Raw genomic sequence first — 102,013 nt, 5'->3', positions numbered from 1 at the left:
GCTGCCCCGTCGGGCAGCCGCCCCGCTCCCTCCCGGTCCCGGCCGGCGGCGCGGGCCGGCGCCGGCCGCTAGGCCGGACGGACGGGGCGGCCCTCGGCCGCCGAGGCGCGCGCCGCCTCCAGCACCCGCAGGGCCTCGGCGGCCTCCCGCGCGGTGACCGGGGGCTCGCCGCCCCCGCGCAGGGCGGCGGCGACGGCGGCGTAGTACGCGGGGTAGTCGCCGTCGCGGGACGGCACGGGCCGTGCCTCCTCCAGCGCGCCCAGGGTCCCCCAGGCCGACTCCGGCTCCACGCCCCAGCGCTCGCCCGGCACCGGGCGGGCCCCGGCGCGCAGGGCGTCCTCCTGCGGGTCGAGGCCGTGCTTGACGTAGGCGGCCCGGCTGCCCAGCACCCGGAAGCGGGGGCCGAGGGAGGCGGCGGTGGAACTCACCCACAGGTGGGACCGGGTGCCCGAGGCGTGGTGGAGGGCGAGGAAGGTGTCGTCGTCGGCCTCGGCGCCGGGGCGGCGGACGTCGGACTCGGCGTAGACGGAGGTCACCGGGCCGAAGAGGGTGAGCGCCTGGTCCACCACATGGCTGCCCAGGTCGTACAGGAGGCCGCCGAGTTCGGCCGGGTCGCCGGACTCGCGCCAGCCGCCCTTGAGGCTGGGCCGCCACCGCTCGAAACGGGACTCGAAGCGCCACACCTCGCCCAGCGCGCCCTCCTCCAGCAGGCCGCGCAGGGTGAGGAAGTCGCTGTCCCAGCGGCGGTTCTGGAAGACCGACAGCAGCAGTCCGCGGCGCTCGGCGAGGTCGGCGAGGGACTCGGCCTCGGCGGCGGTGGCCGCCAGCGGCTTGTCGACGACCACCGCCAGCCCGGCCTCCAGCGCCCGGCGGGCCAGCTCGACGTGGGTGCGGTTGGGGGAGGCGACGACGACCAGGTCCAGTTCCCCGGCGCGCGCGAGGAGTTCGTCGGCGTCCTTCGCGGTGCGCAGCCCCTCGCCGTGCTCGGCGCGGGCCTGCCGCTGCCGCTCGGGGGACGAGGTGACGACGGTGTCCAGGACCAGGCCGTCGGTGGCGGCGATCAGCGGCGCGTGGAAGACGGAGCCGGCCAGACCGTAGCCGATCAGTCCGACGCGCAGCGGGCGGGAGGCGGGGGCGTCCGGAGGAGGGGCGGGGGAGACGGCGTTCATGCGCCCACTTTGGCAACACTGTTGCGGAAGTGCAAGCAGGCGCGAGAATGGGCCCGTGACCCCCGAGCCCTCCGGCGGCCCCGCCGCCCTTCCCGGCGGCATCTCCGGCGCCGCCAACCTGCCCGCCCTGCGCGGCCACAACGCCGCGCTCGTCCTGGACCTGCTGCGCGCGGCGGGCGAGGCGGGCGCGAGCAGACCCGAACTGGCCGAGGTCACGGGCCTGACGCCGCAGGCCGTCAGCAAGATCACCGCCCGGCTGCGGGACGCGGGCCTGGTGGCGCAGGCGGGCCGGCGCCCCTCCACCGGGGGCAAACCGCGCACCCTCTGGCGCCTGGTGCGCGACGCGCGCCACGCGGTGGGCCTGCACCTGGACCGCGACGAGCTCACCGCGGTCCTGGTGGACCTGGCGGGCGGCGCCGTCGCCGCCCACCGCGCCCCCTTCGACCTGGGCGCGCCCTCAGAAGCGGTCCTGGACGCGGCGGCCGGCGCGGTCCGCGCCCTGCCGGACCGCGGCCGCGTCCTGGGCGTCGGGGTGGCGTGCCCGGGACCCCTGGACCACCGGAGGGGGGTGCTGCGGCGGGTGACCGGGTTCCCGCGCTGGGACGGCTACCCGCTGCGGGACGCGCTGGCACGGCGGCTGGGGCTGCCCGTCGCCCTGGACAAGGACACCAACGCGGCGGCCCTCGGCCTCGCCCTGAACGGCGGGGAGGAGGGGACGGGGAGCGCCTCGTTCGCGTACCTGCACCTGGGCACCGGGCTGGGCGCCGGGCTCGTCCTGGGCGGGGCCCTGTACCGGGGGGCGCGCACCGGGGCCGGGGAGTTCGGGCACCAGGTGGTCCAGCTCGACGGCCCGCGGTGCGGCTGCGGCGACCGCGGCTGCCTGGAGGCCCTGTGCCTGGCCGCCGCCGCCCGGGGCGACACCGCCGGGGCCGCCCGCGCCCTGGGCACCGGCGCCGCGGGCCTGGCCGGGCTGCTGGACGTCGACCGCGTGGTGCTCGGCGGCCGTACCGTCCTGGCCGACCCGGAGCCGTACCGCGCGGGCGTGGCGGCGGTCCTGGCCGCCCGCGCCGCGCGCACCGACGGCCGCGCCGTGCCGGTCTCCGTCGCCCCCGGCGGCGCGCGGCTGGTCGCCGGCGGCGCGGCGCACCTGGTCCTGGCGCCGCTCTTCGGCCGCCTGGAACGGGGAACCAGACCGGACGACGCCGGATGACACCGGGTGACGCCGGGCGAACGGAGTCGGGCCGAACGGAGAGTGGCTACGCTGGGGCCCGTCGGCGCAGCACAGCGCGGTGCCGCCGCCACGCCCCAACGTGCGGACGACCAGCAGGAGTGACGAATGGCGGAGCGCAAGCCGATCGAGTCGTGGCTCACCGACATGGACGGGGTCCTCGTCCACGAGGGCGTGCCGATCCCGGGGGCCGACGCCTTCATCAAGAGGCTGAGGGAGTCCGGCAGGCCGTTCCTGGTGCTGACCAACAACTCGATCTACACGCCCCGTGACCTGCACGCCCGCCTCAGGCGGATGGGCCTGGAGGTCCCGGTGGAGAACATCTGGACCTCCGCCCTGGCCACCGCCCGGTTCCTGGAGGAGCAGCGCCCCGGCGGCACCGCGTACGTCATCGGCGAGGCGGGGCTGACCACCGCCCTGCACGACATCGGCTACATCCTCACCGACACCGATCCCGACTACGTGGTGCTGGGCGAGACGCGCACCTACAGCTTCGAGGCGCTCACCAAGGCGATCCGGCTGATCAACGACGGGGCGCGGTTCATAGCCACCAATCCCGACGAGACCGGCCCCTCCGCCGAGGGCGCGCTGCCGGCCACCGGGTCGGTCGCGGCACTGATCACCAAGGCGACCGGGCGCGAGCCGTACTTCGTCGGCAAGCCCAACCCGCTGATGATGCGGGCCGGGCTCAACGTCATCGGCGCCCACTCCGAGTCCAGCGCGATGATCGGCGACCGGATGGACACCGACGTGCTGGCCGGGCTGGAGGCCGGGATGGAGACCTTCCTCGTCCTCACCGGGCTGACGCGGCCGGGCGACGTGGACCGCTTCCCCTTCCGGCCCTCGACGGTCGTCGACTCGATCGCGGACCTCGTCGAACGGATCTGAGCCCGCCCCGGCCCCGGTCCCGGCCGCGTTCGGCGCGCGCTCGAACGGAGCAGTTCCGGGCCGCGCCGGGATGCGGGCCGGGGCGGGGCGGCGGATCTTCGGGAGTACCGACCCGGAGGTTCGACATGGGCATCTTCCGCACCGTACGACCCGCTCCGAGCGTCCTCGCCGCGGCGCTCGCCGTCTGTGCCGCGGTCCTTCCGGCAGTCCCCGCGGCGGCCGCCGAGAGCCCCGGCGCCGGGGACTCGGGCACGACGGCTCCGAACACGGCTCCGAACACGGCTCCGAATCCGATGGGGACGGGCTCACCGGCGGTGGAGGTGCGGGTCACGCCCGCGAGGGTCCGCCCCGGCACCGAGATCGAACTGCGGGCCCTCTCCTGCGGGGGCACCGTCGCCACCGCCCGCTCCGAGGCGTTCGTCGCCGACGCGCTGCTCGCCCCCGGGGCCGACCGCGGCGGACTGCGCGGCGAGGCGGTCATCCGCTCGGACGCCGAGCCGAGGGAGTACCGGATCACGGTGGAGTGCATGGGCGTGAAGGTCACCGGCCGGGTGACCGTGCACCACTCCGGCCCGGCCTCCCCCGGCTCCTCGCACCCGGCCACCGCGCCCGCCGTCAGCCCGGTCGCCCCCGTGCCCGCCGGAGGCGGCGGCACCGCGGAGGAGGCGGCCGGGGACGGCGGGGAGGCCGGGCCGGGCGCCCTCCACACCGTCCTGGGCGCGGGCCTGGCGGGCACCGCCACCCTGGTCGTCCTCTGGCGGGCCGCGGTGCTGCGCCGCCGCACCCGCCCCGACGCCGACCGCTGAGCCGCGGCGACGGCCGTGTACGACGACTTCCCCGGCGGGGAGCCGCGCACGGGGTGCGCCTCCCGCCTGGTGGCGGGAGCGGTGTGGGCGGTGCTGCTGCTCGGAGTGTGGCTGTGGGGCCGGGAGCTGACCGATCCCGCCCCGCCGCCGGGCCCGGCGCACGCCGGCGCGCCGGGCAGTACGTCCGGCAGTGCGTCGGGCAGTGCGTCCGGCGGTACGTCCGGTGGCGCCTCCGGGCACGCGCCGCTGCCCCCCGCCGAGCCCCGGCGCGTGGACATCGACACCGCCGGCGTCCACGCCCGGATCATCGAGCGCGGACTGGACCGCGACGGCGCCGTCCGGCCCCCGCCGATGGACTCGCCCGACACCGTCGGCTGGTACGCCGACGGCCCGGCGCCCGGCGAGGAGGGGGTGGCGCTGCTGGTGGGCCACCTGGACACCGAACGCGGCCGGGCGGTCTTCCACCGCCTGCCCTCGGTGCGCCCGGGCGACCGGATCGGTGTCGCGCGGGACGACGGCAGGACCGCGGAGTTCACCGTCGAGGACGTGTCGATCGCCGAGCGGGCCGACTTCGACCCGCACGAGGTCTACGGCGCCCGCCGTCCCGGGCGCGCCGAACTCCGGATCATCACCTGCACCGGCGTCTTCGACCGGGCCAGCGGCTCCTACACCGCCAACCTGGTGGTGTCGGCGCATCTGACCGGTGTCCGCTGACCACCGAGCGGTGCCCGGTCCGGCTCCGGGCCGGGCACCGGCCGTGCGGAGCATGCGAAACGCGCGGGACGGCCCGGTCGTGCGGCGCGCGGGCCGAGCCGGCCGAAGGCGGCGCCGAGCGCCCCCACAGCACGGCGCGGCGCCGGCGGTGTTCCGGGACGCCCGCGTCTCCTTCCGGGGCCACCTCGCCCCGCCGACGGGAGAACGACGGGTCAGTTCCCGTTCTCCGTACGGCCTGTGGAGCCGTGGGCTACGGTGGCGGGACCGTCCCGGACCCGCACCGGGTTCCCGCGCACCGCCGCCCCGGTGCGCGGCCGTGCCGAACGGGGCTCGCGGGCCATCGCGTACCTGCCGACGAGGCATGGGGCGCCGGCCGGTCCGCCCCGTCCCCGCGGCGGACGCGGGCGGAACCGTCCGACGGGTCGCTCGTTGTCGTCACCGGGGTGAAGCTCCGGCCGGAACCGGTTGCGTCCCCCGTTCGCCCGGGATTGAACAGGAGGGGGCGCGGTACCCGGACGCCGAGATCCCCCCGAGATCCCCCTCAGGACACGGAGGCTGTCGTTCCGCCATGTATGACACAGCTGAACCGGAAGCCGACGACCCGCCCGTCGGGATGCGGGCCCTCGACGAACTGCCGCTCTCGCCGGCCCCGCCGCTGCGCCTCGCCGGGGACGGCGACGACGACGAGCCGCACATCTGCCGGGGCATCGACTGAGGCGGGCGCGGGGCGCCCTCCCGCGAACGCGTCCGGGCCCCACCGCGGAAGGCGGTGGGGCCCGGATCGGAGAGGTGCGCCGCCAGGGACTCGAACCCCGGACCCGCTGATTAAGAGTCAGCTGCTCTAACCAACTGAGCTAGCGGCGCCCGCAGGGGCCGCGATCCACGCTGACCGGCGCCGATCGGCTCCCGTCAGTGCCGACCCGTGCCGACCTGCGGGAACAAGCATACCCGACACCCGGGAGTGCTCCGTCCAGGCCGCCGTGGCGGTCGTCGCATGTCCGGAAAGCATCGGAAGGTACCGAAAAGCGCCTCGTCCGAGGCGTTAGGTTCTCGGTCATGCGAACCGGTGAGCTGATGGACCTGGCATGGCGGCTGACGACCGGCGGGGAGGGGCGGCGGGTCGTGCTCGGGCTCGCGGGGCCGCCCGGCGCGGGCAAGTCCACCCTGGCCGAGGCGCTGGTGTCGGGGCTGCGGCGGCGGTACGGGCCCGGCGCGGCGGCGTACGTCCCGCTCGACGGCTTCCACCTGTCCAACGCCCAGCTGGACCGGCTGGGCCTGGCGACCCGCAAGGGCTCGCCCCCCACCTTCGACGTCCACGGATACGCCGCCCTGCTCCGGCGCCTGGTCTCCGAGCCGGACCACGACGTCTACGTGCCCGACTTCGACCGGGTGCTGGACGAGCCGGTCGCGGCCCGCCACGTGGTCCGCCCCGGGGTCCGGCTGGTGGTGACCGAGGGGAACTACCTGGCCTGCGACCTGCCCGGCTGGCCCGAGGCGCGGGAGTCGATGGACGAGCTGTGGTACGTGGAGGCCGGCGAGGAGGAGCGCCGCCGGAGGCTGGTGGAGCGCCAGCTCGCGGGGGGCCGCACCGCCGAGGGGGCCCGGGAGTGGGTCCGCTCCAACGACATGCCCAACGCCCGGATCGTCGAGGAGTCGAGGGATTCGGGCTGGGTGAATTTGTCGTTCCATTGGTCTGGACATGACTAATAGGAAAAGTTACGGTCTTCTTGGTCTAGACCGCAGTCCTGTCCTGTGCCGCCTCCCCGCGGACCCTCAGGAACCCCCCATGTCCAGGAGCGAAGGATGCGCAAGAAGATCACCACCGCCCTGCTCGGCTTCGGCGTGGCCGCGACGGCGGTGCTCGCCACCAGCGGCAGCGCCCAGGGGCACGGCTACACCCAGTCGCCCATGAGCCGGCAGGCGTACTGCGCCAACGGCACCGTGAGCAACTGCGGCTCCATCCAGTGGGAGCCCCAGAGCGTCGAGGGCCCCAAGGGCTTCCCGGCCGCCGGACCGGCCGACGGCAAGATCTGCTCGGCCGGGAACTCCTCGTTCGCCCAGCTCGACGACCCGCGCGGCGGCAACTGGCCCACCACCCAGCTCCGTCCCGGCCAGGGCTTCACCTTCACCTGGAAGATGACCGCGCCGCACCGCACGACCGACTTCAAGTACTACATCACCAAGGACGGCTGGGACCCGACCAAGCCGCTCACCCGCGCCGCCCTGGAGCCGCAGCCGTTCATGACGGTGCACATGGGAGGCCGCCAGCCCGCCTACACCGAGAGCCACCAGGGCACCATTCCCACCCAGAAGTCGGGCCGGCACCTGATCCTGGGCGTCTGGACCGTCCACGACACGGCCAACGCGTTCTACGCCTGCTCCGACGTGAAGTTCTGAGCCGAGCCGCGCCGGGCGGGGGCGGGTTCCGCGGGACCCGCCCCCGACACGACGTGAGGCCCCTCGCGCACTGCGAGGGGCCTCACGTCATCGGTGCGCCGCCAGGGACTCGAACCCCGGACCCGCTGATTAAGAGTCAGCTGCTCTAACCAACTGAGCTAGCGGCGCCTGCGGGCAGCGCCTCCGGAGGAGCTCGTGGAGCGCGCTGTCGGGAACCATACTACCCGCTCCCCGGAGTGCCCCCGGCCACGCTCCGCACCGCCCACCCGCCCACCCGGCCACGCTCCGCACCGCCCACCCGGCCGCGCCCGCACGGGCTCACAGGGCCAGCGAGAGCAGCATCCGCGCGGCCTGCTCGTTCAGCGCCTCGGCGGCCCGCCGCAGCCGGTGGGTCTCGTCGGCCGGCAGGCACACCCCCAGGGAGCCGACCGTCGATCCGGCGGTGACCGGCACGGCCGCGCAGACCGTGCCGACGGCGTACTCCTGGAGGTCCAGGACCGGGACGGTCGGCGGCTGCCGGTCCAGCACGCTCAGCAGCACCCGCTCGTCGGTGATGGTGCGCGGGGTCAGGCGGACGGCCCGGTGCCGGGAGAGGTGGTCCCGGCGGGCGTCGTGGTCGAGCTGGCCGAGCAGGCACTTGCCGACCGCGGTGGCGTGCCCGGCGGAGCGGATGTCCAGCGGCTCGGGCGGGGCCGGGTGGCGCGGTCCGCCGGCGTACCCGACGATCTCCACCTCGCCGTCGGTGTAGCGGCCGAAGTAGACCGCCGCGCCGACGGAGTCCCGCAGCCGGGCCAGCGTCCGCCACAGCCGCTCGCGCAGCGCCCGCTCCCGGCCGCCGCCCCCGCCGCCGAGCAGGACCAGCGCCTCGCCCGCGGCGTACGAGCCGTCGTCCAGGCGCTCGACGTACCCCTCGCGCAGCAGCGTCCACAGCAGGCCGGCCAGGCGCGCCGGGGGCAGCCCCGTCCGGGCGGCCAGCGCCTCCTCGTCCACCCCGTCGTGGTCCCCGGCGACCGCCTCCAGGACCCGCAGGACGTGCCGCGCCGAGGGCGGGCGGGCGGGCGCGGGAGCGCGGCGCTCCGGGGCCGGGCATCGTCCCGGCGGCGGTTCGGGGGAGGAGTCCCCCGGCGAGTGCAGCAGTGTCACGGTGCCCCCCTCGGGCGGGTGACCGCTCGCGGCGCGACGCCCGCCCGAGGGTCACCGGGTCCTCGGGTGCGGGGGCGGCGGGCGGCCGTGCACCGTCCCCGCACAGAACATTGGCCTCCCGCCCGCCCCCGAAACATGTTCGAGAGCGGGCGGGAGGGCCGGGGCGGGGCGCCGTCAGAGGATCGCGCTCAGGAACTCCCGGGTGCGCTCGTGGTCGGGGTCGTTGAAGATCTTCTCCGGCGGGCCGGACTCGATCACCTTGCCCTCGTTGAACATCAGCACGTCGTCGGAGATGTCGCGGGCGAAGTTCATCTCGTGGGTGACGACGAGCATGGTGATGTCCGTGGTGTGCGCGATGTCCCGCAGGACGTCCAGCACGCCGGCCACCAGCTCCGGGTCGAGCGCCGAGGTGACCTCGTCCAGCAGCAGCACCTTCGGCCGCATGGCCAGCGCGCGGGCGATGGCCACGCGCTGCTGCTGGCCGCCGGAGAGCTGCGAGGGGTACTTGTCGACGTGCTCGGTCAGCCCCACCAGCTCCAGCAGCTCGCGCCCCCGCTGCTCGGCCTCGTCCTTGCCCAGCCCCAGGACGTGGACGGGCGCCTCGGTGACGTTGCGCAGCACCTTCATGTTGGGGAAGAGGTTGAACTGCTGGAAGACCATGCCGATCTTCTTGCGCACCTCGCGGACATGCTTCTCGCCCGCGGGGACGAGCCTGCCGCCCCGCTCCTCGTGGTTGAGGTACTCGCCGTCGACGGTGATGGTGCCCTCGTCGGGCTTCAGCAGGGTCATCAGCAGCCGCAGGATCGTGGTCTTGCCCGATCCGGAGGGGCCGATGAGGGTGACGTGCTTTCCGGCGGAGACGCTGAACTCGAGCTGGTCCAGGACGACGTGGTCGCCGAAGCGCTTGGTCACCTTGTCGAAGCGGATCAGTTCGCGGCCGTCCGCGGCAGTGCTCTTGAGGGCGTTCTCACGCGGGTTCTCAGCGGACAAGACGACGCTCCAGGGCTCGGATGAGAAGGGAAGCCGGGTAGGCGATGACAATGAAGGCGATGCCGACGACGGTGATCGGCTCCAGGAACCGGAAGGTCTCGGATCCGTAGGCGCGCGCCTCGCCGAGCATCTCGAAGGCGCCGATGATCGCGATCAGTGGCGAGTCCTTCAGCATGGCGATGACGTAGTTGCCCAGCGCGGGCACCACGCGGCGGATCGCCTGCGGCAGGATCACGGCCGTCCAGGTGCGCACCGGCGGCAGGCTGAGCGCGGTGGCGGCCTCCCACTGGCCCTTGGGCACACCGTCGATGCCGGCCCGGTAGACCTCGGCGGTGTACGTCGAGTAGTGCAGTCCCAGGCCGATCACGCCCGTCATCAGCGGGGTCATGGCCGGCCCCCACTCGGGGACCACGTAGAAGAGGAAGAACAGCTGCACCAGCAGCGGGGTGTTGCGGACGAACTCGGTGACCGCGGTCACCGGCACCCGGATCCACGCCCGCGAGGAGCGCTGCGCGATGGCCCACACCAGACCGAGGGAGAAGGCCAGCAGGGTGCCGAGCACCAGCGCCTGGAGGGTGACGAGCACCCCGTCCCAGAAGCGCGGCATGAAGTCCTCGACGACGTTCCAGTCCCAGTTCACTGCTTGCCCCCCGTGGCGGCGGCCCCGGTGACGGGGTCGGCGGTCGTCGATCTGCGGCGCAGCGCCAGGCCGCCGAGCATGCCGCCGCGGGGCGGCTGCGCCTGCCCGATCCCGGCCTTGGCCCTGCGCTCGACCAGCCGCATGAGGCGGGTGATGACGAAGGCGAGCACGAAGTACATCAGCAGCAGGATCGTGTAGATCGGGGCGCTCTCGTTGGTGGTGAAGCGGATGAGGTTGGCCGCGAAGGTCATGTCGGCGACGCTGATGACCGAGACCAGGGCGGTGCCCTTGAGCAGCTCGATGGAGAGGTTGTTGAACGGCGGGACCATCTCCGGCCAGGCCTGCGGCAGTTCGATGCGCCGCAGCCGCTGCCAGCGGGTGAAGCTCAGGGCGATGCCGGCCTCGCGCTGGGCGGGGGAGACCGCGGCCAGCGCGCCGCGCACGACCTCCGAGCCGTACGCCCCGTAGGTCAGGCCCAGCGCCAGGACGCCCGCCCACATCGGGACGAGCTGCCAGCCGAAGGCGATCGGCAGCGCGAAGAACAGCCAGAACATGAACACCAGCGCCGAGGCGCCGCGGAAGACCTCGAAGTAGGCGCCGGAGAGGAAGCGCACGATCCACAGCGGCGAGGTCCGCAGGACGCCGACGACGAAGGAGACGGCCGCCGCCAGCGCGGCGCTGTACACCGTCACCTGGATGGTGATCCAGATGCCGGGCAGCATGTAGGACTCCCACAGGGCCCAGGTCACGAGCACAGCTCCTTCGCGGTCAGGTCGGTCATCTCGTCCTCGGTGAAACCGAAGGGCTTGACGATCTCCAGCAGCTCACCGCTCCTCTTGAGCTTGCGCAGTTCCCGGTTGAAGGCGTCCCGCAGGTCCGTCGAGGTCGGCCGGAAGGCGAAGCCGCCCGCGCCGATCGCCGGCTCGCCGTCCACGACCGGCTGGAAGGGCTCGGTCGCCTCGGCCCGCGCGCTGCCCCGGACCACCTGGCGGACGGTCAGCGAGGTCCCGGCGAACACGTCCACCCGGCCCTGCTCGACGGCGGCCAGTCCGGCGACCTGGTCGGGCAGGACGAGGATGTCGTCGCGCGGCACCCCGGCCGCGACCGCGTAGTCGATCTCGGCGTACGCGGTGCCGCTGGCCATCCGGGCGCCCTTCTCCACGATGTCCCGGTAGTTGTTCAGTCCTTTCGGATTGCCCTTGCGGACGATGAAGGCGTCGAGCATGACGTACTCGGGATCGGAGAAGATCACCCGCTCGCAGCGCTGCGGAGTGATGTACATGCCCGCGGAGACCACATCGAACTGCTGCGAGCGCAGTCCCGGAATCAGCGATCCGAACTCGGTCGGCACCGGGACGACGTTCTCCACCCCCAGCCGCTTGAAGATGACCTTCGCGATTTCCGGAGCCTCACCGGTCAGCTCGCCGTTCCTGTCGATGTACCCGTAGGGGACCTCGCCGGCGATCCCCACGCGTGCCGTGCCCTGCGCCCGCAGCCGCTCCAGCAGGCTCTCGCTCCCCTCGCCGGTCTCGGCCACCCGGCTGCATCCGGCCACCCCGACCGTGCCCGCCGCGCCCAGCGCGCCCAGGCCCGCGAGCAGCGAACGCCGGCTTATCCCCCCTCTGGTTCTCGCCCGGGAGCCCAGGCTTTCGCCGATGCCTGTTTTTCCTGTCTCGTTCCTTTGTGGTGGAGCCATGGGCGCGCCACTACCCGAATCCTCTGAAAATATGCCGGCCGTTTCCGGCCCTTGATGTCGCCGTTGCGGGGCGACCACCGCACCGGTCGCGGGGTTGACCGCTGCGTCGGTATTGACAGGGAAATCGACGGACAGGAACCGAAATGGCAGGCCGTTTCATCGACGTGTCACTCGAAAAGCGGGGCGTGAGCTGTACGGCGAAACTGCTCGACGACCGCGCGCCCATCACCTGCGAGGCGGTGTGGAACGCGCTTCCGCAGAGCGGCGACGTCCACCACGCCAAGTACGCGCGCAACGAGGTCCACACGCTCGTGCCGGCGTTCGCCCCGGCCGAGCCGCCCCTGGAGAACCCCACCGTCACGCCCATCCCCGGAGACCTGTGCCACTTCGCCTTCACCGACGTCCAGCTCGGCACCTCCTCCTACGGCTACGAGGCGGAGGCCTGGCACCGGGGCGGGCCGACCGTGGTGGACCTGGCGCTGTTCCACGAGCGCAACAGCCTGCTGACCAACGGTGACGCCGGCCGACGGCCGGGCGCTCGGGGGGCCGCCGCTCCCGCGGGAATAACGGACCGGCCGGACGAGCTGTCCTCTTCCGTCGCGGACGTTCCGCGGCACACGCACCCCGAGGAGGCGGCCCGCGATGGATCCGGTGAAGGACGCAGACGCGAGGAACGACGGACCGGGCGGCGACCCGGTACGGGGCACGGCCCTCGGCGCCGCCCCCGTCCCGCTGTCCGTGCTCGATCTCGCCACCGTCGGCGCCGGCCGTACCGCCACCGACGCCCTGCGCACCTCCGTGGAGATCGCGAAGCTGGCCGAGGGCCGGGGCTACCACCGCCTGTGGGTGGCCGAGCACCACTCCATGCCCGGCGTCGCCAGTTCCTCGCCCGCCGTCATCCTCGCCCACCTCGCCGCGCACACCACGGCCATCCGCCTCGGCTCGGGCGGCGTGATGCTGCCCAACCACGCGCCCCTGGTGATCGCCGAGCAGTTCGGCACCCTGGAGGCGCTCGCGCCCGGCCGCGTCGACCTGGGCCTGGGCCGCGCCCCCGGCACCGACGGGGCGACGGCCGCCGCGCTGCGCCGCACCGACCGCCCGCACGAGGTGGCCGACGAGTTCCCGCGCCAGCTCGCCGAGCTGATCCGCTTCCTCGACGACGACTTCCCCGACGGCCACCCCTACGCCCGCATCCACGCCGTCCCCGGCCCCGTCCAGGGCAGCGTGCCCGGCGGGGTGCAGTCGGCGAACCGGCCGCCGGTGTGGCTGCTGGGCTCCTCCGGCTTCAGCGCGCAGCTCGCCGGGAGCCTCGGCCTGCCCTTCGCCTTCGCCCACCACTTCTCGGCCGCCAACACCGTCCCGGCCCTGGAGCTGTACCGCTCCTCGTTCCGCCCCTCGGACGTGCTGGACGAGCCGTACGCCCTGATCGGCGTCTCGGCCCTGGCGGCGGACGAGGAGCGGGAGGCGCGCCGCCAGGTGATGACCGGCGCGCTGGCGATGCTGCGGCTGCGCACCGGGCGCCCCGGCCTGGTGCCCACGCCCGAGGAGGCCGAGGAGTACGAGCGGGGCATGGGCGAGGCCGAGCGCGACTTCGTGCACGGCTGGCTGGCCAACGTGGTGCACGGCACGCCCGAGCGGGTCCGCGACGGCCTCGACGCGCTGGCCAAGCGCACCGGCGCCGACGAGCTGATGATCACCTCGCAGTCGCACGGGGCGGACGCGCGGCTGCGCAGCTACGGGCTGATCGCCGACGCCTACGGTCTGCCGTCCGCCACCAGCAGCTGACTGATGCGGTCCGGCGACACCGGCTTGGAGTAGTGCCAGCCCTGGCCGGTGTCGCAGCCGATCCGCCGCAGCCGGTCGGCCTGGGCCGGGCCCTCGACGCACTCGGCGGTGACCGTCAGACCGAGGTTGTGGGCGAGCTGGACCAGTGAGGTGACGATCGTCTCGTCGGCCGGGTTGAGGTGGCGGGCGGTGCGGAACCCGCGGACGAACGTGCCGTCCAGCTTCAGGCCGCGCACCGGGAGCCTGCTGAGGTAGGCGAGGTTGGAGTAGCCGGTGCCGAAGTCGTCGATCGCGATGCGCACGCCCATGTCGGACAGCGCCTGGAGCGCCTTCAGCGGCCGGCCCGCCGACCCCATCACCGCCGACTCGGTCAGCTCCAGCTGGAGCAGCCCCGGCGGCAGCCCCGTCTCCCGCAGGATCGCGGCGACGTCGGCCACCAGGTCGGAGTCCCACACCTGCCGTACGGCCACGTTGACGCTGACGTACAGCGGCCGGTCGGGCTGCTCCAGCTGCCAGCGGCGGGCCTGGCGGCACGATTCGCCCAGGATCCAGCGGCCCAGCGGCACGATGGCGCCGTTCTCCTCGGCCAGCCCGATGAACCGGTTCGGGCCGAGCGTGCCGAACCGCGGGTGGCGCCAGCGCACCAGCGCCTCCACCCCGGTGAGCGTCTCGTCGTGGAGGGAGACGATCGGCTGGTACTCCAGCGCGAACTCGCCGCGCTCCAGCGCCGGGCGCAGCGTGCTGGACAGCGCCTGGCGGGTCATGCGGCTGGCGTTGCGCTCGGGGTCGAAGAGCGTCCAGCGGGCCTTGCCGTCGGCCTTGGCCCAGTAGAGCGTGGTGTCCGCGGCCTGCATCAGCTCCGTGGCGGTGGTCCCGGCGGCGGGCCGCTCCACCACCCCGATGCTCGCGGAGACCGCCAGCCGCTGCCCGGCCAGGTCGAACGGCTGCTGGAGGGCGGCGAGCACCTCCTCGGCCAGCTCGGTCAGCGGCTGCGTGCCGGTGGAGGCCTCGGCGAGCAGGGCGAACTCGTCGCCGCCCAGCCGGGCCACCAGGTGCCCGCCCGGCTCGGCGCACCGGCGCAGCCGACGGGCGACCGCGTCCAGGAGCCGGTCGCCCACCCGGTGGCCGAGCGTGTCGTTGACGGCCTTGAAGCCGTCCAGGTCCAGGTAGCACAGCCCGATCCGGCCGGTGGTGGACTCGGCGAGCGCGGCGGACAGCCGCTCGAAGAACAGGGAGCGGTTGGGCAGCCGGGTGACCGGGTCGTGCATCTGCAGGTGCCGCAGCCGCTCCTGGAGGTCGCGCCGCTCGCTGATGTCGGCGACGGACAGCAGGGCGGCGCCGCGGTGCCGTCCCGACCGCTCGGCCGGCCCGCCGGTGGGCACCACGGTCACCCTGGCCCACACGGAGCGGCCGTCCCCGTGCTTGAGGCGGCGGGTGCAGCTCATCAGGGTGCTGCGCCCCTCCAGGACGGCCTGGCAGTCGTCGCGGGCCCGGTCCTCGATGCCGAGCCCGGCCAGGGAGGCGACGGGCGTGCCGGCGAGTTCGTCGGCGGGGGCGCCCAGCAGCTGGCCGAGCGCGTGGTTGGCGGCCAGGACGCGCCCCTCGCCGTCGATCACCGCCATCGCGAGCTCGGCGGCCTCGAAGGCGGTGCGGTAGGCCGCCGGATCGAGGGAGCCGCCGGGGGGAGGGGCGGGAGGGGTGGAGGTCCGGGGATCCGCAGGATGATTACCCTCGGTCACGGCGGGTGTCGTCGTGCCCGGACTGTCACCCGGTTTCCTGCCCGGTCCGTCGAGTGGTCCATTCACCGGTCGCTCCCGCAGGGGACTCGTCTCGTGTAGGTGGCCCGGGCGGCGGGCCGGTGGCCGTCGTGGGGTGTCCGCCCTGGAAATGTGCCGATCATAGAGGCTTATCGGGCGACCGAGCCAGTGTCGCGCGGAGTGTTCCGGATCCGTGCGACGGACTCTGCGGATGCATTTTCGAGCGGCTGATCGTTCCTGCGCGGCAACTTCACGCTGACGACCGATGATGACCGGTTGTTACGCACGGTGATCCTGTGGGGTCTCACTCGTACGGCTTAGCGGAACGGGGCACGCGGCCAACGGAAGGCACACAGTGGGTGCCGTGCCCCTCCTCGGGGCGCCGTGCCCCGACACCACCGCGGGAGGACGATGTGCGGCGTATGCGCAGGGCCGAGTGGACCGGCGGGGGACGGAGCGCGCCCGTGCCCCGGCCGGGCGGCTCCTGGCTGGGCCCCCGGTCCCGCAGGACCGGATCGGTGCTCACGGCGTTCTCCGCGCTGATCGGCACGAGCCTGGTCACCGGGCCGGTCGCCGTCGCGGCGACCGCCGACTCCTGCGCCCTGGAGCGCACCGCCCTCCACCACTCCGAGGGCCTGGACACCTGGCACCCGGCCTACCCCCGGCCCCGGGGGGAGCTCGACGCGCTGATGGTCTTCCTGTCCTTCCCGGACGCCCGGCCTGCCGTCACCCCCCGCCGGCTCGCCGCCGACTACTTCCCGGAGACCTCGGACTTCTTCGAGCGCGCCTCCTACGGCGCCTTCACGCTGCGCCCGCACGCGACGCCCCGCTGGTTCGAGATGGCGGCCGACTCCCGGGCCTACGGGATACAGCGCGACTGGGAGCCGGACCTGCGCGGCGCCTACCTCCACGACGCCGTCACCGCGGTGGACCCCCACGTGGACTTCGGCGACTACGACATCGTCTACCTCGTCGCCGACCCCGACGCGCCCGGCGTGAACTCCGACGCCACCAAGGTCGTCAACCTCGACCAGCCGATCACCGTGGACGGCACCGAACTGCGCCGCGTCGTGACGGTCTTCGAGAAGCACCCGCCGGACCGCAACGTCCTCGCCCACGAGACCCTGCACATCTTCGACCTGCCCGACCTCTACCACCAGCCCGAGGACGACGCCGGGGACTGGGACACCCACGTCGGCGACTGGGACATCATGGGCAGCCAGTTCGGGCTGTCCCCGGAGCCCTTCGGCTGGCACAAGTGGAAGCTGGGCTGGCTGGACGGCGGCGAGATCGACTGCCGCGTCGAGCCCGGCACCAGCCGGCACGTCCTGCGGGCGATCAGCGCCCCGGGCGGCGACGGCGGGCTGCCCGGCGGCTCCGACACCCGGCTGATAACGGTCCGCACGGGCCGCGGCGAGGCGCTGGCGATCGAGGCCCGGGAGCCCAGCGGCAACGACGTCACGTCCTGCACCAGCGGCGTGCTGGCCTACCGGGTGCGCAACGACGTCCCCTCGGCGCACGGCCCGGTCAAGGTGGTGGACGGCCATCCCGGAACCGGGGCGTGCGGCCGCATCTCGGTGTACCCGCCGCTGGCCGACGCGCCGCTGGGGCCGGGGGAGAGCATGGAGGTGGACATGGGCACGGGCACCGTGCGGGTGAGGGTCGGGGACCGCACCGAGCGGGGCTGGCAGGTGGAGGTCGAGGTACGGGGAGCGCTGGGGCCGGCCGCGGGTACGGGCCCGGGGGCGGTGTGAGCGACGGTGCGGCCCCCGCGGGACGGACGCCGCGGGGGCCCGCGGAGCGGGAAAGCCGGAGGGCCTCCGCTTCCGCGGAGGCCCTCCGGTGTCTGTGCGCCGCCAGGGACTCGAACCCCGGACCCGCTGATTAAGAGTCAGCTGCTCTAACCAACTGAGCTAGCGGCGCCTGCTGACGTGGTAGACCTTAGCACCCTGGTCCGAGGGAGCGGAAATCGATTGATCACGCCCGCCCCCGCGCCCCGGGCCGCCCGCCCGCACGGCCCGCACGCAGGCCCACAGCAGCGCCTCCGTACCCGGCAGCCAGGGCTTCCGGACGTCCGGGGCGACCAGCCAGCGGGTGGTGGGCGGACAGCCCTCGCCGGGCACCGGCGGGGGGACGGTCACGGCGTCGCCGAGGCCGTAGCAGAGCAGCGGGGGGATCGTTTCCGCACCGCCGTCGGCGCCGTCGCCGTCCGCTCTCGCCGGGGAGGAGCCCCGCCACTCCCGCCAGCGCAGCAGGGCCGGCAGCCGCTGGGCGGTGCCGGGTTCGGCGAACAGGAGCATCCGGCCGGCGTGGAGCGCCACCGGGCCGGTGCCCGGTCCGGCGGTCCACAGCCGGTCCAGCATCCGGCGCCCGAACAGCGCGCCGACGCTGACCACGTCGAAGGCGGTGCCGCAGGGCAGGGTGCTCGGGGCGCCGGGACGCACCGCCCACAGCGCGTGGACGCTGCGCGGGAAGGCGCTCGAGGAGGCGAGCCAGTCGGCTCCGGCAGGGGTCACGTAGGCGGCGGGATCGCTCATGCCTCCTACATCTACCGGCGACCTGTGTACCGCCCCTGGAAATTCCGGAAAACGGGACACGGGGCGTCGGCATCCGGTATCTTCCGCCCCTCGCATATGCCGGAGGCCGTGGCCGCGGTCATCACGATCCGGCCGCCGCACCCCGGCCGCCCGCCGTACCCCGGCCGCCGTACTCCGGTGGCCGCGGCCCGGCGCTCACTCCGGGGTGCGGTCCCTCATCAGCCCGCGGCCGAAGTCGATCATCTTGCGGGCGTAGTCGGCCGTCCACTCGGCCCGCTCGGCGATCGCCTCGTCCGAGAGCCGGTCGAAGCGCTTGGGGTCGGCGAGCTGCGCCGCCGCCACGGCCTGGAACTCCATGGCCCGGTCCGCCGCCGCCCGGAAGGCCAGCGCCAGCTCGGTGGCGCGGCCCAGCAGCTCGCGCGGGTCCTCGATGGACTCCAGGTCGAAGAAGTGCTCGGGATCCGCCGCGGCGTCCGGCGGCTCGAAGAGCAGCGGTGCGGGGCGCCGGTGGCGCGGGGCGCCGCCGCGCCGGTCCGGAGCCGGGTTCGGCTCGGGCATGGAGGTACCTCCGTCGATCGTGGACAGCGTTCCATTCTCCACCGTGTGCCCGCCCGGCGCGGGGCCGAGCGGGCGGTCCCCGCCCGGCGCCCGCGGACGCCGGACGGGGACCGGACCGGTCACCAGGGCACGGAGTGCTCCGCGAGATGGGCCAGGACCGCGTGGTTGGCCTCCCAGCCGTCCGGGAACTTCACGGTGACGCCGAGCTGGACCGGCTCGGCGGAGGGGTGCTCGTCCAGCAGTTCGGGCACGCCCGCCCGGCACACCACCACGCAGGCGTGCCGGTGGCGCGAGGCCAGGACGCACAGCCGCCCCGTCTCCAGGTGGAAGGCCGTGGCGTCCGGGCGGCCCGACAGCGGGTGGAGCACCACCGTCACGTCGAACTCGCGGCCCTGGAGCCGGTTGGCGGTGTCCACCGTGACCCCGGTCACGCCCAGGGAGGCCAGCGCCGCGCGGACCGCCGCCGCCTGGTCGCGGTGGGCGGTGCCGACCGCGATCCGGTCCTCCGTCACCGGGGCGGGGCCCTGCGAGCGCTCGCCGAACGCCGCCCCGCGGCGCTCCAGCATCCGCCGCACCACCGCCGCCACGGCCGCGACCGCCTCCGGATCGGTGCGCGGGGTGTGGCGGGCGGGCAGCTCCAGCAGCCCCCACCCGGAGGACGCCGCCTCGTCCAGCACCCGGTCCACGGAGGAGCCGTCCGAGGGCGCCGAGAACTCCAGCCGCCGCTCGCCCGGGCCGGTGCCGCTGCGGAACGGGGTGTACGGGTAGAACGCCCTCGACACCAGCGGCGCGGCCGAGGCGGGCAGCCGCCAGGAGACCGGCAGCCGGTGCACCGGCAGCTCCGGGTTGTGCGCCAGGAGCGTGGTCACGGCGCTGGCCGACGGGTCGTACGACAACCCCGCCCACTGCTCGGCGGCGACCTGGCTGAACGGATCGAGCTGGCCCGGGTCGCCCACGAACAGCGCCCGCTCGAACAGCCCGGCCACAGACAGCAGCGCGTCGGAGCGCATCTGGTACGCCTCGTCCACGATGGCCTGCTCCCACGGCCCGGCGCCCTTGACGTGAGCCCACTTGGCGGCCGTGGAGACCACCACGTCCAGCCCGGCCAGATCCGCGGCCTTCGCCGACTTCACCACCGACGGGTGCCGGTCCAGCACCGGGTCGTACGGCTGCGCCTCGCTGCTGTGCAGCCGCCCCACCGGCAGCTCCGGGTCGGCCGTCGCCAGCCGGTCCACGAGGTCGTCGACCTGGGCGTTGGTCTGGGCGACGACCATCAGCGGCCGGCCCGCCGCGGCCAGCTCCCGGGCGGCGCGCACCACCAGCGTGGTCTTGCCGGCGCCGGGCGGCGAGTCCACCACCACGCCCCGGTGGGCGCCGGAGAGGGCGTCGCGCAGGATCGCCTCGGTCGCCGCGGCGGCGGCCGCGCCCGGGTCGGCTTCGGTCTCGGCTTCGGTCTCGGCTTCGGTCTCGGCTTCGGTCCCGGCCCCGGTGAGGGGGCCGGTGCCGTCCGGGGCGCCGGTCACAGGAGGTCCTCCGCCGTCACGGGGTCGGGCGCGTCGAGGGCGTCGGGGTCGGGCGGTCCGCCGTGCGTCCACGGAGTCTCCTCCGGGTCCGGCAGGCCGGGGCCGCCGCGCGGCGCGTGCTCGAACAGCGTCCAGCACACCGTCTCGCCCTTCTCCGGCACCGATCCGGCCTCGGGGACCCTGCCCCGGCCCATGCCGCCGGTCAGCCGCACGGTCAGCAGACCCGGCGCGGGGGACCCGGCGAACACGCCCGGCTGCGACTTCCCGCACGCCAGGGCCCGGTACAGCCGCTCGTCCCCGTCCAGGTGCGGCCGGTCGTCCGTGCGGACGGTGACCAGCGGGCGCGGCATCGGCCGCTTGCCCTCCGAGTACGCCATCTCCACCTCGACGACCTCGCCCGCGAACGCCTCCCCGGCCAGCCGCCGCTCCGCCATCACCAGCGGGTCGTCCAGCGCCTCCTGCGCGGCCAGCTCCGCCTGGGCCGTCTCCCGCGCGGCGAGCTTGCGCGCGGCCGTCACCGCGTCGTCGCGCCGGGGCTGCGGCGGCTCGCCGGCGCGCAGCCGGTCGCGGTGGGCGGTGTAGGACCAGCGGTCCCGCTTCCAGCGGTCGGCGACGCGCTCGCCCGGGGGCAGCGCGCGCAGCAGGTCCAGGCCCTGCCACACCGCGTCCCAGGTGGGCCGCAGCTGGGAGGCGACCAGCGCGCGGATCTCCTCCTCGGCGCCGGGCAGCCCGGCGTCGTGGCGCGCGACGGCCGGCGCGAGCCTGCGGTTGTCGAAGGCCGGGTCGGTGGCCGGGCCCGCGGGCGGGGTGAGCAGCAGTCCGTCGCGGTCGCGGGCCAGCTCGGCCCGGAGCGCGGCCTCCGCTCCCGACCCGCCGTCCCCGGCGGTGATCCAGGCCAGCAGGGCGCCCAGGTGCTGGTCCTCCAGGCGGCTCTGGCCCGTGGCCCAGTGGCGGGCCAGCAGCTCGGTGACGGCCAGCAGCAGCGAGGAGCCGGGCACCCGGGCCCGCTCCCCGTAGTGCGTCAGCCACCGCCCCAGCAGCGGCAGCCGGGCCGGTGCCGGGTGGGCGGCCCCGGGGTCCTCCTCGGCGGTGCGGCGGAAGCGCGTCGACCGGCCCAGCAGCCGTACGTAGGCGACGCCCGCGGTGTTGGGCACGACCAGCTGCGGCGCGTCCGCGCACAGCTCGACCTCGACCTTCACCTTCCTCCCCGTCTCCGGGTCGGTCTCGGAGCGCTCCTGGAGCTCGACCTCGTCCTGCGCGGCCTCCAGGTGCGGCAGCACGGCGTCGGCCAGCTCGGCGAGGAAGGCGAACCGCAGCGTGCGGTCGCGCGGCTGCGGCACGACCAGCAGGCGCGGCGCGTCCCGCTCCGTCCCCACCATCGCGCCCAGTGGGGCGCCGGCCTCGCCGGCGGTGGTCAGCGGCACGAGGACCAGGGGCCGCTCGGTCAGGTGCCGGTGGCGCACCGTCGCCGCGGGCCGGGCCCGGCCCGCGGCGACGGCCTCGATCCGGGCCAGGGTGGAGATCAGCGACATCAGGGCCTCCCCGCGGCCGCCAGGGCCTCGGCGCGCAGCCGGGCGGCGCGCCGGAGCGCGGCGGCGGCCGGGTCCTCGGCCGTGCTCTCCGGGGGGCCGCCGGGGTCCCCGCGGTCGCTCCCGCGGTCGTCCCCGCAGTCGCCGTCCCCGCGGGCCGCCGCCAGGACCGCCCCGATCGTGGTCAGCCCGCCCAGCTCCCCGCGCACCTCGCGCCCCAGCACCTCCACGGCGCCCTCCGCCCGCGCGTGGTCGCGGCAGTGGAAGGCCAGTTCGCAGGTGGCCAGGCACTGCGGCGCGTAGGCCGCCGGGACCGACTCCACGGAACCGGCCAACTCGGCGGCCGGGCGGGCCGGATCGAAGGTGGCGCCCTCGGGCAGCGCGGCGGCGATCTCCTCCAGCCGCGTCAGCCGGGCGAGCTGCCGCCGGGTGGTGGCCAGTTGCCTGCGCAGGTCGACGGCCTCCGCGGTGGGCAGATTGGAGAAGTCCCTGGGGCAGACCAGCAGGGCCCGTTCGTCCACCCGGCCGCCGAGCGCCCGGAGCGCCAGGGCGTAGACGGCCGCCTGGCGTGCCGCCGCGCCCACCTTGGCCGGATCGGCCGAACCGTCCAGGATCGGGAAGGACTTGATCTCCACCACCGTCCAGCGGCCGTCCGGGTGGACCGCCACCGCGTCGGGCTCCAGGTAGGCGGGCGACCCGGCCACGTCCAGCCGCACCATCGGGTGGTCCAGCAGCGTCCAGCCGCCGTCGGCCACGGCCCGCTCCAGGGCGAGCCGCGTGCGTTCCGCGCGTCCGGCCGGACCGGCCGCCGACAGGTCGGGCACGGAGACCTCGCCGGGCTCGGGGGCCGGGACGCCCGCCGCGGCCGTGCGCGCGTGGACCAGGCGCATCAGCTCGGCGCCGCCGTCCCCCTTCACCCGCGCCTCGAAGGCGTGACCGCGCACGAACGCGAACTGCGACTGGCCGAAGGCGGCGGGGGAGCCCAGCGCCTTCGCCAGCGCGCCCTTGTCCACCCCGGCGCCGTCCAGCAGCGCCCGGCGGCGGCAGCCGGGGTTGGCGGCCAGCGCGGCGAGCGCCCGCGCGTCCAGCGGCCGGGGCGCGACGTCGGCGCCGCGCAGCTCAGCGAGCCGCCGGCGCAGGGCTGTCGTCGGTTGGCTGTCGGGGTTGTTGCTCACCCGGGGAAGTGTGGCATCCGGCTGTGACAATCGTGGAGTTGAGTTCCTCCCGGGCCGGTGCGGCGGCCCGCCGGCCGGGGAGCGGGCCGCCCGGCCGCGCGTCCTCCGCCCGCCCGTCCGGCCCGTACCGCCGCGCCCACGCGGCCGCCCGGTCCGCGCACCGCAGCGCCGGACGGGTCAGCAGCAGCCCGGCGCCCATCACCGCCGCGCCCGCCACCGCGTCCAGCAGGTAGTGGTTGGCGGTGCCCATCACCACCACCGTGGTCAGCAGCGGATAGCCGACGGCCGCCGCGCGGGCCCAGGGCCCGCGCCCGCCCAGCCGCCACAGCACCACGCCGCACCACAGCGCCCAGCCGACGTGCAGGCTGGGCATCGCCGCGTACTGGTTGGTCAGTCCCCCCAGGCCCCGCGGGGCGCTGGCCTCGCCGCCCCACCAGCCGTACTCGCCGTACTGCGCCATGGTGTCGGTGAAGCCGTGCGCGGCGGCGAGCAGGCGCGGCGGGCAGGTCGGGACCAGCGTGAAGCCGGCCAGGCCGATGAGGGTGGAGACCATCAGCCAGGTGCGCAGCCTCCGGTAGTGGGCCGAGTGGCGGCGGAACACCCACACCAGGACGGCCGGGGTGACCACGTAGTGCAGCGTGGCGTAGGCGAAGTCGGCGGGCACGCCGAGCCACGCGTGGCCGGTGAACAGCCGGTTGAGGAACCGTTCGGGATCCAGGCTCAGCCGTTCCTCGAGCCGCAGGATCGCCAGCCCGTGGTCGACGGCCGTCGAGACGTCGCCGCGCGCGAGCAGCCGTCCGGCGGAGTACACGCCGTAGACCACGGCGATCAGCGGCAGTTCGGTCCACCACCGAAGCCGTGTCCGGGCCATTGCGAACGCTCCCCCAACTCTCGCGGTCGGCCGCCCGACGGCCGGGCGACCGTACGGTGCGCGTGCGAGCGGAGAGACGCGGGAGGCCGGCGGGGGGTTGAGCGACGGCGCCCGGCACCGGCGCGTGATGATGGTTGCGAGCCCGGCGACCCGCGCCGGGAGCCCCTCGTGAAAGGCCCGACATGGCAGCGCGCATCCTGGCGGTCCGGCACGGCCAGACCGCATGGTCCCGGTCCGGACGGCACACCGGCCGCACCGACGTCCCCCTGCTCGACGAGGGGCGCCGGATGGCGGAGGCGGTGGGCGGGCGGCTGCGCCGCGCGCCCTGGGACGGGCTGCCGGACGCCGAGGTGCGCACCAGCCCGCTGGCGAGGGCCAGGGAGACCTGCGACCTGGCGGGCTTCGGCGACCGGGCCGCCGACTGGGACGCGCTGCTGGAGTGGGACTACGGCGCGTACGAGGGGCTGACCCCGTCCGGCATCAGGGAGCGGGCGGGGGAGGACTGGCTCATCTGGCGCGACGGCGTGGTGGACGGCGAGCGCCTCGCGGAGGTCGCGGCCCGCGCCGACGAGGTGGTCGCCTGGGCCCGGTCGGCGGAGCGGGACGTGCTCGTCTTCGCGCACGGCCATCTGCTCAGGGTGCTGGGCGCGCGCTGGCTGGGCCTGGACCCGTCCTTCGCCGCGCGGCTGCGCCTGGACGCCGGAGCGCTGTCGGTGCTGGGCTGGGCGTACGGGGAGCCCGCCGTCGAGAGCTGGAACGACCGGGGCCACCTGGACTGAGCGGCTCCGGAGCGGGCCCGCCGCCCCGGAGCCGCGGGGGCGGCGGGCCCGCCGTCAGGCCGGGCGGGCCCCCTCGGCGCCCCCGGCCCGCGCGGCCAGACGGTCCAGGAAGTCCGCGGCGGCCGGGACGCCCCGGTGGTGCCGCAGCCGCCGCGCGGTGCCGCCGAGCATCGCGCCGATGCGGGAGGAGCGCACCCGCCCGAGCAGGTCCAGCGCCCGGCCCGCGGTCACGGCGGCCTCCTCCACCTCGCCCCCGCCCGCGAGGTCGTCGGCCAACTCGGCGGTGAACAGGGCGGTGTTGCGCACGAAGTGCGGGTCCTGGAGGGCCACCGCGCGGCGTGCGCAGCGTGCCGCGCGCCCCCAGTCGCCCAGCGCCGCCCGGCACTGCGCCTCCAGCCCGTTCAGCTCGGCCTCGCCGTAGAAGGTCATCCACTCCGGGTCGGCGTCGCGGGGGCCGCGCTCGAAGAGCGTCCGCGCCCGGTCGAGCGACTCCTCGCAGGCCGAGCGGTCGGCGAGCCCGGCCCAGCCGCCCGCCTCGCGCGCCGCCAGCAGCGACAGCAGCCGCGCCGAGCCCAGGTGCCGGGCGATGTGCTGCCCGGCCTGCGCGGCCCGTACGGCCTCCCGGGGGTGTCCGGCGTCGCGGGCCAGGAAGGAGGTGTTGCAGAAGGCGTGCGCCTCCAGCGCGGCGTCCCCGGCGACCCGGGCGGTGGCCAGGGCCTCGGCGTAGTGCGGCCGGGCCTCGGCGAAGCGGCCCGAGTCGTGGGCCAGCCAGCCCACCGAGACGGCCAGTTCGCCGGCCCCGGAGTGCAGCCGGTCGCCGACCGACTGCCGCCGCGCGCCCGCGTCCAGCAGGTCGTACGCGGCACGCAGCGCGTCACCGGCCTGCCGGTAGAGGCCGTCGGCGCCGTGCCGGTCGTCGAGCAGCCGGATGCGGCGCACGGTCTCCTCGACGGCCGCGGCCTCGGCCTCGCCGGGACGGCCGCCGGAGGCGGTGGCCGGGGCCGCGGCGGAGGCCGCGGGCGCGAACGGGGTCAGGGACACCGCCGCCACGGCGGCCGGGCCGCCGGTCATGAACGCGCGACGCAGCACGTCGCTCTCCTCGTCGGTCGGGCGATCGGTCGGACTGGGGATCGGGCTGGGGATCGGACGGGGGATCGGACTGGGGGGCGAGCCGTGGACCGGATCATGGGGTTCCGCGCGGGTGGGACCCCGGCGCATACGGGCTTCCGCGGGAGTGCACCCGCCGCCGTACGCCCCCAGTCCGCGCGCAGTGCGCCCGCGGACCGCCTGGCGGGGTTCGAAGCCCAGATCGGTGAGCGAGTACCCCGGGAACATGTGCAGGAACACCCGCTCGTAGGCGTAGTTGGGGCAGCGGATCTCCCCGGCCTCCACCCGCCCGACGTACCGGGCGTCGCAGGAGACGTTCTCGCCTATTTCCCGGGCCGCCCGGCGGACGGCCGCCGCGAACTCCCCGGGCGAGAGCCGTCCGCGCAACCGCCGGAAGGCCAGATTGGGCTGGCGGCCCGGACCCGCCGGCGCTGAGGGTGACGGTGACGACGCCATGGCCGGGACCGTACCGGCCGCCCGTCGGCAGATACGAGATGTTTTGCCGACGAACGGGATATCTCACACCTGATCTGCCATGAACTGCCATCCTTTGCGGCGGCATTGCGCCGTAGCGGTTGACAGGCCGGTTCGTTGAGCCTCGTGTAGCGACCGTGGAGGACGACCCCTGGAGGAGGTGTCCCTCGTGCTGGACACCGGTTGTGAGACCGGCAGCCGTCCGCCGTCCGCCGGGCCGCCGGACGAGCCCTGCGACCTGGTGACCGTGCCCGCGAGGCAGGGTCTGGAGGCCGTCGACATCCTGCGCCTGCGCGAGAGCGTCGGCCCGGTGCTGCACGACGGCGCGGGCGGCACCCTCGGCTTCCTGGTGCCGCCCGGCACCGCGGACGGCTGGGACCTGCCGGGCAGCGTCTGCACCCCGGCCCACCGCCGCGGCGGCCCGGCCGCCGGCCCTCCGGTCGCGGGCACCGGGTGGCTGGTGCCGCCGGAGAGCGCGCACGCCGGGACCACCGAGCCGGCGCGGCTGCGCGCCGCGCTGGGCGAGGCGGCCCGTACGCTCGCCGCCGCCGAGGGACGTTCCTGAGGGACGGCTTCCGGGGCGGGGCTCCCGGAAGCGCCGATGGGCCGCACGGGTGATACTGGGCCGTGTGGCGAGGAGCGGACGGCGGCGCGGGAGCGGCAGGCACACCAGGGAGCCGGTGAGCGAGCCGGTCGACGGCGGACTGGCCCAGCTCCTGCCGGACCCGGACCGGCCGCGCGCCTGGACGCTGCTGCTCGACGGCGCCCCGCAGTCCCACGTGGACCTCGACGACCCGACGTACCTGGACTTCGGGTACCAGCGCAGGATCGGCCACCTGATCGACCTGGCCGCCCCGCCCGGACAGCCGCTGCGGGCCGTGCACCTCGGCGGCGGCGCGCTCACCCTCGCCCGCTACACCGCCGCCACCCGGCCGCGCTCCACCCAGCAGGTCGTGGAGGCGGACGCCGCGCTGACCGCCCTCGTCCGCCGCGAGCTGCCGCTGGAGGGCGCCTGGCGGATACGGGTGCGCGGCGGCGACGCCCGCGCCGGGCTGGCGAAGATCCCCGAGGACCGGGCCGACCTCGTCGTCGCGGACGTCTTCGGCGGCGCCCGCACCCCCGCCCACCTGACCAGCGCCGAGTTCCTCGCCGAGGTCCGCCGCGTGCTGCGCCCCGGCGGGCTCTACGCCGCCAACCTCGCCGACGGCCCGCCGCTGGCCCACCTGCGCGCCCAGGTCGCCACCGCCGCGGCCGTCTTCCCCGAGCTGTGCCTGGTCGCCGACCCGGCCGTACTGCGCGGGCGGCGCTTCGGCAACGCCGTCCTGGCCGCCTCCGACCGGGCGCTGCCGGTCGCCGAACTCACCCGGCGCGCGGCGGGCGACCCGCACCCCGGCCGGGTCGAACACGGCCGTGCGCTGGCCGACTTCACCGGCGGCGCCGCCCCCGTCACGGACGCCACCGCCACCCCCTCGCCGCAGCCGCCCGCGCGGGTCTTCCACCGGCGCTGAACGCCGCGGGGGAACCGCCGGCCGGCCCGTCAGCCCCCGTGCTCGTCGACCGTCACCTGCGGCGGGGCGCCGTGCCAGACGCAGAAGACCGACGACGCCTCCTCGCCCCGGGTGAAGGTCACCCGTATCCACCGGCTCTCCCGCCAGACCCGCATCTCCCAGCCGGGGTTGGGCGTGGCGGAGACCAGGGCGGCCGAGTCCGGGCCCAGGTCGAAGGCGACCCGGCCGCCGCGCAGCTCGTGGCTCTCCACGTTCCCCGGCGTCCCGCGGGGGCGCGCGGCGTCCTCGCGGGAGGCGCCCGCCTCCCCGGTCCTCCCGGCGTCCCGGTGGGTCCCCTCGGAACCGCGCGAGGCCGCGGACCGGGACGCCTTGGGGGACCCGGTGTCCGAGGGGGGCCTGGGCCGCCGGGTGGAGTCGGTCTCCGGCTCGGGGCCGGGGTGCGACGCGGACGGCGTCGGCGGGCCCCCGGCGATCGGCAGCGCCCGCGGCGGATCGTAGGCGGTGCCCGACACCACGGTGTGCACGCCGAACCAGGACAGCGTCACCGCCGCCCCGGTGGCCAGTGCCCACGCTCCCGCGTGAACCAGTGCTCGTCGCATCCCGCGCACCCTAACCGCTTCCCCCGCCCGCTCGTGGTTCCGTCGCTTCGGCCGGTGACCGCTTGACGTGTCCGCGCATGCCGTAACGTGCCGCCCATGGCACGTGTGCTCGTCGTCGAGGACGACCAGTTCGTACGCTCCGCCCTGATCAGGCACCTCACGGAGGCCTCCCACACCGTACGCAGCGTCGGGACGGCCCTGGAGGCGCTGCGGGAGGTCGCGCACGTCGGCTTCGACGTGGTGATACTCGACCTCGGCCTGCCCGACCTCGACGGGGCGGAGGCGCTGAAGATGCTGCGCGGGATCACCCAGGTCCCCGTGATCATCGCCACCGCGCGGGACGACGAGGCGGAGATCGTCCGCCTGCTCAACGACGGCGCCGACGACTACCTGGTGAAACCGTTCTCCGTGGAGCACCTGTCCGCCCGGATGGCCGCCGTGCTGCGCCGCGCGCGCGGCGGCCCGGGCACGGGCGGCGCCGGCGCGGAGGCGGACCGGGCGATACGGGTCGGGGGGCTGGCCATCGACCCGCTGCGCCGGCAGGCCGTGCTCGACGGGCGGGCGCTGGACCTGACCCGCCGCGAGTTCGACCTGCTGGCCTTCCTCGCGCAGCGTCCCGGCGTCGTCGTACCGCGCAGGGAGCTGCTGGCCGAGGTCTGGCAGCAGAGCTACGGCGACGACCAGACCATCGACGTCCACCTCTCCTGGCTGCGCCGGAAGCTGGGCGAGACCGCGGCCAACCCCCGCTACCTGCACACGCTGCGCGGCGTGGGCGTCAAACTGGAGCCACCCCTGGAGTCCTCGCGGGCGTGAGACCGGACGGGGGACCGGGACGGCGGCGGGGGCGGGACGGCACCGCGGAGGGGAGGAGCCCATGAGGTGGGCGCTGGTCAAGGTGTGCATCGCCGTGACCGCGATGGTCGTGGTGGCCTTCGCCGTCCCCCTCGCGCTCGTCGTCAAGGAGATGGCCCGCGACCGGGCCTTCGCGGGCGCCGAGCGGCTGGCCGCCACCGTCACGCCCGTGCTCGCGGCCACCGGCGGCGACCGCGGCCGGCTCCAGCGCGGGCTGGCCAGCATGCCGGCGGAGGCCGGCGAGCGGATCGCCGTGTACGCGCCCCCCGGCCAGGACGACGGGAGCGCCCGGATCGGCCGGCGCCGGGTGCCCGAGGCGGAGCTGCGGGACGCCGCGCCGCTGGAGGGGGCCACCATCGTGCCCGTGGAGGGCGGTTTCGCGCTGCTCCAGCCGGTCGTCACCGAACGGACCGCCGTCATCGAGGTGTTCGTGCCCGAGGAGGAGGTCACCAACGGCGTCGCCACCGCCTGGCTCGTCCTCGCCGGCACGGGACTCGCCCTCGTCGTCGCCTCCGTCGTCATCGCCGACCGGCTCGGCACCCGGATGGTGGGCGCCGCCGAGCGGCTGGCCCGGGCCGCCCGGGAGCTGGGCGCGGGACGGCTGGCGGTACGGGTCCCGGTGGAGGGGCCCGCCGAACTGCGCTGGGCCGCCGCCGCGTTCAACTCGATGGCCAACCAGGTCGCCCAACTGCTCGCCAACGAGAGGGAGCTGGCCGCCGACCTCTCCCACCGGCTGCGCACGCCCCTGACCGTGCTGCGCCTCAACGCCGCCTCGCTCGGCGACGGCGACGCCGCCGAGCAGACGCGCGAGGCCGTCGCGCAGCTGGAGCGCGAGGTGGACCACATCATCCGCACCGCGCGCGAGCAGCGGACCCCGCAGCCGGACGGGCCGGACGGCGGCGCCTTCTGCGACGCCTCCGAGGTGATCCGGGAGCGGATGGACTTCTGGTCCGCGCTGGCCGAGGACGAGGGCCGCGAGGCGGGACTGGCCGGGGTCGAGGAGCCCGTGCGCGTCCCCGTGGCCCGGGCCGACCTCGCCGCCGCCCTCGACGCGCTGCTCGGCAACGTCTTCCGGCACACCCCCGAGGGCGTCGCCTTCGCCGTGGACGTGTACCGCGGAACCTCCGGCAACTCGGTGATCGTCCTCGTCTCCGACGCGGGGCCGGGCATCGACGACCCCGACGCGGCGCTGCGCCGCGGCCACGGGGACGGCGGGCCCGGCTCGACGGGCCTGGGCCTGGACATCGTGCGGCGGGTGGCGGAGTCCACCGGCGGCGACGTGCGGATCGGCCGCTCGGTGCTGGGCGGGACGGAGGTGCGCGTCCTGCTGTCCCTGGGAGGGAGCCCGGCCGACGGCCCGAACCGGCGGCGCGGGCACGGGGTGCGACGGCGCGTGCGCCGATAGTGGCGGATCCTCAGGCGTTCCGTAGGCCCGCCTTAAGGGAGCCATAAGTTCCCGGACGCCTGTCCGGAACGGGCGGTTCGCCGGAATCGGTCCCGCTAGCGTGCTCCCTGTCCACGTTCCCCGCGGATCGAGGCAGGAGCGGAATGAGGAGCATCGCCGTACAGCGACGCCGCCCGGGCGGGCGGCGGCAGCCGATCGCCGACGCGGCCGTGGCGGCGATCGTGGCGGTCGGCGGGCTGGTCCTGGCCGGCACGGCGACGGCGGGCCCGGACCCCACACCCGGGACCGCGGCCACCACGGGTCCGGCCGGCGCGGCGGCGCCGGACGGACCGGAGGGGCGTACCGCCCGGGCCCCCTCCTGAACCTCCGGTCCACGGGCCACGGGCCGTCGGCCCGCGTGAACCAGCCACCCCCCACGACAGGCGGGGCGCAGCGGTCTCCACCCCCACACCCGCTGCGCCCCGCCCAGGCTGCTGCGGTCGGACCGCCCCGGTCAGGCCCTCCGGTCGGTCCGTCCGCCCGGCCCGGTCAGTCGGCCACCGGATCCCCGAGGGCGCCCAGCGCCTCGGGCTCCCGCAGCTCCCCGGTCCGGGCGACCTCGGCGTACCACAGGGCGCTGGACTTGGGGATGCGGGCCAGGGACTCGAAGTCCACGTACACCGCGCCGAACCGCTTGCTGTAGCCGTAGGCCCACTCGAAGTTGTCCAGCAGGGACCACAGGAAGTAGCCGCGCACGTCGGCGCCGTCGGCGATCGCCCGCTGGACGGTGCCCAGGTGGCTGTGGAGGTAGGCGACGCGGTCGGGGTCGTGGACGGTGCCGTCGGGGGACGGCTTGTCGTCGCAGGCCATGCCGTTCTCGGTGATGTAGAGCGGGACGCCGCCGGTCTCGCGGTGGTAGCGCATGAGCAGCTCGTGCAGGCCGGTCGGGTCGATCGTCCAGCCCATGTCGGTGGTCTCGCCCGGCGTCTGGTGGAAGGCGATGTCCTCCGCGGCCGGCCAGGGGGACTGCTCGCCGCCGCCGTGGCCGTCCCGGCGCGGCAGCCGCTGGTCGGCGGAGGCCGACACCAGGGTGGGCGTGTAGTAGTTGATGCCCAGCGCGTCCAGCGGCTGGTGGATGTCCGCCAGGTCGCCGTCCTTGACGAAGCTCCAGTCGGTCAGGCGCGAGGTGTCCTGGATCAGGTCCTCGTCGTACACGCCGCGCAGCATCGGACCGTCGAAGATCCGGTTGGCCAGGGCGTCGATGCGCCGCTTGGCGTCCAGGTCCTCGGGCTCGTCGGTGAGGGACCGGACGGCGGCCGGGTTGATGCTGACGCCGATCTGGGCGCGGCCGGGGAGGGCGGCGCGCAGCGCCTGGGCGCCCAGGCCGTGGGCGAGGTTGAGGTGGTGGGCGGCGCGCAGCACGTCGGTGTGGTCGGTGCGGCCGGGGGCGTGGACGCCGGAGCCGTAGCCGAGGTAGGCCGAGCACCAGGGCTCGTTGAGGGTGGTCCAGCGCTCCACCCGGTCGCCGAGCGCTCCGGCGACGAGGGAGGCGTACTCCGCGAACCGCTCGGCGGTGGCGCGCTCCGGCCAGCCGCCGGCGTCCTCCAGCTCCTGCGGCAGGTCCCAGTGGTACAGCGTGATCCAGGGGGTGATGCCCTTCTCCAGCAGCCCGTCGACCAGCGAGCGGTAGAAGTCCAGGCCGCGCTGGACGGCGGGGCCGCGGCCGGTGGGCTGGACGCGGGACCAGGAGATGGAGAAGCGGTAGGCGTTGAGGTTGAGGTCCGCCATGAGCTGTACGTCGTCGCGCCAGCGGTGGTAGTGGTCCACCGCGACGTCGCCGGTGTCGCCCCCGAGCACCTTGCCGGGCGTGCGGCAGAAGGTGTCCCAGATGGACGGCGTGCGGCCGTCCTCGGCGGCGGCGCCCTCGATCTGGTAGGCGGAGGTGGCCGAACCGAACAGGAAGTTGGCGGGGAAGGAGGATCGGCTCATATGGGAGCGCTCCCATCAAAGGTCGTACGGAAGGGGGATGACGTGGGGGGCGGGGGTGAGGGGGAGGGACGGCCGGTCAGCCCTTGACCGCCCCCTGCATGATGCCGCCGACGATCTGCTTGCCGAAGACGGTGAGGATCAGCAGCAGCGGGAGGGTGCCCAGCAGGGCGCCGGCCATGATCACCGACTGGTCGGGGATGTAGCCGCGGCCCAGGCCCGTCAGGGCGACCTGGACGGTCGGGTTCTGCTGGGTCAGCGCGATGATCGGCCAGAAGAAGTCGTTCCAGGCCATCACGAAGGTCAGCATGCCGAGCACGGCCATCGCGGGCCGGGCGGCGGGGAAGACCACGTGCCACACCACGCGCAGACTGTTGGCGCCGTCCACCCGCGCGGCCTCGATCAGCTCGGTCGGCAGCGCCTCCACCAGGTACTGCCGCATGAAGAACACGCCGAAGGCGCTGACGAGGGTCGGCAGGATGACGGCCTGGAGCTGGTTGGTCCACTCCAGTTCGGCGATCGCCATGAACAGCGGCACCACGCTGAGCTGCGGCGGCACCATCATGGTCCCGATCGTCAGCATCAGCAGCAGGTTGCGGAAGCGGAACCGCAGCTTGGCGAAGGCGAACCCGGCGATCGTCCCGAACAGCACGGTGCCGACCGCGATCGACCCGGCGACGATCGTGGTGTTGAGCAGCGCCAGGCCCATGTTGGCGTCGGTCCAGGCGATCTCCAGGTTCTTGAAGAGGTTCCCGCCGAACCAGAAGGGCGGCGGCATCTCGGCGAGCCTGGTGTTGTTCCGGGAGGCGGCGACCGCCGTCCAGAACAGCGGGAAGAGCGCGATCACGGTGACGAGGATCAGTACCGCGTACGTCAGCTTGCCGCCGTGGAGGGTGCCGCCGGCGCCGCCGGCCCGTCCCCGCAGGCGGCCGCGGCGGGAGCCCGCCTCGTCCCCGGCGGGTCCGGTACGGGCCGGCGCCCGCCGGTCGGACACCGGCCGGTCGGAATCCAGCACGCTCATCAGCGCCTCCTCATGGTCTTGCGGCCCAGCTCGTTCGCCCTCATGCGGCGTGAGATCGCCCAGTTGACCAGCGCGATCAGCAGCAGGAGCAGGAACATCATCCAGGCGATGGCCGAGGCCCGGCCCAGGTGCAGGTTGACCCAGCCCTGCTCGTACAGGTACAGGCCCAGGGTCTGGTACTGGTGGTCCGAGCCGCCGTTCGCGCCGCCGCCCGGGTTGAACAGCAGGGGCTCGCCGAACAGCTGCGTCGCGCCGATGGTGGAGACGACGATCGTGAACAGGATCGTCGGCCGCAGCGCGGGGATGGTGACGTGGACGAACTGCTGCCAGCGCGAGGCCCCGTCCAGCGCCGCCGACTCGTACAGGTCCTTGGGCACCGCCTGCATGGCGGCCAGGTAGATGAGGGTGTTGTAGCCCGTCCAGCGCCAGATCACGATCGCGGAGAGCGCGAAGTGCGAGGTCGCCCCGTCGTGCCAGTTGACGGGGTCGACGCCGATGAACCCCAGGAACCAGTTGATCATGCCGTAGTCACGGCCGAAGAGCACGACGAAGACGAGGGTCGCCGCGGCCACCGAGGTGGCGTAGGGGGCCAGCATCGCGACGCGGAAGAACGTCGCGCCGCGCAGCTTGTAGTTGAGCAGGTGCGCGAGGCCCAGCGCCATCAGCAGCTGCGGGACGGTGGAGATGATCCCGATGCTGAGGGTGTTGCGCAGGGCGTTCCAGAAGAACTCGTCCTCGAGCAGCCGGGTGAAGTTGTGCAGCCCGGCCCACTCCATGTCGGTCGGGGCCGTCAGCGACACCTTGTGCAGCGAGGCCCATCCCGTGTACAGCAGCGGGAAGAGGCTGAAGGCGCCGAAGAAGAGGAAGAACGGGGCGACGAAGGCGTACGGGCTCCACTTCACGTCCCGCTGGTACCAGCGGCTGCGGCGTTCCCGCCGCCGGGCGTCGCGGGAGGGCGGAGCGGTCCTGTGGCGCGGGCCCGCGCCCCCCTGCTTCACGGGGGGCGCGGACACCGGCGAACCGGTAGTGGTCACTTGTCGATCACTCGTCCAGTGCGTTGTCGACCGTCTTGGTGGCCGACTCCCAGGCCTTGTCGGGGGAGACGCCCTTCTGCTCGATCTGCACGAGGCCGGCGCGGGTGAGGTTCTCCTGGATGACCTGGTCCTTCGGGCCGATCACCTGGGTCGGGATGCCCTCGGCCGCCTGGGAGAAGATCTCACCGATCGGCGCGTTGGAGAAGTACTCGTGCTTGGCGTCGGCGACCTCGGGGGTCTCGTACGACTTCGGGGCGCTCGGGAAGCTGCCGCGCTCGGCGAAGAGCTTGGCCTGCTGGGTGGGGGCGGTCAGCCAGGCGGCGAGCTTGATCGCCTCCTCCTTGTTCTTGCTCGTCTCGGGGACGCCGAGGAACGAGCCGCCCCAGTTGCCGGCCTTGGGCGCGGGCGCGACGTCCCACTTGCCCTTGGCCTTGTCGCCGCCCTTGTCCTGGATGTAGCCGAGCATCCAGGCGGGGCAGGAGAGGGTGGCGAAGGTGCCGTTGTTCATGGCCTTGTTCCACGAGTCCGTGAACAGCTCGTGCTTGTCGGTCATGTCCTCGGTGGCGGCCTCCGCGGCGATGTCCCAGGCCTCCCTGACGTCGGGGTTGGTCTTGTAGATGACCTCGCCCCGCTCGTCGTAGTAGCGGGTGGCGCTGGAGGAGATGGCCGCGTTGTACAGGCCGCTGGCGGAGTCGACCCAGGCGACGTCCTTGGGCCCCTTCTCCATGAAGTCCTTGCCGGTCTCCAGGTACTTCTGCCAGTCGCCCGCCCACAGCTTGCCGACCTCCTCGCGGTCGGTGGGCAGGCCGGCGGCCTCGAAGTGGTCCTTGCGGTAGCAGATCGCCATCGGGCCGATGTCGGTGCCCAGGCCGATGGTCTTGCCGTCCTCGGTGGTGGCCTGCTGCCACTTCCAGTCGAAGTAGTCGTCCTTGGAGACGCCGTCCGCGTTGGACAGGTCCGCGAACTTGTCGGCCTGGGTCTTGACGACCTCGGCGATGTTCGCGACCTCGATGCCCTGGATGTCGGCGAGACCGCTGTTGCTGGCGAGACGGGTCAGCAGCTGCGGGTAGTAGTTCTCGTTCCGCTCGACGACGCTCTGCTCGATCTTGACCTTCGGGTTGAGCTTCTCGTACTCCTCGTAGAGGCCGGCCTCCTTGAAGCCGAAGGTCCCGAAGAGGCCGACGGTGATGACGGTCTTGCCCTTGGCGTCACCGCTGCCGGTGGTGTCCTTGCCCGAGTCCTCGTCGCTCGCGCACCCGGCGAGCAGGCTGGTGCCGATCGCCGCGGCGGCCATGAGGGCCACGGCTCGGCGGGTGGTGCGGGTCTTGCGCACTGCGTCCTCCTAGCGCCCTGACGTTTCACTCCCGGCCGTGGAAGGGTGTGGGGGACCGCGGTGGTGATGCTGCGGCTCGGGTGGGAACGTGCGGGTTCTGTATGGGTCAGGTCCTTTGGGAGCGCTCCCAGGCGTGATGAGTTGAAGAGTTGCCGGTCCCTGGCGCGGGTGTCAAGGGAATGGACAGACTGACCCGGCGCAGTTATCCGGCTGTTAGCTTCGGTGGCTGATCGATACTGGTGCAGGGGACCGACCGGTCCTGTGCAGGTGAGCCCGTACGACCTGGGGAGGCGGTCATGACAGTGAGCGGAAGGCGGGGCCAGAGGCCCACTCTGGAACAGGTCGCCGCCTACGCGGGGGTGGGCCGCGGCACCGTCTCCCGGGTGATCAACGGCGCCGCCAACGTCAGCGACCAGACGCGCACCGCCGTCCAGCAGGCGATCGCCGAGCTGGGCTACGTGCCCAACCGGGCCGCCCGGGCGCTGGCCGCGGGCAGCACCGACGCGATCGCGCTGGTCATCCCCGAGGCCGAGACCAGGCTGTTCGCCGAGCCCTACTTCTCCGGTATCATCCGCGGTGTCAGCGCCGAGCTCGCCGACACGGACATGCAGCTGCTGCTCACGCTGATCCGCACTCCCAAGGAGCGCGACCGCTTCGCCCAGTACGTCACGGCCCACCGCGTGGACGGCGTGCTGCTGGTCTCCGTGCACGCCGACGATCCCCTGCCCGACCTGCTGGAACGGATCGAGATGCCCGCCGTCCTCAGCGGCCGCCGCAGCGGCGACGAGCCGGTGCCCTACGTGGACTGCGACAACACCGGCGGCGCCCAGGCCGCCGTGGAGCACCTGATCGGGAGCGGCCGGCGGGCGGTGGCCACCGTCACCGGACCGTTGGACATGTACGTCGCCCAGTGCCGGCTCCAGGGGTACCGCGACGCGCTGCGCGCCGCGGGGGTGGAGGAGGACGAACGGCTGCTCGCCGAGGGCGACTTCACCGAGGAGGGCGGTCGCCGCGCCATGCGGGAGCTGCTGTCCCGGCGGCCCGATCTGGACGCCGTCTTCTGCGCCTCCGACGTGATGGCCGCCGGCGCCCGTGCCGTGCTGCGCGAGGCGGGCCGCCGGGTGCCGGACGAGGTGGCCCTGGTCGGCTTCGACGACTCGGCCGTCGCCCGCCACATGGATCCGCCGCTGACCAGTGTGCGGCAGCCGCTGGAGGAGATGGGCCGCTCGATGGCCCGGGTGCTGCTGGAGCAGATCGAGGACCGCAAGGCCGGCCGGGACGAACGCTCCAGCCGGGTGCTGCCGACGGAGCTGGTCCGCCGCTCCTCGTCGTAGACCCGTGCGCGCTTCCGACGCTTCCCTCACCCCGTCCTCCCTTCCGGACGCCTCCCCGTGCAGGTTACGCGGAGACGGCGGAGGGCCGGTCGGCGTACCGACCGGCCCCTTGAGCCGTCCTACCGCTGTTGTCTCAGATCATCGGTGATCAGTTGACCGGCGGGTAGGCGTTGCGCAGCAGCTCCTCGAACTGGGCCTGGAACCAGTGGCCGGAGACCGGCGCGCCCGGCAGGGCACCGGACTTGCTGTTGCCGTTGCGGGCGTTGCCGCCGTAGTTCGGGTCGCACATCTGGTCGGCCTTCTTGCCCTCGTCGTTCGGGATGTCCTCGCTGGCGCCGTCGGACTCACCCGGGGGCTTGATCCACGCGTAGGCGTCGATGCCCGGAGCGGGCGACGCCTTCGGCCGCTCGCCGAGGCCGGCGCCGGCCTGGTTGCACCAGTTGCCGGTGTGGATCCGGCGGTCGATGCGGCTGCCGTCGACGAAGGCGTCCAGGCTGGTCTTGGCCGCGGGGGCGCTGGGCCGGTTCGGGCCGCCCCAGCCGTTGCGGGAGGTGTCGATGATCACGCCGACGTCGGAGCGGAAGCCGGCCTTGACCGCCTCCTCGCGGAACGCCTGGGCGTAGGTCTGCTCGTCCACGTAGCGGTTCCAGTCGACCCACTTGGACTGGCGGACCGAGGTGCCGTTCACCGAGTCGTTGATGGTGAAGTGCGGCTCCTTGAGGGCGCCGTAGTTGGCGACGTTGGCGGCGAAGCCGGCCACGTTGTTGACCGTGGAGCCCTCGGCGGTGGCGGCCTGGTAGAGCAGCTTGGCGGTGGGGGCGAAGTTGTCGTCCCAGCCGAGCCAGCCGTGGTGGCCGATGTCGATGTAGTTGTAGACGTTCGGGATCGCGCCCAGCTTGGCCAGCGCGTAGCCGACGCCCTTGACGTAGTTGCCGTTCGCCAGCATCGTGTCGCAGTTGGCGGTGGCGGTCGGGCGGCTGCCGACGTTGGTGATCAGGTTCGGCAGCGAGTCGATCTCGACGACGTTGATGATGCGCAGGCTCGCGTACTTCGGGTCCGACAGGATCGCCGCGATCGGGTCGATGAACTGCCGCTTGTACTTGTCGATCTCGGTCGGGCCGAGCTCGCCCTGGGAGGCCAGGGCGGCGCAGTCGCGGCCGGGCAGGTTGTAGGTGACCATCTGGAGCGCGGTGGCGCCCTGGGCCAGGGCCGCGTCGAGGTGGTCGCGCAGGCCCATGCTGTTCTCGCCGGCGGAGCCCGACGTGATGGCGGCGATGCGGTCCAGCCACACGGCGGTGGGCTGGTTGGCGATCGCGGCGCCGCCGCTCCTGCGGGCCTGGGCCGACCAGTCGGGGTTCACGTAGAGCTTGGCGCCCGCGTACGGGTTGTCCACGCGGTCGCCGGGCCCGCCCGAGCCGCCGGTGGTGCCGCCGTCGGTGGTCCCGCCGTTGGTGGTGCCACCGTTGGTGGTGCCACCGTTGGTGGTGCCGCCGTCAGTGGTGCCACCGGTCGTGGTGCCGCCGTCCACGTTGCAGGTGGTGCCGTTCAACTTGAACGTGGTGGGAGCCGGGTTGGACCCGGAGTAGGTGCCGTTGAAGCCGAAGTTCGCGGAGCCGCCCGAGGCGAGTGTGGAGTTCCACGACGGGGCGGTGGCGGTCACGTGCGCGCCGCTCTGGGACACGGTGGCGTTCCAGCCCGAGCCGGCCTTCTGGTTGCCCGCGTAGTCCCACTCCACCTTCCAGTTGCTCAGCGAGGAGGAGGCGTTGTTGGTCACGGTGACCGAGGCGGTGAAGCCGTTGCCCCAGTCGTTCGCCACCTTGTAGTCGACGGTGCACGCGGGGGCGGCCACGGCGGTGCCGTGGAGCATGCCGCCCGCGCCGAGCGCGCCGGCGACCAGGGCGCCCGCGGCGAGTAACGCCAGTCGGCGTTCACGCGATGGTTTTCTGGTGCCTGTCATGCGATCTTTCCTCTTCCTTCCGGTTGTGCCCCGGGTGACGACGGAGTCCGGCTCCGTGCTGGTTGGGGGGTTGTGGTCATGTCACGGGTGCGAACCCCGGACAGAGAGCTGTCTCCGTCGCGGTGGGGAACGACCGTTGTCGTGGCACGGAGCGTGACCCCACTCCGCTCCTGTCCTCCGGCGGATCCGCCCGGAGCGTGCTCCGGGATCGGCGCCGGGGGAGGACGGGGCGTGCCGGGGGGAGGCGAACCGGCCGGTGCGGCCGTGAGGGAAGGCGGCGGCGAGCGCCGCGGTGCTGGTCAGCGCCCGGAGGCGCGGTGGGGGGTACATGAAGCGGCTCCTGGTCGGTCGAACGCGCCGTCCCTGGCGCACGACTGTGGAAGCGCTCCCACTGGTTGGATCAGAACGTAGCGCCAACTTCCGGTTGTGGCCAGAGTGCGTTCAGGAATTGGCGAGTCGAATTTCTTCGACGGGGTCATCTCGTTCAGACCCTTGACAGGTGTCATGTCCACCTTGACCCTTGGGAGCGCTCCCACTGGTTTCAGTTCCTCCGCATGTCCTTCCAGGCACAGCTCTTCCCCACCCCCCGAGCCGCGAGGAGAGAACCCCCGCATGCGCGTGTTACCAGTAACGGGCTCACCGCCCGCGCCTCCGAGAGGCAGGTCCAGGAAGCTGCTGGTGGCAGCAGCCGTCGCGATCTCCCTCCCCCTGGGGATGACCTCGGCGCTCAGCGGGACGGCCCAGGCCGCCGCCATCCAGTGCAGCGTCGACTACAGCAAGAACGACTGGGGGTCCGGCTTCACCGCCAACGTCACCCTCACCAACCGGGGCTCCGATGCGATCGAGAACTGGACCCTGACGTACGACTACAGCGGCAACCAGAGGCTCCAGCAGGGCTGGAACGGCCAGTGGTCGCAGTCGGGCAGGACCGTCACGGTCAAGAACCCGACCTACAACACGAGGATCGCGGCCGGCGCGGCCGTCACCGCCGGCGCCAACTTCAGCTACAGCGGCACCAACGCCGACCCGACCTCCTTCTCGGTCAACGGCACCCGCTGCGGCGGCAACCTCGCCGCCCCCACCGCCACCCTGACCAGTCCCGGAGCGGGCGCGGTCTTCTCCGCGGGCGCCACCATCCCGCTGAGGGCCACCGCGAGCGCCACCGAGTCCGGGGCCACCATCCAGAAGGTCGAGTTCTACAGCGACACCGAGCTGCTGGGCACCGACACCACGGCGCCCTACGCGTTCGACTGGACGAACGTCCCGGCCGGCAACTACTCCATCTACGCGGTCGCCCACGACTCCAACGGCATGTCGAGCGAGTCCACCCCCGTCGGCGTCCAGGTGACCGACGGCCCCGCGGTGGTCGTCACCCCGGCCCAGCTCGGAGTCCGCCAGGGCGAGACCGGCCAGTTCGCCGTGAAGCTCTCCAAGCAGCCGTCCGCCAACGTGACGGCGACGGTGGAGCGCACCAGCGGCAACACCGGCCTGTCCGTGGCCGGCGGCGCCTCGCTCACCTTCACGCCCGCCAACTGGAACACCCCCCAGACGGTGACCGTCGCGGCCGACGACACCGGCTCCGGAGCGGCGACCTTCACCGTCCGCGCCCCCGGCCACGACGACGCCGAGGTCACGGTGACCCAGCTCGCCAAGTCCGGTGACGCGGGCGAGTACGAGGACCGCTTCCTCGACCTCTACAACAAGATCTTCGACCCGGCCAACGGGTACTTCTCGCCGGAGGGCATCCCCTACCACTCCGTCGAGACGCTGATGGTCGAGGCGCCCGACCACGGGCACGAGACGACCTCCGAGGCGTACAGCTACCTGATCTGGCTGCAGGCCATGTACGGCAAGGTCACCCAGGACTGGGGCCCGTTCAACGAGTCGTGGCAGATCATGGAGAAGTACATGATCCCCACGCAGTCGGACCAGCCCACCAACAGCTTCTACGACGCCTCCAAGCCGGCCACCTACGCGGCCGAGCACCCGCTGCCGTCGAACTACCCGTCGGAGATCCAGCCCGGCGTCTCCGTGGGGCGCGACCCGATCGCCGCCGAGCTGCGCAGCGCCTACGGCAACAACGACATCTACGGCATGCACTGGCTGCAGGACGTGGACAACGTCTACGGCTACGGCAACGCGCCCGGCAGCGTCTGCCAGGGCGGGCCGGACCAGGAGGGCCCGTCCTACATCAACACCTTCCAGCGCGGCTCGCAGGAGTCGGTCTGGGAGACCGTGCCGCAGCCCACCTGTGACGACTTCACCTTCGGCGGCAGGAACGGCTACCTGGACCTGTTCATCAAGGACAGCGGCTACGCCAAGCAGTGGAAGTTCACCAACGCCCCCGACGCCGACGCCCGCGCGATCCAGGCCGCCTACTGGGCCGAGACGTGGGCCGAGGAGCAGGGCAAGAAGTCCGAGATCTCCGCGACCCTGTCCAAGGCCGCGAAGATGGGCGACTACCTGCGCTACTCCTTCTTCGACAAGTACTTCAAGAAGGTCGGCAACTGCGTCGGTCCCACCTCCTGCCCCGCCGGCACCGGCAAGGACAGCGCGCACTACCTGCTCTCCTGGTACTACGCCTGGGGCGGCGCCACCGACACCAGCGCGGGCTGGGCCTGGCGCATCGGCAGCAGCCACAACCACTTCGGCTACCAGAACCCGATGACGGCCCACGCGCTGACCACCGTGCCGGAGCTGAAGCCCAAGGGCTCCACCGCCACGGCGGACTGGGAGAAGAGCCTCCAGCGCCAGGTCGAGTTCTACCGCTGGCTGCAGTCCGACGAGGGCGCCATCGCGGGCGGCGCGACCAACAGCTGGGGCGGCAACTACGGCACCCCGCCGTCGGGCACCCCGACCTTCTACGGCATGTTCTACGACGAGAAGCCCGTCTACCACGACCCGCCGTCCAACCAGTGGTTCGGCATGCAGGCCTGGTCGATGGAGCGCGTCGCCGAGCTCTACCACGAGACCGGCAACGCCATGGCCAAGCAGGTCCTGGACAAGTGGGTGGACTGGGTCCTCGGCGAGGTCACCGTCAACCCCGACGGCAGTTACCAGATCCCGTCGACCCTCCAGTGGTCGGGCCGGCCCGACACCTGGAACCCGTCCAACCCCGGCGGCAACGCGAACCTGCACGTCACGGTCCGCGACTACACCACCGACGTCGGCATCACCGCGGCGCTGGCCAAGACCCTGATGTACTACGCCGCCAAGGCCGGCGACGAGGAGGCCAGGACCACCGCCAAGGCCCTGATGGACGCCATGTGGGACCACCACCAGGACGCCATGGGCATCGGGGTCCCGGAGACCCGCACCGACTTCAGCCGCTTCGAGGACAAGGTCTACATCCCCGCGGGCTGGACCGGCACCATGCCCAACGGCGACCGGATCGACTCCAACTCGACCTTCCTGTCGATCCGCTCCTTCTACAAGGACGACCCGCAGTTCAACAAGGTGGAGAGCTACCTGAACGGCGGCGAGGCGCCGACGTTCACCTACCACCGCTTCTGGGCCCAGGCGGACGCCGCGCTCGCCCTGGCCACCTACGCGGACCTCTTCGGCGACGAGTAGCCGCCGGAGGGGGTGAGGCCGGCCCCCCGGTCCGGTCTGGTCGACGGCGACCGCACCGGGGGGCCTTCCAACCCGCACGGCCCGGCCCACCGGCCGGGCCGCACCACTAGCCGGTGACGAGCTGGAGCAGCGGTCCGTCCCCCGCCTCTCTGCTGCTCAGCCGCACCTGATGGCCGCGGCCGTCCTGCGCCAGCACCAGGGTCAGCTCCCCGGTCGCGGTGCGCCGGACGGCCGCGGTCACGTCCATGCCCGTCCAGTCGTCGTAGGACGTGACCAGCCCCCCGCCCAGGGCCGGGCCCGGCGCGGGCGCGCTGTCCCAGGTGATCCCCGTCTCGCTCCAGCCGCCGCCGGACGGGCCGTACGCGCGCAGGGACGCGGTCAGCGCGTCGTCCGCGCGGGTGGCCGGATCGCCGGGGACATGCCCGCGCACCCACAGCACCGCCCGCCGCACCCGCCCGCCCGCGGCGCCGTGCGGCAGCCGGAACCGCAGGTACGCCCGCCGTACGCCGTCCGCCTCCGCGGTCGTGTGCACGGTCAGCGCCGCGGAGGAGCCGTCGTTCTCGCCGGAGTGGCGCCCGCCGCGCACGGTCGCGTCCGCCTCCGGCTCCAGCAGCAGCGCCCGGCGCGGAGGGGCGGGGCGCCCGGCCCCCAGCACCGCCGTCAGCGTCGCGCCGTGGCCGCCGCCGGTCTCCGCCAGCAGCCGCACCTCCTCCGGGGCGGCGCAGAGCACCGTCAGTCCCGCCGCCGCCTCCCGCACCGCCCGCGGCCCCGGCCGGCCCGGCACCCCGCGTCCCAGCACCTCGCGTCCCAGCACCAGCCGCACCACCGCGGCCGTGCGCGAGGGGTCGCTCACGGCGATCCGCACCGCCTCCCGCTCCCGGAGCACCAGCACCGCGCACGGCCCGTCGGCGGTGATCCCTGCGGCGGAGCCGGCGGTGAAGAAGTTGACGGCGGTCAGCCGCGCCCCGCGCGGCACCCCCGGCGCGCCCGGCAGCGTGCGGAAGGCGTGCGCGCCGCAGCCGTTCTCGTCCAGCACGACCACCTCCACGCCCGGGCGGGCCGCGCGGGCGGCCGTGGCGTCCGGCGCCGCGCCCGGCAGCAGCAGATGGGCGTGGGAGGCGCCCGCCGGATCGGTGCCGTGGTCGTGCCAGAGCGTCAGACGGCGGCGGGTGACCGGGGCGGCCGGTCCGCCCGCGTTCAAGTCCCGCCAGGAGCCCGTGCGGTCCGCGCGCCGGCTGAGCAGGTCGGGGCGGCCGGAACGCGGGCCGAGGAAGACGTAGCCGCCGGTTCCGGCCAGATGCGCCCAGCGCGGCCGGGGGTGGCGCACGGTCCCGCCGGGCGCCCCGGGCGCCTCGGCGCCGTCCACGGTGAGCCGGGCGGTTCGCGCCCCGGCGCCGCCGGGCGCGTGCAGGTTCCGGTCGTCCACCACCGTCTCGATCCGCCGCCCGCCGCCCGCGGTGATCCCGGAGGAGGCGGTCAGCACGGCGTCGTCCAGGAACAGCCACGACCGGCGCGCCCGCAGCGGCGACTGGACGCCGCGGAAGTCCATCCCGGCCAGCCCCAGGCCCCGGACCGGCCCCACCGAGCCCGACCAGCGCGTGCCCGTCAGCGGCACGCGGTCGTTGTCGCCGCCCGCGCCGGCCGGCAGGGGAGCGGTGTCCACGGTGATGCCGGGCAGCCGCTTGGGGTCGGCGGTGGGCCAGTACTCGTCGGTGTACTGGAAGGGGTCGGTGTCCAGGTGGAGCTGGAACATCCCGTCGCCGGTGTGCCAGCCGCGGGCGTTCTCCCCGTTCATGTACTCGTAGCGCGCCACGCGGTCGGAGTTGAGCGAGAGCGAGTACGTCCAACCGGGCCGGCGGTGGACGATCCGCTCCATGTCGGGGAACGCGAAGTGCCCCACCGGCCCGTCCGCCTCCGGCAGCGAGGCGTCGGAGAGCACGTCCGCCGCGGCGGCGACCTGAGCGGGCCGCCGCTCGGCGAGCGGGCGGTAGGTGTTGCGCCGCAGCCACCCCTTGGCCAGCGACCTCAGCCGCCGCGCGGCGTCCGCCTCCTCCTCCGGCAGCGCGGCGGCCAGGTTCACCGCGTCCACGGCCAGCAGGAAGCCGTCGTCGGCGTCCCGCTCCCGCTCCCGCGAGATCGCCCTGCCGCGTACGGCGTCGATCATCAGCCCGCCGTGCACCAGCGGCGCGAAGGTCCGCTCCACCGCCCGCACGGTGCGGCGGCGCTCGGCGGCCGCGATCTCCCACTCGGTGCCCGCCAGCAGCCGCGCCAGCTCCGTCACGCCCCTGACCAGCACCTCGCCGTACGTGCCCGGGTAGGCCACGCAGGTGTGCATGAGGAACGAGCCGTCCGCGTGGAAGCCGTCGCCGATCGGCACCGGGTCGAGCACCCCCGCCAGGGAGGACGAGGCGAGCGCCGGTCCGGCGGAATCCGCGCCGAGCGCGCCGCGCACGGCCGTGATCCGGCACAGGTCGACCCGGTTGGCTCCGGTGGAGACCAGCGTGCCGCGCAGCATCCGCTTCGGGTCGGGCACGAAGTGGCCGGTGGCGGCGAGCAGCCCGTCCAGGAGCTCGGCCCCCACCGCCGCGCCCAGTAGGACGCAGGCGTCCCCGACGGCGTCCGGCGTGCCGATCTCCCAGTCCCACCAGTTGCCGTACCCCGCCCGCCCGGCGCGGTAGACGGACGCGTGGAGGACGCCCAGCCCCTCGGCGGCCCGCGCGGCCGCCTCCGTGTCGCCGTACAGCCGGCTCGCGGGCGTGGCGCAGGCCAGGGCGATCGACCGCAGCCGGTCCGCCACCGCGGTCACGTTCGACGACGGGCCCGCGCCCTCGCCCAGCGGCAGGTCGTCCCAGGGCGTGGCGCGGCCGGGTCCCGTCCGCAGGGAGGCCAGGCGGCGCAGCGCGACGCGGTCCCGCGCCGCGACGGCCGCGGCGTGGTCGGCGCGGTACGCGTCGCCCTCCGGGAGCGCGGGGCCGACCAGCAGCTCACTCCGGCGCCGCAGCAGCCGCGCGTACACGCCGTCAGAATCCTTGGTGTCCATCCGCCGTGGCATCCGCCGTGGCACCTCCCGCGGCGCCCCGCGGGCCGCCGCGTCCGCCGTCCGCGCTCCGGCCGCCGCCCCCGCCCCGACGGCCAGCGAGATCCCGGCCCCGAGCACAATCCTCCGGCCGGGCAGGCCCCTTCGGTCCGCGTCCGCCACGGCGCCTCCCTGTGTCCGCCGCCGGCGCCGTCCCGTACGGAACGCACCGGCGGATCCGGGAGGTGACCGCGCGTCCGGCGGGCCGCCGCGTCCGCCGCCGTGGCGGCGGCACCCCGCCGGGCTGGTTTAGTCCATTCACCTGTACGGGGATTGTCGCGCGATCTGCCGCCCGGAACCGCAACCGTGCGCTGCGGCACGCGGGTTCACACGTCCGGACCCGGGCGGCGCTACGCCGTTCGGCGGCCCGGAGAGCCGTCGCGGAGATGCGAGAAGGCCGTGACTGACGTGTCCTCACATCTATGGCACCGCCGAATGGGAGGTCAGAACGATGGCTACGCAGGGTGGACGTCAGCAGTGGACGCCGAACCGGCGCGGTCTGGTGCTGCGGGGCGCGGCACTGGCGGCGCTGGGAACCGTCCCGTTCCTGGCGGGAGGGGCGCGGAGCGCGCCGGGCGGCGAGGCGGTCCCCGCGTCCTTCTCGGTCGAACCCGGTTCGCTCCTGGGGCACTGGGCCCGGCCGGTGGCGGGGAACTACCGGGTGTCGGCGCCCTACGGCATCCCCGGGGACTGGCAGGCGGGCCACCACACCGGCATCGACTTCGCGATGCCCGTGGGGACCCCCGTCTACTCGGTCGGCTCCGGCGCCGTGGTCTTCGCCGGAGAGGCCGGCGCCTACGGCAGGGCGGTGACGATCCGGATGGACGACGGCCACTACACGCTCTTCGCCCATCTGTCGCGGATCTCGGTCGGCGGCGGGGAGCGGGTGAAGGCGGGCAGCAGAGTGGGCACCTCCGGGGCCACCGGCCGGGTCACCGGCCCCCACCTCCACTTCGAGGTGCGCAACAAGCGCGGCTACGGCTCGGACGTCGACCCCGTCGCCTACCTCGCCCGGCGGGGCGTGCAGCTGCTGTGACCCCGCCGCGTCCGCACCGGCCGCCGCGGGCCGGTGCGGGCGACCGGCGCGGACGACCGGCGCCACACGCGCCGAGGGCCCGGTCCGTATCCGGACCGGGCCCTCGGCGACCAGGGTGAGTAACGGGACTCGAACCCGCGACATCCTGGACCACAACCAGGTGCTCTACCAGCTGAGCTATACCCACCATGACCGGTGCTCGTGGTGCTTTCCGCACCGGCCGATAAGAGTGTACAGGGTCGTCGACCGTGCCCGCGCACCCTTCTCGGGTGTGGCTCCCCGGGGCGTCTCAGCCCGCCGCCGGCTGCACGTGCCGGGCCGCGATCTTCCGCGCCGTCTCCGAGTCCGGGCCGGGCGCGGGGACGAAGACCGCCTCGCGGTAGTAGCGCAGCTCCGCGATGGACTCCCTGATGTCCGCCAGCGCCCGGTGGTTGCCGCTCTTCTCCGGGCTGTTGAAGTACGCCTTCGGATACCAGCGCCGGGCCAGCTCCTTGACCGAGGAGACGTCGACGATGCGGTAGTGGAGGTAGTCCTCCAGCGTCGGCATGTCGCGCATCAGGAAGCCGCGGTCGGTCCCGACCGAGTTCCCGCACAGCGGGGCCCGGCCGGGCTCGGGGACGTGCTTCCTGACGTACTCCAGCACCCGCCGCTCGGCGTCCTCCAGGGTGGTGCCCCCCTCGAGCTCGTCGAGGAGGCCGGAGGCGGTGTGCATCGCGCGCACGACGTCGGGCATGGTGTCCAGCGCCTCGGCGGGCGGGCGGATCACGATGTCCACCCCGTCACCGAGCACGTTCAGCTCCGAGTCGGTGACCAGCGCGGCCACCTCGATGAGAGCGTCGTCGGACAGCGAGAGCCCGGTCATCTCGCAGTCGATCCACACCATGCGATCGTTCATGCGTACCAGCCTACGGGGCCCGGCCGGGCATACGGCCCCGCTGGGAGGGCAGGCGTGAGGTGTAGGTGTCGGAATCCGGCTTGCCGTGGTCGCCCCGTACGGGCCGGTCCGCTCGGTCGCTCCTGTCCCCCCTGTCCCCCCGTTCGCCGCGCATGGCGTGGACCGTGCCGTGCGCGGTGGACTCGGCCGCCGCCGTCTGGTCGGCGCGTCCCTCCGGTGCGCGCTCCTCGCCCGCGCCGCCGGTGTCCGGCCTGCCGGTGCGCGCCCGGTAGGCCGCCCGGTACGCCGCCGGGGAGGCGCCCAGCTGCCGCCGGAAGTGGCCGCGCAGCGCGACCGGCGAGCGGAAGCCGCAGCGTCCGGCGACCTCGTCGACCGAGTAGTCGGAGGTCTCCAGCAGCCGCTGCGCCTGGAGCACCCGCTGGGTGATCAGCCACTGCAGCGGCGCGCTGCCGGTCAGCGAGCGGAACCGCCGGTCGAAGGTCCGCCGGCTCATGTACGCGCGGGCGGCGAGCGTCTCCACGTCGAACTGCTCGTGGAGGTGCTCCAGGGCCCAGGCCACGACCTCGGCGAGCGGATCGGTGCCGATCTCCTCGGGTAAAGACCTGTCCAGGTAGCGCTCCTGACCCCCGTTGCCGCGCCGGGGCGGTACGACGAGGCGGCGGGCCAGGGCTCCCGCCGCCTCGGCGCCGTGGTCGGTGCGCACCACGTGGAGGCACAGGTCGATGCCGGCCGCCGTGCCGGCCGAGGTGAGGATGTCCCCGTCGTCCACGAACAGCTCGCGCGGGTCGACGTGGACCGCCGGATAGCGCTTGGCCAGCGTCGGCGCGTACATCCAGTGCGTCGTCGCGGGGCGGCCGTCGAGCAGCCCCGCCGCGGCGAGCACGAACGCGCCCGTGCACAGGCCGATGATCCGCGCCCCCTCCTCGTGCGCGCGACGCAGGGCGTCGAGCGCGGCCGGGGGCGGCGGCTGGGTTATGGAGCGCCAGGCGGGCACGACGATCGTGCCCGCCCGGGAGAGAGCCTCCAGGCCGTACGGAGCGGTCAACTCCAGGCCTCCCGTGGTGCGCAGGGGTCCCTCTTCGCCCGCGCACACCAGAAGGCGGTAGCGGGGGACGCCGGCGTCCTGCCGGTCGATGCCGAAGACGGACAGCGGGATGGAGCTCTCGAAGATCGGGCCGCCGCCGAAGAGCAGTACGGCGACGATCTCGCGGCGGCGGCGCGCGGCCAGCTTGCGCGTCGTCCCAGGGCCGTGCGATGGCTCCTGGTTCATGGAACTAAGCCCCCCTCAGTCGTCGCGTCCTTCCGGTCCTGCACGTTTCCCCCGCCGTGGTTAGCCAAGATCGAATCTACTGTGTCTGTCGAGGCTGACGGGACAAGTTCACCACTCACCGCTATGTCGACATGACAACTTGGCGTGAAGCATTCGATCACGAAGCGTTCCACTCGACGGCGTCCCTGGGAAGAACGCCTCGCTTCGCGGCCATCTGTCCGGAGGGTGCACTCGTTCGCCTCGATTCTCCCCGCCCAGGTGGGCGGTGCGCGGGTCCGACTCTGGCAAGTTGTGTACCACGGCTGGAACTTGGCCGAAAAGCGCAGGGGCTCAGAAAGGGAGAACCGGGGTTCCCGGGGGGTGCGCCGCGCACCGGGGAGCGGCCCGCCGCTACCGCCGTCCGCCCCTGTGCGCCCCCGTGCCGGTGCGGCCGTGGCGGCCCCGGTGCGGCCCGGCCCGCCCGGTGGCCGCGCGCACGGGGGCGCGGGCGGAGGTGCGGACGGGAGTGCGGGCGGAGGCGCGTTCGGAGCGCCGCAGCAGGGTGCGGCAGACGGCGGTCACCAGGGCGAGCCCGGCGGCCGTGCCGGCGGCGCCGAGCGCGGAGGAGCCGCACGCGAGCAGGACCGGGGGGACCAGGGCGCAGCCGAAGACCGCCCAGCGGACGACCTCGCCCGCCCGGCCGGCCGTCCCGGCCCCGCGGGGGGCGCGGCGCGGGTGACGGCGCGCCCTTCGCGGGGCGGCGGCGGCGCGCCGGGCCCCGGACGTCGGGCGGCGTGAGCGGGAGCCCCTCCGCGCGGCACGGCGCGCGGAGTCCGGGGCGGTCGGGGAGCCGGACACGTCCTGCCTAACGCCGCAGCGGCGCCGCGGTCACCGTGCGGTACGCCGGGACGGCCGCCCGGAAGGGGGCGTTCCGGACGTCTCGGGGGAGTGCGGAGGGCGGTCCGGGCATTGCGCAACGCTTTCCGCTCCGGCATGCTGCACCGACAGTGACCGCAGCCTCTGGGCAAGGGGGGAGTGCCGTCGTACCCTGGGGGGTATGGGCTGAGGAACATGCTTCCAGGTGGTATCCCTAGGCACACGTGACGTAACCGATGGCTGGACACGAGATCCCCGACCCCGCGGACCGCAAGCGGCTCGCCGATCCGACGGCGACGCCCCAGGCGGCGGACGAAACGCGCCATTCCTGCGATCCGGCGTTCCGGCACGGGGTCGTGGTGGGGTTCGACGGCTCGACCTCGAGCGAGCGCGCCCTGGCCTACGCCATCGGCATGGCGAGGCGCTCCGACTCCGGCCTGATCATCGTCCACGTCGCCAACAGGCTCCCGACGACCGTGTGGGCGGGCTGCGAGCCGCCGGTCTTCGTCGACGTCCCCGACCACCGCACCGAGGTGCTCGGCCTGGAGCTGGCCTGCGCCGACCACCTGTCCGAGGTCCCCTGGATCCTGGTCGAGCGCGGCGGCGACATCTGCCACGAGCTGGAGGAGGTCGGCTGCGAGTACGAGGCCGACGCCATCGTGGTGGGCTCCACGCACGGCCTCGTCGGCCGGATCTTCGGCTCGGTCGCGGGCCGTCTCGCCCGCCGCGCCCGGCGCCCGGTCGTCGTCATCCCGTAGCGGACCGGCCTGCGCAGGCCCCCTCAACTCGCCCCGGGAGGGAGCGAGTCGGCACATCCACCCCCGTGCGGAGGTGCATTGTGCGCTTGTGACGGGCATACAGGCAGCAGCACGCCGCCGTGCGGGAGGTGACGGTCCCGCGGGGCGGTCCGCCGCCGGCGCGATGGGCGACGCCGGCGACAGGGAGGCGGTCCCCTCGTGCGCCCGGTGGCACGGACGAGGGGACCGCCCGCGCGGCGGCCCGTTCCGCTTCCGGCGCCGCTCCGCCCGCGGCCCTACTCCACCGTGACCGACTTCGCCAGGTTCCGCGGCCTGTCGATGTCCCGGCCCAGCGCCAGGGCCGTGTGGTAGGCGAGGAGCTGGAGCGGGACGCCCATCAGGATCGGGTCCAGCTCCACCTCGTTGCGCGGCACCACGATCGTGTCGTCGGCCTTCTCCTGCTCGGCGTGCGCCACGGCCAGGACGCGGCCGCCGCGGGCCCGGATCTCCTCCAGCGTGGCGCGGTTCTTCTCCAGCAGCTCGTCCTCGGGCAGGATCGCCACGGTCGGCACGGCGGGCTCGATCAGGGCGAGGGGGCCGTGCTTGAGCTCGGAGGCCGGATACGCCTCGGCGTGGATGTAGGAGACCTCCTTGAGCTTCAGGGACGCCTCCCGCGCCACCGGGTAGCCGCGCACCCGGCCGACGAACATCATCGACCTGGCGTCCGCGTACCGGGCCGCCAGCTCCGCGATCGCCTCCTCCCGCTCCAGGATCTCGGCGATCTGGCCGGGCAGCTTCCGCAGACCGGCGATGATCCGGCGGCCGTCGGCCACCGACAGGTCGCGGATGCGGCCGAGGTGGAGGGCGAGGAGCGCGAAGGCGACGGCGGTGTTGGTGAAGCACTTGGTGGACACCACGCACACCTCCGGCCCGGCGTGGACGTACACGCCGCCGTCGGTCTCGCGGGCGATGGCCGAGCCGACGACGTTCACCACGCCCAGCACCCGCGCGCCCTTGCGCTTGAGCTCCTGGACGGCGGCGAGGGTGTCGTACGTCTCGCCGGACTGGCTGACGGCGATGTAGAGGGTGTCGGGGTCCACCACCGGGTTGCGGTAGCGGAACTCGCTGGCCGGTTCGGCGTCGGCCGGGACGCGTGCCAGCTCCTCGATCAGCTGGGCGCCGATCTGGCCCGCGTGGTACGCCGAGCCGCAGCCGAGGATCTTCACCCGGCGCACCGCGCGCGCCTCGCGGGCGTCGAGGTTGAGGCCGCCGAGGCGGACGGTGGCGAAGCGGTCGTCGATCCGGCCGCGCAGGACGCGGTCCACGGCGTCGGCCTGCTCGGAGATCTCCTTGTGCATGTAGGTGTCGTGGCCGCCCATGTCGTACGACTCCGCCTCCCACTCGACCGTCGTCGGGGTGGCGGAGGTGCGGCTGCCCTCGGTGGTGTAGGTGCGGTAGTCGCCGGCCTTGAGGGTGGCCATCTCGCCGTCCTCCAGGGTGACCACCTGGCGGGTGTGGGAGACCAGCGCGGCCACGTCGGAGGCGACGAACATCTCGTGCTCGCCGATGCCGAGGACCACCGGCGAGCCGTTGCGGGCCACGACGATGCGGTCGGGGAAGTCGGCGTGCAGGACGGCGATGCCGTAGGTGCCCTCGATGTGGCCCAGCGCCTCGCGGACCCGCTCCTCCAGCGTCGGGGCGGCGGAGCGGCCGACGAGGTGGGCGACGACCTCGGTGTCGGTCTCCGAGGCGAACTCCACGCCCTCGGCGGCCAGCTTCGCGCGCAGCTCGTCGGCGTTGTCGACGATGCCGTTGTGGACGACGGCGACGCGGCCGGAGGCGTCCCGGTGCGGGTGGGCGTTCTCGTCGCTCGGCGCGCCGTGGGTGGCCCAGCGGGTGTGGGCGATGCCGGTGGTGCCCGCGAAGCGCTGGGGCAGGCGCGCCTCCAGGTCGCGTACGCGGCCCTTGGCCTTGGCCGTCCGCAGGCCCGCGCCGCGGCCGGTGCCGCTGCCGTGGATGGCGATGCCGGCGGAGTCGTAGCCCCGGTACTCCAGGCGCTGGAGGCCCTCCAGCAGGAGCGGGGCGACGTCGCGCCTGCCGATGTATCCCACGATTCCGCACATACGGGGTCCTTTGGTCGTCCGGTGTGTCGTTCCGCGGCGCTCGGTGCGCCGGGGGTGGGGCGGGCCGCGCTCGGGGCCCGGGCGTCCCGCCCCTCCGCTCGTCCGCCGGCCGCTCAGCCGTAGACGATGCGGCGCAGCTGACGCAGGGAGAGCTCGGGCGGGGCCACCGCGCGGTGCGGCAGTTCGGCCGTGATCCGCTCGAAGATCTCCGGGTTCGTCAGCCCCCGGGCCTGCAGCTCGCGGTGGCGGCGGCGCACGAACTCCTCGACCGTCTCGTCGAAGTACGCCAGGACGTCCAGGACCACCCGGGCCGCCTCGCCGCGCCGGAGCGGCGTGGAGCGGACGAGGTGGTCCACGAGGTCGTCATGGGCCGAGGGGCGTTCGAGCACCCGTAGATACTGAGGTCCGCCCCCGTCGTTCCGCAAGAAATCTGCCCGATATCGGGCAGGAGCGGAGTTCAAGGGGTGGAGTCGGAGCGAAAAGTGGTCTAGACATTGACCCTCCGGCAGGGCGCGCGGTACGCATGTGACCGGACGATCGCTCCATGTGCGCACCACCTCCCCGCGACACGGCCCGAAGGGACAGTCCGTGAGACCACTGCGACTCCGGCTCCTGCTGCTCTGCGCCGCCCTGCTCGTCACCGTCCCGCCGGGACCGGCGGTGGCCGGCGAGCCCGCCGCCCCGGCTCCCGCCGGGCCGAGACCGCTGGACCAGGTGATACCCGCCCCGGCGTCCGTGCGCCCGGGCGGGGAGCCGTACACGATCGGCGAGCGCACCGTGATCCGGGTGCCCAAGGGGTCCGCGGAGGCCCGCGAGGTGGGCGAGTACCTGGCCGCGCTGCTGCGGCCCTCCACCGGCCACCGGCTGCCGGTGACCGCCCGGCCCGGCCCCGACGGCATCCAGCTCAGGCTCGGCGGGCCGGAGGAGCTGGGCGGCGAGGGCTACCGGCTGGACGTCTCGCCGCGGGCCGTCGTGGTGCGGGCCCGTGCGGCGGCCGGCCTCTTCCACGGCGTCCAGACCCTGCGCCAGCTCCTGCCGGCCGACGTCGAGGCGCGCGAGGAGCGGCCCGGACCGTGGCAGGTGGCCGGCGGCACCGTCACCGACGCCCCGCGCTACGCGTACCGCGCCGCGATGCTCGACGTGGCACGGCACTTCTTCACCGTCGACCAGGTCAAGCGCTACATCGACCAGCTCGCGCTCTACAAGATCAACACCCTCCACCTGCACCTGACGGACGACCAGGGCTGGCGCATCGCGATCGACTCCTGGCCGCGCCTGGCGACGTACGGCGGCAGCACCGAGGTCGGCGGCGGCCCGGGCGGCTACTACACCAAGGACGACTACCGGGAGATCCTGCGGTACGCCGCCTCCCGGCACATGACGGTCGTGCCCGAGATCGACATGCCCGGCCACACCAACGCCGCCCTCGCCTCGTACGCGGAGCTCAACTGCGACGGCGTCGCGCCGCCGCTGTACACCGGCATCAAGGTGGGCTTCAGCTCGCTGTGCGTACCGCTGGAGCTGACCTACGACTTCGTGGACGACGTGGTGCGGGAGATCGCCGAGCTGACCCCCGGCCCGTACCTCCACATCGGCGGCGACGAGGCCCACCGGACCAGCCACGAGGACTACGTCGCCTTCATGGACCGCGCCCAGCGGATCGTCGCGAAGTACGGCAAGACCGTCATCGGCTGGCACCAGCTCACCGGGGCCGAGCCCGCCGAGGGCGCGATAGCCCAGTACTGGGGCACCACCGGCAAGGAGGCCGACGTCGCCGAGGCCGCGCGCAACGGCACGCGGCTGATCCTCTCCCCGGCCAACCGCTCGTACCTGGACATGAAGTACGACGAGGACACCCCGCTGGGCCTGGCCTGGGCCGGCTACGTCGAGGCGAGGCAGTCCTACGACTGGGACCCGGGCAGCTACTTCGAGGGCGTGCCGGAGGAGGCGGTGCTGGGGGTGGAGGCGCCGCTGTGGTCGGAGACGATCGAGACCACCGACCACATCGAGTTCATGGCCTTCCCCCGGCTGCCGGGCATCGCCGAACTCGGCTGGTCGCCGGCGTCCGCCCTGGACTGGGAGGCGTACCGCACCCGGCTGGCCCAGCAGGGGCCGCGCTGGGAGCTGATGGGCATCGACTACTGGCGCTCGCCCCAGGTGCCCTGGAACGACTGACCGGCCGGCCGGAGGGGGTGGGGCGGGCGCGGCGCGTGCCGCCCCACCTCGCCCCACCCCGCCCCATCCCCTCCGCCGTCAGAAGCGGCGCAGCACCGCCTGCTTGGCCGCGGCGAACTCCTCGTCGGTGAGCACCCCGTCCCGGTGCAGCCCGCCCAGCTCGCGCAGGCGCCGCAGCAGGGCGTCGTGGTCGGGGTCCCCGCTCCCGGAACCGGGCTCGCTCCCGGCGGGCGGCGGGGGCGCGTCGGCGCGCGGGCCGTCCGCGGCCGGCAGGGCGGGGGCGCCGGAGGCGGCCGAGGGGTGCGGCAGCCGGGCGGTGACGGCGGCGGCCAGCAGCACCGAGCTGACGTCCTTGGCCTGCCGGACCCCCCACAGCACCAGGCAGTTGGGGTCGTGGTCGGGCTTGAGGACGGCGTGCGAGCCCGTGGGCCGGAACCGCAGGAAGCCGTTCTCCCAGCCGATCGCCGGGGACCACTCCACGCTCCGCAGCTCGTGCAGGGCGAGCGTCCGCGGGCCGCCGGAGGTCTTGCTGCTCTCGGCCACCCAGTTCCAGTCGAGCCGGACGCGCTCCCCGTCGAAGGAGGCCGTGCCGTCGGTGCCCTGCACCGTCAGCGGCACCGCCGGGCCGGGCAGCAGGTAGCGGTCGCAGGGTTCGGTGACGGGCACCTGCTCCAGCAGCAGGGCGTTGCGCAGCTCGTCCGCGAAGTACTCGGCGACCCCGGAGCGGTCCGGCTCCACCTCCAGGGCGTACGGGTCGGCCGCCTCGGGCAGCCGGCCGCCCGCGGCCTGGAGGAGCGGGTCGGCGCCGTGCCGCAGCCGCATCCGCAGCCGGCCCGTCCTGCGGCCGGGCTCGTACGAGATCCCCGACACCGCCTCCAGCGGCACCGCCACCTCCCCGAGCAGCTTCCGCAGCCTGTGCACGCCCTTGTGGTGCCCCGGTACGACGCGCACCGTGTCGCCGTCGAACGTCCAGTTCCCCGCCTGCTGGAGTATCTCGGTCATGCGGTGATTCTCTCAGCCGGCCCGCCCGGCCCGCCCGGCCCGCCCGGCCCGCCCGGCCCGCCCGGCCCCGCCCCGGGCCCGTACCCCGCGCCGGGGTCTTCGGGCGGTACGCGGAACGGGGCCGGGAGGCGTCTCAGTCCCAGTACAGGCCGCGCAGGCGGGACACGGAGATGACGGCCGGTCCGGTGTCGGACGAGTCGGCGGGGTAGTAGGCGGCCTCGAAGCGCAGCTTCTCGGTCCGCGCGATGCTGCCGGAGTGGTGGAAGTCGGCGAACGTGTCCCCCGAGGTGCCGATGCGCTCGACGATGCCGGACTCCCAGCGGCTGCCGTCCGGCCGGAGGTGGTAGAAGCGGCCCTGGATCGTGGAGCCGGGCGGGATCGCGGCGGTGAGGTGCGCCATCACCTGGTAGCGCGTCGCGCCGGACAGGATGTCCGTGCCCTTGATGCTGAGCGTCGTCCACTTCCGGGGGGCGAGCCGGATGTCGGTGGTCTGGTACTCGCCGATCACGTTCGGCACGTCGTCCTCCTCACCCCGGGTCCAGCCAGGGCTGTGGGTCAGGCGCTCGCGTACGCGGGAGCGCATCGTGTTCATGGAGAAGCCGCGGGGGTCGACCTTGCCGGGCTGCCACTCCAGGTGCCCGATGACGGACTCGGCCCGCCAGCCGTGGTGGCGGCAGAGCGCCGCCGCCGCGCGCTCGATGGCGTCCAGCTGAGCGGCGGGCCAGGGGTCCCTGCCGTCGCCCAGGTTCTCGCACTCGAAGCCGTAGAAGTGGCGGTTGCCGTCGGTGTTCGCCTCGTTGTCCGGGGGGAGGGGCGTCTCGTTGATGACGGCGCGCAGGACGTCGTCGTCGCCGGAGCCGGCGTGGTTGGCGCGGCCGTGGCCGACCAGGTGCACCCGGCCGTCCTTGGTGATCACGCCGTGGCACAGCGGGCCGGGCAGAGTGCTGTAGCCGTTGCGGCAGATCTCGACCGTGCGCGCCGATCCGGAGGTCACGGTGTGGTGGACCATCACGCCGTGCACCGGGCCCCACGCGCCCACGTGGTTGCGGTTGTGGGTACGCCAGCCGCCGACTTCGACGACTCTGAGCCCCTCCCTCTTGAGTGCGGCGACGAGCGCGCTCGCGCCGATGGGAGTAGCCATATGTGTTCTCCCGACTACCGTGGGTAGATGTATCTGTTTCTCTCTTACCCATCCCCGCGGGCGCGGACCAAGGGGCGGCCCAAGATTTTTGCAAGCGCTTCCGGTTCTCCGCCGGCCGTTCGCCGGTTCTCCGCCGGATCTCCGCCGGGACCCTCCTCGCCGGGCGGAGGGCGCTCCCGCCGCCGCCCTGCCGCCGTTCAGCCGCTGCCCTGTCGCCGCCCTGTCGCCGTTCCGCCGCCGTCCTGTCGGCGGCCGTGCGGCCCGTCCCGTGGCCCGCCGCCGGACCGTGGCCGGTGTCCGCCGGGGAGGGCTGCTCGCCCCGGAGCGGCAAACAATGCTAAGAATGGGCATGTGATCGGACTTTCCGACCGATCTCGGGATTCGATGCGCCGGCTGCTCGGTGCCCGGTGGCCGTCGGAACGGCGCGGGGGCGGGAGAACGGGGGGCGGGGATCCCGGGCACAGCGCGAGGCGACCGTCGCCGGTACGGCACCCCGGCTCGCTGCTGGGTGTGCGCAGTCTGGCGGGCCAGGTGTTCGTCCTGCAGGCCGTGCTCGTCCTGCTGCTCGTCGTCGCCGCGGCGGTGGCCCTGGTGGTCCAGGCCCGCAACGACAGCACGCGCGAGGCGCGCAACCGGTCGGTCGCGGTCGCCGAGACGTTCGCCAGCGCGCCCGGACTGCCCGCCGCGCTGAGAAGCGACGACCCCACCGAGCGCCTCCAGTCGTTCGCCGAGCGGGCGCGCAAACGCTCCGGCGTCGACTTCGTCGTTGTGACGGACACCGACGGGACCCGCTACACCCACCCCAGGCCGGACCGGATCGGGAAGAAGTTCGTCGGCACCACCGGACCGGCGCTGCGGGGCGAGGTCGTCACCGAGGAGATCGTCGGCACCATCGGCCCCCTGGTGCAGGCGGTGGTGCCCGTGCGCGGATCCGACGGCTCGGTGGTGGGCCTGGTCTCCGCGGGCATCACCGTCGCGAAGGTCGAGAGCACCGTCGGCGGCCAGCTCCCGCTGCTCTTCGGCGCCTCCGCGGGAGCGCTGCTGCTGTCCATGGCGGGCGCGGCGGTGGTCAGCAGGCGGCTGCTGCGCCAGACCCACGGGCTGGGGCCCACCGAGATGACCCGCATGTACGAGCACCACGACGCCGTGCTGCACGCCGTCCGCGAGGGCGTGCTGATCGTCGGCGACGACGGCCGGCTCGTGCTCGCCAACGACGAGGCGCGCCGGCTGCTCGATCTGCCGCCGGACGCCGAGGGCCGCCGCGTCGCCGAGCTCGGTCTCCCCCCGCGCGTCAGCAGGCTGCTCGCCTCCGGGCGCGTGGCCGTGGACGAGGCGCACATGGTCGGGGAGCGCATGCTCGCCGTCAACCACGAGCCCACCGACCGCTTCGGAGGCCCTCCGGGCAGCGTGGCGACGTTCCGCGACTCCACCGAGCTGCGCGTGCTCTCCGAGAGCGCCGAGGCGGCGCGCCGGCGGCTGAAGCTGCTGTACGACGCGGGGACGGGCATCGGGACCACGCTGGACATGGTGCGCACCGCCGAGGAGCTGGCGGAGGCCGCGGTGCCCCGCTTCGCCGACTTCGTCACCGTCGACCTGGCCGACTCCGTGCTGCGCGGCGAGGAGCCCGCGGGCGGCGCCGTGGACATGCGCCGGGTGGCCGCCCGCGGCATCCGGGAGGTACCGGGCTTCTACTCGGCGGGCGAGCTGATCAGCTTCGCCCCCTCCACCCCGCAGGCGCGGGGCTACGGGACCGGGCAGGCGGTCCTGGAGACCGATCTGGCCGCCTCGCCGGGGTGGCAGGCCCAGGACCCCGAGCGCGCGCGGTGGATCCTGCGGTCGGGGGTCCACTCGCTGATCACGGTCCCGCTGCAGGCACGCGGCATCGTCCTGGGGCTGGTCAGCTTCTGGCGGTCGGAGAAGCCCGGCCCCTTCGACGACGAGGACCTGTCCCTGGCCGAGGAGCTGGTGGCCCGCGCCGCGGCGGCCGTCGACAACGCCCGCCGTTACGCGCGCGAGCACACCATGGCCGCCACGCTGCAGCGCAGCCTGCTGCCCCGGGCCCTGCCCGGGCAGGGCGCGCTGGAGGTCGCCCACCGCTACCTGCCCGCGCAGTCGGGCGTGGGCGGGGACTGGTTCGACGTGATCCCGCTGTCCGGGGCCCGCGTCGCGCTGGTGGTCGGCGACGTGGTCGGCCACGGTCTGCACGCGGCCGCCACCATGGGGCGGCTGCGCACCGCCGTCCACAACTTCTCCGCCCTGGACCTGCCGCCCGACGAGATCATCGGCCACCTCGACGAGCTGGTGCACCGCAGCGACCGGCACGAGGACGCCGGGGACCCGCTGGCGGACGGCACGGACGGCATGATGGGCGCGACCTGCCTGTACGCGATCTACGACCCGGTCTCGCGGCGCTGCGTCATGGCCCGCGCGGGCCACCCCCCGCCCGCGCTCGTCCATCCCGACGGCACCGTGGAGTTCCCCGAGATCCCCGTCGGCACCCCCATCGGGCTGGGCGGGCCGCCCTACGAGACGGCCGAGATCGAGCTGGCCGAGGGCAGCCGGCTGGTGCTGTACACCGACGGGCTCGTCGAGGACCGGGGGCGCGACATCGACGTCGGGCTGGAACTGCTGCGGCAGGCCCTGGCCCGGGCCGACGGATCGCCCGAGGCGACCTGCGACGCGGTGACCGGCGCGATGCTCACCGAGCGGCAGCGCGACGACGTCGCCCTGCTCGTCGCCCGCACCCGGGCGCTGGCGCCCGACCGGATCGCGACCTGGGACGTGCCGTACGACCCCGCCGCCGTCTCCGCCGTCCGCGGGGACGTCGCGCGGCAGCTGGCCGACTGGGGTCTGGAGACCCTGGAGTTCACCACCGAGCTGATCCTCAGCGAGCTGGTCACCAACGCCATCCGGCACGCCACCGGTCCCGTCCGGGTCAGGCTGCTGAGGCTGGAGCGCAGCCTGATCTGCGAGGTCTCCGACACCAGCGGCACCTCGCCGCACCCGCGCCGCGCGACGACGACGGACGAGGGCGGACGGGGCCTGTTCCTCGTGGCCCAGCTCTCCGAGCGCTGGGGCACCCGGTACACCGGAACCGGGAAGGTCATCTGGGCGGAGCAGCCGCTGCCCCCGGCTCCGGCCTGACCGGAGGCCGGGCGCGGCGGCCCGCGGGCCGCCTCACCGGTGCGGGAGGCGGCCCGCGGACGGCGCGCGCCGCCTCAGGAGGCGACGCCCAGCTCGCGGGCGATCAGCATGCGCTGGACCTCGCTGGTGCCCTCACCGATCTCCAGGATCTTCGAGTCCCGCCACATGCGGGCCACCGGGTACTCGTTCATGAAGCCGTAGCCGCCGTGGATCTGGGTGGCCTCGCGGGCGTTGGTGACCGCGATCTCCGAGGAGTACAGCTTGGCGATGGCCGCCTCCTTCTTGAACGGCTCGCCCGCCAGCAGGCGGGAGGCCGCGTCGCGCCAGGCGATGCGGGCGGTGTGGGCGCGCATCTCCATGTCGGCCAGCTTGAACTGGATCGCCTGGTTGGCGCCGATCGGGCGGCCGAAGGCGCGGCGCTCCCCGGCGTACCGCACCGACTCGTCCACGCAGCCCTGCGCCAGGCCGGTGGCCAGCGCGGAGATGGCGATGCGGCCCTCGTCCAGGATGCGCAGGAACTGGGCGTAGCCGCGGCCCTCCTCGCCCAGCAGGTTGGCGGCCGGGACCCGGACGTCGGAGAAGGACAGCTCGCGGGTGTCCGAGGCGTTCCAGCCGACCTTGGAGTAGGGCGCGGCGACGGTGAAGCCCGGGGTGCCGGAGGGGACGATGATCGAGGAGATCTCCGGGCGGCCGTCGGGCTTGCGGCCGGTGACGGCGGTGACGGTGACCAGGCCGGTGATGTCGGTGCCGGAGTTGGTGATGAAGCACTTGGTGCCGTTGATCACCCACTCGTCGCCGTCGCGCACGGCGGTGGTGCGGGTGCCGCCCGCGTCCGAGCCGCACTCGGGCTCGGTCAGGCCGAAGGCGCCGAGCGTCTCGCCCGAGCACAGCCGCGGCAGCCACTCGCGCTTCTGCTCCTCGGTGCCGAAGCGGTAGACGGGCATGGCGCCCAGGGAGACGGCGGCCTCCAGGGTGATGGCGACGGAGGAGTCCACCCGGGCCAGCTCCTCCAGGGCCAGGCACAGGGCGAGGTAGTCGCCGCCCATGCCGCCGTACTCCTCGGGGAAGGGCAGGCCGAACAGGCCCATGCGGCCCATCTCGCGGACGATCTCGTAGGGAAACTCGTGGTTCTCGTAGAACTCCCCGATCTTCGGCGCGATGACGTCGTGCGCGAACTCCTCGACGGTGCGGCGCAGTTCCTCGTGCTCGGGGGAGAGGCGGTGGTCAAGGGACATGGCTGTCACTGCTCCTTGTGGGAGTCGCGGGAGACCTGGGTGTCCGGGGCGGCCCGGGGGTCGCGGGCGTCCTGGGACGAGAGGGCGCGGACCGTGCGGGACGGGCTGGGCCGGCCCAGCCGGTCGGCCATCCACACGCTGGTGGCGGTGAGGCGGCCGAGGTCGACCCCGGTGTCGATGCCGAGGCCGTGCAGCATCCACACGAGGTCCTCGGTGGCGAGGTTGCCGGTGGCGCTCTTGGCGTACGGGCAGCCGCCGAGCCCGCCGGCGGAGGCGTCCACGGTGGTGACGCCGTGCCGGAGGGCGGCCAGGGTGTTGGACAGGGCCTGGCCGTAGGTGTCGTGGAAGTGGACGGCGAGGCGGCCGGTGGGCACGCCCGCCGCGTTCAGCGCGGTCAGCAGGGCGGTGACGTGACCGGGGGTGGCCACGCCGATGGTGTCGCCCAGGCTGAGCTCGTCGCAGCCGAGGTCGAGCAGGCGGCGGCAGACGCCGACCACCTGGTCGACGGGGACCGGGCCCTCCCACGGGTCGCCGAAGCACATCGACAGATAGCCGCGCACCCCGGCGCCCGCCTCCTTCGCGCGGGCGACCACCGGCTCGAACATCGCCAAGGCCTCGTCGACGGTGCGGTTGAGGTTGGCCCTGGCGAAGGACTCGGTGGCGCTGCCGAAGACGGCGATCTCGCGGACGCCGAGGGCCAGCGCCCGCTCCAGGCCGCGCTCGTTGGGCACGAGCACCGGCAGCCGCACGGCCTCGGCCCCCGCGCGGTCGGCGAGGTCGGCCACGGCCGGGAACAGCTCCCCGGCGTCGGCCAGCTGGGGCACCCACCGGGGGTGGACGAAACTGGTCGCCTCGACGGTGCGCAGTCCGGCGTCGGCGAGCCGGCGGATGAACTCCGCCTTCACCTCGACGGGGACGACCGCCGGCTCGTTCTGCAGGCCGTCGCGCGCGCCCACCTCGTGGATGCGGACGCGGGCCGGAAGCCCTTCGGCCGGAACGGCCATGGGCAGTCCCTCGATCATCGCGCGGCCTCCTTCCCCGACGGCCCCGACGGCGCGGCCGGCCCCGACGGTCCCGACGGCGCGGACTCCTTGGGCTCGACGACGGCGAGCACCTGGTCCATGGCGACCGTGCTGCCCGCGGTGACGTCCAGCTCGGTGACGATCCCGTCGTAGGGGGCGGCGATGACGTGCTCCATCTTCATCGCCTCCACCACCAGCAGGCTCTGCCCCGCGGCGACCTCCTCGCCGACGGCCGCCTTGACGACGGTGACCGTGCCGGGCATCGGCGCGGTCAGCGCGTCGGCGCCGTGCGCCCCCGCGCCGCCCCGCAGGGCCGCCTCGACCGGGTCGTGGTCGGCCAGGTGCCAGCTCTGCCCGTCCCGGCCGAGCCAGCGGCTGCCGCCGGAGCGCGCGTGGGTGAAGGAGTGGGTCACCCCGTCCCAGGTCAGCAGGGCCCGGCCGGATCCCTCGGGGCCGTCGAGGCGCAGCGAGGCCCTCACCGGCCCGGCGTCCCCGACGCGGACCTCGGCGCCGCCGGCCCGCCCGCGCACCCGCACGGCCACCGGCTCGTGGCCCGGTACCCGCAGGTGGTGGACGGCCCAGGCGGGCTCGCCGCCCAGCCGCCAGCCGGTCGGCGCGGAGAACGGGTCCGTCCAGCCGGCGAGGCCGTTTCCACCGGCGGGTGCCGCGGGCTCCAGCGCGGCGTGCCGCAGCAGCGCCGCCGCCGCGTACACCTCGTCGGGCACGGCCGACGGCAGCAGCGAGGCCGCGTCCCGGTCCACCAGGCCGGTGTCCAGCTCGCCGGAGACCACCGCGGGGTGGGCCAGCAGGGCGCGCAGGAAGGCCGTGTTGGTCTCCACGCCCAGCACGGTCGTCTCCGCCAGCGCCGAGCGCAGCCGCCGCAGCGCGGAGGCGCGGTCCGGGCCGTAGGCGATCACCTTGGCGAGCATCGGGTCGTAGACGGTGCCCACCTCGGTGCCCCGCGTGAGTCCGGAGTCCACGCGGACCCCCTCGCCCGACGGCTCCGACAGCAGGTGGACGGTGCCGGCCGACGGCAGGAAGTCCACCCTCCCGCCCGTGGCGCGCGCGGTCTCCGCGCAGATCCGGGCCTCCACCGCGTGGCCGTTCAGGACGATGCCGTCCTGGCCGAAGGGCAGCGGCTCGCCGGCCGCCACCCGCAACTGCCACTCCACCAGGTCCAGGCCGGTGACCAGCTCCGTCACCGGGTGCTCGACCTGGAGGCGGGTGTTCATCTCCATGAAGCAGTACGCGGCCGGATCGCCGCCGGGGACGATGAACTCCACCGTGCCCGCGCCCCGGTAGCCGCAGGAGCGGGCGGCGCGTACGGCGGCCTCGCCCATCGCGGCGCGGGTGGCCGGATCCAGCAGCGGGCTGGGGGCCTCCTCGATGATCTTCTGGTGGCGGCGCTGGAGGCTGCACTCGCGCTCGCCCAGGTGCACCACGGTGCCGTGGCCGTCGGCGAGGACCTGGATCTCGATGTGCCGGGGCCGGTCGATCCACCGCTCCACCAGCAGGGTGTCGTCGCCGAAGGCGCCGCGGGCCTCGCGCCGCGCGGCGGCGATCTCGTCGGCCAGCGCCGCCTCGTCGCGCACCAGCCGCATGCCCTTGCCGCCGCCGCCCGCCGAGGGCTTGAGCAGGACCGGCATGCCGATCTCCGAGGCGGCGGCGGACAGTTCGGCGTCGGTCAGTCCGCTGCCGCTGCTGCCGGGCACCACCGGCACCCCGGCCGCCCGCACCGTCTCCTTGGCGCGGATCTTGTCGCCCATCAGCTCGATGGCCCCGGCGGGCGGGCCGACGAAGACCATCCCGGCGTCCGCCACCGCGCGGGCGAAGACGGCGTTCTCGGCGAGGAAGCCGTAGCCGGGGTGCACCGCCTGCGCGCCCGTCCGCCGGGCGGCCTCCAGCAGCCGCTCGACGGACAGGTAGCTCTCGGAGGCCACCGCCGGGCCGATCCGCACCGCGGTGTCCGCCTCCCGTACGTGCCGCGCGTCGGCGTCCGCGTCGCTGAAGACGGCGACCGAGCGCACGCCCAGCCTCCGCAGCGTGCGGATGACGCGGACGGCGATCTCGCCGCGGTTGGCGACCAGCACCGTGTCGAACATGGAACGCATCCCCCTCACATCCGGAAGACGCCGTAGCCGGGCGCCGCGGGGTCCTTCTCGGGCAGCGGCGCGTTGGCGCACGCGGTGAGTGCCAGGCCGAGCACCGTGCGCGTCTCCAGCGGGTCGATCACGCCGTCGTCCCACAGCCGCGCGGTGGCGTAGTAGGCGTTGCCCTGGGTCTCGTACTGCTCGCGGATCGGCGCCTTGAAGGCGTCCTCCTCCTCGGCGCCCCACTCCTCGCCGCGCGCCTCCAGCTGGTCGCGCTTGACGGTGGCCAGCACCGAGGCGGCCTGCTCGCCGCCCATCACCGAGATCTTGGCGTTGGGCCACATCCACAGGAAGCGCGGCGAGTACGCCCGGCCGCACATCGAGTAGTTGCCCGCGCCGTAGGAGCCGCCGATGACGACCGTCAGCTTGGGCACCCGGGCGCAGGCCACGGCCGTGACCATCTTGGCGCCGTGCTTGGCGATGCCGCCCGCCTCGTACTGGCGGCCCACCATGAAGCCGGAGATGTTCTGCAGGAACAGCAGCGGTATGCCGCGCTGGTCGCACAGCTCGATGAAGTGGGCGCCCTTCTGGGCGGACTCGGCGAACAGGATGCCGTTGTTGGCGACGATCCCGACCGGGTGGCCGTGGAGGCGGGCGAAGCCCGTCACCAGCGTCGTGCCGTACTCGGCCTTGAACTCGGCGAACCGCGAGCCGTCCACGACGCGCGCGATGACCTCGCGCACGTCGTAGGGGGTGCGGGAGTCCACCGGCACCACGCCGTAGAGCCCGGCCGGATCGGCCTTCGGCTCCTCCACCGGCTCCACCGGCCACGGCAGCGGGCCGCGGCGGGGGAGGGTGGAGACGATCTGCCGCACGATGCGCAGGGCGTGTGCGTCGTCCTCGGCGAGGTGGTCGGTCACCCCGGAGGTGCGGGAGTGGACCTCGCCGCCGCCCAGCTCCTCCGCCGTGACGACCTCGCCGGTGGCCGCCTTCACCAGCGGCGGCCCGCCCAGGAAGATCGTGCCCTGGCCGCGCACGATCACGGCCTCGTCGCTCATCGCCGGCACGTACGCCCCGCCCGCCGTGCACGAGCCGAGGACCGCCGCGATCTGCGGGATGCCGGCGCCGGACATCCGGGCCTGGTTGTAGAAGATCCGCCCGAAGTGCTCGCGGTCGGGGAAGACCTCGTCCTGCATGGGCAGGAACGCGCCGCCGGAGTCCACCAGGTACACGCACGGCAGCCGGTTCTCCAGGGCCACCTCCTGCGCGCGCAGGTGCTTCTTGACCGTCATCGGGTAGTACGTGCCGCCCTTGACGGTGGCGTCGTTGGCGACGACCACCACCTCGCGGCCCGCCACCCGCCCGACGCCGGCGATCACGCCCGCGGCCGGGGCCTGCCCGCCGTACATCCCGTCCGCCGCGAGCGGCGCCAGCTCCAGGAAGGGCGAGCCCGGGTCCAGCAGGGTGTCCACCCGGTCGCGCGGCAGCAGTTTGCCGCGCGCGGTGTGCCTCGCCCGCGCCCGCTCGCCGCCGCCCAGCCGCGCCGCGGCGAGCTTCTCGCGCAGCCGCGCGGCCAGCTCGCGGTGCGCGGCCTCGTTCGCCCTCGCCGCCTCGGACGCCGGATCCACGGCGCTGACCAGCGGAGGTGCCTGCTGCATGCCCTTCGAGCCCCCTTGCTCGGTTAGTGAGCGTTAACCTCGCCCATCAGGTTAACGCCCGCTAACCCGGCTGTCTACAATTCCCCTATGGCCACCAGGACCGACGCACCCACCCGCCGCGAGCAGATCCTCGGCGAGGCCGCCCGCCTGTTCGCCGAGCGCGGCTTCCACGGCGTCGGCGTGGACGAGATAGGCGCGGCGGTCGGCATCAGCGGCCCCGGCCTCTACCGCCACTTCGCGGGCAAGGACGCGATGCTCGCGGAACTGCTGGTGGGCATCAGCGAGCGGCTGTACGCGGGCGGGCGCAGGTGCCTGGCGGAGTCCGCCGGGTCGGGGCTCGCGCCGGGGGCCACGCTGGACGCGCTCATCGGCCGCCACATCGACTTCGCCCTGGACGACCGGGCCCTGATCACCCTCCACGACCGCGAGCTGGACCGGCTGCGCGACAGCGACCGCAAGCTGGTGCGGCAGCTCCAGCGCCAGTACGTGGAGCTGTGGGTGGGCGTCGTCCGCCAGGTGCACCCCGGCCTGCCGGAGAAGGAGGCCCGCGCCTCCGTCCACGCCGTCTTCGGCCTGCTGAACTCCACGCCCCACCTGAGCCGCCCCTCCTCCCTCCCGGACCGCGACGCGGCGGCCGCCCTCCTCCACCGGCTGGCCCGCGGCGCCTTCGCCGCGGCCGCCGCGGATGACGGTGCGGGTGACGGCGTGAGTGGCAGTGTGAGTGGTGGTGCGGGTGACGGGATGAGCGCCGGCGGCTGAGGGCCCGCCCGGATCCCCGCTCTCCCGTTCCGGGCCGGGGCCGCGCGGGCGCCCGCGCGGCCGTCCGCCGCGCGCGTATGACACCGCCCACAGGGCCGAACAACCGGCCGGACACCTCTGGACAGCCGAATCGCCCCTTCGGTAGCTTGCGTCTGAGCAAGCGCTTAGTTTTATCGGCCCCAGGAGGCGATGACGTGCGTCGCACGGTGTTCAACGAGGACCACGAGGCGTTCCGCGAGACCATCCGCGACTTCATCGCCGCCGAGGTCGTACCCCACTACGAGCAGTGGGAGAAGCAGGGCCACGTCCCCCGCGAGTTCTACCTGAAACTCGGCGAGCTGGGCGTCTTCGGCATCGAGGTCCCCGAGGAGTACGGCGGCGCCGGCGAGACCAGCTTCAAGTACAGCGCGGTCATCTACGAGGAGACCGCCCGCGCCGGCGTCAGCTTCGGCGGCTCCGGCGTCCACACCGCGCTGTGCCTGCCCTACCTGCTGAAGTACGCGAACGAGGAGCAGAAGCGGCGCTGGCTGCCGCCCTTCGTCACCGGCGAGATGATGACCGCCATCGCCATGACCGAGCCCGGCGCCGGCTCGGACCTGGCCGGCATGAAGACCACCGCCCGGCTGTCCGAGGACGGCACGCACTACATACTCAACGGCGCCAAGACCTTCATCACCGGCGGCGTCCAGGCCGACCGCGTCCTGGTCTGCTGCCGCACCGCCCCGCCGACCCCCGAGGACCGGCGCGCGGGCATCTCCATCCTGGTGGTGGACACCCGGAGCGAGGGCTACGCCGTCGGCCGCAACCTCGACAAGCTGGGCCTGAAGTCCTCCGACACCGCCGAGCTGTCCTTCACCGACGTCAAGGTCCCCGTCGAGGACCTGCTCGGCGAGGAGGGCAAGGCGTTCTCCTACCTCACCCACAACCTCCCGCAGGAGCGCCTGGGCATCGCGATCGGCGCCTACGCGCAGTCCGCCGCCGCCGTCCGCTTCGCCCAGGAGTACGTCGGGGACCGCACGGTCTTCGGCAAGCCCGTGGCCTCCTTCCAGAACACCAAGTTCGTGCTCGCCGACTGCCGGGCGGACGTGGACGCCATGCAGGCGGTCGTGGACCGCGCGCTGGAGGCCCTGGACGCCGGGGAGCTGACCCCCGCCGACGCCGCCTCCGTCAAGCTGTTCACCACCGAGACCGCGGCCAAGGTCATCGACAAGTGCCTCCAGCTGCACGGCGGTTACGGCTACATGCGGGAGTACCCGATCTCGCGCCTGTACGCCGACACCCGCGTCACCCGCATCTACGGCGGCACCAGCGAGGTCATGCGGTCCATCATCGCCAAGTCCATGGGCCTGTGAGGCCGTGGGGAACGGGTAGGGAACCGGACCGCGCGGGAGACACGCACCTTCCATGAAGAACGCCGACAACACCGGGAACGCCGGAAACCCCGGGAACGCAGGCGCGGGCGCGGACGCCTCCGGGGCGCCCCGGCCCGCCCCGCGGGCCCTGCTCGACCTGCTGGCCCTGCTCGACCTGGAGCGGATCGACCGCGACATCTTCCGCGGCCAGAGCCGCCCGGCCGTCGTGCCCCGGGTCTTCGGCGGCCAGGTCGCCGCGCAGGCGCTCGTCGCGGCCTCCCGGACGGTCCCCGAGGACCGGCTCGCGCACTCGCTGCACGCGTACTTCCTGCGGCCCGGCGACCCGGGCGCGCCGATCGTCTACACGGTCGACCGCATCCGCGACGGGCTGTCCTTCACCAGCCGCCGGGTCGTCGCCGTCCAGCACGGGAAGCCGATCTTCCACCTGTCGGCCTCCTTCCAGACGGACGAGGAGGGGCTGGAGCACCAGGAGCCGATGCCCGCCGTCCCGGACCCGGAGACGCTGCCCACCTCCACCGAGCTGCTGCCGCGCCACGCCCACCTGTTCAGCGACCCCGGCGTGGCCGGCCGCCTCGCCGAGGCGCGGGCGGCGGTCGACCTGCGGTACGTCACCGATCCGCCGTACGCGACGGCCGGGCGGCCGCGCGAGCCGCGCTCCCAGGTGTGGTTCCGCACCGACGGCAAGCTCGACGGCGACCTCGACCGCCCGATGCTCCACCGCTGCCTGGCCGCCTACGTCTCCGACATGAGCCTGCTCGAACCCGTCCTCCTCGCCCACGGCCGCGGCGGCTGGACGGTCGGGGACGTGGTGGGCGCGAGCCTGGACCACGCGATGTGGTTCCACCGCCCCTTCCGGGTGGACGAGTGGCTGCTCTACGACCAGGAGAGCCCCACCTCCCAGTCCGGCCGCGGACTGGGCCGCGGCCGGATCTTCACGGCCGACGGGCGGCTGGCGATCACGGTGATGCAGGAGGGCGTGGTGCGGGTGCCGCGCGGCCGGGGCTGAGGGGCCCGGCCGCCGGAGGGCTCCCGGGGGCCCGCGTCAGCCCCGGTCCAGCCCGTCGAACAGCACCAGCCACTGCCGCGGCGCCACCAGCCCCACGGGCACGTCCTCGCCGACCCCCGCCGCCGCGCAGACGGCCCGGACCCGGCGCGTCCGGTGCCGCCGCGCCAGCGTGGCCGCCAGCGAGCCGCCCACCCCGGTGAAGCCGTGCTCCACGAAGGCCCGGTAGGCGGGGAGCCGCTCCGGGGGCAGCAGGGGCGCGGCGCGGCGCTCGATCCGGAGCGCGGCCGAGTCGGTGCGCGGCGCGGGCACGAAGCTCCCGCGCCCGACCCGGCAGCCCAGCCGCCAGGCGTACCGCGGCCAGCTCAGCACCGTCAGCAGCGGCCAGCGGCCGTAGTCCCCGGTGTGGCGGCGCGCGTACTCCCGCTGGGTGAGCAGCGTCGCGGAGGTCAGCGCGGGGGCGGCCAGGCACCACCGCACGATGTCGGTGGTGCGCGAGTACGGGATGTTGCCCACCACGGCGAACGGCTCGCGCGGCGGAGAGGCCCGCAGGAAGTCGCCCCGGACCGGGCGGACTCCGGGCCGCCCGGCGAAGCGGCGCGCCAGCCGGGCGGCCAGGCGCGGATCGATCTCGTACGCCACCACCTCGCGGCAGGTCCGCGCGAGGACGGCGGTGAGCGGCCCCTCCCCGGCGCCGGGTTCGACCACCAGGTCGCCGGGCCCGACCCCGGAGAAGCGCACGACGCGGCGGACGGCGTCGGTGTCGTACAGGAAGTTCTGGGAGAGCGTGATGCGGCGGCGTGCCACGGGCGAGGTCCTCTGCTGGAGGACAGGCCGGGGCCGGGCGCGGCGGAGCGCGAGCGTGGACGGTTCCACGGGGGTGCGGGCGCGCGGGCTTCGGGGCCTGTCCGGGTCTACGGGGGACACCGGGGCCCGGGCACGCACGCGGAGGGACCGCGCGGGGACGCGAGGAGCGCGGGGGAGCGGGCGCGGACGCGCGACGGCGTACGCGAAGGGCGCGTCCGTACGAAGGGGCGCCCAGGGGCGCCTGTGGACGGCTGCTCGGAGTCAGACGCTCGACGGGTCCCGGCGTGCCGGGGCCGAACGCCGACCGCGCGGGCGGCTGGTCGTCTGCGGACACCAGCCGGAGCGCCGCGCGACGGCGCCCGCACCGCTGATGATCGCCATGAAGGCTGCGGAACCCATGGCCGCGACGTTAGGGGCCGCGCCCGCTGCCGGGCAACCGGATTACGCCCCGCCTGCCCGCCTGCCCGCCCGCCGCGCTACGCGGGGGTCAGCCCCGCCGCGTCCAGCAGGTACGCCGTCATCGGCTCGTAGTGGCGCGGGTTGACCACGTGGTCGTCCAGGGGGACGGTGACCGCGAGGGTGCCCTCCGCCTCGCCGATGAAGAGGGCCGGGTCGTTGCAGTCGGCGAAACCGACCGTGAGGATGCCGCGCTGCGCCGCGCAGCCCGCCCAGCCGTGGTCGGCGAAGACCAGGTCGGGCAGGGGCTCGCCCTCGCGCTCCAGGGCGTCGAGGATCGCGGTCATCGGCTCGGGGGAGTGGGTGTGCCACAGCGTCGCCCCGCGCTCGTGCATCGCGATGTCCGCGAGTTGCACCACCACGCCCTGGTCCGCGATCAGCCCCAGCGGCACCCGCACGATCTCGCACCCGGCCAGGCGCAGCGCGTTCGCCACCTTGCTGTGCAGGTCGATCAGCGCACCCGGGTGGCCGGTCGCGAACAGCACCCGGTGGCCCGCCTCCGCCGCCTTGCGCAGCTCGGCCGCGGCCCGGTCCAGGGCGGCCACCGTCAGCTCCGGGTCGATGGTGTCCTGGCCCTGGCGGTGGCGGGGGTCGTCGACGACGCCGCAGCGCTCGGCCATCACCGCCAGGACGTCCTGCTCGTCGGCCCAGCGGTCGCCCAGCTCCAGGCCCAGCCAGTAGTGCCGGTCGCCGTTGGCGAGCCGGCGGTAGTGGTCCAGGTTGTTCTCGCGGGGGGTGGCGACGTCTCCCGCGATACGGGTGCGGACGAGGTGGTCGATCAGCTCGGCGCGCGAGGGGGCGGCGGTTATCGGCATGGGGGCATTGTCCCCCGCCCGGGGCCGCGGGGCGATCGGCCCCCGCCCGCCGTGTCCGCGCGGGGCCCGGCGGCACCTCCGCCGCGTCCTGTACGGGCCGTCCAAAAGGGCGGGGGCGACTGTCGGATCCGTCCATGTCCGCCGGGGAGGGCCCCTGCCTACCCTCGGCCGCATGAGCAGCGACCAGCAGCAGCCCCGTGGACCCGTCGACTCCTCCCGCGTCCCGCGCTTCGCGGGCCCGGCGACCTTCGCCCGCCTGCCGCGCCTGGACGAGGTGGAGCGCGCCGACGTCGCCGTCGTCGGCGTGCCCTTCGACTCGGGCGTCTCCTACCGCCCCGGCGCCCGCTTCGGCGGCAACGCCGTCCGCGAGGCCTCCCGCCTGCTGCGCCCGTACAACCCGGCCCAGGACGCCTCGCCCTTCGCGCTCGCCCAGGTCGCCGACGCGGGCGACATCGCCGCCAACCCGTTCGACATCCACGAGGCGGTCGAGACGATCGAGGAGGCGGCCGGCGGGCTGCTGGACACCGGCGCCCGGCTGATGACCCTCGGCGGCGACCACACCATCGCCCTGCCCCTGCTGCGCGCGGCGGCCCGCAGGCACGGCCCCGTCGCCCTGCTCCACTTCGACGCCCACCTGGACACCTGGGACACCTACTTCGGCGCCGAGTACACCCACGGCACGCCCTTCCGGCGCGCGGTGGAGGAGGGGATCCTCGACACCGAGGCGCTCTCCCACGTGGGCACGCGCGGCCCGCTGTACGGGAAGAAGGACCTGGACGACGACGCGAGGATGGGCTTCGGCATCGTCACCTCCGCCGACGTGATGCGGCGCGGCGTGGACGAGGTCGCCGACCAGTTGCGGCAGCGCATCGGCGACCGCCCGCTGTACGTCTCCATCGACATCGACTGCCTCGACCCGGCCCACGCCCCCGGCACCGGCACCCCGGAGGCGGGCGGCATGACCTCCCGCGAGCTGCTGGAGATCCTGCGGGGGCTGGCCTCCTGCAACCTGGTCTCGGCCGACGTGGTGGAGGTGGCCCCGGCGTACGACCACGCCGAGATCACCGCGGTCGCCGCCTCCCACGCCGCGTACGAGCTGACGACGATCATGTCCCGGCAGATCGCGGCGGAGCGGGAGGGCCGGGCGTAGCGGGCGGGTCGTGCCCCGCCCCCGTCCGGTGAGCCGTTGCGGGTGCAAGCCGCGACTGCCGGGCGGAGTGCGGGGCCGGCTGTTCCGAGGGGCTTTCCTGGCCAGGACCCCCCGCTTTTCGGTCACGTTTGGGATGGTGCGTATCCGGACGTATGCACGGCGTTGCGGAATCCGCAGAAACGATCGATCACAACGCCGCTGGTGACCGGCGCATGTGTCCCACGTCCTGGGACGTCACAGCAAGCAACTGGTTTAACACGCGACGTTACTCGAAATGATCGTCGAAGGTGCGTCCGGCGGCGCTTCCCGACAGACTCACGTTCGCTGTCCGTTACACCCCGACGGAAGGACGCGTCATGCGGAACGCGGTGAAGTGCGCCCTGGTGAGCGGTCTGCTGGCCGCGGGCACGCTCGCCCCGCTGTGCGGCGCGGCGCTCGCGGCGCCGGCGCCCCGCGCGCCCTCGGCGCTGGTGCTCGCCGCCGCGCCGGAGTGCGCGGAGGACACGGCCCCGCCGGTCCGCCGCTCCGGGGACCGGCCCGCGCCGGGACTCCCCGGCGTACGGCCGGACGGCGCGCGGCCGGTGCTCCCGGCGGACTCCGTACCGGTGCTCGTCACGACCGGGCGCGAGGGGCGCGACGCCTGCGCGGAGCCGGCCGGCGCGGAGCCCGGCGGTGCGGGGGTGTTCGCCTTCTGACACGACCGGGGCCCGGACCGTCCGGGCCCCCACCGAGCGGCCGGTCGCCGCGCACGCCTCGGACAGGCGGCGCGAGCGCACCGGCGGACCCCGCAGTCCCTCCTCGCTGCGGGGTGGGCCGAACGAGCGGACGGGCGGAGAGCCGGTCCTGTGGGGGGTGCTGGCACGCACCGCCCGTCGACGCCGCGGCCCCACCAAGGGCGCGGTCCGGAGAGAATGCCTGGCTCTCCGGGCCGCGCCCCCTGTCGTTCAGGCCGCGCCGTCCGGCCCCCGCCCGCCGGCCGCCGCCCGCAGCAGGGCGGCCGTCCCGGTGTGGGACTCGCGCACGGCCCAGTCCAGGGGGGAGAGGCCGGCGCCCCCGTCCTCGCGCAGGAGCGGATCGGCGCCGTGGGCCAGGAGCACCCGTACCGCGTCCTCGTGACCCCAGCAGGCGGCGGCGCACAGCGCAGTGCCCTCGTGGCCGCGGCCGCTCTCGGTGTCCGGCCGGGCCCCGGCGGCCAGCAGGGCCTCGGCCGCCTCGGCGTTCCCCGCCACGGCCGCCGCGTACAGCGGGGTCGTGCCGTCGGCGTCGGCGGTCTCCGCGGGCGCCCCGGCCCGCAGCACGGCGGCCACCCGCGCGAGGTCGCCCGCACCCGCCGCCGCGACCAGCCGTGCCGACAGCTTCTTCCGGCGTCGTGTGTTCACGGCCGTCAGCCTAGGGTCCACGGGGCCGGGGGAGGCCCGGAGCGCGGGCCCTCCGGTGGAGGCGCCCTCGAGTCCCGGTGGGGTCCCGGGCCCGCTTCCGCTCCACCGGGATGAAATGCGCGCCTCCGCGCGTTGGATCACTGCGGTAGTGGACACACAGGGCGACACGCGGTCGCACACGGCGACGCACGGTCAGCGGGAGGTAACCGGAGTGGCGGGCACGGAAGCGGGGGAGACCGGGAAAACCGGGGAGGCCGGGGGGACCGCGGACGCGCCGCGGCCGGGCTGGATACGGCGGCTGACCGCGTACTGCTGGCGGTACCGCCGCAACGTGCTGCTGTCGCTGGGCGCCTCGCTCGCCGGCATGGCCGTGATGGCCCTCGTCCCCCTCGTCACCAAGGTGGTCATCGACGACATCATCATCGGAGGGGACGGAGGGGGAGGAGAGGGCGGCGGGCTCGGGCTGTGGATCGGCCTGCTGGTCGCCGCGGCGGTCGCGGTGTACGGGCTGACGTACGTGCGCCGCTTCTACGGCGGCAGACTCGCGCTCGACGTCCAGCACGACCTGCGCACCGAGATGTACGAGTCCATCACCCGCCTCGACGGGCGGCGGCAGGACGAGCTCTCCACCGGCCAGGTCGTCGGGCGGGCCACCAGCGACCTCCAGCTCATCCAGGGCCTGCTGTTCATGACGCCGATGATGATCGGCAACGTGCTGCTCTTCGTCATCTCGCTGATCGTGATGGTCGCCCTCTCCCCCCTGCTGACGCTGGTGGCGCTGGCCATCGCGCCCGCCCTGTGGTTCATCGCGCGGCGCAGCCGCGACCGGCTCTTCCCGGCCACCTGGTACGCCCAGGCGCAGGCCGGCGCCGTGGCCGGGGTGGTGGACGGGGCCGTCACCGGCGTGCGCGTGGTCAAGGGCTTCGGGCAGGAGGAGCAGGAGACCGGCAAGCTGCGCTCGGTCAGCCGCGAGCTGTTCGCCGCCCGGCTGCGCACGGTGAGGCTCAACGCGCTCTACACGCCCGCCCTCCAGGCCGTGCCCGCCCTCGGGCAGGTCGCGATGCTCGCCTTCGGCGGCTGGATGGCCACCCGCGGCCAGATCACCCTGGGCACCTTCGTCGCCTTCTCCACCTACCTCGCCCAGCTCGTCGGGCCGGTGCGGATGCTGACCACGATGCTGACGGTCGGCCAGCAGGCGCGGGCGGGCGTCGAGCGCGTCCTGGAGCTGATCGACGCCGAGCCGGGCATCCGCGAGAGCGAGGACGCCCGCGAGCTGCCCGCCGACGCCCCCGCCACCGTCGAGTTCGACCGCGTGAGTTTCTCCTACGACACCCGGCCCGGGGCGCGGCCCGTCCTGGAGGACTTCTCGCTGAGCATCTCGCCGGGCGAGACCGTCGCCGTCGTCGGCACCTCCGGCAGCGGCAAGTCCACCGTCTCGCTGCTGCTGCCGCGCTTCTACGACGTGACCGAGGGCGCGGTGCGCGTCGGCGGCCACGACGTGCGCGAGCTGACCCTCGACTCGCTGCGCGCGGCCATCGGCCTGGTCCCGGAGAACAGCTTCCTGTTCTCCGACACCGTCCGCGCCAACATCGCCTACGGGCGGCCCGACGCCACCGACGAGCAGGTGCGGGCGGCGGCGCGCGCCGCCCAGGCCGACGGCTTCATCTCCGAGCTGCCCGACGGCTACGACACCGCCGTCGGCGAGCAGGGCCTGACCCTCTCCGGCGGCCAGCGCCAGCGCATGGCCCTGGCCCGGGCGATCCTCGCCGACCCCCGGCTGCTCGTCCTGGACGACGCCACCTCCGCCGTGGACGCCCGTGTGGAGCACGAGATCCACGAGGCGCTGCGCGGCGTGATGGCCGGCCGCACCACCCTGCTGATCGCCCACCGCCGCTCCACCCTCTCCCTGGCCGACCGCATCGCCGTCCTCGACGGCGGGCGGCTGGTGGACGTCGGCACCGACGCCGAGCTCCAGGAGCGCTGCGAGCTGTACCGGCGGCTGCTCAGCGACCCCGACGAACTCGGCGGCGTCGAACGCGACCCGGCCGGGCAGGCCGCGGCTGCGGTGAGGGAGTCGGGGAGGGAGCCGGAGAGGGAAGAAGCCGACGGCCGGACCGACGGCATCACCCCCGGTCTGTGGATCCGGGAGGGCGACGCCGAGGGGAGCGCGGGCGCCGCCGGGACCACCCCCGGTTCGCCCGCGCCCGCCCCCGCCGGCGGCGGCGGGGGACCGGGCTTCGCCGGCGCCCTCGCCGGGGTCCCGGCCACCCCGGACATGCTCGACAAGGTCGCCGCCCTGCCGCCGGCCACCGACTCCCCCGACGTCGACGAGGAGCGCGCCGCGGCCGCCGAGTCCGCGTACGGGCTGCGGCACCTGCTGCGCGGCTTCCGCGCTCCGCTGCTGCTGAGCCTGCTGCTGGTCGTGATCGACGCCACCGCGGGCCTGCTCCTGCCCGTCCTCGTCCGGCACGGCATCGACGAGGGCGTCCAGCAGACCGCGCTCGGCGCGGTCTGGGCCGCCTCCGCGCTGGCGCTGCTGGTCGTCCTCGCCCAGTGGGCCGCGCAGATCGCCGAGACCCGCGCCATCGGCCGCACCGGCGAGCGGATCCTCTACACCCTCCGCGTCAAGATCTTCGCCCAGCTCCAGCGCCTCGGGCTCGACTACTACGAGCGCGAGCTGACCGGGAAGATCATGACCCGGATGACCACCGACGTGGACGCCCTGACGACCTTCCTCCAGACCGGGCTGGTCCAGGCGATCGTCGCGGTGCTGACCTTCTTCGGCATCATGGTCGCCCTCGTCGTCATCGACGCGGGCCTGGCACTGGTGGTCCTGGCGACCCTGCCGCCGCTGGTGATCGGCACCGTCTTCTTCCGCCGGCAGAGCCTGAAGGCGTACGAGCTGGCGCGCGAGCGCGTCAGCGGCGTCAACGCCGGCCTCCAGGAGGGCGTCGCGGGCCTGCGGATCGTGCAGGCGTTCCGCCGCGAGCGCCGCGACGCGCGCCGCTTCACCGAGCTCAGCGACGGCTACCGCCAGGCGCGCATCCGGGGCCAGTGGCTGATCTCGGTCTACTTCCCCTTCATCCAGTTCCTCGCCTCCCTGGCCACCGCCGCCGTGCTGATCGTCGGCGCGAACCGGGTGGGCGGCGGCACGCTGACGGCGGGCGCGCTGGTGGCGTACCTGCTCTACATCGAGCTGTTCTTCGCCCCCGTGCAGCAGCTCTCGCAGGTCTTCGACGGCTACCAGCAGGCGGTCGTCTCGCTCGGCCGCGTCCAGGAGCTGCTGCGCGAGCCGACGACGACGCCGAGGCCCGAGCGTCCGCGCGCGGTGGGCGAGCTGCGCGGCGAGATCGTCTTCGAGGACGTCCACTTCCGGTACGGCACCGCGGACGGCGGCGCGGACGGTGAGGAGGCGCTGTCCGGCATCGACCTGACGATCCCCGCCGGGCAGACGGTCGCCTTCGTCGGCGAGACGGGCGCGGGCAAGTCCACGCTGGTGAAGCTGGTCGCCCGGTTCTACGACCCGACCTCGGGCGCCGTCCGCGTGGACGGGACGGACCTGCGCGAGCTCGACCTGACCGGCTACCGCCACCGGCTCGGCGTGGTGCCGCAGGAGTCGTACCTCTTCGAGGGCACGGTGCGCGACGCCATCGCCTACGGCCGTCCCGACGCCACCGACGCGGAGGTGGAGGCGGCGGCGCGGGCGGTCGGCGCGCACGACATGATCGCCACGCTCTCCGGCGGCTATCTGCACCCGGTGGCCGAGAAGGGGCGCAACCTCTCGGCCGGGCAGCGGCAGCTGATCGCGCTGGCCCGCGCCGAACTGGTGCGTCCCGACATCCTGCTGCTGGACGAGGCCACCGCCGCGCTCGACCTGGCCACGGAGGCACTGGTCAACCAGGCCACCGACCGCCTCGCGGTCCGCCGCACCACCCTGGTCGTCGCCCACCGCCTCACCACGGCCGCCCGCGCGGACCGGGTGGTGGTCCTGGACCACGGCCGGGTGGTGGAGGACGGCACCCACGCCGAACTGCTGGAGCGCGACGGGCGGTACGCGCAACTGTGGCGCACCTACGCGGGCGTGCCCGCGGGCGCCGCGGCGTGAGCGGGACGGCGCCTCCCCCTTCGCCGAGCGCCTGAGCGCCCCCCTCCGTCTGAGCGCGCCCCCTTCCCCGGGGGCGCGCTCAGCGGCGGTCGCGCGGGTGGTCGCGGGCCGTGCGCTCGTCGCCGCGCCGGTGGTCCCCCGCCCACCGGACCGTCACCGGCCGCGGACCGCCCGGCTCCTTCCCGGGGCGGCCCCCGCCGGCGAGGCCGGCGAGGCCGCTGAGCACGGGCGCGGGCGCGGGCGCGGGAAGACCGTACGGGTCAGGGGCGGCAGAGCGCGGCCAGGTACTCGTCCACCGTCTGCACCAGGCCGCCCTCCAGCGGTTCGTCGCCCTCCCGCCAGTGGACGGCGGCGATCTCCTCGCTGGGCTCGAACGGCACCGGTCCGTCCGCCTCGGCGGTGAACAGGGCGCCGTACAGCACCCGGCGCTCGGGGCCGAGCGCGGTCCGGGCGAAGCCGGCGAACCGCAGCCGCTCCGGCGCCACGTCCTGGCCGGTCTCCTCCCGCAGTTCGCGCACGGCCGCCTGCCGGGGCGTCTCGCCGGGCTCGATCCGGCCGCCCGGCAGCTCCCAGCAGTCGCGTCCGCGCACCCGCACCATCAGCAGCCGCCCCCCGTGCCACAGGGCCACCAGGACGTAGCCCACGCGCGCGTCGCCGAAGCCCGCCCCCTCGGGTTCCCGGTGGAAGCCCAGCAGTTCCATCCCCAGCGGCCCGCGGGCCAGCGGTTCCGGCCGCCCGGCCGGTCCGTCCGTGGTGTGCGTCGCGGCGTCGGTCATACCGGCGAGCGTACGCCCGCGGCGGTGCCCGCGGCACGGGGCCGGGAGCGGCCGGCGGGCCGCCGGGGGAGGGGCCGCCGAGCCGTGCGCCCGGTCCGCGGCGCCGTCCGCGGTCCTCGGCGTCCGGGCCAACCAGGTCTGGCGGGGCGGGCGTTGCGCCGGATAGGTTCGCGGCGTTCACGGACAAGCCCAGGGGAGGGCATACATGCGCAAGGCGCTCAGAGCGCTGCTGACCCTGCTGGTGCTCATCGGCACCGTCAGTGTCGGCAGCGCGTCGGCGGGGGCCGCCACCGCGGCCGGGACCGACGTCAGGGACCGCATCCTCGCGATACCGGGGATGAGCCTCATCGAGGAGAAGCCGGTCGAGGGTTACCGCTTCTTCGTGCTGGGCTACCGTCAGCCCGTCGACCACCGCAAGCCCTGGGAGGGAACCTTCCAGCAGCGTCTGACGGTGCTGCACAGGGGCGAGGACCGGCCCACCGTCTTCTACACCTCCGGCTACGGGCTGAACACCAACCCGGCGCGCAGCGAGCCGACGCGGATGACCGACGGCAACCAGGTCTCCATGGAGTACCGCTTCTTCACCCCGTCGCGGCCCCAGCCCGCCGACTGGTCCAAGCTCGACATCTGGCAGGCGGCCAGCGACCAGCACCGCATCTTCCGCGCACTGCACCGGATCTACGACGAGGAGTGGATCTCCACCGGCGGCAGCAAGGGCGGCATGACGGCCACGTACTACCGCCGCTTCTACCCCCGCGACATGGACGGCACGGTCGCCTACGTCGCGCCCAACGACGTGAACAACCAGGAGGACTCGGCCTACGACGAGTTCTTCGCCACCGTCTCCACCGCCGAGTGCCGCGACCGCCTGAACACCGTGCAGCGCGAGGTCTTCGTGCGCCGCGACGAGATCGTGGCCCGCTACGAGGCGTGGGCGAAGCGGGAGGGCTACACCTTCGAGACCGTCGGCAGCGCCGACAAGGCCTTCGAGAACGTCGGCCTGGACCTGGTGTGGGCCTGGTGGCAGTACGGCTCCGAGTCCGACTGCGGCGAGGTGCCCCCGGCGACCGCGACCACCGACGAGCTGTACGCCTTCGTCGACGAGGTGGCGGGCTTCTCCTTCTACACCGACCAGGGCCTGGAGTACTACACGCCGTACTACTACCAGGCGGGCACCCAGCTCGGCGCGCCGGAGTTCGCCACCCCGCACCTGGACGGGCTGCTGCGCTACCCGGGCATCTACGACCCGCGCTCCTACGTCCCGCGCTCCATCCCGATGAGCTTCGACAGGAAGGCGATGCGCGACATCGACAAGTGGGTCCGCACGGACGCCGAGCGGATGCTGTTCGTCTACGGCGAGAACGACCCGTGGGGAGCGGAGCCCTTCCGCCTGGGCCGCGGCAGTGAGGACTCCCACGTCTTCACCGCGCCCGGCGCCAACCACGGCGCGAACATCGCCCAGCTCGAGGAGGACGACCGGGCCGTCGCCACCGGCGCCCTGATGCGGTGGGCCGGTCTGGACGCCGGCGCGTCGGCGAAGCGGAAGGCGGCGCCGCTCGCGCCGTACGACGCGAAGCTGGACAGGGCCGACAAGGCCGACAGGCGGATGCTGCGCCCGTAGGGCGCCCGTCCGCGGGCACGGTGGGCGCGACCGGATCGCCGGTCGCGCCCACCGGTGCGTTCGGGGGCGGTCCCCCTCCCGGAGCCCTCCCGCCCCCCGGAGCCCTCCCGAAGGGCGTCAGCCGGCGCGCGGGGTCCTCGTCGAGGAGCGGACCATCAGCTCGGTGCGGACGGTCGCCACGCCGCCGGGGGGCGCGGACTCCCGGCCCAGCGCCAGCCGTCCGGCGCGGGCGCCCGCCTCGTGGAGGGGGATGCGGACGGTGGTCAGGGAGGGGGACGCGTCCGCGCTGAACGGCAGGTCGTCGAAGCCCGCCACGGACACGTCCTCGGGGATGCGCAGGCCCTGGTCGCGCAGGGCGGCGCAGACGCCGAGGGCGACGGTGTCGTTGGCGGCCAGCACGGCCGTCAGGTCCGGTTCGCGGCGCAGCAGTTCCAGGGTGCCGTCGTAGCCGGAGGAGCGGTCGTACGCGCCGTGCACGGTCAGGCGCCCGGCGTCCGCGAGCAGGTCGTGGCCGTGATCGCGGCCGTGGTCGGCCAGCGCCGCCCGGTGGCCCTCCAGGCGGTGCCGGGTGGTGGTGCGCTCGGCCGGGCCCGCGACGTAGCCGATGCGGCGGTGGCCGAGGGCGAGGAGGTGCTCGGTCAGCCGGCGGGCGCCGCCGCGGTTGTCGAAGGCCACGGTGAGCGGCTCCCCGAGGCTCTTCCCGCCGTCCCCGTCCCCACCCCCGGGCCCGTCTCCGTCTCCGTCCCCGGCAGCCTCCGGCAGCGGCGGCCTGCCGCACAGCACCACCCGGGTGCCGGCCGCGGCCAGCCGGCGCAGCCGGGCGGCCAGCGCCCCGACGTGCTCGGGGTCCTCCACCGCGCTGCCGGTGAGGACGACGGCGGCGGCGCGCTGGCGCTGGAGGAGCGTGAGGTAGGTCAGCTCACGCTCGGGGGAGCCGCCGGTGTTGCACACCACCGCCAGCTTCCCGCCGGCCTTCTCCGGTTCCATCTCCGACTGGACGGCGCTTGCCATGATCCCGAAGAACGGGTCGGCGATGTCGTTGACGAGGACGCCGACGAGGTCGGAGGTGGCGGCGGCCAGGGAGCTGGCCGGCCCGTTCACGACGTACTCCAGCTCCTCCACCGCGCGCAGCACCCGGCTGCGGGTGGCTCCCGCCACCGGATAGTTGCCGCTCAGCACGCGCGAGACGGTGGCCGCCGAGACCCCTGCCCGGGCCGCCACATCCGCCAGCGTCACTGCCATTCCGTCCTCCGGTGCGGTTCTCGTCTGCGGGTCTTGTCGTGGGTGCTGTGGGCAGGCTAGCTTGCCCTGAGATAGAAAGCGCTTTCTAAAGCGAGAGGGAAGCTCATGACACGCAGGGTCGTACGGATCGCCATGAACGGCGTCACCGGCCGGATGGGGTACCGCCAGCACCTGGTCCGCTCCATCCTCGCCATCCGCGAGCAGGGCGGACTGGAGCTCGGCGACGGCGACGTGCTGTGGCCCGAGCCGGTCCTCGTCGGGCGCCGCGAGCACGCGCTGAAGGCCCTCGCCGAGCGCCACGGCCTCGATCCCGCCGCCGTGAGCTGCGACCTCGACGCCGTCCTGGCCGACGAGAGCGTCGAGATCTACTTCGACGCCCAGGTCACCTCCGCCCGCGAGGCCGCCATCCGCAAGGCGATCGCCGCGGGCAAGCACGTCTACACCGAGAAGCCCACCGCCACCGGCCTGGAGGGGGCCCTGGACCTGGCCCGGCTCGCCCGCGACGCGGGCGTCAAGCACGGCGTGGTGCAGGACAAGCTCTTTCTGCCGGGCCTGCTGAAGCTCAAGCGGCTGATCGACGGCGGCTTCTTCGGCCGGATCCTGTCGGTGCGCGGCGAGTTCGGCTACTGGGTCTTCGAGGGCGACTGGCAGCCCGCCCAGCGCCCCTCGTGGAACTACCGGGCCGAGGACGGCGGCGGCATCGTCGTCGACATGTTCCCGCACTGGGAGTACGTGCTCCACGAGCTGTTCGGCCCGGTGCGCACCGTTCAGGCGGCCACCGCCACCCACGTCCCGCAGCGCTGGGACGAGCAGGGCAAGCCGTACGCCGCCACCGCCGACGACGCCGCCTACGGGATCTTCCAGCTCGACGGCGGGATCGTCGCCCAGATCAACTCCTCCTGGACCGTGCGGGTCAACCGCGACGAGCTGGTGGAGTTCCAGGTCGACGGCACCGAGGGCTCGGCCGTCGCGGGCCTGCGCACCTGCCGCGTCCAGCACCGCTCGGCCACCCCGAAGCCGGTGTGGAACCCCGACCTGCCGGTGACCGAGTCCTTCCGCGACCAGTGGCAGGAGGTCCCGGACAACGACGTGTTCGACAACGGGTTCAAGGCGCAGTGGGAGCTGTTCCTGCGCCATGTGGCGCTGGACGAGCCGTACACCTGGGACCTGCTGGCCGGCGCCCGCGGCGTCCAGCTCGCCGAGCTGGGCCTGGCCTCGGCCGCCGAGGGCCGCCGCCTCGACGTACCGGAGCTGAGCCTGTGATCCGCCTGCCCGACGCCTCCGGCGTCCTGCGCGAGTACGCCCCCCGCACCGAGCCCGCGGTGCCCGCCGCCGGAGGTCCGCCGCTGGTCTCCCGCACGGTGTTCTCCGCCGCCCACGTCGTCGCCGACCCGTTCGCGGACGTGACGCCCGACGGCCCGGCCGCCGTGGACTGGGACGCCACGCTCGCCTTCCGCCGCCATCTGTGGTCCCACGGACTCGGGGTCGCCGAGGCCATGGACACCGCCCAGCGCGGCATGGGCCTGGACTGGCCCTCCGCCGCCGAGCTGATCCGCCGCTCCGCCGCGGAGGCCGCCGCCTGCGGGGGCCGCATCGCCTGCGGGGTGGGCACCGACCAGCTCACCGGACCCGCCGCCTCCCTGGACGAGGTCCGCGCCGCGTACGAGGAGCAGCTCGCCGTGGTGGAGGAGGCCGGCGCCCAGGCGATCGTGATGGCCTCCCGCGCGACGGCCGCCCTCGCCCGCGGCCCCGAGGAGTACGTGGAGCTCTACGGGCACCTGCTGCGCCAGGCCTCCGAGCCGGTGATCCTGCACTGGCTCGGCCCGATGTTCGACCCGGCGCTCACCGGCTACTGGGGCAGCCGGGACCTGGACGCCGCCACCGAGACCTTCCTCGCCGTCATCGCCGAGCACCCCGACAAGGTCGACGGGGTGAAGATCTCGCTGCTGGACGCGCGCCGCGAGGTCGAGCTGCGCCGCAGGCTCCCGGACGGGGTGCGCTGCTACACCGGCGACGACTTCAACTACCCCGAGCTGATCGCCGGCGAGGAGTCCGGGGCGGGAGGGCGCTTCAGCCACGCCCTGCTCGGCATCTTCGACCCCCTGGCGCCGCTGGCCGCCGAGGCCGTGCGGGTGCTGGACACCGGCGATCCGGCGGGCTTCCGCAAGCTGCTGGACCCGACCGTCGGGCTCTCCCGGCACCTGTTCGAGGCCCCCACCCGCTACTACAAGACCGGCGTGGTGTTCCTCGCCTGGCTGGCCGGGCACCAGGAGCACTTCGCCATGGTCGGCGGCCTGCAGTCCGCGCGTTCGCTGCCGCACCTGGCACGGGCGTACGAACTGGCCGACTCCCTGGGGCTCTTCCCCGACCCGGCGCTGGCCGAGTCGCGGATGCGGCACCTGCTGGCGGTGTACGGGGTGGCGGCATGACGCTCTCCGCCGGGTCCTCCGGGGCCGCCGGGTCCGACCGCCTCTCCATCAACCAGGAGACCGTCAAGCAGCTCTCCCTGCCCGAACTGGTCAGGGCGTGCGAGGAGTCGGACATCGGCGGCGTCGGGCTGTGGCGCGCGCCCGTCCAGCGGTACGGGGTGGAGGCCACCGCCCGCCTGGTGCGGGACGCGGGCCTGACCGTCACCAGCCTGTGCCGCGGCGGCTTCCTCACCGCCACCGACCCCGCCGCGCGCCGCGAGGCGCTCGACGACAACCGGGCGGCGGTCGACGAGGCGGCCGGGGTCGGCACCGACACCCTGGTCCTGGTCTCCGGCGGCCTGCCGGACGGCGACCGCGACCTGAACGGCGCCCGCGAGCGGATCGCCGACGCGCTGGCCGAGCTGGCCCCCTACGCGGCCGACCGCGGGGTACGACTGGCCATCGAGCCGCTGCACCCGATGTTCGCCTCGGACCGCTGCGTCGTCTCCACCCTCGGGCAGGCCCTCGACCTGGCCGAGCGCTTCCCGGCCGAGCAGGTCGGCGTGGTCGTGGACACGTACCACGTCTGGTGGGACGACCGGGCGCCCGCGCAGATCGACCGGGCGGGCGGGAGCGGCCGGATCGCCGCCTTCCAGCTCGCCGACTGGTGCACCCCGCTGCCGGCGGGCGTGCTGCTGGGGCGCGGGCAGCTCGGGGACGGCTCGGTCGACTTCCGCTACTGGCGGGACCGCGTCGTGGCGGCCGGCTACACCGGCTGGACCGAGGTGGAGATCTTCAACGAGGCCCTGTGGGCCCGCGACGGCCGCGAGGCCCTCGCGGAGACGGCGGAGCGCTTCCGCGCCCACGTCCTGTAGGGGCCGCGAGACGGGCGCGGTCCGCCCATGTCGCGCCGCGGACCGCGCCGGGCCGCCGTCGCCTCCCGCACGAACGGGAGGCGACGGCGGCGTCACCGCGCGCTGCCGCGGTCCTGCTCGGCACCTTCCTCGCCCTTGCCGCCCTCGGCCTGCGAGGGCGTCGCGGCCGGACCGGCCTTCTCCGCCCCGCCGGCCCCCTCCGAGGCGGCCTCGGCCGCGTGCCGTTCGCTCAGCCCGCGCGACTGGTCCACACCTTCCTCGTCGTCCCGGTCGCCCTCGGCCTGGGATGGCGTCCACCCGCTCATGCGCCGTCTCCTCACTCTGTCGCTCCGGTCCGCCGGGGGCCTTCCGGAATCCCGGCGGAAGCCCTTGCCGGGTACCCGGAACCGCGCCGATTCCACCCGGGAACGCCTCGCGGGAAGTCCGGCGAAAAAATCATGTTCCGCCGTGCAACCCTTCCGCCCCGCCGCGGGTCATAGCTGTTGTCGGTCGAACCGGGGAGGAACGACGGGGGAGGGCGAGACCGACGGGGGGACACGAGGGGCCGGGCCGCGCAGGCCGGGCCCCTCGTAACGTCCCGCCCGCTCCCGCCGCCGCGGATCCGGTGTCACGGCCCCGGCGGGGCCGGCAGCTCGTCCCCCGTGGGGAACGCGGCCTGCGCGCCGGGCCGGGTGACCGCCGCGGCCCCGACCCGCACCGCGAGGCGCACGGCCTCCTCCAGCCCGTCGCCGCGGGCCAGCCGCCAGGCCAGGGCGCCGGTGAAGGCGTCGCCCGCGCCCGTGGTGTCCACCGCCTCCACCGCCGGACTCGGCACGCGGACGGTCCCGCCGGGGCCCGACAGCAGCGCTCCGGAGGCCCCCAGGGTCACCACCACGCTGCGCGGGCCGCGCTCCAGCAGCGCCGCCGCCCAGGTCCCGGGGTCCTCCGGCACCGGCTCCCCGGCCAGCAGGAGGCGCGCCTCGTGCTCGTTGACGACCAGCGGGTCGCAGGCGGCCAGCACGTCGCCGGGCAGCGCGGCGGGCGGCGAGGGGTTGAGCACGACCCGGGTGCCGGTCCCGACCGCGGCCCGCACCACCGCCGCGACGGTCTGCGGCGGCACCTCCAGCTGGAGGGAGACCACCGCGGCGCCGGCCAGCACCGCGCGGGCGGCGACCGCGTCGGCGGGGGTGAGGCGGGCGTTGGCGCCGGGCGAGACGACGATGGTGTTGCCGCCGGACGGGTCCACCGCGATCAGGGCGACCCCGGTGGGGGCCCCGCCGACGAGCACGGGCGCGGTGTCCACGCCCGCGCCCCGCAGCGAGTCCAGCAGCATCCGGCCGTACGCGTCGTCGCCGACCCGGGCCAGCAGCGCCGTGCGCGCGCCGAGCCGGGCGGCGGCGACCGCCTGGTTGGCGCCCTTGCCGCCGGGGTGGACCGCGAGGTCGGAGCCGAGCACGGTCTCGCCGGGCGCGGGATGGCGGTCGACGGCGGTCACCAGATCGGCGTTGGCGGATCCGACGACCAGCAGGTCGTGGCCCGATGGAGCCCGCGTACGCGGCGCGCCCTCCCCGTCTCCGCTCCTCGTCACGGCCGCACTCCGTTTCCTCGTGTTTCCTCGCGTTTCCTTGCGTTGCCGGGCTCTCCCGGGTGTTGCCCCGTGTTGCCGCGCATCTCCGGGCGTCCCCACGCGTCCCCGCGTGCTCCTCATGCCCCTCGCCCGCACGGCAAGCGCTTGATACCCGATCGTGACCCCGTTCGGCCACCCCGCGGACGGCGGGGGATGTCCGGTTGTCAGTCTCCGGAGTTACCGTCTGTGACATGTCGTTCCAACCCGCCGTGCTCGAGGGGGTCCTCGAGCGCATCACCTACGCCAACGAGGAAAACGGCTACACGGTTGCCCGCGTCGACACCGGACGCGGCGGCGGCGAGCTGCTCACCGTCGTCGGCTCGCTGCTGGGCGCGCAGGTGGGGGAGTCGCTGCGGATGGAGGGCCGCTGGGGCTCGCACCCGCAGTACGGCCGCCAGTTCACCGTGGAGAACTACACGACGGTGCTGCCGGCCACCGTCCAGGGCATCCGGCGCTACCTGGGCTCCGGCCTGATCAAGGGCATCGGCCCGAAGATCGCCGAGCGGATCGTGGAGCACTTCGGCCTGGAGACGCTGGAGGTCATCGAGACGGCTCCGGAGCGGCTGATCGAGGTGCCCGGGCTCGGCCCGAAGCGGACGAAGCTGATCGGCGCGGCGTGGGAGGAGCAGAAGGCGATCAAGGAGGTGATGGTCTTCCTCCAGGGGGTGGGGGTGTCCACCTCGATCGCGGTGCGCATCTACAAGAAGTACGGCGACGCCTCGATCTCGGTGGTGCGGAACCAGCCCTACCGGCTGGCCGCCGACGTGTGGGGCATCGGCTTCCTCACCGCCGACCGCATCGCCCAGGCCGTCGGCATCCCGCACGACAGCCCCGACCGGGTGAAGGCCGGGATCCAGTACGCGCTGTCGCAGTCGGCCGACCAGGGGCACTGCTACCTGCCGGAGGAGCGGCTGATCGCCGACACCGTGAAGCTGCTCCAGGTGGACACCGGCCTGGTCATCGACTGCCTGGGCGAGCTGGCGGGCGAGGAGGAGGGGGTGGTGCGCGAACAGGTCCCCCATCCGGAGGACCCGGCCGAGAAGGTCTCGGCGGTCTACCTGGTGCCCTTCCACCGGGCCGAGCTGTCCCTGTCGGCCCAGCTGCTACGCCTGCTGCGCACCGGGGAGGACCGCCTCCCGGCCTTCCGGGACGTGGACTGGGACGCGGCCCTGTCCTGGCTGGCCGGGCGCACCGGCGCCGAGCTGGCCCCCGAGCAGCGGGACGCGGTGAGGCTGGCGCTGACGGAGAAGGTGGCGGTGCTCACCGGCGGGCCGGGCTGCGGCAAGTCCTTCACCGTGCGGTCGGTGGTCGAGCTGGCCCGGGCCAAGCGGGCGAAGGTGGTGCTGGCCGCGCCCACCGGCCGGGCGGCCAAGCGGCTGTCGGAGCTGACCGGCGCCGAGGCCTCCACCGTCCACCGGCTGCTGGAGCTCAAGCCCGGCGGGGACGCCGCGTACGACCGGGAGCGGCCGCTGGACGCCGACCTGGTGGTGGTCGACGAGGCGTCCATGCTGGACCTGCTGCTGGCCAACAAGCTGATCAAGGCCGTGGCGCCCGGCGCCCACCTGCTGCTGGTGGGGGACGTGGACCAGCTTCCGTCGGTGGGCGCGGGCGAGGTGCTGCGCGACCTGCTCGCCGAGGGCAGCCCGGTCCCGGCGGTGCGGCTGACGCGGATCTTCCGCCAGGCCCAGCAGTCCGGCGTGGTCACCAACGCCCACCGCATCAACTCCGGGGTCCCGCCGATCACCCAGGGCCTGTCGGACTTCTTCCTCTTCGTCGAGGACGACACCGAGGAGGCCGGCCGGCTCACCGTCGACGTGGCGGCCCGGCGCATCCCCGCGAAGTTCGGCCTCGACCCGCGCCGCGACGTGCAGGTGCTGGCGCCGATGCACCGCGGGCCGGCCGGCGCGGGCACGCTGAACGGGCTGCTCCAGCAGGCCATCACCCCCGCCCGGCCCGACCTTCCGGAAAAGCGCTTCGGCGGGCGGGTTTTCCGGGTGGGCGACAAGGTCACTCAGATCCGCAACAACTACGAGAAGGGGGCCAACGGGGTCTTCAACGGCACGGTGGGCGTGGTCACCGCCCTGGACCCGGACGACCAGCGGCTGACCGTGCGCACCGACGAGGACGAGGAGGTCGGCTACGACTTCGACGAACTGGACGAGCTCGCGCACGCCTACGCGGTGACCATCCACCGCTCCCAGGGCAGTGAGTATCCGGCGGTGGTCGTCCCGGTCACCACCGGGGCCTGGATGATGCTCCAGCGCAACCTGCTCTACACGGCCGTGACGAGGGCGAAGCGCCTCGTGGTGCTGGTGGGCTCGCGCAGGGCCCTGGGCCAGGCCGTACGGACGGTCTCCGCGGGGCGCCGCTGCACCGCCCTGGACCACCGATTGCGCGGCACGCCACACCCCGCGTAACTTTCCGGAGGCACTCCGTGCCACCTGATGGCCCACTGGGCGACCCCGAGTGCACCGCACCGCACCGGATGGGAGACAGTGGGAGGAGGACAGGGCACTCGAAGATGAGGCACTACGTCGGTGAGGGATGACGTGAGCGAACACCGTGAAAGCGACGGCGCAGTAGTACTGCGGTACGGGGACGGCGAGTACAGCTTCCCGCTGGTCGACAGCACTGTCGGTGACAGTGGGTTCGACATCTCCAAGCTGCGGGCCCAGACCGGTCTGGTGACCCTGGACTCCGGTTACGGCAACACCGCCGCGTACAAGTCGGCGATCACCTTTCTCGACGGCGAGAAGGGCGTCCTCCGCTACCGCGGGTACCCGATCGAGCAGCTCGCCGAGCACGGCACGTTCCTCGAGACGGCGTACCTCCTGATCAACGGGGAGCTGCCCACCGTCGACCAGCTGGCCGACTTCCGGAACGAGATCACCCAGCACACCCTGCTCCACGAGGACGTCAAACGGTTCTACGACGGCTTCCCGCGGGACGCCCATCCGATGGCGATGCTGTCCTCCGTGGTCAGCGCGCTGTCCACCTTCTACCAGGACAGCCACAACCCCTTCGACGAGCAGCAGCGGCACCTCTCCACCATCCGCCTGCTCGCCAAGCTGCCCACCATCGCGGCGTACGCCTACAAGAAGTCGGTCGGCCACCCGGTGGTCTACCCGCGCAACGACCTGGGCTACGTCGAGAACTTCCTGCGCATGACCTTCTCGGTCCCGGCCGAGGAGTACGAGCTCAACCCGGTCGTGTCCAACGCCCTGGACAAGCTGCTCATCCTGCACGCGGACCACGAGCAGAACTGCTCGACCTCCACCGTGCGCCTGGTCGGCTCCTCCCAGGCGAACATGTTCGCCTCCATCTCCGCCGGCATCAGCGCCCTGTGGGGCCCCCTGCACGGCGGCGCCAACCAGTCGGTGCTGGAGATGCTGGAGCGCATCCGGGCCGAGGGCGGCGACGTCGACACCTTCATCCGCCGGGTGAAGAACAAGGAGGACGGCGTCCGCCTGATGGGCTTCGGCCACCGCGTCTACAAGAGCTTCGACCCCCGGGCGAAGATCATCAAGGCGGCGGCGCACGACGTCCTCTCGGCGCTCGGCAAGTCCGACGAGCTGCTGGACATCGCGCTGAAGCTGGAGGAGCACGCGCTGGCCGACGACTACTTCGTCGAGCGCAACCTCTACCCGAACGTCGACTTCTACACCGGTCTGATCTACCGGGCCATGGGCTTCCCGACCACCATGTTCACCGTGCTGTTCGCGCTCGGCCGCCTTCCCGGCTGGATCGCCCAGTGGCACGAGATGATCAAGGAGCCGGGCTCCCGCATCGGGCGTCCGCGCCAGATCTACACCGGCGTCGTCGAGCGCGACTACGTCCCGGTGGAGCAGCGCTGAGCGCCTAGCCGCCGTCGGCGCGCCCCACGCCGCGCGCCCCGCGCCGCTCGTCCGGTTCCGCGCAGGCCCCGCTCCGCACCTCCTGGATGCGGAGCGGGGCCTTCCGTATGCGCCCGGGGTGGAGGAGCGGTGGAGGGGGCGTGGAGGGAGAGTGACGCAGCTCACACGAATCGAGGGGTAACCATCCGGCTGTCTCGTGTGTCTTATGAGGTGGCGTCGGTACTCCGGCGGAGCCGCCGCCGCCCGCCGTGTTCGTCTGTGGGGGACGGGGACGGCGGTCCGCAGGCGATGTGCCCCGGGGGAGCTTGAGCGGCCCTCCCGCCCGCACACCGCCCGGCAGGCACCCGGCCAGGATCCCGTGGGGGGAGTCCATGACCGGGAAAGGGAAGCGCCCCGTCGACGGGCCCGTGGGGGGACTCGTCGTCCGGGGCGCTTCTGCCGTGCGGGCCCGCGTCACCGCCGTTCCCCCGGATTCCCGCCCGCCTCCCGCGCGCCCCGGAGCGTGCCGGAGGAGCCCTCCGGGCGTACGAGGCGGGGGCCGGTCCGCCACGAGCCGCGCGGCGGCGGGCCGGTGCGCGACGGCCGGGGCGGCGGTCCCGGCGGACGGCACGCCGGCGCCGCGCGCCGAACCTCCGCGTCCGTGGCCCGCGGGGCGGCCGGGGCGGCGGGGAGGGGCTACCGCCCGGTCCGGACTCCCCCGCCCCCGCCGGACTCACTTCCGGAGCCGCCGGCCCCTTCGCACACCGTGACCGTCATGAGCGGCCGGAGGTCCTCCCCCCGCTGCTCGCCGACCGCCCTGCCGTCGGCCCGCACCCAGGCGTGCGGCGAGAAGGGCGGGGCGCCGCGCACGCCCACGCACCAGTCGGGCCACAGGCCCGACATCCGGCAGACCAGGGCGATCGCGATGGAGCGGGGCAGGCAGCCGTACCAGCCGGCGCACCTGCGGCTGCCGGCGACCACCGCCTCGTACACCCGGAGCGTCTCGTCGTACCCGGCGGGGCGGGCGCCGCGGCTGACGCGGGTCAGCACCCGGCGCAGCCGTCCCGGGCGCAGCCGGCTCAGGACGAGGGCCGCGGCGACGGCGGAGCGCAGCCGGAGCCCGCCGGGGCCGGAACCCCGGCGGGGCATGGTCATCTCGGTGGTCACGGCGTGACGATCTCCGCCTCGACGAGACGGCGGGTCAGCTCCTCGACGTCCGCCTCGGCCTCGGCGCGCTCGACGTCGAACTCCTCCAGCAGCCGTTCGACGGCGGCCCGCCGGCCCCGCCCCTCGGCCAGCGCGTTCACCACGACGGCGCCGCACTCGTTCAACTGCCAGTAGGTGCCGCTGCGTTCGTCGAGCAGTACGGCGCCGTACTCGGTGGCGGTGATGGCCACACCCCGTCTGAGCTTCATGAGACCGCCTCGTTCCTCTCGGACTTCCCGGAACCGCGCTGGTTCCCCCCGGTCGGCCGGTCGGCCGGCCAGGCGTCCTCGGCCGTCCGCAGCCAGGTCTCGCAGGACACCGTCGAGTCGATCGGGTGCCGCTGGAGGACGGGCGAGAACGGATCGTCGGCCAGCCGCTCGAGCCGCCCGGCGTCGACGAGCCCGCGCCGGGCGAGGAGGGAACCGCTCCACAGCGCGCGCAGGTCGGCGGAGTGCTCGCGCAGCCCCTGGACGTCGTCGGCGGCCATGTGGTCCTTGGTGGTCCGGGCCAGCAGGCGGGCGGGCACCACCTCGCGCATGGCCTCCACCAGCAGCGGCTTGTACCGCCAGGGGACCACCCGGTCCTCGACGCGGACGGAGAGGACCGCCTCGACCACCCGGTCGTCGTAGAACGGCGCGGCCACGGGGAGGCCGACGGTGACCCCCACGTCCTCCAGGGACTGGAAGACGCGGGCGCCCAGCCGCACCGTGTCGATGTCCATGTGCCGCCCGGGGCGGGGGCTCAGCGGCTCGGCGTGCTCGGCCGCCGAGCGGAACTCCCCGAGGATCAGCGCCCGGGCGTCCTCGGTGAACCAGGGCCGCATCGTCTGCCGCATCCCCCAGGAGAGCAGCGGGACGCGGCCGTCGGACGGGGGCTCGGGCGTCACGGCGCCGGCCAGCCAGCCGGCGAACGAGGGACGCGCGAGCAGGCCGCGCAGGGTCGGCCACAGCGGCCAGCCGAGCTGGTGCCGCAGCGCGCCGATCCGGCTCCACGCCTTCAGCGGGCTGCCCGGAAGCAGGTCCTGGCACGCCGCCGGCAGGCCGTTGAAGAGCTCGTCGCCGCCGTAGCCGGTGAGGTGGTACCGCGAGCCCGCGGCGGCCGCGCGGGCGATCAGCAGCTCCGCCCGGGCCCGGGCGGGGGCCACGGGGAAGGGCTCGTCGAGCAGTTCGCGGGCGTTCCCCCGCAGGTCCGCGTAGAACAGCGGGACGTCGCCGGCCGGGACGACCCGGTGCTCGACCGTCCGCGCGGCGCCCCGCCGGGCGTCCTCCGCCCCCCGGCGGGCCCACATCTCGTCCTCCGCGTGGGCGTCCCGCGCGGCGGCGGTCAGCAGCACCGTCTCCCGGTCGCCCGCCTGCCGGGCGAGGAAGGCGACGGAGGTGGAGTCCAGTCCGCCGGAGAGCTCGCAGCTGATCCGGGTGTGCCCCGCGAGATGGGCGCGGACGGAGTCCGCGAGGGCGGCGGCGAGGAGGGGAGCGCCCCGGTCCGCGCCGAGCTCCGGCTCGGGCGGGTGCCACCAGCGCCACACGGTGTGCCCGGGGCCGCCGGCGCGGAGGCTGAGCGCGTACGCCGGGTCGACCTCCTCCAGGCCGCCCCACACCGGGCGGTGCCGCAGCGGGTGCGGGACGGTGTCCAGCAGGCGCAGGGCGAGCGCGCCGTCGTCGATCCCCGCCCCGGTGAGGTGGGCCAGGACCGCCGGCCGGTCGGAGACGAGGCGCCCGCCGGCGTACCGGGCGTGGTAGACGCGCCGGTGCCCGGACGCCGTGCCCCGGACGCAGACCTCCCCGTCCAGCCGGGAGACGACGTGGTGGATCCCGGGCAGCCGCGCCAGCCGCCGGTGGAGGTCGGCGGTGTCGCGGGCCGGGTCCAGGATCCCGGAGAGCACGGTGCCGGGGACGCCGGCCGGGCCGATCAGCACGAGGGAGTCGCCGCCGCGCGTGGCCCGGCTGACCTGCCGGAAGGGCAGGCGGTGGACGATCCAGGGACGTCCGGAGGGGTGGAGGACGGCCCGCAGGTCCTCCGCCTCCGAGCGAAGACGCCCGGCCACGGCCTGGCCTTCGGCCGTGTCCGGGAGGACCGCGAAGAAGTCACGCAGGTGACCGGGCACCTTCGGTCCCCGCCGTTCAGATGATCCGGCGGGCGAAGTACTCCTTGTACGAGCCGACGAAGTAGCCCGCGGTCTTCTTGCGGAAGCTGCCCTGGTTGAAGAGGGCGGGCTTCACATAGGTCTTCTTCTGCTTCTTCATGTCGTGCGCACTCTCCTCTGCCGACAGAACAGCCGTGTACTGCTGCGAACGTTCGCGGTGGAACGGCTGTTGCTGGAGTGACGGACGGGATCACATTCACAGCCAGCCAGAGGCCCTGCAACGCACTTTTGCGCCATCTTCTTTCACGTCACGAACACATATATTTGCCAAAGAAACTATTTCGCGCTCATGCGATCATCCGGTTGTCCCATTCGATCACCGGGCTCTCCGGCGGGTGGCGGGACAACCGGACGGCGGTCAGCGGAAGGTGCGCAGGCGGAGGCTGTTGGTGACGACGAAGACGGAGGAGAAGGCCATCGCCGCGCCGGCGATCATCGGGTTGAGGAGTCCGGCGGCGGCCAGGGGGAGGGCGGCGACGTTGTAGCCGAAGGCCCAGAAGAGGTTGGACTTGATGGTGCCCAGGGTGCGGCGTGCGAGGCGGATGGCGTCCGCGGCGGTTCGCAGGTCGCCCCGGACCAGGGTGAGGTCGGCGGCCTCGATGGCCGCGTCCGTGCCCGTGCCCATGGCGAGGCCGAGGTCGGCCTGGGCGAGGGCGGCGGCGTCGTTGACGCCGTCGCCGATCATGGCGACGCTGCGGCCCTCGGTCTGGAGGCGTTTGACGGCGTTCACCTTGTCCTCGGGCATGACCTCGGCGATGACCTGGTCGCCGGGGAGGTTCAGGCCGATCTCGTGGGCCACCGCCTGGGCCACCGCTTGGTTGTCGCCGGTCAGCAGTACCGGGGTGAGTCCCAGGGCGCGCAGGTCGCGGACGGCCTCGGCGCTGGTCTCCTTCACCGCGTCGGCCACCGTCAGCAGCCCCCGCACCTCGCCGTCCCAGGCGACGGCGACCGCCGTACGGCCCTCCGCCTCCGCGGCGGCCCGGGCCCCGGCCAGCCCCGCGGGGAGTTCGAGGGACTCCTCCGCGAGCAGCCTCTCCCGGCCGGCCAGCACCTTGCGGCCCTCCACGACACCCCGCACGCCGAGTCCGGCGACGCCCGCGAAGTCCTCCACGGCGGGCAGGGCGCCGACCTTCTCGGCGGCGCCCGCCGCGATCGCCCGGGCGACGGGGTGCTCGGAGGCGTGCTCCAGGGCGCCGGCCAGGCGCAGCAGCTCGGCCTCGTCCACGCCCTCGGCGGCGACGACCTCCCGCAGCTCCATCCGGCCGGTGGTGACGGTGCCGGTCTTGTCCAGGACGACGGTGTCCACGCGCCGGGTGGACTCCAGCACCTCCGGCCCCTTGATGAGGATGCCGAGCTGGGCGCCGCGTCCGGTGCCGACCATCAGCGCGGTGGGGGTGGCCAGGCCCAGGGCGCAGGGGCAGGCGATGATCAGTACGGCCACGGCGGCGGTGAAGGCGGCGGCCGTCCCCTCGCCGCTGCCGAGCCAGAAGCCGAGCGTGCCCAGCGAGATCAGCAGCACCACCGGCACGAAGACGGCCGAGACCCGGTCGGCGAGCCGCTGCACCTCGGCCTTGCCGCTCTGCGCGTCCTCGACCAGCCTGGCCATCCGGGCGAGCTGGGTGTCGGAGCCGACGCGGGTGGCCTCGACGACCAGCCGTCCGGAGGTGTTGACGGTCGCGCCGGTCACCGCGTCGCCCACCGAGACGTCCACCGGCACCGACTCGCCGGTCAGCATCGAGGCGTCCACGGCCGAGGAGCCCTCCACGACGGTGCCGTCGGTGGCGATCTTCTCGCCGGGGCGGACCACGAAGCGCGTCCCGGCCTTCAGCTCGGAGACGGGGAGCGGCTCCTCGCGGCCTCCCTCGCGCAGGACGGTGACCTCCTTGGCGCCCAGTTCCAGCAGGGCGCGCAGCGCCGCGCCGGCACTCCGCTTGGAACGGGCCTCGAGGTAGCGGCCGAGCAGGATGAACGTGGTCACCCCGGCCGCGACCTCCAGGTAGAGGGCGGAGGCGGCGTCGGCGCGGGAGACGGTCAGCTCGAAGCCGTGCCGCATGCCCGGCATTCCGGCGTCGCCCAGGAACAGCGCCCACAGCGACCAGCCGAAGGCGGCGGCCGTGCCCAGCGACACCAGGGTGTCCATGGTGGCCGCGCCGTGCCGGGCGTTGGTCCATGCCGCGCGGTGGAAGGGCAGCGCGCCCCAGACCACGACGGGCGCCGCGAGGGTCAGGGAGAGCCACTGCCAGTTGTCGAACTGGAGCGCCGGGACCATCGACAGCAGCACGACCGGCACCGACAGCGCCAGGGAGACGAGGAGGCGCTGCCTCAGCGACGCCGGGTCGCGGTCGCCCCCGGTCTCCCCGGTCCCGGCCGTGCCCGCGCCCGTACCGCCCTCCGGCCGCGCGGGGGCGGGCGGCGGGGGGAGCTGGGCGGTGTAGCCGGTCTTCTCGACCGTGGCGATCAGGTCGTCGACGGTCACGCCCTCGCCGAAGGCGACCCTGGCCTTCTCGGTGGCGTAGTTGACGGTGGCGCTCACCCCGTCCATGCGGTTGAGCTTCTTCTCGACACGGGCGGCGCAGGAGGCGCAGGTCATGCCGCCGATGGCGAGTTCGACCTCGGCGGCGGGCGCCTGCGCCCCGGTGGGCGTCGTCGTACTGGACATGCTGTCTCCCGGACGGGGGCCGGACCGTACCGGCGGCGCGGGCGCGCGGCGGTACGGTCCGGCGGGGGTGGGGTGACGGCGGGCGGTCAGGCCCGGCCGACGAGCTCGTAGCCCGCCTCGTCGACGGCGGCGCGTACGGCCTCGTCGTCCGGCTCGCGGGTGGAGGTGACGGTCACCAGGCCGGTCGGGGCGGCGGCCTTCACCTCGGTGACGCCGTCGATCGCGGAGATCTCCTCGCTGACCGCGCCCTCGCAGTGGCCGCAGGTCATGCCGGTGACCTTGTAGGTGGTGGTGACGGTGCTCATGGCTTCTACTCCCTCGGATGAGTCCGCGGAAACGCCCGGATGGTGGGGGTGCGCGTTCCGGCGATGACAACAGTATACCCCTAGGGGGTATTAACCAAATGGCTCGGCCCGTGGCGGTGCTCACGTCCGGCGGCGCCGGTTGCCGGGGCGGCGCATCACCCACTCCCGGATGGTGTCGGCGAGCCAGTACGGCCGGCCGCCCTCCACCAGATGGGGCGACGGGAGCAGGCCGTGTTTGCGGTACGAGCGCACGGTCTCGGGCTTGACCCGGATGTGCGCGGCGATCTCCCGATAGGACCAGAGCCGGTGATCGGTCATGGGACGGGCACCTCCGCGGGGGGTTGCTGGCGGTGTCGTGACCAGCCTGTGCGCGGAACGGCACGTTCGGTGACGGGGCGGGGGAATCCGTCGGCCCGTTGTGACGGCCGGATCGCACGGCTGTGACAGATGTGACGCGGGTGCTACGGAACCGGGCGGACGGAGCACCGCGGGAGGAGGGGCGGGACGCCGGGGGAGGGGGAAGACCCGGTGAGGAACGACACCGGATCCGCCGCTCCCCGAAGGGAACTCCCATGACCGAGCCGTTCGACGTCATCACGATGGGCCGGATCGGGGTGGACCTCTACCCCCTGCGGACCGGTGTCCCGCTCGCCGAGGTCGAGACCTTCGGCAGGTTCCTCGGCGGCTCCGCCACCAACGTCGCCGTCGCCGCCGCCCGGCTGGGCCGCGGGTCCGCCGTGATCACCCGCACCGGACGGGATCCCTTCGGGGACTACTGCCGCCGGGCCCTGCGCGAGTTCGGCGTCGACGACCGCTGGGTGACCCCCGTCGAGGCGTACCCTACGCCCGTCACCTTCTGCGAGATCTTCCCGCCCGACCACTTCCCGCTGTACTTCTACCGCCGGCCCAAGGCGCCCGATCTGGAGATCCGCCCCGACGAACTGGACCTGGACGCCGTGTCGGCCGCCCGGATCCTCTGGGTGACCGGCACCGGGCTGTGCCAGGAGCCCAGCCGCTCGGCCACGCTCGCCGCCCTGCGGGCCCGCGCCGCGAGCCCGGCCGCGGGCCGGGTGGCCACCGTCCTCGACCTCGACTGGCGCCCGGTGTTCTGGGAGGACGGGCCCGGGGCGGCCCGCGTCCACTACGCCGAGGCCCTGCGCCACGCCACCGTGGCCGTCGGCAACCTCGACGAGTGCGAGGTCGCCACGGGGGTGCGCGAACCGCGCGCCTGCGCGCGGGCGCTGCTGGACGCCGGCGTCGAACTGGCCGTCGTCAAGCGGGGGCCGGAGGGCGTCCTCGCCGTCCACCGCGACGGCACCGCCGTCGAGGTGCCCCCGCACCCGGTGGAGGTGGTCAACGGACTCGGGGCGGGGGACGCGTTCGGCGGCTCGCTGTGCCACGGGCTGCTCGCGGGCCGGGACCTCGCGCATACCGTGCGCCGCGCCAACGCCGCCGGAGCGCTCGTGGCCTCCCGGCTCGCCTGCTCCCCGGCGATGCCCACCGAGGCGGAGATCGAGGACCTCCTGCGCGCGCCGAGGCGCGCGCCGGGGTGGGACCCGTCGGCCGGCGGGACCGCGGACACTGCCGCGGGACCGCTGTGAGATCACCGTGAGACCGCCCCGGGACAGGGGGAGGAAGAGAGCATGGACACGCACACCACACACGGCGGCGGCACCGGCGGCGGGCGGACGGGGAACGGCTGCCACCTCCCGGCCGGCAGCGCCGCCTCGGGCCCGTACGACCTGGACATCGGCCCCGAGCGGGCCGGCTGGGACCACTCCTCGCTGCGGGTGCTCCGCCTGGAACCCGGCGGGACCCACGAGTTCGCCGCGGGCGCCGGCGAGTGGATCGTGCTGCCGCTGGCCGGCGGCTGCGCGGTGGAGGTCGAGGACGCCGGCGGCGGCACCCACGCCTTCGCACTGCACGGCCGGACGGGCGTGTTCGACGGCCTCACCGACTTCGCGTACGCGCCGCGCGACGCCCGGGTGCGGATCACCAGCGCCGCCGGCGGGCGCTTCGCCCTCGCCGGCGCCCGCTGCGAGCGCCGGCTGCCGGCCCGCTACGGACCCGCCTCCGGCGTCCCCGTCGAACTGCGCGGCAGCGGCGCCTGCTCGCGGCAGGTCAACAACTTCGCCGCCGCCGGCGTCTTCGAGGCCGACCGGCTGATCGCCGTCGAGGTGCTCACCCCGGGCGGCAACTGGTCCTCCCACCCGCCGCACAAGCACGACGAGCACCGCCCCGGCGAGGAGTCGGAGCTGGAGGAGATCTACTACTACGAGATCGCCCCGGCCGCCGGGGACCCCGCCGTCCCCGGCCTGGGCTACCAGCGGGTGACGCCCTCCGGCCGCGGGCGCGGCACCGACGTGCTCGCCGAGGTCCGCGACGGCGACGCCGTGCTGGTCCCCGACGGCTGGCACGGGCCGTCCGTCGCCGCCCCCGGCCACGACATGTACTACCTCAACGTGATGGCCGGCCCCGGCGAGGAGCGGGCCTGGCTCGTCCGCGACCATCCCGACCACGCCTGGATCCGCCGCGACTGGGAAGGGCGGCCGGTGGACCCCCGGCTCCCGCTCTACACCGCCCCGGCGGCGCCGGCCGCTCCCGCGGCGCGGGAAGAGGAGGACGGCCGATGACCTCCACCGTCCGGCTGACGGTCGCCCAGGCGCTGGTGCGCTTCCTCGCCGCCCAGCACACCGAGCGCGACGGCCGCCGCCGCAGGCTGGTCGCCGCCTGCTGGGGGATCTTCGGCCACGGCAACGTCGCGGGGATCGGGCAGGCGCTGCTGGAGCACGCCGGGGAGATGCCCTACCTCCAGGGCCGCAACGAGCAGGCGATGGTGCACGCCGCCGTCGGCTACGCCCGCCAGTGCGACCGGCTCGCCGTCCACGCCGTCACCACCTCCATCGGCCCCGGCGCCACCAACCTGGTCACCGGCGCCGCCCTGGCCACGGTCAACCGGCTGCCCGTCCTGCTGCTGCCCGGCGACGTCTTCGCCACCCGTCCCGCCGACCCCGTGCTCCAGCAGCTCGAAGTGCCGTACGCGGGCGACGTCTCGGTCAACGACGCGCTGCGGCCCGTCTCCCGCTACTTCGACCGGATCACCCGCCCCGAGGCGCTCATCCCCGCCGCCCTCCAGGCGATGCGGACCCTCACCGACCCCGCGGACACCGGCGCCGTCACCCTCGCCCTGCCGCAGGACGTGCAGGCCGAGGCGTACGACTGGCCCGCGGAGTTCCTCGCCGGGCGCGTGTGGCACGTGCGCCGCCCCGCGCCGGACCCCACCGCGCTCGCCGAGGCCGCCCGCGCCGTCCGTGCCGCCCGGCGCCCGCTGATCGTCGCCGGCGGCGGCGTCCACCACAGCGGGGCCGAGGAGGCGCTGCGCGAACTGGTGGACGCCACCGGCATCCCCGTGGCCTCCACCCAGGCGGGCAAGGGCTCGCTCCGGCACGACCACCCCTGCGACCTCGGGGGCATCGGCCACACCGGCACCGCCGCCGCCGACGACACCGCGCGCACCGCCGACCTCGTCATCGGCGTCGGCACCCGCTACACCGACTTCACCACCGCATCCGGCACCCTCTTCGCCGAGCCCTCGGTGCGCTTCGTCAACCTCAACGTCGCGCCCTCCGACTCCCACCGGATGGGCGCCCTCCCCCTCGTCGCCGACGCCCGCGCCGGACTCGAGGCCCTGGCCGCCGCGGTGCGCGGCCACCGTGTCGACGCGGACCACGAGGCCGCGTACCGCGCCCGCAAGGAGGCCTGGGAGCGGACCGTCGACGCCGCGTACGCCGCGCCGGACGAGGGCGCGCGGCCCACCCAGACCCAGGTGCTCGGCGCGCTGGACGCGGTGGTCGGCGACGAGGACGTGGTGATCAACGCCGCCGGCTCCCTCCCCGGCGACCTGCACCGGCTGTGGCGGACCCGTTCCCGGCGCCAGTACCACCTGGAGTACGGCTACTCCTGCATGGGCTACGAGATCCCGGCCGCCATCGGCGTGAAGCTCGCCGACCCCGGCCGCCCGGTGTGGGCGCTGGTCGGCGACGGCACCTACCTGATGATGCCGACCGAGATCGTCACCGCCGTCCAGGAGGGCGTCGGGATCAAGCTGGTGCTGGTCCAGAACCACGGCTACGCCTCCATCGGCGGTCTGTCCGAGGAGACCGGCGCCGAACGCTTCGGCACCGCCTACCGCCACCGGGCGGCCGACGGGACCTACACCGGCGACCCGCTCCCGGTGGACCTCGCCGCCAACGCCGCCTCCCTCGGCATGGACGTCGTCCGCGCGGACACCGTCGCCGCCCTGCGCACCGCCCTGGCCGCCGCCCGCGCCTGCGACCGGCCCGTCTGCGTGTACGTCGAGACCGACACGGCGCCCGGCGGGGCGGGGACCGCACCCGCCGCGCAGGCGTGGTGGGACGTGCCCGTCGCCGAGACCGCCACCCGGCCCGCCGCGATCGAGGCCCGCGCCCGGTACGAGCGCCGCGCGGCCGGCCGCCGCCGCCACCTGTGACCCGGGGGACGGCCCCGCCGGGAAACCCGGTGGGGCCGTCCCCCGGAACGGGGACGGGGTGCGCCGGACGATCACCGACGGGGAGGGGCGGCGGCATGGCCTGCACGGAGTGCGAGGACGGACCGGAGGGGAGAGCCGGGTACGGGGCGGGCGGACGGGAGCGCTGCCCGGCGTGCGGCGACGCGTCCCCGGCGCCCCCGGAGTCCCCGGCGCACCCGCTCGCCGACGGAAAGTCCCACCGGACCGCGGCGGCCGTCGCCATGGCGCTGCTCGGGGTGTGCGCCGCGGCGGACCTGTTCTCCCTCTACGCCGGCTCGCGCCTGGTCGAGCTCATCGACGCCGACGCGTTCTCGTGGACCGGCGAACCGGAACGGGCGGAGTGGCTGTACCGCATGAGCGGTGTGGTCCGGGTCGCCGCGATGGTGGCGGCCGCCGTCGCGTTCGTGGTGTGGTTCCGCCGCTCCCGGACCAACGCCGGGTCCTTCGGCGCCGGGAGCCGGCGGATGGACCCCGGCTGGGCGATCGGCGGCCGGCTGGTACCGGTGGTCGACCTCTGGTTCCCCAAGAGGATCGCCAACGACATCCGGGACGCCGGCCCGCCGCCGGGCGCGGAACGGGCGGCCGGGGTCGAGGGGCCCCGGGGCCCGCTCAACGGCTGGTGGGCCCTGTGGATCCTCACGACGGTCCTCGGGCGGGTGGCGTCCACCGCGCACCGGGACGCCGAGACGCTCACGGAGATCCAGGACGCGGTCACCTTCCACCTCGTCGCCGACGGCGTGAACATCGCCGCCGCCGTGCTGGCCGTCCTGGTCGTCCGCGGGATCACCGCCGTGCAGCACGCCCTCCGGGAGCACCGCGCGGCCCTCGCCGCGGCACCGCTCTGACACGCCCGCCCCGCCTCCGTGCCCGGGCCGTGGCCGGGCACGGGGGTAGGGTGCCCGCCTGTCCGGAACCGGCGGACGGCCGGTGACCAGCGCCTGCGATCTGGGGAGCGTTCACGTGGTACTCGTCATGGTGTTCGGGGTCGCACTGCTCATAGCGGTGCTGCTGTCCGGGCTGGCCGCCCGATCCGTCCTCTCCACCTCACTGCTGTTCCTGGTGGGCGGCGCACTGGTCAGCGACGGCTTCCTGGGGCTGATCCACATCACCCCGGACAGCGACATCGTGGCGGTCACC

The 102,013-nt window shown here is 74.4% G+C and carries 83 protein-coding genes, 4 tRNA genes and 2 pseudogenes (1 of these 89 running past the window's edge); 39 read left to right on the top strand and 50 right to left on the bottom strand.

The features are described from left to right. Positions 1-68: 68 nt before the first annotated feature. The gene (locus tag QC029_RS07775) at positions 69-1,169 is read right to left on the bottom strand and encodes a Gfo/Idh/MocA family oxidoreductase (protein WP_279554716.1); all 1,101 of its coding nucleotides are present in this window, start codon (positions 1,167-1,169) and stop codon (positions 69-71) included. Positions 1,170-1,224: 55 nt separating this feature from the next. On the opposite strand from QC029_RS07775, the gene QC029_RS07770 reads away from it, so the two are divergent. The 5 genes from QC029_RS07770 (at position 1,225) to QC029_RS07750 (ending at position 5,520) form a co-directional block, all read left to right on the top strand. Continuing rightward, a complete protein-coding gene (locus QC029_RS07770) occupies positions 1,225-2,379 on the top strand; it encodes an ROK family transcriptional regulator (RefSeq protein ID WP_336621566.1) in 1,155 nt (384 codons plus the stop codon). Between the two features lie 126 nt (positions 2,380-2,505). Beyond that, positions 2,506-3,285 (top strand): HAD-IIA family hydrolase, encoded by a 780-nt coding sequence (locus QC029_RS07765; protein WP_279554714.1) that lies wholly within the window; start codon positions 2,506-2,508, stop codon positions 3,283-3,285. 293 nt (positions 3,286-3,578) lie between these two features. Then, positions 3,579-4,091, top strand: a complete 513-nt coding sequence (locus QC029_RS07760) for a hypothetical protein (protein WP_279554713.1) — start codon at positions 3,579-3,581, stop codon at positions 4,089-4,091. A gap of 15 nt (positions 4,092-4,106) precedes the next feature. Beyond that, the gene (locus QC029_RS07755) at positions 4,107-4,805 is read left to right on the top strand and encodes a class F sortase (protein ID WP_279554712.1); all 699 of its coding nucleotides are present in this window, start codon (positions 4,107-4,109) and stop codon (positions 4,803-4,805) included. A 568-nt stretch (positions 4,806-5,373) separates the two neighbouring features. Next, positions 5,374-5,520: a hypothetical protein gene (locus tag QC029_RS07750; RefSeq protein ID WP_279554711.1), complete on the top strand. Its 147-nt coding sequence runs from the start codon at positions 5,374-5,376 to the stop codon at positions 5,518-5,520. A gap of 75 nt (positions 5,521-5,595) precedes the next feature. On the opposite strand, the gene QC029_RS07745 is transcribed toward QC029_RS07750, so the two are convergent. Next, positions 5,596-5,669: transfer RNA gene (locus tag QC029_RS07745), tRNA-Lys, on the bottom strand. 192 nt (positions 5,670-5,861) lie between these two features. On the opposite strand from QC029_RS07745, the gene QC029_RS07740 reads away from it, so the two are divergent. Both QC029_RS07740 and QC029_RS07735 read left to right on the top strand, forming a co-directional pair. Continuing rightward, positions 5,862-6,512, top strand: coding sequence for a nucleoside/nucleotide kinase family protein (locus QC029_RS07740; protein ID WP_279554710.1), 651 nt, complete (start codon positions 5,862-5,864; stop codon positions 6,510-6,512). 96 nt (positions 6,513-6,608) lie between these two features. Then, positions 6,609-7,202: a lytic polysaccharide monooxygenase gene (locus QC029_RS07735; RefSeq protein WP_279554709.1), complete on the top strand. Its 594-nt coding sequence runs from the start codon at positions 6,609-6,611 to the stop codon at positions 7,200-7,202. Positions 7,203-7,296: 94 nt separating this feature from the next. Here QC029_RS07735 and QC029_RS07730 read toward each other — a convergent pair. The 6 genes from QC029_RS07730 to ehuB form a co-directional block, all read right to left on the bottom strand. Further along, positions 7,297-7,370, bottom strand: a tRNA-Lys gene (locus QC029_RS07730). A 150-nt stretch (positions 7,371-7,520) separates the two neighbouring features. Beyond that, positions 7,521-8,345, bottom strand: coding sequence for an IclR family transcriptional regulator C-terminal domain-containing protein (locus QC029_RS07725; protein WP_279554708.1), 825 nt, complete (start codon positions 8,343-8,345; stop codon positions 7,521-7,523). 174 nt (positions 8,346-8,519) lie between these two features. After that, a complete protein-coding gene (ehuA, locus tag QC029_RS07720) occupies positions 8,520-9,335 on the bottom strand; it encodes an ectoine/hydroxyectoine ABC transporter ATP-binding protein EhuA (protein ID WP_279554707.1) in 816 nt (271 codons plus the stop codon). After that, positions 9,325-9,975 (bottom strand): ectoine/hydroxyectoine ABC transporter permease subunit EhuD, encoded by a 651-nt coding sequence (gene ehuD, locus QC029_RS07715; RefSeq protein ID WP_279554706.1) that lies wholly within the window; start codon positions 9,973-9,975, stop codon positions 9,325-9,327. The genes ehuA and ehuD overlap by 11 nt, the downstream gene beginning before the upstream one ends. Continuing rightward, positions 9,972-10,697, bottom strand: coding sequence for an ectoine/hydroxyectoine ABC transporter permease subunit EhuC (gene ehuC / locus QC029_RS07710; protein WP_279554728.1), 726 nt, complete (start codon positions 10,695-10,697; stop codon positions 9,972-9,974). The genes ehuD and ehuC overlap by 4 nt, the downstream gene beginning before the upstream one ends. Before the next feature lie 23 nt (positions 10,698-10,720). After that, on the bottom strand, positions 10,721-11,671 hold the full coding sequence (gene ehuB / locus QC029_RS07705; RefSeq protein ID WP_279554705.1) for an ectoine/hydroxyectoine ABC transporter substrate-binding protein EhuB: 951 nt from the start codon (positions 11,669-11,671) through the stop codon (positions 10,721-10,723). A 143-nt stretch (positions 11,672-11,814) separates the two neighbouring features. Here ehuB and QC029_RS07700 point away from each other — a divergent pair. Continuing rightward, positions 11,815-12,210: pseudogene (locus QC029_RS07700) on the top strand (DUF3830 family protein); the annotation flags it as partial. Between the two features lie 103 nt (positions 12,211-12,313). Beyond that, positions 12,314-13,456, top strand: coding sequence for an LLM class flavin-dependent oxidoreductase (locus tag QC029_RS07695; RefSeq protein ID WP_279554704.1), 1,143 nt, complete (start codon positions 12,314-12,316; stop codon positions 13,454-13,456). Here QC029_RS07695 and QC029_RS07690 read toward each other — a convergent pair. Beyond that, entirely contained in the window at positions 13,426-15,261 is a 1,836-nt protein-coding gene (locus QC029_RS07690) for a bifunctional diguanylate cyclase/phosphodiesterase (protein ID WP_279554703.1), read from the bottom strand. The genes QC029_RS07695 and QC029_RS07690 overlap by 31 nt on opposite strands. Before the next feature lie 374 nt (positions 15,262-15,635). Between QC029_RS07690 and QC029_RS07685 the strand changes: the two genes are divergently transcribed. Continuing rightward, on the top strand, positions 15,636-16,967 hold the full coding sequence (locus QC029_RS07685) for a M6 family metalloprotease domain-containing protein (RefSeq protein ID WP_279554702.1): 1,332 nt from the start codon (positions 15,636-15,638) through the stop codon (positions 16,965-16,967). A 95-nt stretch (positions 16,968-17,062) separates the two neighbouring features. Here the strand turns inward: QC029_RS07685 and QC029_RS07680 are convergent. From QC029_RS07680 to QC029_RS07650, 7 genes are all read right to left on the bottom strand, one after another. Then, positions 17,063-17,136, bottom strand: a tRNA-Lys gene (locus QC029_RS07680). Beyond that, positions 17,127-17,750 (bottom strand): hypothetical protein, encoded by a 624-nt coding sequence (locus QC029_RS07675; protein WP_279554701.1) that lies wholly within the window; start codon positions 17,748-17,750, stop codon positions 17,127-17,129. Before QC029_RS07675 ends, QC029_RS07680 begins: the two co-directional genes overlap by 10 nt. A gap of 195 nt (positions 17,751-17,945) precedes the next feature. After that, the gene (locus QC029_RS07670; protein ID WP_279554700.1) at positions 17,946-18,308 is read right to left on the bottom strand and encodes a hypothetical protein; all 363 of its coding nucleotides are present in this window, start codon (positions 18,306-18,308) and stop codon (positions 17,946-17,948) included. A 119-nt stretch (positions 18,309-18,427) separates the two neighbouring features. Next, a complete protein-coding gene (locus QC029_RS07665) occupies positions 18,428-19,705 on the bottom strand; it encodes an AAA domain-containing protein (protein ID WP_279554727.1) in 1,278 nt (425 codons plus the stop codon). A gap of 122 nt (positions 19,706-19,827) precedes the next feature. Then, positions 19,828-21,363 (bottom strand): hypothetical protein, encoded by a 1,536-nt coding sequence (locus QC029_RS07660; protein ID WP_279554699.1) that lies wholly within the window; start codon positions 21,361-21,363, stop codon positions 19,828-19,830. Further along, entirely contained in the window at positions 21,363-22,535 is a 1,173-nt protein-coding gene (locus QC029_RS07655; RefSeq protein ID WP_279554698.1) for a hypothetical protein, read from the bottom strand. The genes QC029_RS07660 and QC029_RS07655 overlap by 1 nt, the downstream gene beginning before the upstream one ends. Next, positions 22,480-23,406 (bottom strand): phosphatase PAP2 family protein, encoded by a 927-nt coding sequence (locus QC029_RS07650; protein ID WP_279554697.1) that lies wholly within the window; start codon positions 23,404-23,406, stop codon positions 22,480-22,482. The genes QC029_RS07655 and QC029_RS07650 overlap by 56 nt, the downstream gene beginning before the upstream one ends. Positions 23,407-23,588: 182 nt before the next feature. Here QC029_RS07650 and QC029_RS07645 point away from each other — a divergent pair, with 182 nt between their 5' ends. Next, the gene (locus tag QC029_RS07645; protein ID WP_279554696.1) at positions 23,589-24,185 is read left to right on the top strand and encodes a histidine phosphatase family protein; all 597 of its coding nucleotides are present in this window, start codon (positions 23,589-23,591) and stop codon (positions 24,183-24,185) included. A 54-nt stretch (positions 24,186-24,239) separates the two neighbouring features. On the opposite strand, the gene QC029_RS07640 is transcribed toward QC029_RS07645, so the two are convergent. After that, positions 24,240-25,748, bottom strand: coding sequence for a hypothetical protein (locus tag QC029_RS07640; protein ID WP_279554695.1), 1,509 nt, complete (start codon positions 25,746-25,748; stop codon positions 24,240-24,242). A gap of 187 nt (positions 25,749-25,935) precedes the next feature. Here QC029_RS07640 and QC029_RS07635 point away from each other — a divergent pair, with 187 nt between their 5' ends. Both QC029_RS07635 and QC029_RS07630 read left to right on the top strand, forming a co-directional pair. Next, positions 25,936-26,331, top strand: a complete 396-nt coding sequence (locus QC029_RS07635) for a hypothetical protein (RefSeq protein ID WP_279554694.1) — start codon at positions 25,936-25,938, stop codon at positions 26,329-26,331. A 55-nt stretch (positions 26,332-26,386) separates the two neighbouring features. After that, positions 26,387-27,274, top strand: coding sequence for a spermidine synthase (locus QC029_RS07630; protein ID WP_279554726.1), 888 nt, complete (start codon positions 26,387-26,389; stop codon positions 27,272-27,274). Between the two features lie 29 nt (positions 27,275-27,303). Here the strand turns inward: QC029_RS07630 and QC029_RS07625 are convergent, their stop codons facing one another. Continuing rightward, on the bottom strand, positions 27,304-27,873 hold the full coding sequence (locus tag QC029_RS07625; protein ID WP_279554693.1) for a hypothetical protein: 570 nt from the start codon (positions 27,871-27,873) through the stop codon (positions 27,304-27,306). Between the two features lie 96 nt (positions 27,874-27,969). On the opposite strand from QC029_RS07625, the gene QC029_RS07620 reads away from it, so the two are divergent. The 3 genes from QC029_RS07620 (at position 27,970) to QC029_RS07610 (ending at position 30,492) form a co-directional block, all read left to right on the top strand. Then, complete coding sequence (locus tag QC029_RS07620; RefSeq protein ID WP_279554692.1) at positions 27,970-28,686, top strand: response regulator transcription factor; 717 nt, start codon at positions 27,970-27,972, stop codon at positions 28,684-28,686. A gap of 61 nt (positions 28,687-28,747) precedes the next feature. After that, positions 28,748-30,130 (top strand): HAMP domain-containing sensor histidine kinase, encoded by a 1,383-nt coding sequence (locus tag QC029_RS07615; protein WP_279554691.1) that lies wholly within the window; start codon positions 28,748-28,750, stop codon positions 30,128-30,130. Positions 30,131-30,273: 143 nt separating this feature from the next. After that, positions 30,274-30,492, top strand: a complete 219-nt coding sequence (locus tag QC029_RS07610) for a hypothetical protein (protein ID WP_279554690.1) — start codon at positions 30,274-30,276, stop codon at positions 30,490-30,492. 166 nt (positions 30,493-30,658) lie between these two features. Here QC029_RS07610 and QC029_RS07605 read toward each other — a convergent pair whose 3' ends face one another. The 4 genes from QC029_RS07605 to QC029_RS07590 all read right to left on the bottom strand — a co-directional run bounded on the left by QC029_RS07605 (position 30,659) and on the right by QC029_RS07590 (position 35,444). Continuing rightward, the gene (locus QC029_RS07605) at positions 30,659-32,098 is read right to left on the bottom strand and encodes a GH1 family beta-glucosidase (RefSeq protein ID WP_279554689.1); all 1,440 of its coding nucleotides are present in this window, start codon (positions 32,096-32,098) and stop codon (positions 30,659-30,661) included. Positions 32,099-32,174: 76 nt separating this feature from the next. Next, positions 32,175-33,020 carry a carbohydrate ABC transporter permease gene (locus QC029_RS07600; RefSeq protein ID WP_279554725.1) on the bottom strand — a complete coding sequence of 282 codons (846 nt, stop codon included), beginning with the start codon at positions 33,018-33,020 and terminating at the stop codon, positions 32,175-32,177. A gap of 95 nt (positions 33,021-33,115) precedes the next feature. Further along, positions 33,116-34,114 carry a carbohydrate ABC transporter permease gene (locus QC029_RS07595; protein WP_279554724.1) on the bottom strand — a complete coding sequence of 333 codons (999 nt, stop codon included), beginning with the start codon at positions 34,112-34,114 and terminating at the stop codon, positions 33,116-33,118. Between the two features lie 43 nt (positions 34,115-34,157). After that, the gene (locus tag QC029_RS07590; protein WP_279554723.1) at positions 34,158-35,444 is read right to left on the bottom strand and encodes an extracellular solute-binding protein; all 1,287 of its coding nucleotides are present in this window, start codon (positions 35,442-35,444) and stop codon (positions 34,158-34,160) included. 335 nt (positions 35,445-35,779) lie between these two features. Here QC029_RS07590 and QC029_RS07585 point away from each other — a divergent pair, with 335 nt between their 5' ends. After that, positions 35,780-36,817, top strand: coding sequence for a LacI family DNA-binding transcriptional regulator (locus QC029_RS07585; RefSeq protein WP_279554688.1), 1,038 nt, complete (start codon positions 35,780-35,782; stop codon positions 36,815-36,817). A gap of 148 nt (positions 36,818-36,965) precedes the next feature. On the opposite strand, the gene QC029_RS07580 is transcribed toward QC029_RS07585, so the two are convergent. Beyond that, the gene (locus tag QC029_RS07580; protein WP_279554687.1) at positions 36,966-38,774 is read right to left on the bottom strand and encodes a glycoside hydrolase family 6 protein; all 1,809 of its coding nucleotides are present in this window, start codon (positions 38,772-38,774) and stop codon (positions 36,966-36,968) included. 714 nt (positions 38,775-39,488) lie between these two features. On the opposite strand from QC029_RS07580, the gene QC029_RS07575 reads away from it, so the two are divergent. Continuing rightward, positions 39,489-42,347 carry a glycoside hydrolase family 48 protein gene (locus QC029_RS07575; RefSeq protein ID WP_279554722.1) on the top strand — a complete coding sequence of 953 codons (2,859 nt, stop codon included), beginning with the start codon at positions 39,489-39,491 and terminating at the stop codon, positions 42,345-42,347. 106 nt (positions 42,348-42,453) lie between these two features. Here the strand turns inward: QC029_RS07575 and QC029_RS07570 are convergent, their stop codons facing one another. Then, positions 42,454-45,387, bottom strand: coding sequence for a polysaccharide lyase family 8 super-sandwich domain-containing protein (locus QC029_RS07570; RefSeq protein WP_279554686.1), 2,934 nt, complete (start codon positions 45,385-45,387; stop codon positions 42,454-42,456). 487 nt (positions 45,388-45,874) lie between these two features. Here QC029_RS07570 and QC029_RS07565 point away from each other — a divergent pair, with 487 nt between their 5' ends. Further along, complete coding sequence (locus QC029_RS07565) at positions 45,875-46,459, top strand: M23 family metallopeptidase (protein WP_279554685.1); 585 nt, start codon at positions 45,875-45,877, stop codon at positions 46,457-46,459. A gap of 114 nt (positions 46,460-46,573) precedes the next feature. On the opposite strand, the gene QC029_RS07560 is transcribed toward QC029_RS07565, so the two are convergent. The 4 genes from QC029_RS07560 to QC029_RS07545 all read right to left on the bottom strand — a co-directional run bounded on the left by QC029_RS07560 (position 46,574) and on the right by QC029_RS07545 (position 49,461). Further along, positions 46,574-46,646, bottom strand: a tRNA-His gene (locus tag QC029_RS07560). A 102-nt stretch (positions 46,647-46,748) separates the two neighbouring features. Then, entirely contained in the window at positions 46,749-47,354 is a 606-nt protein-coding gene (gene orn, locus QC029_RS07555; protein WP_279554684.1) for an oligoribonuclease, read from the bottom strand. 10 nt (positions 47,355-47,364) lie between these two features. After that, complete coding sequence (locus QC029_RS07550; protein WP_279554683.1) at positions 47,365-48,624, bottom strand: helix-turn-helix domain-containing protein; 1,260 nt, start codon at positions 48,622-48,624, stop codon at positions 47,365-47,367. Between the two features lie 390 nt (positions 48,625-49,014). Beyond that, on the bottom strand, positions 49,015-49,461 hold the full coding sequence (locus tag QC029_RS07545; protein WP_279554682.1) for a hypothetical protein: 447 nt from the start codon (positions 49,459-49,461) through the stop codon (positions 49,015-49,017). Positions 49,462-49,715: 254 nt separating this feature from the next. On the opposite strand from QC029_RS07545, the gene QC029_RS07540 reads away from it, so the two are divergent. Then, positions 49,716-50,237 (top strand): universal stress protein, encoded by a 522-nt coding sequence (locus tag QC029_RS07540; RefSeq protein WP_279554681.1) that lies wholly within the window; start codon positions 49,716-49,718, stop codon positions 50,235-50,237. Between the two features lie 275 nt (positions 50,238-50,512). Here QC029_RS07540 and glmS read toward each other — a convergent pair whose 3' ends face one another. Together glmS and QC029_RS07530 are read right to left on the bottom strand one after the other, a co-directional pair. After that, on the bottom strand, positions 50,513-52,339 hold the full coding sequence (glmS, locus tag QC029_RS07535; RefSeq protein WP_279554680.1) for a glutamine--fructose-6-phosphate transaminase (isomerizing): 1,827 nt from the start codon (positions 52,337-52,339) through the stop codon (positions 50,513-50,515). A gap of 113 nt (positions 52,340-52,452) precedes the next feature. Further along, entirely contained in the window at positions 52,453-52,728 is a 276-nt protein-coding gene (locus QC029_RS07530; RefSeq protein WP_279554679.1) for a hypothetical protein, read from the bottom strand. Positions 52,729-52,999: 271 nt separating this feature from the next. Between QC029_RS07530 and QC029_RS07525 the strand changes: the two genes are divergently transcribed. Continuing rightward, the gene (locus tag QC029_RS07525; RefSeq protein ID WP_279554721.1) at positions 53,000-54,514 is read left to right on the top strand and encodes a beta-N-acetylhexosaminidase; all 1,515 of its coding nucleotides are present in this window, start codon (positions 53,000-53,002) and stop codon (positions 54,512-54,514) included. Between the two features lie 78 nt (positions 54,515-54,592). On the opposite strand, the gene QC029_RS07520 is transcribed toward QC029_RS07525, so the two are convergent. Then, positions 54,593-55,516: a DUF4429 domain-containing protein gene (locus tag QC029_RS07520; RefSeq protein ID WP_279554678.1), complete on the bottom strand. Its 924-nt coding sequence runs from the start codon at positions 55,514-55,516 to the stop codon at positions 54,593-54,595. 556 nt (positions 55,517-56,072) lie between these two features. Beyond that, a pseudogene (locus QC029_RS07515) lies at positions 56,073-56,657 on the bottom strand (N-acetylmuramoyl-L-alanine amidase); the annotation flags it as partial. Between the two features lie 501 nt (positions 56,658-57,158). Between QC029_RS07515 and QC029_RS07510 the strand changes: the two are divergent. Then, entirely contained in the window at positions 57,159-59,801 is a 2,643-nt protein-coding gene (locus QC029_RS07510) for a SpoIIE family protein phosphatase (RefSeq protein ID WP_279554720.1), read from the top strand. A 74-nt stretch (positions 59,802-59,875) separates the two neighbouring features. Here the strand turns inward: QC029_RS07510 and QC029_RS07505 are convergent, their stop codons facing one another. From QC029_RS07505 to QC029_RS07490, 4 genes are read right to left on the bottom strand one after another with little or no spacing between them, the layout of a single operon-like run. Beyond that, the gene (locus QC029_RS07505) at positions 59,876-61,036 is read right to left on the bottom strand and encodes an acyl-CoA dehydrogenase family protein (protein ID WP_279554677.1); all 1,161 of its coding nucleotides are present in this window, start codon (positions 61,034-61,036) and stop codon (positions 59,876-59,878) included. Positions 61,037-61,041: 5 nt separating this feature from the next. Then, the gene (locus QC029_RS07500) at positions 61,042-62,058 is read right to left on the bottom strand and encodes a hydroxymethylglutaryl-CoA lyase (RefSeq protein WP_279554676.1); all 1,017 of its coding nucleotides are present in this window, start codon (positions 62,056-62,058) and stop codon (positions 61,042-61,044) included. Then, positions 62,055-64,160: a biotin carboxylase N-terminal domain-containing protein gene (locus QC029_RS07495; protein WP_279554675.1), complete on the bottom strand. Its 2,106-nt coding sequence runs from the start codon at positions 64,158-64,160 to the stop codon at positions 62,055-62,057. Before QC029_RS07495 ends, QC029_RS07500 begins: the two co-directional genes overlap by 4 nt. Before the next feature lie 14 nt (positions 64,161-64,174). Beyond that, a complete protein-coding gene (locus QC029_RS07490) occupies positions 64,175-65,806 on the bottom strand; it encodes a carboxyl transferase domain-containing protein (protein ID WP_279554674.1) in 1,632 nt (543 codons plus the stop codon). 87 nt (positions 65,807-65,893) lie between these two features. Between QC029_RS07490 and QC029_RS07485 the strand changes: the two genes are divergently transcribed. The 3 genes from QC029_RS07485 (at position 65,894) to QC029_RS07475 (ending at position 68,944) form a co-directional block, all read left to right on the top strand. Continuing rightward, positions 65,894-66,565, top strand: a complete 672-nt coding sequence (locus QC029_RS07485) for a TetR/AcrR family transcriptional regulator (RefSeq protein ID WP_279554673.1) — start codon at positions 65,894-65,896, stop codon at positions 66,563-66,565. Between the two features lie 194 nt (positions 66,566-66,759). Further along, positions 66,760-67,917 (top strand): acyl-CoA dehydrogenase family protein, encoded by a 1,158-nt coding sequence (locus tag QC029_RS07480; protein ID WP_279554672.1) that lies wholly within the window; start codon positions 66,760-66,762, stop codon positions 67,915-67,917. Positions 67,918-67,969: 52 nt separating this feature from the next. Beyond that, positions 67,970-68,944 (top strand): acyl-CoA thioesterase II, encoded by a 975-nt coding sequence (locus QC029_RS07475; RefSeq protein ID WP_279554671.1) that lies wholly within the window; start codon positions 67,970-67,972, stop codon positions 68,942-68,944. 36 nt (positions 68,945-68,980) lie between these two features. Here QC029_RS07475 and erm read toward each other — a convergent pair whose 3' ends face one another. Both erm and QC029_RS07465 read right to left on the bottom strand, forming a co-directional pair. Beyond that, on the bottom strand, positions 68,981-69,748 hold the full coding sequence (erm, locus tag QC029_RS07470; RefSeq protein ID WP_279554670.1) for an ErmE/ErmH/ErmO/ErmR family 23S rRNA (adenine(2058)-N(6))-methyltransferase: 768 nt from the start codon (positions 69,746-69,748) through the stop codon (positions 68,981-68,983). Positions 69,749-70,224: 476 nt separating this feature from the next. Then, positions 70,225-71,019: a phosphatase gene (locus tag QC029_RS07465; RefSeq protein ID WP_279554669.1), complete on the bottom strand. Its 795-nt coding sequence runs from the start codon at positions 71,017-71,019 to the stop codon at positions 70,225-70,227. 172 nt (positions 71,020-71,191) lie between these two features. Here QC029_RS07465 and speB point away from each other — a divergent pair, with 172 nt between their 5' ends. Next, positions 71,192-72,169, top strand: coding sequence for an agmatinase (gene speB, locus QC029_RS07460; protein ID WP_279554668.1), 978 nt, complete (start codon positions 71,192-71,194; stop codon positions 72,167-72,169). A 356-nt stretch (positions 72,170-72,525) separates the two neighbouring features. Further along, complete coding sequence (locus QC029_RS07455) at positions 72,526-72,864, top strand: hypothetical protein (RefSeq protein WP_279554667.1); 339 nt, start codon at positions 72,526-72,528, stop codon at positions 72,862-72,864. Positions 72,865-73,113: 249 nt separating this feature from the next. Here QC029_RS07455 and QC029_RS07450 read toward each other — a convergent pair whose 3' ends face one another. Continuing rightward, complete coding sequence (locus QC029_RS07450; protein ID WP_279554666.1) at positions 73,114-73,548, bottom strand: ankyrin repeat domain-containing protein; 435 nt, start codon at positions 73,546-73,548, stop codon at positions 73,114-73,116. A 289-nt stretch (positions 73,549-73,837) separates the two neighbouring features. Between QC029_RS07450 and QC029_RS07445 the strand changes: the two genes are divergently transcribed. Beyond that, a complete protein-coding gene (locus QC029_RS07445; protein ID WP_279554719.1) occupies positions 73,838-77,653 on the top strand; it encodes an ABC transporter ATP-binding protein in 3,816 nt (1,271 codons plus the stop codon). 260 nt (positions 77,654-77,913) lie between these two features. Here the strand turns inward: QC029_RS07445 and QC029_RS07440 are convergent, their stop codons facing one another. Continuing rightward, complete coding sequence (locus QC029_RS07440; protein ID WP_279554665.1) at positions 77,914-78,429, bottom strand: NUDIX domain-containing protein; 516 nt, start codon at positions 78,427-78,429, stop codon at positions 77,914-77,916. A 205-nt stretch (positions 78,430-78,634) separates the two neighbouring features. Here QC029_RS07440 and QC029_RS07435 point away from each other — a divergent pair, with 205 nt between their 5' ends. Continuing rightward, positions 78,635-80,050, top strand: a complete 1,416-nt coding sequence (locus QC029_RS07435) for a S28 family serine protease (protein ID WP_279554664.1) — start codon at positions 78,635-78,637, stop codon at positions 80,048-80,050. 117 nt (positions 80,051-80,167) lie between these two features. On the opposite strand, the gene QC029_RS07430 is transcribed toward QC029_RS07435, so the two are convergent. After that, positions 80,168-81,292, bottom strand: a complete 1,125-nt coding sequence (locus QC029_RS07430) for a LacI family DNA-binding transcriptional regulator (RefSeq protein WP_279554663.1) — start codon at positions 81,290-81,292, stop codon at positions 80,168-80,170. A gap of 105 nt (positions 81,293-81,397) precedes the next feature. On the opposite strand from QC029_RS07430, the gene QC029_RS07425 reads away from it, so the two are divergent. From QC029_RS07425 to QC029_RS07415, 3 genes are read left to right on the top strand one after another with little or no spacing between them, the layout of a single operon-like run. Beyond that, the gene (locus QC029_RS07425; RefSeq protein WP_279554662.1) at positions 81,398-82,555 is read left to right on the top strand and encodes a Gfo/Idh/MocA family protein; all 1,158 of its coding nucleotides are present in this window, start codon (positions 81,398-81,400) and stop codon (positions 82,553-82,555) included. After that, positions 82,552-83,721: a dihydrodipicolinate synthase family protein gene (locus tag QC029_RS07420; protein ID WP_279554661.1), complete on the top strand. Its 1,170-nt coding sequence runs from the start codon at positions 82,552-82,554 to the stop codon at positions 83,719-83,721. The genes QC029_RS07425 and QC029_RS07420 overlap by 4 nt, the downstream gene beginning before the upstream one ends. Next, positions 83,718-84,575: a sugar phosphate isomerase/epimerase gene (locus QC029_RS07415; RefSeq protein WP_279554660.1), complete on the top strand. Its 858-nt coding sequence runs from the start codon at positions 83,718-83,720 to the stop codon at positions 84,573-84,575. Before QC029_RS07420 ends, QC029_RS07415 begins: the two co-directional genes overlap by 4 nt. A gap of 92 nt (positions 84,576-84,667) precedes the next feature. Here the strand turns inward: QC029_RS07415 and QC029_RS07410 are convergent, their stop codons facing one another. Beyond that, positions 84,668-84,880 carry a hypothetical protein gene (locus QC029_RS07410; RefSeq protein WP_279554659.1) on the bottom strand — a complete coding sequence of 71 codons (213 nt, stop codon included), beginning with the start codon at positions 84,878-84,880 and terminating at the stop codon, positions 84,668-84,670. 302 nt (positions 84,881-85,182) lie between these two features. Then, a complete protein-coding gene (locus QC029_RS07405; protein ID WP_279554657.1) occupies positions 85,183-86,142 on the bottom strand; it encodes a ribokinase in 960 nt (319 codons plus the stop codon). 230 nt (positions 86,143-86,372) lie between these two features. Between QC029_RS07405 and QC029_RS07400 the strand changes: the two genes are divergently transcribed. After that, on the top strand, positions 86,373-88,598 hold the full coding sequence (locus QC029_RS07400; RefSeq protein ID WP_279554656.1) for an ATP-dependent RecD-like DNA helicase: 2,226 nt from the start codon (positions 86,373-86,375) through the stop codon (positions 88,596-88,598). A gap of 132 nt (positions 88,599-88,730) precedes the next feature. Further along, positions 88,731-90,035, top strand: coding sequence for a citrate synthase (locus QC029_RS07395; protein WP_279554655.1), 1,305 nt, complete (start codon positions 88,731-88,733; stop codon positions 90,033-90,035). 675 nt (positions 90,036-90,710) lie between these two features. Here the strand turns inward: QC029_RS07395 and QC029_RS07390 are convergent. From QC029_RS07390 to QC029_RS07360, 7 genes are all read right to left on the bottom strand, one after another. Next, positions 90,711-91,181: a lasso peptide biosynthesis B2 protein gene (locus QC029_RS07390; protein ID WP_279554654.1), complete on the bottom strand. Its 471-nt coding sequence runs from the start codon at positions 91,179-91,181 to the stop codon at positions 90,711-90,713. Then, positions 91,178-91,429, bottom strand: coding sequence for a lasso peptide biosynthesis PqqD family chaperone (locus tag QC029_RS07385; RefSeq protein ID WP_279554653.1), 252 nt, complete (start codon positions 91,427-91,429; stop codon positions 91,178-91,180). The genes QC029_RS07390 and QC029_RS07385 overlap by 4 nt, the downstream gene beginning before the upstream one ends. Continuing rightward, positions 91,426-93,324, bottom strand: a complete 1,899-nt coding sequence (locus tag QC029_RS07380) for an asparagine synthase-related protein (RefSeq protein ID WP_279554652.1) — start codon at positions 93,322-93,324, stop codon at positions 91,426-91,428. Before QC029_RS07380 ends, QC029_RS07385 begins: the two co-directional genes overlap by 4 nt. A 16-nt stretch (positions 93,325-93,340) precedes the next feature. Beyond that, on the bottom strand, positions 93,341-93,463 hold the full coding sequence (locus tag QC029_RS07375; RefSeq protein WP_279554651.1) for a keywimysin-related RiPP: 123 nt from the start codon (positions 93,461-93,463) through the stop codon (positions 93,341-93,343). Positions 93,464-93,721: 258 nt separating this feature from the next. Continuing rightward, on the bottom strand, positions 93,722-96,022 hold the full coding sequence (locus tag QC029_RS07370; protein WP_279554650.1) for a cation-translocating P-type ATPase: 2,301 nt from the start codon (positions 96,020-96,022) through the stop codon (positions 93,722-93,724). Between the two features lie 86 nt (positions 96,023-96,108). Further along, entirely contained in the window at positions 96,109-96,327 is a 219-nt protein-coding gene (locus QC029_RS07365) for a heavy-metal-associated domain-containing protein (RefSeq protein ID WP_279554649.1), read from the bottom strand. Positions 96,328-96,447: 120 nt separating this feature from the next. After that, positions 96,448-96,645 (bottom strand): AlpA family transcriptional regulator, encoded by a 198-nt coding sequence (locus tag QC029_RS07360; protein ID WP_279554647.1) that lies wholly within the window; start codon positions 96,643-96,645, stop codon positions 96,448-96,450. Between the two features lie 254 nt (positions 96,646-96,899). Here QC029_RS07360 and iolC point away from each other — a divergent pair, with 254 nt between their 5' ends. The 5 genes from iolC to QC029_RS07335 all read left to right on the top strand — a co-directional run. Beyond that, the gene (iolC, locus tag QC029_RS07355) at positions 96,900-97,928 is read left to right on the top strand and encodes a 5-dehydro-2-deoxygluconokinase (protein ID WP_279554646.1); all 1,029 of its coding nucleotides are present in this window, start codon (positions 96,900-96,902) and stop codon (positions 97,926-97,928) included. 42 nt (positions 97,929-97,970) lie between these two features. Continuing rightward, entirely contained in the window at positions 97,971-98,960 is a 990-nt protein-coding gene (gene iolB, locus QC029_RS07350; protein ID WP_279554645.1) for a 5-deoxy-glucuronate isomerase, read from the top strand. Then, positions 98,957-100,837, top strand: coding sequence for a 3D-(3,5/4)-trihydroxycyclohexane-1,2-dione acylhydrolase (decyclizing) (gene iolD, locus QC029_RS07345; protein WP_279554644.1), 1,881 nt, complete (start codon positions 98,957-98,959; stop codon positions 100,835-100,837). The genes iolB and iolD overlap by 4 nt, the downstream gene beginning before the upstream one ends. 95 nt (positions 100,838-100,932) lie before the next feature. Then, positions 100,933-101,721, top strand: a complete 789-nt coding sequence (locus tag QC029_RS07340) for a DUF4328 domain-containing protein (protein WP_279554643.1) — start codon at positions 100,933-100,935, stop codon at positions 101,719-101,721. Positions 101,722-101,836: 115 nt separating this feature from the next. Then, positions 101,837-102,013 carry the beginning of a cation:proton antiporter gene (locus QC029_RS07335; RefSeq protein WP_279554642.1) on the top strand. 1,128 nt of this gene lie beyond the right edge of the window, so only the first 177 of its 1,305 coding nucleotides appear in the window; its start codon is at positions 101,837-101,839; its stop codon lies beyond the right edge, outside the window.

This window comes from Streptomyces sp. DH37, assembly GCF_029813835.1.
Classification (GTDB): Bacteria; Actinomycetota; Actinomycetes; order Streptomycetales; family Streptomycetaceae; genus Streptomyces.
Note: the sequence above shows the minus strand (reverse complement) of the source record. Positions and strands in the feature narration are given on the sequence as shown.

Bases quoted from the DNA above. Each gene is read 5' to 3' on its own strand.
- QC029_RS07775 (WP_279554716.1), bottom strand. From the start codon at position 1,169: ATGAACGCCGTCTCCCCCGCCCCTCCTCCGGACGCCCCCGCCTCCCGC.
- QC029_RS07765 (WP_279554714.1), top strand. From the start codon at position 2,506: ATGGCGGAGCGCAAGCCGATCGAGTCGTGGCTCACCGACATGGACGGG.
- QC029_RS07760 (WP_279554713.1), top strand. From the start codon at position 3,579: ATGGGGACGGGCTCACCGGCGGTGGAGGTGCGGGTCACGCCCGCGAGG.
- QC029_RS07750 (WP_279554711.1), top strand. From the start codon at position 5,374: ATGTATGACACAGCTGAACCGGAAGCCGACGACCCGCCCGTCGGGATG.
- QC029_RS07740 (WP_279554710.1), top strand. From the start codon at position 5,862: ATGCGAACCGGTGAGCTGATGGACCTGGCATGGCGGCTGACGACCGGC.
- QC029_RS07735 (WP_279554709.1), top strand. From the start codon at position 6,609: ATGCGCAAGAAGATCACCACCGCCCTGCTCGGCTTCGGCGTGGCCGCG.
- ehuC (WP_279554728.1), bottom strand. From the start codon at position 10,697: ATGCTGCCCGGCATCTGGATCACCATCCAGGTGACGGTGTACAGCGCC.
- ehuB (WP_279554705.1), bottom strand. From the start codon at position 11,671: ATGGCTCCACCACAAAGGAACGAGACAGGAAAAACAGGCATCGGCGAA.
- QC029_RS07695 (WP_279554704.1), top strand. From the start codon at position 12,314: ATGGATCCGGTGAAGGACGCAGACGCGAGGAACGACGGACCGGGCGGC.
- QC029_RS07685 (WP_279554702.1), top strand. From the start codon at position 15,636: ATGCGCAGGGCCGAGTGGACCGGCGGGGGACGGAGCGCGCCCGTGCCC.
- QC029_RS07675 (WP_279554701.1), bottom strand. From the start codon at position 17,750: ATGAGCGATCCCGCCGCCTACGTGACCCCTGCCGGAGCCGACTGGCTC.
- QC029_RS07670 (WP_279554700.1), bottom strand. From the start codon at position 18,308: ATGCCCGAGCCGAACCCGGCTCCGGACCGGCGCGGCGGCGCCCCGCGC.
- QC029_RS07660 (WP_279554699.1), bottom strand. From the start codon at position 21,363: ATGTCGCTGATCTCCACCCTGGCCCGGATCGAGGCCGTCGCCGCGGGC.
- QC029_RS07650 (WP_279554697.1), bottom strand. From the start codon at position 23,406: ATGGCCCGGACACGGCTTCGGTGGTGGACCGAACTGCCGCTGATCGCC.
- QC029_RS07645 (WP_279554696.1), top strand. From the start codon at position 23,589: ATGGCAGCGCGCATCCTGGCGGTCCGGCACGGCCAGACCGCATGGTCC.
- QC029_RS07640 (WP_279554695.1), bottom strand. From the start codon at position 25,748: ATGGCGTCGTCACCGTCACCCTCAGCGCCGGCGGGTCCGGGCCGCCAG.
- QC029_RS07625 (WP_279554693.1), bottom strand. From the start codon at position 27,873: ATGCGACGAGCACTGGTTCACGCGGGAGCGTGGGCACTGGCCACCGGG.
- QC029_RS07620 (WP_279554692.1), top strand. From the start codon at position 27,970: ATGGCACGTGTGCTCGTCGTCGAGGACGACCAGTTCGTACGCTCCGCC.
- QC029_RS07615 (WP_279554691.1), top strand. From the start codon at position 28,748: ATGAGGTGGGCGCTGGTCAAGGTGTGCATCGCCGTGACCGCGATGGTC.
- QC029_RS07610 (WP_279554690.1), top strand. From the start codon at position 30,274: ATGAGGAGCATCGCCGTACAGCGACGCCGCCCGGGCGGGCGGCGGCAG.
- QC029_RS07605 (WP_279554689.1), bottom strand. From the start codon at position 32,098: ATGAGCCGATCCTCCTTCCCCGCCAACTTCCTGTTCGGTTCGGCCACC.
- QC029_RS07590 (WP_279554723.1), bottom strand. From the start codon at position 35,444: ATGGCCGCCGCGGCGATCGGCACCAGCCTGCTCGCCGGGTGCGCGAGC.
- QC029_RS07585 (WP_279554688.1), top strand. From the start codon at position 35,780: ATGACAGTGAGCGGAAGGCGGGGCCAGAGGCCCACTCTGGAACAGGTC.
- QC029_RS07580 (WP_279554687.1), bottom strand. From the start codon at position 38,774: ATGACAGGCACCAGAAAACCATCGCGTGAACGCCGACTGGCGTTACTC.
- QC029_RS07575 (WP_279554722.1), top strand. From the start codon at position 39,489: ATGACCTCGGCGCTCAGCGGGACGGCCCAGGCCGCCGCCATCCAGTGC.
- QC029_RS07570 (WP_279554686.1), bottom strand. From the start codon at position 45,387: ATGGACACCAAGGATTCTGACGGCGTGTACGCGCGGCTGCTGCGGCGC.
- QC029_RS07565 (WP_279554685.1), top strand. From the start codon at position 45,875: ATGGCTACGCAGGGTGGACGTCAGCAGTGGACGCCGAACCGGCGCGGT.
- orn (WP_279554684.1), bottom strand. From the start codon at position 47,354: ATGAACGATCGCATGGTGTGGATCGACTGCGAGATGACCGGGCTCTCG.
- QC029_RS07550 (WP_279554683.1), bottom strand. From the start codon at position 48,624: ATGAACCAGGAGCCATCGCACGGCCCTGGGACGACGCGCAAGCTGGCC.
- QC029_RS07540 (WP_279554681.1), top strand. From the start codon at position 49,716: ATGGCTGGACACGAGATCCCCGACCCCGCGGACCGCAAGCGGCTCGCC.
- glmS (WP_279554680.1), bottom strand. From the start codon at position 52,339: ATGTGCGGAATCGTGGGATACATCGGCAGGCGCGACGTCGCCCCGCTC.
- QC029_RS07520 (WP_279554678.1), bottom strand. From the start codon at position 55,516: ATGACCGAGATACTCCAGCAGGCGGGGAACTGGACGTTCGACGGCGAC.
- QC029_RS07505 (WP_279554677.1), bottom strand. From the start codon at position 61,036: ATGTCCCTTGACCACCGCCTCTCCCCCGAGCACGAGGAACTGCGCCGC.
- QC029_RS07500 (WP_279554676.1), bottom strand. From the start codon at position 62,058: ATGATCGAGGGACTGCCCATGGCCGTTCCGGCCGAAGGGCTTCCGGCC.
- QC029_RS07495 (WP_279554675.1), bottom strand. From the start codon at position 64,160: ATGTTCGACACGGTGCTGGTCGCCAACCGCGGCGAGATCGCCGTCCGC.
- QC029_RS07490 (WP_279554674.1), bottom strand. From the start codon at position 65,806: ATGCAGCAGGCACCTCCGCTGGTCAGCGCCGTGGATCCGGCGTCCGAG.
- QC029_RS07485 (WP_279554673.1), top strand. From the start codon at position 65,894: ATGGCCACCAGGACCGACGCACCCACCCGCCGCGAGCAGATCCTCGGC.
- QC029_RS07475 (WP_279554671.1), top strand. From the start codon at position 67,970: ATGAAGAACGCCGACAACACCGGGAACGCCGGAAACCCCGGGAACGCA.
- QC029_RS07465 (WP_279554669.1), bottom strand. From the start codon at position 71,019: ATGCCGATAACCGCCGCCCCCTCGCGCGCCGAGCTGATCGACCACCTC.
- speB (WP_279554668.1), top strand. From the start codon at position 71,192: ATGAGCAGCGACCAGCAGCAGCCCCGTGGACCCGTCGACTCCTCCCGC.
- QC029_RS07455 (WP_279554667.1), top strand. From the start codon at position 72,526: ATGCGGAACGCGGTGAAGTGCGCCCTGGTGAGCGGTCTGCTGGCCGCG.
- QC029_RS07440 (WP_279554665.1), bottom strand. From the start codon at position 78,429: ATGACCGACGCCGCGACGCACACCACGGACGGACCGGCCGGGCGGCCG.
- QC029_RS07435 (WP_279554664.1), top strand. From the start codon at position 78,635: ATGCGCAAGGCGCTCAGAGCGCTGCTGACCCTGCTGGTGCTCATCGGC.
- QC029_RS07430 (WP_279554663.1), bottom strand. From the start codon at position 81,292: ATGGCAGTGACGCTGGCGGATGTGGCGGCCCGGGCAGGGGTCTCGGCG.
- QC029_RS07425 (WP_279554662.1), top strand. From the start codon at position 81,398: ATGACACGCAGGGTCGTACGGATCGCCATGAACGGCGTCACCGGCCGG.
- QC029_RS07415 (WP_279554660.1), top strand. From the start codon at position 83,718: ATGACGCTCTCCGCCGGGTCCTCCGGGGCCGCCGGGTCCGACCGCCTC.
- QC029_RS07410 (WP_279554659.1), bottom strand. From the start codon at position 84,880: ATGAGCGGGTGGACGCCATCCCAGGCCGAGGGCGACCGGGACGACGAG.
- QC029_RS07400 (WP_279554656.1), top strand. From the start codon at position 86,373: ATGTCGTTCCAACCCGCCGTGCTCGAGGGGGTCCTCGAGCGCATCACC.
- QC029_RS07385 (WP_279554653.1), bottom strand. From the start codon at position 91,429: ATGAAGCTCAGACGGGGTGTGGCCATCACCGCCACCGAGTACGGCGCC.
- QC029_RS07375 (WP_279554651.1), bottom strand. From the start codon at position 93,463: ATGAAGAAGCAGAAGAAGACCTATGTGAAGCCCGCCCTCTTCAACCAG.
- QC029_RS07370 (WP_279554650.1), bottom strand. From the start codon at position 96,022: ATGTCCAGTACGACGACGCCCACCGGGGCGCAGGCGCCCGCCGCCGAG.
- QC029_RS07365 (WP_279554649.1), bottom strand. From the start codon at position 96,327: ATGAGCACCGTCACCACCACCTACAAGGTCACCGGCATGACCTGCGGC.
- QC029_RS07360 (WP_279554647.1), bottom strand. From the start codon at position 96,645: ATGACCGATCACCGGCTCTGGTCCTATCGGGAGATCGCCGCGCACATC.
- iolC (WP_279554646.1), top strand. From the start codon at position 96,900: ATGACCGAGCCGTTCGACGTCATCACGATGGGCCGGATCGGGGTGGAC.
- iolB (WP_279554645.1), top strand. From the start codon at position 97,971: ATGGACACGCACACCACACACGGCGGCGGCACCGGCGGCGGGCGGACG.
- iolD (WP_279554644.1), top strand. From the start codon at position 98,957: ATGACCTCCACCGTCCGGCTGACGGTCGCCCAGGCGCTGGTGCGCTTC.
- QC029_RS07340 (WP_279554643.1), top strand. From the start codon at position 100,933: ATGGCCTGCACGGAGTGCGAGGACGGACCGGAGGGGAGAGCCGGGTAC.